This is a genomic window from Devosia sp. LjRoot16 (assembly GCF_964252795.1).
GTDB lineage: Bacteria > Pseudomonadota > Alphaproteobacteria > Rhizobiales > Devosiaceae > Devosia_A.
In genome coordinates this window covers 287,459-383,279 of the sequence record NZ_CAXUPH020000007.1, presented here as the reverse complement: position 1 = coordinate 383,279, position 95,821 = coordinate 287,459, and the positions used below count along the sequence as shown (strand labels likewise).

Annotated in this window: 91 protein-coding genes (1 of these 91 only partly in view); 55 read left to right on the top strand and 36 right to left on the bottom strand. The window is 66.3% G+C overall.

The annotated features are described in order from the left end of the window. Positions 1-153: 153 nt before the first annotated feature. The 3 genes from ACSQ23_RS28230 to ACSQ23_RS28220 all read right to left on the bottom strand — a co-directional run bounded on the left by ACSQ23_RS28230 (position 154) and on the right by ACSQ23_RS28220 (position 2,170). Complete coding sequence (locus ACSQ23_RS28230; RefSeq protein ID WP_436092687.1) at positions 154-924, bottom strand: glycerophosphodiester phosphodiesterase; 771 nt, start codon at positions 922-924, stop codon at positions 154-156. A 74-nt stretch (positions 925-998) separates the two neighbouring features. Continuing rightward, on the bottom strand, positions 999-1,664 hold the full coding sequence (locus ACSQ23_RS28225; RefSeq protein ID WP_436092686.1) for a hypothetical protein: 666 nt from the start codon (positions 1,662-1,664) through the stop codon (positions 999-1,001). An 86-nt stretch (positions 1,665-1,750) separates the two neighbouring features. Further along, on the bottom strand, positions 1,751-2,170 hold the full coding sequence (locus tag ACSQ23_RS28220) for a DUF6194 family protein (protein WP_436092685.1): 420 nt from the start codon (positions 2,168-2,170) through the stop codon (positions 1,751-1,753). Positions 2,171-2,253: 83 nt separating this feature from the next. Between ACSQ23_RS28220 and ACSQ23_RS28215 the strand changes: the two genes are divergently transcribed. From ACSQ23_RS28215 to ACSQ23_RS28195, 5 genes are all read left to right on the top strand, one after another. Next, complete coding sequence (locus ACSQ23_RS28215; protein WP_436092684.1) at positions 2,254-2,772, top strand: PadR family transcriptional regulator; 519 nt, start codon at positions 2,254-2,256, stop codon at positions 2,770-2,772. A 699-nt stretch (positions 2,773-3,471) separates the two neighbouring features. Further along, a complete protein-coding gene (locus ACSQ23_RS28210; protein ID WP_436092683.1) occupies positions 3,472-4,065 on the top strand; it encodes a hypothetical protein in 594 nt (197 codons plus the stop codon). 579 nt (positions 4,066-4,644) lie between these two features. Further along, complete coding sequence (locus ACSQ23_RS28205) at positions 4,645-4,935, top strand: hypothetical protein (protein WP_055877386.1); 291 nt, start codon at positions 4,645-4,647, stop codon at positions 4,933-4,935. Between the two features lie 19 nt (positions 4,936-4,954). Further along, positions 4,955-6,448, top strand: a complete 1,494-nt coding sequence (locus ACSQ23_RS28200) for a terminase large subunit domain-containing protein (protein ID WP_436092682.1) — start codon at positions 4,955-4,957, stop codon at positions 6,446-6,448. Between the two features lie 110 nt (positions 6,449-6,558). Continuing rightward, entirely contained in the window at positions 6,559-8,514 is a 1,956-nt protein-coding gene (locus tag ACSQ23_RS28195; RefSeq protein WP_436092681.1) for a hypothetical protein, read from the top strand. 137 nt (positions 8,515-8,651) lie between these two features. Here the strand turns inward: ACSQ23_RS28195 and ACSQ23_RS28190 are convergent, their stop codons facing one another. After that, complete coding sequence (locus ACSQ23_RS28190) at positions 8,652-9,080, bottom strand: GIY-YIG nuclease family protein (protein WP_436092680.1); 429 nt, start codon at positions 9,078-9,080, stop codon at positions 8,652-8,654. A 167-nt stretch (positions 9,081-9,247) separates the two neighbouring features. Between ACSQ23_RS28190 and ACSQ23_RS28185 the strand changes: the two genes are divergently transcribed. From ACSQ23_RS28185 to ACSQ23_RS28160, 6 genes are all read left to right on the top strand, one after another. After that, entirely contained in the window at positions 9,248-10,015 is a 768-nt protein-coding gene (locus tag ACSQ23_RS28185; protein ID WP_436092679.1) for a hypothetical protein, read from the top strand. Positions 10,016-10,052: 37 nt separating this feature from the next. Continuing rightward, complete coding sequence (locus ACSQ23_RS28180; protein ID WP_436092678.1) at positions 10,053-11,255, top strand: phage capsid family protein; 1,203 nt, start codon at positions 10,053-10,055, stop codon at positions 11,253-11,255. Between the two features lie 345 nt (positions 11,256-11,600). Continuing rightward, entirely contained in the window at positions 11,601-12,023 is a 423-nt protein-coding gene (locus ACSQ23_RS28175; RefSeq protein WP_055877244.1) for a hypothetical protein, read from the top strand. Between the two features lie 8 nt (positions 12,024-12,031). Beyond that, complete coding sequence (locus tag ACSQ23_RS28170) at positions 12,032-12,376, top strand: hypothetical protein (RefSeq protein ID WP_055877247.1); 345 nt, start codon at positions 12,032-12,034, stop codon at positions 12,374-12,376. Between the two features lie 231 nt (positions 12,377-12,607). Continuing rightward, positions 12,608-12,946 carry a hypothetical protein gene (locus tag ACSQ23_RS28165; RefSeq protein ID WP_055877250.1) on the top strand — a complete coding sequence of 113 codons (339 nt, stop codon included), beginning with the start codon at positions 12,608-12,610 and terminating at the stop codon, positions 12,944-12,946. 195 nt (positions 12,947-13,141) lie between these two features. Further along, a complete protein-coding gene (locus ACSQ23_RS28160) occupies positions 13,142-14,887 on the top strand; it encodes a hypothetical protein (protein ID WP_156384808.1) in 1,746 nt (581 codons plus the stop codon). A gap of 47 nt (positions 14,888-14,934) precedes the next feature. Here ACSQ23_RS28160 and ACSQ23_RS28155 read toward each other — a convergent pair whose 3' ends face one another. Next, positions 14,935-15,111, bottom strand: a complete 177-nt coding sequence (locus ACSQ23_RS28155) for a hypothetical protein (RefSeq protein ID WP_156384807.1) — start codon at positions 15,109-15,111, stop codon at positions 14,935-14,937. A gap of 549 nt (positions 15,112-15,660) precedes the next feature. On the opposite strand from ACSQ23_RS28155, the gene ACSQ23_RS28150 reads away from it, so the two are divergent. Both ACSQ23_RS28150 and ACSQ23_RS28145 read left to right on the top strand, forming a co-directional pair. After that, complete coding sequence (locus ACSQ23_RS28150) at positions 15,661-16,446, top strand: hypothetical protein (RefSeq protein WP_056004433.1); 786 nt, start codon at positions 15,661-15,663, stop codon at positions 16,444-16,446. A 618-nt stretch (positions 16,447-17,064) separates the two neighbouring features. Continuing rightward, on the top strand, positions 17,065-17,283 hold the full coding sequence (locus tag ACSQ23_RS28145; RefSeq protein ID WP_056004428.1) for a hypothetical protein: 219 nt from the start codon (positions 17,065-17,067) through the stop codon (positions 17,281-17,283). Here the strand turns inward: ACSQ23_RS28145 and ACSQ23_RS28140 are convergent, their stop codons facing one another. Beyond that, positions 17,284-17,607, bottom strand: a complete 324-nt coding sequence (locus ACSQ23_RS28140; RefSeq protein ID WP_055877266.1) for a hypothetical protein — start codon at positions 17,605-17,607, stop codon at positions 17,284-17,286. 135 nt (positions 17,608-17,742) lie between these two features. Here ACSQ23_RS28140 and ACSQ23_RS28135 point away from each other — a divergent pair, with 135 nt between their 5' ends. From ACSQ23_RS28135 to ACSQ23_RS28115, 5 genes are read left to right on the top strand one after another with little or no spacing between them, the layout of a single operon-like run. After that, entirely contained in the window at positions 17,743-19,161 is a 1,419-nt protein-coding gene (locus ACSQ23_RS28135) for a hypothetical protein (protein ID WP_056004425.1), read from the top strand. Continuing rightward, on the top strand, positions 19,158-19,535 hold the full coding sequence (locus ACSQ23_RS28130; protein ID WP_056004422.1) for a hypothetical protein: 378 nt from the start codon (positions 19,158-19,160) through the stop codon (positions 19,533-19,535). Before ACSQ23_RS28135 ends, ACSQ23_RS28130 begins: the two co-directional genes overlap by 4 nt. 9 nt (positions 19,536-19,544) lie before the next feature. Beyond that, positions 19,545-20,231, top strand: a complete 687-nt coding sequence (locus ACSQ23_RS28125) for a hypothetical protein (protein ID WP_056004420.1) — start codon at positions 19,545-19,547, stop codon at positions 20,229-20,231. A gap of 11 nt (positions 20,232-20,242) precedes the next feature. Continuing rightward, a complete protein-coding gene (locus ACSQ23_RS28120) occupies positions 20,243-20,713 on the top strand; it encodes a hypothetical protein (RefSeq protein ID WP_056004417.1) in 471 nt (156 codons plus the stop codon). Further along, positions 20,713-22,803, top strand: coding sequence for a hypothetical protein (locus ACSQ23_RS28115; protein WP_436092677.1), 2,091 nt, complete (start codon positions 20,713-20,715; stop codon positions 22,801-22,803). Before ACSQ23_RS28120 ends, ACSQ23_RS28115 begins: the two co-directional genes overlap by 1 nt. A gap of 278 nt (positions 22,804-23,081) precedes the next feature. On the opposite strand, the gene ACSQ23_RS28110 is transcribed toward ACSQ23_RS28115, so the two are convergent. Further along, positions 23,082-23,291, bottom strand: a complete 210-nt coding sequence (locus tag ACSQ23_RS28110; protein ID WP_436092676.1) for a hypothetical protein — start codon at positions 23,289-23,291, stop codon at positions 23,082-23,084. 388 nt (positions 23,292-23,679) lie between these two features. Next, the gene (locus ACSQ23_RS28105; RefSeq protein WP_156387278.1) at positions 23,680-23,973 is read right to left on the bottom strand and encodes a hypothetical protein; all 294 of its coding nucleotides are present in this window, start codon (positions 23,971-23,973) and stop codon (positions 23,680-23,682) included. 85 nt (positions 23,974-24,058) lie between these two features. Between ACSQ23_RS28105 and ACSQ23_RS28100 the strand changes: the two genes are divergently transcribed. Genes ACSQ23_RS28100 through ACSQ23_RS28080 form a run of 5 tightly spaced genes read left to right on the top strand, consistent with a single transcriptional unit; the run spans position 24,059 to position 28,000 of the window. After that, positions 24,059-25,060 carry a hypothetical protein gene (locus tag ACSQ23_RS28100; protein ID WP_436092675.1) on the top strand — a complete coding sequence of 334 codons (1,002 nt, stop codon included), beginning with the start codon at positions 24,059-24,061 and terminating at the stop codon, positions 25,058-25,060. An 8-nt stretch (positions 25,061-25,068) separates the two neighbouring features. After that, positions 25,069-25,407 (top strand): hypothetical protein, encoded by a 339-nt coding sequence (locus tag ACSQ23_RS28095; protein WP_436092674.1) that lies wholly within the window; start codon positions 25,069-25,071, stop codon positions 25,405-25,407. Beyond that, positions 25,404-26,861 carry a hypothetical protein gene (locus tag ACSQ23_RS28090; RefSeq protein ID WP_436092673.1) on the top strand — a complete coding sequence of 486 codons (1,458 nt, stop codon included), beginning with the start codon at positions 25,404-25,406 and terminating at the stop codon, positions 26,859-26,861. Before ACSQ23_RS28095 ends, ACSQ23_RS28090 begins: the two co-directional genes overlap by 4 nt. Continuing rightward, positions 26,858-27,289, top strand: a complete 432-nt coding sequence (locus tag ACSQ23_RS28085) for a hypothetical protein (RefSeq protein ID WP_056004398.1) — start codon at positions 26,858-26,860, stop codon at positions 27,287-27,289. Before ACSQ23_RS28090 ends, ACSQ23_RS28085 begins: the two co-directional genes overlap by 4 nt. Beyond that, on the top strand, positions 27,290-28,000 hold the full coding sequence (locus ACSQ23_RS28080) for a LamG domain-containing protein (protein ID WP_056004395.1): 711 nt from the start codon (positions 27,290-27,292) through the stop codon (positions 27,998-28,000). It abuts the gene before it with no gap. Here the strand turns inward: ACSQ23_RS28080 and ACSQ23_RS28075 are convergent. Next, positions 27,966-28,436, bottom strand: coding sequence for a hypothetical protein (locus ACSQ23_RS28075; RefSeq protein WP_436092672.1), 471 nt, complete (start codon positions 28,434-28,436; stop codon positions 27,966-27,968). The genes ACSQ23_RS28080 and ACSQ23_RS28075 overlap by 35 nt on opposite strands. A gap of 685 nt (positions 28,437-29,121) precedes the next feature. Between ACSQ23_RS28075 and ACSQ23_RS28070 the strand changes: the two genes are divergently transcribed. Further along, positions 29,122-29,832: a hypothetical protein gene (locus ACSQ23_RS28070; RefSeq protein ID WP_436092671.1), complete on the top strand. Its 711-nt coding sequence runs from the start codon at positions 29,122-29,124 to the stop codon at positions 29,830-29,832. 95 nt (positions 29,833-29,927) lie between these two features. Here the strand turns inward: ACSQ23_RS28070 and ACSQ23_RS28065 are convergent, their stop codons facing one another. Then, positions 29,928-32,207 (bottom strand): glycosyltransferase, encoded by a 2,280-nt coding sequence (locus ACSQ23_RS28065; protein ID WP_436092670.1) that lies wholly within the window; start codon positions 32,205-32,207, stop codon positions 29,928-29,930. Positions 32,208-32,499: 292 nt separating this feature from the next. Here ACSQ23_RS28065 and ACSQ23_RS28060 point away from each other — a divergent pair, with 292 nt between their 5' ends. From ACSQ23_RS28060 to ACSQ23_RS28050, 3 genes are read left to right on the top strand one after another with little or no spacing between them, the layout of a single operon-like run. Continuing rightward, positions 32,500-33,234 carry a hypothetical protein gene (locus ACSQ23_RS28060; protein WP_436092669.1) on the top strand — a complete coding sequence of 245 codons (735 nt, stop codon included), beginning with the start codon at positions 32,500-32,502 and terminating at the stop codon, positions 33,232-33,234. An 11-nt stretch (positions 33,235-33,245) separates the two neighbouring features. Beyond that, positions 33,246-33,641, top strand: a complete 396-nt coding sequence (locus tag ACSQ23_RS28055) for a hypothetical protein (RefSeq protein WP_436092668.1) — start codon at positions 33,246-33,248, stop codon at positions 33,639-33,641. Then, on the top strand, positions 33,641-33,877 hold the full coding sequence (locus ACSQ23_RS28050; protein WP_056004372.1) for a hypothetical protein: 237 nt from the start codon (positions 33,641-33,643) through the stop codon (positions 33,875-33,877). Before ACSQ23_RS28055 ends, ACSQ23_RS28050 begins: the two co-directional genes overlap by 1 nt. 16 nt (positions 33,878-33,893) lie before the next feature. Here ACSQ23_RS28050 and ACSQ23_RS28045 read toward each other — a convergent pair whose 3' ends face one another. Further along, the gene (locus ACSQ23_RS28045) at positions 33,894-34,721 is read right to left on the bottom strand and encodes a metallophosphoesterase family protein (RefSeq protein ID WP_436092667.1); all 828 of its coding nucleotides are present in this window, start codon (positions 34,719-34,721) and stop codon (positions 33,894-33,896) included. Between the two features lie 3 nt (positions 34,722-34,724). Continuing rightward, positions 34,725-35,672, bottom strand: coding sequence for a diacylglycerol/lipid kinase family protein (locus ACSQ23_RS28040; RefSeq protein ID WP_056004366.1), 948 nt, complete (start codon positions 35,670-35,672; stop codon positions 34,725-34,727). A gap of 177 nt (positions 35,673-35,849) precedes the next feature. On the opposite strand from ACSQ23_RS28040, the gene ACSQ23_RS28035 reads away from it, so the two are divergent. Then, positions 35,850-38,528: a PAS domain-containing protein gene (locus ACSQ23_RS28035; protein WP_082533662.1), complete on the top strand. Its 2,679-nt coding sequence runs from the start codon at positions 35,850-35,852 to the stop codon at positions 38,526-38,528. Further along, positions 38,525-38,890, top strand: a complete 366-nt coding sequence (locus ACSQ23_RS28030; RefSeq protein WP_082533661.1) for a response regulator — start codon at positions 38,525-38,527, stop codon at positions 38,888-38,890. Before ACSQ23_RS28035 ends, ACSQ23_RS28030 begins: the two co-directional genes overlap by 4 nt. An 18-nt stretch (positions 38,891-38,908) precedes the next feature. Here the strand turns inward: ACSQ23_RS28030 and ACSQ23_RS28025 are convergent, their stop codons facing one another. The 8 genes from ACSQ23_RS28025 to ACSQ23_RS27990 all read right to left on the bottom strand — a co-directional run bounded on the left by ACSQ23_RS28025 (position 38,909) and on the right by ACSQ23_RS27990 (position 48,651). Beyond that, positions 38,909-40,318: an AMP-binding protein gene (locus ACSQ23_RS28025; RefSeq protein ID WP_436092666.1), complete on the bottom strand. Its 1,410-nt coding sequence runs from the start codon at positions 40,316-40,318 to the stop codon at positions 38,909-38,911. Further along, entirely contained in the window at positions 40,315-41,157 is an 843-nt protein-coding gene (locus tag ACSQ23_RS28020) for a hypothetical protein (protein ID WP_056004357.1), read from the bottom strand. The genes ACSQ23_RS28025 and ACSQ23_RS28020 overlap by 4 nt, the downstream gene beginning before the upstream one ends. Further along, positions 41,154-42,455 carry a diacylglycerol/polyprenol kinase family protein gene (locus ACSQ23_RS28015; RefSeq protein WP_056004354.1) on the bottom strand — a complete coding sequence of 434 codons (1,302 nt, stop codon included), beginning with the start codon at positions 42,453-42,455 and terminating at the stop codon, positions 41,154-41,156. Before ACSQ23_RS28015 ends, ACSQ23_RS28020 begins: the two co-directional genes overlap by 4 nt. Next, complete coding sequence (locus tag ACSQ23_RS28010) at positions 42,452-43,549, bottom strand: DUF3419 family protein (RefSeq protein WP_056004351.1); 1,098 nt, start codon at positions 43,547-43,549, stop codon at positions 42,452-42,454. Before ACSQ23_RS28010 ends, ACSQ23_RS28015 begins: the two co-directional genes overlap by 4 nt. Next, entirely contained in the window at positions 43,546-45,999 is a 2,454-nt protein-coding gene (locus ACSQ23_RS28005; RefSeq protein ID WP_056004348.1) for a PEP/pyruvate-binding domain-containing protein, read from the bottom strand. The genes ACSQ23_RS28010 and ACSQ23_RS28005 overlap by 4 nt, the downstream gene beginning before the upstream one ends. Continuing rightward, positions 45,996-46,922: a UbiA family prenyltransferase gene (locus ACSQ23_RS28000; protein ID WP_436092665.1), complete on the bottom strand. Its 927-nt coding sequence runs from the start codon at positions 46,920-46,922 to the stop codon at positions 45,996-45,998. The genes ACSQ23_RS28005 and ACSQ23_RS28000 overlap by 4 nt, the downstream gene beginning before the upstream one ends. Further along, the gene (locus tag ACSQ23_RS27995; protein ID WP_436092664.1) at positions 46,919-48,166 is read right to left on the bottom strand and encodes a hydroxymethylglutaryl-CoA reductase; all 1,248 of its coding nucleotides are present in this window, start codon (positions 48,164-48,166) and stop codon (positions 46,919-46,921) included. Before ACSQ23_RS27995 ends, ACSQ23_RS28000 begins: the two co-directional genes overlap by 4 nt. 176 nt (positions 48,167-48,342) lie before the next feature. After that, a complete protein-coding gene (locus tag ACSQ23_RS27990; protein WP_055877344.1) occupies positions 48,343-48,651 on the bottom strand; it encodes a hypothetical protein in 309 nt (102 codons plus the stop codon). A gap of 287 nt (positions 48,652-48,938) precedes the next feature. Here ACSQ23_RS27990 and ACSQ23_RS27985 point away from each other — a divergent pair, with 287 nt between their 5' ends. The 5 genes from ACSQ23_RS27985 to ACSQ23_RS27965 all read left to right on the top strand — a co-directional run bounded on the left by ACSQ23_RS27985 (position 48,939) and on the right by ACSQ23_RS27965 (position 52,991). Continuing rightward, positions 48,939-49,712 (top strand): amino acid ABC transporter substrate-binding protein, encoded by a 774-nt coding sequence (locus ACSQ23_RS27985; RefSeq protein ID WP_436092663.1) that lies wholly within the window; start codon positions 48,939-48,941, stop codon positions 49,710-49,712. 70 nt (positions 49,713-49,782) lie between these two features. Then, on the top strand, positions 49,783-50,463 hold the full coding sequence (locus ACSQ23_RS27980) for an amino acid ABC transporter permease (protein WP_055877370.1): 681 nt from the start codon (positions 49,783-49,785) through the stop codon (positions 50,461-50,463). Continuing rightward, positions 50,460-51,203, top strand: a complete 744-nt coding sequence (locus ACSQ23_RS27975) for an amino acid ABC transporter ATP-binding protein (protein WP_436092662.1) — start codon at positions 50,460-50,462, stop codon at positions 51,201-51,203. The genes ACSQ23_RS27980 and ACSQ23_RS27975 overlap by 4 nt, the downstream gene beginning before the upstream one ends. Positions 51,204-51,405: 202 nt before the next feature. Further along, entirely contained in the window at positions 51,406-51,762 is a 357-nt protein-coding gene (locus tag ACSQ23_RS27970; RefSeq protein ID WP_056004336.1) for a YciI family protein, read from the top strand. An 8-nt stretch (positions 51,763-51,770) separates the two neighbouring features. Continuing rightward, positions 51,771-52,991: an RNA polymerase sigma factor gene (locus tag ACSQ23_RS27965; RefSeq protein WP_436092661.1), complete on the top strand. Its 1,221-nt coding sequence runs from the start codon at positions 51,771-51,773 to the stop codon at positions 52,989-52,991. A 232-nt stretch (positions 52,992-53,223) separates the two neighbouring features. Here the strand turns inward: ACSQ23_RS27965 and ACSQ23_RS27960 are convergent, their stop codons facing one another. Further along, a complete protein-coding gene (locus ACSQ23_RS27960; protein ID WP_436092660.1) occupies positions 53,224-54,087 on the bottom strand; it encodes a DMT family transporter in 864 nt (287 codons plus the stop codon). A gap of 147 nt (positions 54,088-54,234) precedes the next feature. Here ACSQ23_RS27960 and ACSQ23_RS27955 point away from each other — a divergent pair, with 147 nt between their 5' ends. Further along, positions 54,235-55,626, top strand: a complete 1,392-nt coding sequence (locus ACSQ23_RS27955) for a PLP-dependent aminotransferase family protein (protein WP_436092659.1) — start codon at positions 54,235-54,237, stop codon at positions 55,624-55,626. Positions 55,627-55,853: 227 nt separating this feature from the next. On the opposite strand, the gene ACSQ23_RS27950 is transcribed toward ACSQ23_RS27955, so the two are convergent. The 9 genes from ACSQ23_RS27950 to ACSQ23_RS27910 all read right to left on the bottom strand — a co-directional run bounded on the left by ACSQ23_RS27950 (position 55,854) and on the right by ACSQ23_RS27910 (position 68,504). Continuing rightward, positions 55,854-57,404 carry a response regulator gene (locus tag ACSQ23_RS27950; protein WP_436092658.1) on the bottom strand — a complete coding sequence of 517 codons (1,551 nt, stop codon included), beginning with the start codon at positions 57,402-57,404 and terminating at the stop codon, positions 55,854-55,856. Continuing rightward, positions 57,401-57,751 (bottom strand): Hpt domain-containing protein, encoded by a 351-nt coding sequence (locus ACSQ23_RS27945; RefSeq protein WP_436092657.1) that lies wholly within the window; start codon positions 57,749-57,751, stop codon positions 57,401-57,403. The genes ACSQ23_RS27950 and ACSQ23_RS27945 overlap by 4 nt, the downstream gene beginning before the upstream one ends. Before the next feature lie 360 nt (positions 57,752-58,111). Next, positions 58,112-60,922 carry a response regulator gene (locus ACSQ23_RS27940; RefSeq protein WP_436092656.1) on the bottom strand — a complete coding sequence of 937 codons (2,811 nt, stop codon included), beginning with the start codon at positions 60,920-60,922 and terminating at the stop codon, positions 58,112-58,114. Between the two features lie 158 nt (positions 60,923-61,080). Continuing rightward, positions 61,081-62,451: an aldehyde dehydrogenase family protein gene (locus ACSQ23_RS27935; protein WP_436092655.1), complete on the bottom strand. Its 1,371-nt coding sequence runs from the start codon at positions 62,449-62,451 to the stop codon at positions 61,081-61,083. 36 nt (positions 62,452-62,487) lie between these two features. Beyond that, a complete protein-coding gene (locus ACSQ23_RS27930; protein WP_436092654.1) occupies positions 62,488-62,979 on the bottom strand; it encodes a hypothetical protein in 492 nt (163 codons plus the stop codon). Positions 62,980-63,071: 92 nt separating this feature from the next. Next, positions 63,072-65,060, bottom strand: a complete 1,989-nt coding sequence (locus tag ACSQ23_RS27925; RefSeq protein ID WP_436092653.1) for a primary-amine oxidase — start codon at positions 65,058-65,060, stop codon at positions 63,072-63,074. 37 nt (positions 65,061-65,097) lie between these two features. Next, on the bottom strand, positions 65,098-65,976 hold the full coding sequence (locus ACSQ23_RS27920) for a carbohydrate ABC transporter permease (RefSeq protein ID WP_436092652.1): 879 nt from the start codon (positions 65,974-65,976) through the stop codon (positions 65,098-65,100). Positions 65,977-65,985: 9 nt separating this feature from the next. Next, on the bottom strand, positions 65,986-66,870 hold the full coding sequence (locus ACSQ23_RS27915; RefSeq protein WP_436092651.1) for a carbohydrate ABC transporter permease: 885 nt from the start codon (positions 66,868-66,870) through the stop codon (positions 65,986-65,988). A gap of 368 nt (positions 66,871-67,238) precedes the next feature. Then, positions 67,239-68,504 (bottom strand): ABC transporter substrate-binding protein, encoded by a 1,266-nt coding sequence (locus ACSQ23_RS27910; protein WP_436092650.1) that lies wholly within the window; start codon positions 68,502-68,504, stop codon positions 67,239-67,241. A gap of 199 nt (positions 68,505-68,703) precedes the next feature. Between ACSQ23_RS27910 and ACSQ23_RS27905 the strand changes: the two genes are divergently transcribed. The 4 genes from ACSQ23_RS27905 (at position 68,704) to ACSQ23_RS27890 (ending at position 72,467) form a co-directional block, all read left to right on the top strand. Then, positions 68,704-69,729, top strand: coding sequence for a Gfo/Idh/MocA family protein (locus tag ACSQ23_RS27905; RefSeq protein WP_055883362.1), 1,026 nt, complete (start codon positions 68,704-68,706; stop codon positions 69,727-69,729). Positions 69,730-69,733: 4 nt separating this feature from the next. Then, on the top strand, positions 69,734-70,501 hold the full coding sequence (locus tag ACSQ23_RS27900; protein ID WP_436092649.1) for a GntR family transcriptional regulator: 768 nt from the start codon (positions 69,734-69,736) through the stop codon (positions 70,499-70,501). 66 nt (positions 70,502-70,567) lie between these two features. Continuing rightward, on the top strand, positions 70,568-71,572 hold the full coding sequence (locus ACSQ23_RS27895) for an SIS domain-containing protein (protein WP_436092648.1): 1,005 nt from the start codon (positions 70,568-70,570) through the stop codon (positions 71,570-71,572). A 1-nt stretch (position 71,573) separates the two neighbouring features. Beyond that, a complete protein-coding gene (locus ACSQ23_RS27890; RefSeq protein WP_436092647.1) occupies positions 71,574-72,467 on the top strand; it encodes an N-acetylglucosamine kinase in 894 nt (297 codons plus the stop codon). Positions 72,468-72,700: 233 nt separating this feature from the next. Here ACSQ23_RS27890 and ACSQ23_RS27885 read toward each other — a convergent pair whose 3' ends face one another. The 3 genes from ACSQ23_RS27885 to ACSQ23_RS27875 all read right to left on the bottom strand — a co-directional run bounded on the left by ACSQ23_RS27885 (position 72,701) and on the right by ACSQ23_RS27875 (position 75,518). Then, positions 72,701-73,012 (bottom strand): HigA family addiction module antitoxin, encoded by a 312-nt coding sequence (locus ACSQ23_RS27885; protein WP_056004462.1) that lies wholly within the window; start codon positions 73,010-73,012, stop codon positions 72,701-72,703. Positions 73,013-73,050: 38 nt separating this feature from the next. Further along, positions 73,051-73,329 (bottom strand): type II toxin-antitoxin system RelE/ParE family toxin, encoded by a 279-nt coding sequence (locus ACSQ23_RS27880; protein WP_055883374.1) that lies wholly within the window; start codon positions 73,327-73,329, stop codon positions 73,051-73,053. Positions 73,330-73,421: 92 nt separating this feature from the next. Further along, on the bottom strand, positions 73,422-75,518 hold the full coding sequence (locus ACSQ23_RS27875; RefSeq protein ID WP_436092646.1) for an ADP-ribosylglycohydrolase family protein: 2,097 nt from the start codon (positions 75,516-75,518) through the stop codon (positions 73,422-73,424). A 124-nt stretch (positions 75,519-75,642) separates the two neighbouring features. On the opposite strand from ACSQ23_RS27875, the gene ACSQ23_RS27870 reads away from it, so the two are divergent. The 13 genes from ACSQ23_RS27870 to ACSQ23_RS27810 all read left to right on the top strand — a co-directional run bounded on the left by ACSQ23_RS27870 (position 75,643) and on the right by ACSQ23_RS27810 (position 89,039). After that, entirely contained in the window at positions 75,643-76,734 is a 1,092-nt protein-coding gene (locus ACSQ23_RS27870; protein WP_436092645.1) for a LacI family DNA-binding transcriptional regulator, read from the top strand. After that, on the top strand, positions 76,731-78,041 hold the full coding sequence (locus ACSQ23_RS27865) for an ABC transporter substrate-binding protein (RefSeq protein ID WP_436092644.1): 1,311 nt from the start codon (positions 76,731-76,733) through the stop codon (positions 78,039-78,041). Before ACSQ23_RS27870 ends, ACSQ23_RS27865 begins: the two co-directional genes overlap by 4 nt. Positions 78,042-78,328: 287 nt before the next feature. Then, positions 78,329-79,171: a carbohydrate ABC transporter permease gene (locus tag ACSQ23_RS27860; protein WP_436092643.1), complete on the top strand. Its 843-nt coding sequence runs from the start codon at positions 78,329-78,331 to the stop codon at positions 79,169-79,171. A 1-nt stretch (position 79,172) separates the two neighbouring features. After that, the gene (locus tag ACSQ23_RS27855) at positions 79,173-80,000 is read left to right on the top strand and encodes a carbohydrate ABC transporter permease (protein ID WP_436092642.1); all 828 of its coding nucleotides are present in this window, start codon (positions 79,173-79,175) and stop codon (positions 79,998-80,000) included. A 355-nt stretch (positions 80,001-80,355) separates the two neighbouring features. Further along, complete coding sequence (locus ACSQ23_RS27850; RefSeq protein WP_055883393.1) at positions 80,356-81,012, top strand: response regulator transcription factor; 657 nt, start codon at positions 80,356-80,358, stop codon at positions 81,010-81,012. Then, the gene (locus tag ACSQ23_RS27845; protein ID WP_436092641.1) at positions 81,009-82,232 is read left to right on the top strand and encodes a sensor histidine kinase; all 1,224 of its coding nucleotides are present in this window, start codon (positions 81,009-81,011) and stop codon (positions 82,230-82,232) included. The genes ACSQ23_RS27850 and ACSQ23_RS27845 overlap by 4 nt, the downstream gene beginning before the upstream one ends. Before the next feature lie 339 nt (positions 82,233-82,571). Next, the gene (locus ACSQ23_RS27840; protein ID WP_436092640.1) at positions 82,572-83,042 is read left to right on the top strand and encodes a hypothetical protein; all 471 of its coding nucleotides are present in this window, start codon (positions 82,572-82,574) and stop codon (positions 83,040-83,042) included. Then, positions 83,039-84,514, top strand: coding sequence for a hypothetical protein (locus tag ACSQ23_RS27835; RefSeq protein WP_436092639.1), 1,476 nt, complete (start codon positions 83,039-83,041; stop codon positions 84,512-84,514). The genes ACSQ23_RS27840 and ACSQ23_RS27835 overlap by 4 nt, the downstream gene beginning before the upstream one ends. Then, positions 84,511-85,197, top strand: a complete 687-nt coding sequence (locus tag ACSQ23_RS27830) for an ABC transporter ATP-binding protein (RefSeq protein ID WP_055883404.1) — start codon at positions 84,511-84,513, stop codon at positions 85,195-85,197. Before ACSQ23_RS27835 ends, ACSQ23_RS27830 begins: the two co-directional genes overlap by 4 nt. Then, complete coding sequence (locus tag ACSQ23_RS27825) at positions 85,194-86,393, top strand: ABC transporter permease (protein WP_436092638.1); 1,200 nt, start codon at positions 85,194-85,196, stop codon at positions 86,391-86,393. The genes ACSQ23_RS27830 and ACSQ23_RS27825 overlap by 4 nt, the downstream gene beginning before the upstream one ends. 233 nt (positions 86,394-86,626) lie before the next feature. Continuing rightward, positions 86,627-87,454, top strand: coding sequence for an ABC transporter substrate-binding protein (locus ACSQ23_RS27820; protein WP_436092637.1), 828 nt, complete (start codon positions 86,627-86,629; stop codon positions 87,452-87,454). Further along, entirely contained in the window at positions 87,451-88,287 is an 837-nt protein-coding gene (locus tag ACSQ23_RS27815; RefSeq protein ID WP_436092636.1) for an amino acid ABC transporter permease, read from the top strand. The genes ACSQ23_RS27820 and ACSQ23_RS27815 overlap by 4 nt, the downstream gene beginning before the upstream one ends. Next, positions 88,284-89,039, top strand: a complete 756-nt coding sequence (locus tag ACSQ23_RS27810) for an amino acid ABC transporter ATP-binding protein (RefSeq protein WP_436092635.1) — start codon at positions 88,284-88,286, stop codon at positions 89,037-89,039. The genes ACSQ23_RS27815 and ACSQ23_RS27810 overlap by 4 nt, the downstream gene beginning before the upstream one ends. Positions 89,040-89,109: 70 nt before the next feature. Here ACSQ23_RS27810 and ACSQ23_RS27805 read toward each other — a convergent pair whose 3' ends face one another. Beyond that, positions 89,110-90,273: a M20 aminoacylase family protein gene (locus ACSQ23_RS27805; protein WP_436092634.1), complete on the bottom strand. Its 1,164-nt coding sequence runs from the start codon at positions 90,271-90,273 to the stop codon at positions 89,110-89,112. A 50-nt stretch (positions 90,274-90,323) separates the two neighbouring features. On the opposite strand from ACSQ23_RS27805, the gene ACSQ23_RS27800 reads away from it, so the two are divergent. Next, the gene (locus tag ACSQ23_RS27800; RefSeq protein WP_436092633.1) at positions 90,324-90,938 is read left to right on the top strand and encodes a hypothetical protein; all 615 of its coding nucleotides are present in this window, start codon (positions 90,324-90,326) and stop codon (positions 90,936-90,938) included. 232 nt (positions 90,939-91,170) lie between these two features. Here the strand turns inward: ACSQ23_RS27800 and ACSQ23_RS27795 are convergent, their stop codons facing one another. After that, positions 91,171-92,007 (bottom strand): SDR family oxidoreductase, encoded by an 837-nt coding sequence (locus tag ACSQ23_RS27795; protein WP_436092632.1) that lies wholly within the window; start codon positions 92,005-92,007, stop codon positions 91,171-91,173. Between the two features lie 139 nt (positions 92,008-92,146). On the opposite strand from ACSQ23_RS27795, the gene ACSQ23_RS27790 reads away from it, so the two are divergent. Then, complete coding sequence (locus ACSQ23_RS27790) at positions 92,147-93,022, top strand: cupin domain-containing protein (RefSeq protein ID WP_436092631.1); 876 nt, start codon at positions 92,147-92,149, stop codon at positions 93,020-93,022. 271 nt (positions 93,023-93,293) lie between these two features. Here the strand turns inward: ACSQ23_RS27790 and ACSQ23_RS27785 are convergent, their stop codons facing one another. Continuing rightward, positions 93,294-94,301 (bottom strand): LacI family DNA-binding transcriptional regulator, encoded by a 1,008-nt coding sequence (locus ACSQ23_RS27785; RefSeq protein WP_436092630.1) that lies wholly within the window; start codon positions 94,299-94,301, stop codon positions 93,294-93,296. 211 nt (positions 94,302-94,512) lie between these two features. On the opposite strand from ACSQ23_RS27785, the gene ACSQ23_RS27780 reads away from it, so the two are divergent. Next, on the top strand, positions 94,513-95,821 hold the 5' portion of the coding sequence (locus ACSQ23_RS27780; RefSeq protein WP_436092629.1) for an alpha-L-fucosidase. Its footprint extends 14 nt past the window's final position; 1,309 of the gene's 1,323 nt are visible here — the first part of the coding sequence; its start codon is at positions 94,513-94,515; the stop codon falls past the right edge of the window.

The window sequence follows — 95,821 nt, the reverse complement described above, 5'->3', positions numbered from 1 at the left end:
CTGGGGAGAGGGTCAGGGTGAGGGGTAACCAAGCACACAGATTTTGGGCGTGAGGGTTTGCATCATCCGGCGCGCTTGGCTACCCCTCACCCCAGCCCTCTCCCCAGAGGGGCGAGGGGGCGCTGTGTCGTCGCCGGTGCGTGGGCTCCCCCCTCAAACCGCCTGCTGTTCCCTCACATAGTCCTGCAGCCAGTCGGGCCAGTTGATGGTCATGCCGTTGCAGCCCAGTTCGGCGGCAGCGATCATCTTTTCGCGGTTCGAGATCCCCGAGCTCCGCGCTTCGATGCCGAGCCGGTGCGCCAGGTCTATGAGTTCGCGTGTCTGGTTGCTGGCGTTGAGGGTGATCATCGAAAAGCCGTTGGCGGCGCAGCGTCCCACTGCGCCGCGCGGGTCGGCAGCGAGCAGCTCCTCCGGCGCCCAGGCGATACGCACTCGCGGCGCAAGCGCCTTGGCCCGCTGCAACCCCGCCTCGTCGAGGATCGAGAAGATGAAGGCGTGCTCGACCAAGCCGCGCGCCTCGAGCGCTGCGACCACCGCCTCGGGCAGCCCCGGCATCGGCTTTTTGAGCTCGATATGGTAGGTCAGCCTCGTCCCGAACCGGTCGAGCAGCTGCTCGAGCGTGATCAGCCTTTCGCCCGCATAATCCCGGTCCCAATGGAGCCGCGGATCGTGCCAGGAGCCGGCATCGAGCTCCAGTAGCTCGGCCAGCGTGAAATCCTCCGGCAGCCCGGCGCCGTTAGTGGTGCGCTCCAGCGTTTCATCGTGAAACAGCAGCAACCGGTCGTCTTTGGTGAAGGCGACATCGGTCTCCACTTCGGTGGCCCCCATCGCCACGGCGCGCTCGAACGCCGCCATGGTGTTCTCGGGCGCATAACCGCTCGCCCCACGATGCGCGATGATCCGGAACGGTTCTGCCAATGTCATGTCGAGCCCCCCTCGAGAACGGGTGCCACATCATGGACTGTTCGGCAATCGAGCGCTGACCTGGCCTTTGGCCTCTAACGGCCCACCATATGATCCGCCACGCTGTAGCTGTGGCTCGCCTGGTAAGCGTTGCGGCCGCGGTTCATGTGGGTGAGGTTGAAGCGCCGGATGGCGCGCAGCAGGTGCGGATTTGCGAGCATTTTGTGCAGCGAGGCGGCGCCGCGCACCTTGATGCCGAACATGTCGGCTCCATTGGGGAAGAACCAGCCGACATCTTCCGGCGCGAGGGCGCCCTGCTCCACGAGGCTCTCGTCGAGTTGTTCGGGCGTCACTGAACCGTCGGTGGTGAAATCGGAGAGGTGCAGGATAAACCGGCCGCGCACGCAGTCGCCATCGGCATAGAGGGTGAAAAACTCCATCCAGCTGGCATTGACCCGCACCAGCGGCTTGTCGGACGTGGACGGCAGGCAGGACACCGACCACCAGTAGCGCTCGGTGCGGCGCGGCATCGGCAGGCAATCCCGGCCATAGGCGCTGAGGAGCTTCAGCACCTCCGTCGCCTGCGGGCGGCCGAGGAGTTTGTGATAACGCGGCAGATACTTGAACCGTAGCTCCACCGATTCCTGGCGCTCGTCGGCGTCATCGAGCAGCTCGCCCTCGAGCCAGGCGCGCTGCTGCTCGAGGCCGAAGAACTGACGCAGGCCGGTGGTCTCGGAGCGCGTGGTTTTGCGGGATGCCATCTACTGCCTCACGGGGCTGGCCACTGTCGCCAGTAGATAGACAGACCTGTCTGTATATGTCAAGGCGGCATCTCGCGGGGATTGCCTTACCAGCTGTCGGGCCGCAACTCGCGCAGCTGGCGCGCCACCTCGAGCAGGAGGCGGCATTGGGCCCAGGTGCTTTCGGGGTTGATCACGCTGACCCAGCGCATGCGGCCATAGACCGGATGCGGAAACAGCGTGTCGATCGCCTGGTAGTCGAAGGCCGTGGCCTCGAGATCCCTGCGGCTCCTGATGGCAGGAAACAGTTGGCCGAACGTCGTCTTGTCGGTGGGCATGTTCAACCGGAACAGGCCCTCGCGATCGAGCGCCGAGGCGCTGTCATAGGGATCGTCATGCGTGACGATGGTGGCGAAGGGAAACTTCTGCTCCGCCCCGGGAAAGAAGAAGTAATCCGGCGTCGTCTCGTGCACCGTCACCCCCTCGAAGCCGAGGAGGAAGGCGCGGATTTCGGTGATGCTGGCCATGTCATGTCCTCTGGTAGCCAAATTTGGTTACCGACTAGGCGCTTTGGCCAAATTTGTCTACCCTCGGGAATCACGAGGTGAAGATGAACGTCACGAGATTGCTGGTGCTCGGCGCGATCCGGGTGAATGGCGGGGCCCACGGCTATGCCATCCGGCAGACGCTGGAGGATTGGCAGGTGCAGAGCTGGACCCGCCTGCACTCGGGCTCAGTCTACCATGCGCTGACGCAGATGGAGAAAGAGGGGCTCCTCGCCGTCGAGGCCGAGGCGCCCGGCAACCGCGGCCCGGGCAAGACCCTGTTCGTCACCACCGCGGCGGGGGAAGCCGAGTTCTTCACGCTGCTGCGCCAGGCGCTCGGCAGCTTCGACCTGATCGAACTCAGCGCCGGGCTGGCGCTGGTCGACGCCCTGCCCAAGGCCGAAGGGCGCGAGCGCCTCGCGGCCACGGCGCAGAGCCTGCGGGAGAACGTGGCGCGGCTCGAGGCGCTGGCAGCCATAACGCCGGCGGATGCGGGCACGCCGAGGACCCATGATCTGTTGGCGCTGTGGAGCGCCAACCTCGCGGCGTCAGCGGCGGTGCTGGAGCGGGTCTCGCGGGGGTGAGACGAAGTCGGCAGTCGGGAACGTCGGCCGAGCTATCGTGCCCTCCAGAACCCCCTCTCTTGCAAAATCTAAGGCTTAGCCAAACGGCTAAACCTAAGATTTTGCTTTCTCCCCCGCCAAGGGGGAGATGATCAGTGCCTTCCACTTGCGCCTGGGTATCAGTCGGGACTCTCCCCCTTGGCGGGGGAGAAAGCGAAAACTTGGGCTTAGCGCAGCTAAGTCCTTAGTTTTCGCCAGAGAGGGGGTGCGGGGAGCCACCGGGCACTGCAGCATCCCTACTTCGACGCCTCCCATTCCGGGCCTTGTGTCTGCCGGCAGGCGAAAGTGAAACGCCGCGCTGCGTGCAATTGGTACCGGGAACATACCGGGAATGGCCTGACGTATTACGATTTTCCGAGCAGGAACGTTATGAGAACAGCGTTGCTGGCGCAGCATAACCGCACTCTGGCCACCAGAGACGAGAGTTGAGCACCCCATTTCACCAGGCGAAGCGATGCAATATCACTGGTCGGCCCGAATAACTGCTGACAATCAGCATATAGCCGAGTGCAATAGTCAGACCTCCAAGCATAACGGCACGGTCTTTCGCTAATACTTTGGACGCAGGTCGCCGGCAGCGAGATCGAACGGTACAGCGCTGGGCTTTGCGCCCGAGTTGCTGTAGCAGCAGCGGTTTCGAGAGCTGGGAGGGACATCGCGATGGATGATCTGCTGGTTGCCCAGAAGCAGTTGCAGGCCGAGGCTGATGCGCTGGTCGCAGCCCTCGGCCTCGTCGAGCAGCTCGGTGAGATCGGCCAACCCACCCGGGTCGGCAGCTCGGCGCTGGGCCTGATGGTCCGCCGCGACATCGACATCACGGTGAGCTGCCCTAAACTCGATGCCGAGACGCTCGCCGCCTTCGCGCAGCTGGGCGCCCGGCTGATGCAGCGCACCGACCTCGTGGTCGGCGTGCGCTTCCGCAACGATGCCGGAAGCTGGAACGCCGAGCCGCAGAACTACCCCGATGGGCTCTATCTGGGGCTCACCGTCCGCACCGCCGCCGGCGCCAACTGGACGTTTGATATCTGGCTGGTCGACCAGCCCGAACGCCAACCCGACCTGGCGCACCTCCGCACCCTGCTGCCGCGGCTGACGGATGCGGACCGGATGGTGATCCTCACCATCAAGCACGTGCTCGCTGCCGACACGACGGAGCCGAAGCTCCCCAGCGCGCTGGTCTATGAGGCGGTGATGGATCACGGAGTGCTAGATGTGGCGGGGTTTCGGGAGTGGCATGCGGGACGGGGAAAGTAGACCACCGGCAACTGTCACCACAGCCGAGCCCCAGCCTGTGATGAGCGCAAACCGGGCGGTTGCACCCTCACCGCAATCACCCTAGCTTCAGGATCAGGCAGCGAGCTTTCGCCGCCTCTATGTGGGCTGACTGTGAGGGGACGCTTCGGCGGGTTGCCTCCGGGCCCACGGTGACGGGAGAGCCGATAGGCGTTACCCGTTTCACCGCGTGTGGTTTGCTCGTCTGGTAATTGCTGGGTTGGGGTCTGCCAAATTGGTTGGGCCACACCACGCGCCTCCAACTCGATGTCATCCCAGCGAAAGCTGGGACCCATCTATCCACCTGCGCCAGCTGCGAGTTGGGTCCCAGCTTTCGCTGGGATGACACCCGGTGGGTGGGATGGCTCAGTGCCCGACGTGACCTGACCTGACTGAAGCAGACGGCCCCCTCCCATCCTCCCCCATAAAGGGGGAGGTGCCCTGCTGGTGCGTTTGGCACGATCCAAGATGGAGCCTCGACTCTTCACCTCCCCCTTTATGGGGGAGGCCGGGAGGGGGCCGTCTCTCTCAGTCGGGCGCCCGTAGACTCAGGGAGATCCTATGCCTCGTATCGGCAACAAGCCCAGCGGTGGTTCGACCCCTGACGCTCCGGACACAACCTGGCCGAGTAACGCCCCAGCCGACCCTGTCCAGACCCCGCTCGATTTCCTGCTCGCCATCATGCGCAACCCCGAAATTCCGCGCAGCGAGCGCGTCGATGCGGCCAACAAGGCCGCGCCGTACCTGCATTCCAAGCACGCCACCGTCGACCATCGTTCATCCGATGGCAGCATGCGGCCGACGATTATCTTCGAGGGGATGCCCACCGATGCCAGCGGGAAGGACCAGTAGCGCGAAACGCCCCGAGGCGTTGCGTATTGCGCTCCACCCCAAGCAGTGGGTGGCGTTCGGGTCGGCGGCGACCGAGGTGCTTTATGGCGGGGCGGCCGGCGGTGGCAAATCGCATCTGATGCGGCAGGCGGCGATCAGCTGGTGCGCCGAGATCGCGGGCCTGCAGGTCTATCTGTTCCGGCGCATCCGCGAGGATCTGAGCAAGAACCACATGGAAGGCCCGTCGGGCTTTCGTGCGCTGCTCGCCGGGTGGGTGGAATGCGGCTTCGTGGTGATCGTCGAGGACGAGATCCGTTTCTGGAACGGCAGCAAAATCTATCTCTGCCACTGCAAGGACGAGAAGGACCGCTTCAAGTACCAGGGCGCCGAGATCCACGTGCTGCTGATCGACGAGCTGACCCATTTCACCGAGGTGATTTACCGGTTCCTCCGCAACCGCGTGCGGATGACCGGCATTGCGGTGCCGGAAAAGTACCGCGGGCGGTTTCCGCGCATCCTCTGTGGCGCCAACCCCGGCGGGGTCGGGCACCAGTTCGTCAAAGTGACCTTTATCGACGCCGCCGCGCCGCTCGCCATCCACCGCACCGAGGCGGCGGAAGGCGGCATGTTGCGCCAGTTCATCCCGGCACGGCTCGAGGACAACCCGACGCTCACCACCGAGGACCCGGCCTATGAGGCGCGGCTCGAGGGGCTGGGCAGCGCCGCCTTGATCCGCGCCATGCGGCATGGCGACTGGGACATTGTCGATGGCGCCTTCTTCGATTGCTGGCAGACGCGGCTGCATGTCATCGATCCCTTCGCCATCCCCGAGGACTGGGCGAAGTTCCGCTCCGGCGACTGGGGCAGCGCCCGGCCATTCTCGTTCGGCTGGTGGGCCATCGTCGGCGACGACACCCGGCACCCGGTGTCGGGCGTGCTGCTGCCGCGCGGCGCGCTGATCCGCTACCGCGAATGGTATGGGTGCGAACCGGGCAAACCCAACAAGGGGCTGAAGCTCACCGCCGAGCAGGTCGGCAAGGGCCTCGCGCAGCGCGAGACCGAAACCGTGGGACTCGGTGTGCTCGACCCGGCGGCCTTTGCCGAGGATGGCGGGCCCTCGATCGCGAGCCGCATTACGCTGGGCTCGGGCGACAAGCGGATTTTCTTTCGCGGCGCCGACAACAAGCGGGTGTCGCAGCGCGGCGCCATGGGCGGCTGGGACATGCTGCGCCAGCGTTTCGTCGGCACGAGCCTCGATGAAGACGGCAAGCCCGACCCCGAGGGCCGCCCGATGATCTATTGCTTTTCGACCTGCCGCGACTCGATCCGCACCATCCCGATGCTGCAGCACGACCAGGCGCGGCCCGAAGATCTCGACACCGACACCGAAGACCACGCCGCCGACGACTGGCGCTATGCCGCGATGTCGCGCCCCTGGGTGAGGACGAAGGCGGCGGCCGAGCCTGGGAAGACGCGGACGGGGTACAGGGTGGCGACGGGTGGCACTGGGCCGGGTGACTGGCAGAGCTATTGAGAGTTCTTGCGCACTGAGCGTGCAGTCGGGCGCCCTCCCCCGCAGGCGGGAGAGGGAGTCCCGACTGCGCCATCGGCGTCGTCTGAACGTGAAGTGATTTAGGAGTTCCGATGAGCGATTTCGCCAACACCACGGCTGCACCGGCTGCCGCCTCCCCTGCCCCGTTGGGCCGGACGCTGGCGCGGCTCAAGGCCGACTATCTGAGTTATCTCGATGGCAAGCGCGCCGAGATCGACGAGCAGCAGGAAGCGCGGCGCTATTACCATGGCGCGCACTGGACGGCGAAGCAGATCAAGACGCTGAACCAGCGCAAGCAACCCGTGGTGACCTACAACCGCATGGCGCGAAAGATCAACGCCGTGGTCGGCTTGCTGGAGCGGCAGCGCCAGGACCCCAAGGGCTATGCCCGTACGCCGAAACATGAGGATGGCGCGGAGGTCGCGACCGCGGTGCTGCGCTATGTGCTCGACGAGCAGCGCTGGCAGGAAAAATCGCCGATCGCCGGGCTCAATGGCGCGGTCGACGGCATAGGCGGGCTCGAGCTGACGCTGGAAGCGGGCGACAAGGGCGACACCGAAATCGGCTTCGAAGTGGTCGACCCCGCGGGGTTCTTTTACGACCCGACCTCGACCCGCGCCGATTTCTCCGACGCGGGCTATATGGGAATCGGCAAATGGGCCGATGCGAGCGAGCTTCTCGCTGCCTTCCCCGACAAAGAGCGCGAGATCGAGGCCTCGGTGGACGTGGGCTCCGAGCTTACCAGCAACCCCGACAGCGACGATACCTGGGTGATGGGCGACGAACACCATCGCCGGGTGCGGGTGATCGACCACTGGTACAAGCGCGGCAACCAGTGGTGCTTTGCCATCTATACCGGCGCCGCCATCCTCGCCGAGGGTGAGAGTTATCTGCGCGACGAGAAGCGCCGGACGCTCTGCAAATACGTGATGTTTTCGGCCAATGTCGACCATGACGGCGACCGCTACGGCTTCTTCCGCAACATGAAATCGGCCCAGGACGAGATCAACCAGCGGCGCTCCAAGGGGCTGCACACCAGCCAGTCGCGCCGCATCGTCATCCGCGATGGCCAGGGGCTGGAGCCGGAAAAGATCCGCGCCGAGCTCGCCCGCCCCGATGGCGTGGTGGTGGTGCCGGTGGGCGCCGAGCTGCCGCAATTCGACGATGCGGCGCGCGGCGCCGAGCTCAACGCCAATCTCGGCTTCCTCGAGGAGGCCAAGCAAGAGATCGAGAATTACGGCTTCAACCCGGCGCTGATGGGCTCGGGCGTGCAGGATATGAGCGGCCGCGCCATCGCGCTGCAGCAGCAGGCGGGGATTGCGGAGCTCGGCCCGTACCTGCTCGGCTATCGCGGCTGGAAGCAGCGGGTGTATCGCGCCATCTGGAATGCGGTGCAGAGCCTCTGGACCGCCGAGCGCTGGATCCGCGTCACCGATGACGAGGGCCTCGGCAACTGGCTCTCGGTCAACCGGCTGGCGATCGACCCGGCGACGGGCATCCCCACCATCACCAATGCGCTCGGCTCGCTCGATGTCGATATCATCCTCGATGAGGGGCCGGACACCGTGACCATGCAGGCCGACACCAACGAGTCGGTGCGCCAGGCGCTGCAGGCCGTCGGCCCGCTGCTGCAACCGGCAGTGGCCGCGGCGGCGCTGGAAGTGCTGATCGAAACCTCGTCGATGCCGGCTTCGGCCAAGAAGAAATTCCGCGATGCGACGCGGCAAAAGCCGCAACAACCCGACCCCAGGGAACAGCAGGCCGCCATGCTGCAGCAGCAGGCGGCGATGCTGGAGCTGCAGGGCAAGGCGCTGGGCAACCGGAAGACCGAGGCCGAGACGGCAAAGTTGATGGCGGAGGCCGAGGATATCGGCGCCGAGCGCGAGGCCGAAGGGCTGGAGCAGCGCATCGATGCGGTGGAACGGCAGGACGAGCTCATGTTCCGGCGCGAGGAACAGGATGCACGGCGAACCAACCGGCAGCTGGAGCTGGCGGGGCGGGCGTTGCAAGTGCAGGCGGCTGAGGTGCGGGCTCGGCCGGGTGGGTAGGGTTGAGCCACGGGAAATCACCCCAAACTCGGTGTCATCCCAGCGAAAGCTGGGACCCATTTATCCACTGGCACGTGCTGCGAGTTGGGTCCCAGCTTTCGCTGGGATGACAGCCGGTGGGTGGGTTGGCTTGGTGCCTACCAGATGCCTTTGCCCAATGCCGGAAACAGATCATCCCAATTCGGGTTCAGGTCCCGGAACAGCTCAATCTTCCATGCGCGCTGCCACGTCTTGATCTGTTTTTCTCGCGTGATCGCCGCCTCGACCGAGTCGTGCGGCTCGAACCACACGAGCCGGGTGACATCGTACTTGCTGGTGAACCCAGACACGACATGTTCGCGATGTTGCGCAACACGGCCCATCAGGTCGCTGGTCACGCCGGTGTAGAGCGTCCCGTTGCGCCGCGAGGCAAGCAGATACACGAAGTACGTTTTGTGCACCTGCAGCCCCTCCAACTCGGTGTCATCCCAGCGAAAGCTGGGACCCAACTCGCCGCAGCGCAAGTGGGTAGATGGGTCCCAGCTTTCGCTGGGATGACAGCCGGTGGGTGGGAACAATTGTGCCACTTCCCAAGATCTGCGGCCCCACGAACCGGCCCACCGCCCCACACAAAAATTCCGTCCGCGCCACGATACGGCGCAACGGGTTGCCGGCGCCCTCCTGCCGGTTTCGCTGCACTCTCCGCGACAGTGAGGGTCACGCCAATCGGACGCGATAGTCCGGGAGACACGAGATGAACGACACTGAAACGGTCGACGATACCGCCTTGTTCAACGCTACCGTCACGGGCGAGGCGCCTGTGGCCGAAGCAGAACCGGTGATCGAGCCGGTCGCTGAACCGCGGCCCGAGCCTGCCATTCCCCCTGCCCGGCTTCGTGAAGAAGCCGATGCAAGGCGGGCGGCGGAGCGGGATCGGGATGAGCTGAAGCATCGGCTCACCCGGCTCGAGGCGCAGCTGCAGCCGCAGCACCAGGCGGCACGGCCTCCCGAATTCTGGGACAACCCGGATGAATGGGGCCGTTCGCTGGTCACCCCGATCCACGAGCAGCTGTTCCAGCAGCGGCAGGGCGTCTCCCGCCTCCTGGCGGAAGAAAAGCATGGCTCGGACAATGTCAGGGCGGCCTACAACGCGCTCGGGCAGGCGATGCAGGCCGACCCGGCGGTGCAGACCGATTACCTCAGGATCATGCGCTCGAGCCATCCCTATGGGGAGCTCGTCGCCTGGCACAAGAAGCGTCAGGCGTTCGATGAGATCGGCGGCGACCCCGCTGCCTATCGCAACCGCGTGCTCGACGAGGCGATGCGGGACCCTGAAATCCAGCAGCGTTTCCTCGCCCAGCTGCGCGGCGCTGCCCAGCCCAATATCGAAGCCCCCCGTCGTTCAGCCGTGCCGCATATCCCCTCGCTGCAAGGCATCGGCACTGCCGCCGGCCCCGCATCCGCGGCCGGCGACCCCTCCGATGCCGAGCTGTTCTCGGCAACCACCCGCCGGCGGCGCTAAGCGCGCTGTAACCGGCTGAGCATCAGGACCATCAGACATGGCTCTTTCTCCCAACCACCCCAATAATGAAGTGATCAAGTTCCGCCAGGATGTCGCCTATGACTTCCTGCGCTCGTCGCGCTTCGATGCCTATATGGGCGACGATTCCACCTCGGTGATCGTGCGCATGTCGGACCTCGAAGCCGACGGCAAGGAGATCCGCGTGCCGCTCGTCACCCAGCTTTCGGGCGATGGCGTCGGCGCCGGCACCCTGCGCGGCAACGAAGAGCAGATCGACAGCTACGGCATGCCGCTCTGGGCCGACTGGGCCAGAAACGCCGTGGCCAATAACCGGGCGCAGAACAAGGAGAGCTCGTTCTCGGTGCGCTCCACCGCCCGCAGCCTGTTGCGTGGCTGGTCCAAACGCATCGTGCGTGACGACCTGGTCGATGCGCTGCTGTCGATCCCCACTTCGGCGATGCAGGCCGGCCGCTTCGGCAACCCCGGCAACCGGGTCAACGGCATCAAGTGGTCGGCGGCCACCGCCGGCAACAAGAATGCCTGGGTCACCGCCAACCCCGACCGCGTGGTGTTCGGCTCGGCGCTCTCCAACTACTCGACCACCTTCGCTACCGCCGTGGGCAACGTCGATTCGACCGCCGACAAGATGTCGGCGGCGGTCGGCAGCCTCATGAAGGACCAGGCCAAGCAGACCGGCGTCGACCCCAATAACCCCGGCGTCTATAACGGCCGGCCCAGGATCAGCCCCTATATGGAAGCCGAGGGCGACCAGGAATGGTTCGTCTGCTTCGTCGGCGCCCGCGGTTTCCGCGATCTGAAGGCCGACCCGGTGATGACGGCCGCCAACCGCGACGCCCGCAACCGCGAAGGGGGCGACCCGACCAAGACCAACCCGCTCTTTACCGGCGGTGCGCTGGTCTATGACGGGGTGATCTATGTCGAGATCCCCGAGATCACCCAGCGCCTGCTGCTGAAGGGCGCCGGCGCGGCGGGGATCGATGTCGAGCCGGTGTTCCTCTGCGGCCAGGGGGCGCTGGCCTATGCGCTCGGCCAGATGCCGCGCCCGACCACGCTCGAGGACGGCGATTACGACTTTGTCACCGGTATGGGCATCGAAGCCCAGTACGGCGTCGGCAAGATCGCCAAGGCCCCGCTGGCGGCGGGTGCGTCGGCGACCATCGGCTCGCTGGTCGACTGGGGCGTGGTGACTGGGTTCGTCGCGGGGGTGGGGAATAGCTAGGGCGGGCGTTTGCCCGTCCCGCCCTCTCCGCAATCCTCCCCCGCGTGGCGGGGGAGGGGGACCAGCGAAGCTGGTGGAGGGGGCGGCGAGACGCTCAGTCGCTCGTCGCTTACGCTCCGATCGCACAACCTGCGGTTGCGATACCCCTCATCCGCCCTTCGGGCACCTTCTCCCTCAAGGGGAGAAGGTAGGTCGGTGCGCAACTGCAGGCTCTTACTGCCCCCTCCACCGCCTACGGCGGTCCCCCTCCCCCGCCACGCGGGGGAGGATCACTGAGAGGCCGGTGCCCGCGCGCGAAGGCACCCTGCCCACATTCCCATTCCCCCTCACAAAAGGAGATCGGCCATGGCTGATCGTAACGCCTATAGCCAGCCGCAGGTTGGCAACCAGGGCTTTGCCCGGACCATGAAGTGCCTTGGCGCCGATGTGGCGCTCGTCGCCGGCGACCTTGCCCTCAACAAGACCGTCGGCCTGTTCGTGGTGCCGCGCGGCTTCGTGCTCACCGGCATTTCGGTGGTGGTGCCCGACCTCGACAGCAACGGCTCACCGCTCCTCACCTTCGCCATTGGCGATGGCGGCGACGATGACCGGTTCATCGCCACCGGCGCCACCACCGGCCAGGCCGGCGGCACCAACACTACGCTGGCGGCGACGGGCCTGAACTACGAGTTCACCGCCGATACCGAGATCGTCTGGAAGACCGTCGCCGCGGCGGCCACGGCGGTCGCCGGCACCATCCAGCCGCGCTTTTTCGGCTACATGAAGTAGGCCCTGATATGGCGAAGGTCACCTACCACGCGCCCGAGGGCGACAGCGAAGTGGTGAGCCTTGCGGGGCTGCGCTTCTTCGATGGCGAGCCGCGCGAGCTCGACGATGCCGAGCACGTCGCCCTGCTCGGAAAGCTCATCCACAACCCACATTTCGGGGTCGAGGGCACGCTCACCGTGCTCGACGAAACCGACCCGCCGGCAATCGGGCTCAGGGCCATCCACAATGGCGGCGGGCGGTTCATCATCGTCCGTGGCGACAAGGACCAGAAGGTCAAGGACGGCCTCAACAAGGCCGAAGCCCACGCCTTCAACGCGCTGTCGGAGGCCGAGAAGCGGGCGTTTGTGGGTTAGGGCGCGGCCGGCGGCGAAAACTGGTTGGCCTCGCCCCTGCCCCACCCACCGGCTGTCATCCCTGCGAAAGCAGGGACCCAACTCGCCGCCCGCGCCAGCTGATGCTTGGGTCCCAGCTTTCGCTGGGATGACACCGAGTGTGGGGTGATTGCAGTGCGTCAGTTCGACTGCAGCGCAATCCCCCATCTCGCCGGCTGACTCGCACTTATCCCCTCCCACCCAGGAGCCCCCATGCCCAAAACCCGTCACGACCTCGTCAACCGTGCGCTGGCCGAACTCGGCGTCGTCGGCGCCGGACAGACCGCTGCCGCCGAGGATTTCGATGAGATTGACAACGCGGTTGCCCCTGTCATGAGCGACCTCGCTACCCGGGATATCTGGGTGTGGGGCGACCCCGATGCCTATGACGACGATGCCTTCGACCACCTCGCGGTGCTGCTCGCCAATGCCCGGGCCCGCGCCTTCGGCGTGGCGCCCGACGAGCAGAAGCGCTTCCTCGCCGAACAGCGGCTGCGTGGCCTGAAGCCCACGATCCTCTCCGGCCGCACCCAGGAAATCGAGTATTTCTGATGCCCCGATCCCCTGGCCTGCCGGCCAGGGGCCATGCCCGATGCGCTAGGCGCCTTTGGCGGCGCGCGTCTCCGTTAGTGAACGCATCCGGCCCGCGGAGTCCCCCTAGCAGCGCCACCACTCCATCGTCGCGTGGGCCAAGGCCGGCGCTACCGCCGGTTTCTCCTCCATAACCAACAGCTACGAGGTGCAATGATGGCTTGGGTACCGTTCGATCCAAAGCAGCCCCCAACGTATTCGGAAGATCCGCTGCTCGCGATCTATCTGGCCAGGGCGCAGGACGCCAACGCCAACCGTCCCGAGACTTACGGCGAAAGCTACCTTGCGCAGGGCATGTCCGGGGTGAACGGGGGCATCGGAAAGCTCCTCGGAGGGCCGGTCGATCTCGGTGCAGGCCTGATCAACCTAGGCATCGGTGGGCTGAACCTGATGCTTACGCCCGAGCAGACCCTGGCGGACCAGATCGCCGGCATACGACGGGAGCCGCCCCTCAAACCGATCGTGGACCCGGTAGGCGGCTCGCAGATGTTCAACCGCTTCATGGCCGATGTCGGCGCGATCACGCCGGAAACCGATGACCCCAGCAAGCAGTTTGTGCGCCGCGCTGGCGAGGAAATTGGCGCTTCGATCGTCCCGACGATGGCCACGATGAGCCGTGCGGCACGCCCCCTTGCCGCTGCGGCCAAGGAACTCACCCTCGCAGCCGGCGCGGGCATCGGCGCCGCTACTGCGGATCAGCTGGCCCCGAACAACCCTTGGGCCGAGCTTGTAGGACAGATATTGGGGACTGTTTCGGCAGCGGGCGCCACCAGGCTCGGCAAGAAACTCGTCACCCCATTTCCAGTTCGGGACCCCACTCAGCTCGGCGCGATGGAGATGTTGCGACGTGAGGGCATCGACCTTTCCGCGGGTCAGCAAACCGGACACAAGGGCCTGCAGAACATTGAAAGTGAATTGGCCGGTGCCCAGGTGGCGCAGCTCAGCGAGCAGCAGGCAGAGCAGTTCACCCAGGCCGTGCTCAAGCGGGCCGGCATTAACGCCAGTCGCGCAACCAAAGAGGTGCTGAAGGCTGGTTATGAGCGCCTGGGCACCGCATTTGGCGACATCGGCTCGCGCAATGACATCCTGCTGGCAGACGGAAAACTTGGCAAGAAGCTGGGCGAAGCATACCAGACGTATGCCAAGAGTACCGCTGAGGCCGATCGTCTGCCGGCGATCGATGACTTCATCATCGAAGCCGTCACGGCGATGAAATCGAAAGGTGGAGGTCACGTGATTGATGGAAGTGCCTACGCTAGCCTCAGGACCCGGGTTGGCCTGCTGGCGCATGAGACGGCCGACCGCGCACAGAAATCCGCGCTCCTGGACATCCAGCGGGCCCTGGACGACGCTATGGAGAGCAACCTTTCCAAGGGAGATATCGACGCGTTTCGGTGGGCTCGCGCTGCGGATCGCGACTTCAGCATTATTGAGAAGGCGGCATTGCAGGACCCGTCCGGCGGGCTGATCTCACCAGAGGCGTTGCAGAAAGCCGCCGTGGCCGGACAGGGAGATCTCGCAAAGCTCGCCGACAGCGGCAAGGCCTTGATGACACCCCTGCCGTCCGGCTCAGCACCTAACGTGCGAAATCTGCTCGCAACGGTGCCGGCTGTCGCTGGCGGCACTCTTGGCTACTACATGGGCGATGCGAATGGAGCGGTGAACGGAGCGGCGATCGGAGCGTTGGGCGGAGTTGCCGCGCCCTATGCCGCCGGTCGGGCAATCCTGTCGAAACCGGGACGACGGTACCTCGCTAACCAAGTGCTCAATGGATCACCTTCCGGGTCCAACGGTTTCGGACCGCTCGGTGCCATGCTAGCCGCGCAGACCAGCCAGATCAGTCCGTCGCGCGACCCACTGGGCGAGTTGAGTGTGTTAATGCATCAAGCCGGGGTCAATTGAGGTTGCCGTCCGCGGTGAGAATACGGGCGTTCCATGACCGGTCGCCGCTACATCGATCGCTCAAAGATGAGTTTCACCAGCGACTGCAATGGACGGACGACGAAGTGGTAAAAGAGTCCGCTGGCAACTATGCCGAAGAACACCCCGACCGCCACGTTCAGCGCGATCGGGTTGGTGATTCCAAACACGCCGAGTATGGAATAGAAAAACTCCTGAAGTTGCACTGTATCGCTCCCGTCGTTGCATCGCCAACGATACGGGTGCGTCTTCGGGGCAGCAATGCCTCGCGCTCGTCGTCCCACTGGATGGTGGAGCGCTCTGGTTCGGTAAGTCCTTCAACAACGCGCTGGGGAACAGCGAAACCGCTTCCCATCTTCCCGGTCAACCCGACGTTTCCCCGCGCAATCTAGCGACCTCTATCGAGCCTGTTCACCGCGATCCCGCGAACAGCGGCGAAAACTGCAGCCAGCATGCGGCCCGAAGCTGTGAGTACTCGTATCGCTGCGACGCAGATGAACCGGCCAACACCGGCCTATATCGACCAGTTGATCGCGGCGCGGGCTCTCGCCAACCGCAAGAGCCTTCTCCCGCCGGGCGGCGTCGCGGCAGCGCGGACAGCTACCCCCTCACGTTACGAAGCCACATTGCGAGGGACACGCCCAAGCCGCCGCCAAACAGCGCACCCGCAATCACCCGACCCTCAGCCGAGAACCCATCTCTGAACAGGTAGAGGGTCATCGCAAACCGCAAGCCTCGCGGCCACGATCCGCGACGTGGCGCAATCCAATGGGCTGATCTCACGTAAAGGCCGGCTGGACGCCTCGCGTACGCCCATCGTGCAGATCATCAAGTCCTTCGACGACCTCGCGGGCCGAAAGATGAGCGTCATGCAGATAAAGGCACTGCGGACCAGGCTCACCGACATTGCGAAAAGCAGCGACCCCGCCGAACGCCACATCGCCACCCAGATGCTCGAAGAGTTCGACACGTTCACGGACGCGCTGGCCGAGACTCTGAAGACGGGCAACGCACATAGTCACAGTGCCGCGAAGGGCGAGCGCATCGAAACCGCGATTGAAACTGCGGCCGAAAAGGCCAACGAGCCTGGTGGCACCGCCTTCGCGGACGCCTTGCGCATCCAATTCAGGGCCCTGCAGCACCAGATCAAAAGAGGCGAGCTTAGGGGGCTAACCGAGGCCGAGATCGATGCCATCAATAAGGTTGCCGACGGCACGCCCATCGCAAATGTACTGCGCGGCATTGGGCGGATTGCTCCTCCCGGTGCAGTCCCTGCCATGGCCCTTGGCATGGTTGCAGACGAACCCACGCTTGCCGGGTCGACTGCCATCGCGCTGGGCGCGGCGGGGATCGGCAGTCGCGTCACCGCAAATACCTTGACCAAGAACGCCGCTGAATCGGCAGCGTTGATCGCAAGGAACGGCGGCGTGGCCGTACCGCGCAAGCAACTCACTGCAGAGGAGTTGGCTCTGATCGCATGGCTGCGGCGCGGAGCAAGTCTCGAAGCAGGGCAATCGCCATTGGAGGCACCAGCGCCGTAGGCCTCGATGCGATCCGTCAGAGGCTCGCGTCCCGGGGCCCTGGACCGATTTACCCACGCCACCCCGTCCGGCGGAACAGCATGCTCCAGCCGGAGGGGTCGTGTCTTTGGACTTGATCGAGTTACTAGGGCCACCATGGCAAGTGCCACCAATCAGGCCACGCCTTGCCAAGGGCGAAAAATGCGGCCCAGGCGATGACGATCAGAACCCATCGAATGTACCGCAACTCAAAGAGCACCTCCCGATTGTTCTGCCTCATGACCAAGCGCGTCTTGTCGCCCTCGGACATGCGATCAAAGATCTCTTGTTGGCGCATAAGCTTGTCTGTGCGGGACATCGTGAGAACATATCCATGTCGAAGCGATCGGCAATATGGCCACAGGTCCTCAGCGCCGCAAGATGCTTGCGGTCCCCCTACTGCCAGGCCGAGCAGCTTCGACCATCGGCACGGCGGCCAACGACTTCAAGGTCCTGACGACGCGTTCAAGGGCCGGTCCGCCGAAGTCGGTCTCGATCCGTCGACAACGGAGAGCATGCTGTGGTCGCTAATGAAGTCAGATTACGGCGAAGCGGCCTTGCAGGCATCAGATCACCGCGAAGAAGCGGACGACACACCAAATGAACACGACCATCGATACGGCGACGAACACTGCGGCCCGCATGCGGCCAGAAGCCGTCAATGCTCGTATTGCCGCGGCGCTGATGAATCGGCCATCACCGGCCTACGTCGACCAGTTGATCGCGGCGCGGGCGCTTGCCAGTCGCCAGGGCCTACTGGCGCCGGGCGTTGCGGCGGCATTGTCGCAGCCTCAATGGCTTGAGATCGGCGGGCAGTGATCACCAGTCGAGGTGCTTCAGACTCATAGTGAACGTTCCGCCGGCCATGAACCCGAACGCGACAATCACCAAGTAGACCTGCCACTCCAAGATGTCGGTCAGAAACCCGAAATAGAACAGCGCCAAGGCCGCAAGCGCCACAATCGACATGATGCGGTTCAGCCCGCGATCAGGTCGCATGCGGTACTTCCCGTCCTCACCGCGGACCCTGTAGTCGGTCGTGTCAAGGTTGATGTCGGTAGGTCGCTTGCTTGCCATGGGCACGATTCCTATCCCTGCCTGGCTCGCGCGTGGCGTCGGCATCGGCGACAGGTCGTTCTCCATGGCACCGCCACCTCGACGCGGTGGGCCACCGATGCCGACGGCACGCTGAGCGCTGAACGAAACCACTGGCCCTTGCCGAAGCGCGCAGCATGCCGCCCGTGACTCACCCAACCCGCCCCCAATCGAGTATTTCCGATGCCCCCGATCACCTGGCCTACCGGCACCGCGCCGGGCGTGAACCCCACCGAAACCGGCGGCCGGCTGATCAATGCCATCGCCGAGCGGGCCCCAGCGGGCTCGCGCAGCGAGATCGTCTGGCGCCGCGTCGCCGGGCTGATCGCCCGCTTCACCACCACGCAGACCGCCGTTCGCGGCGCGCTGCTGGTGGGCTCGGTGCTCTATGTGGTTTCCGGCAACCGGGTCTATTCGATCACCTCGAGCTATGGGGTGACCGAGCTCACCGGCACAGTGGGCGGCGCCGGCCCCGTCACCATGGCGCGCAACATGAAGGCACCGGTGCCCGATGTGCTGATTGCTCACTCCGGCGGTATGTCCTCCATCAACATCTCCGGTGCCTCTGTCGCCGTGTTCAGCGATGGCGACCTGCCCTCGGTCAACTCGATCTGCTGGGTCGATGGCTATTTCATCGTCACCGCCGAGAACGGGCTCGCCTACCAGTCGGGGCTCAACGACACGGGTTTCGCCTCGGTCGACCGGACCACCGCCGAGGCCGACCCCGACGGGCTCTATCGCGCCATCGCCTCGGGCAGCGACCTGATCCTGATGGGGACGGCATCGCTTGAGTTCTATGCCAATGCCGGCAACCCCACCGGCTTCGCCTTCAACCGCTCTGTGGTGGTGCCGATTGGGCTCAAGGCCCCCTATGCGGTGGCCGGGTTCGAGCCGGGCTTTGCCGATACGGTGATCTTCGTCGCCAACGACAATACGGTGCGCCGGCTGCAGGGGTATGACCCCACGCCGATTTCGGGGCCCGACCTCAACCGGCTGATCGAGGCGGTGACGAACCCCGCCGAGCTGATCGCCTGGGTCTACCAGGCGGCGGGCCACGCCTATTGGGTGCTGAGCGGACCGGGCTGGACCTGGGTCTATGACGTTTCGACCGGCAGCTGGCACGAGCGGCAGAGCTATGGTTTTAGCGATTGGCGCTGCCGCTATGGCGTCGCCGCCTGGAGCAAGTGGTTCACCTTCGACCTCGAGAGCGGCAAGGCGTTCGAGCTGAACTCGGCGGCGCGGCGCGATGGCGCGAACCCGCTGGTCTGGACGCTGCGCTCCAACCAGGCGCATCGCTTCCCTGGCCGCGCCGTGATCCATAAAGCGAGCTTCGATTTCGAAACCGGCATCGGCATCGACGCCGGCATTTCGCCGATCGAAACCGACCCGGTGGTGCGGATCCGCTGGTCCGACGATGGCGGCCGCAGCTGGGGGAACCCCTTGACCCGGAAGCTCGGCACCCAAGGCGAAGACCTGCCCATCGACATCAACAATGCCGGGCTGACCGGCCGCAAGGGCCGGATCTGGGAGATGACCATCTCCGACCCCATCGAGATCGCGTTTTTCGGCGGCGCCATGGATATCGAGGAGCGCGCCGCGTGAGCACGCCGGACAGTCTCAGGCCGATCCCGCATCCGAGCGCCCGGCTGGTCGACGCCGACGGCGCGATCGCCAAGCCCTGGTATGACTGGCTGAACCAGCTGGCGACAAAACTTGCCGAGCTGACCCCGCTCGAAGCCAGCGCAACTTACGATCCGCCGGTGCTCGCCGATGGCGCCGGCGCCACCACCGACGTGACGGTGCCGGGCGCGGCGCTGGGCGATTTCGCCACGGCAGCGTTCTCGCTGGCCACATCAGGCATCACCATCACCGCCTGGGTGAGCGCCCCGAACACCGTTTCCGTCCGCTTCCAGAACGAAACCGGCGTGCCGCTCGACTATGGCAGCGGCAAGCTCACCGCCCGCGTTTACAAATAGGAGCCTCAAATGGCTGACATTTTCGAAACCATCGGCGACTGGCTGGGCCTCAACAAGGGCAAGGCCACGCAGAAGGCCGCCGAGCAGAACCGCGGCGTCATCGACCAGATGGGCAATACCGGCCGGCCGATCATCGAGGGGATCCAGGGGGTCACCGGCGATTACCTCGATCTCGGCAAGCTCGGCGCTGGACTCTACTCCGATGCCATGGGCCTCAACGGCGCCGAAGGCATTACCCGGGCGCAGGACTCGTTCCGCGCGGCGCCCGGCTACCAGTTCGCGCTCGACCAGGGGCTCGATGCGGTGGCGCGCAAGGGCTCGGCCATGGGCCGGCTCGATAGCGGCAATACCGATCTCGACCTGATGCGCTACGCCACCGGCTATGCCGACCAGGCCTGGGGCAACTGGATGAACGGGCTTTCGGGCTACAACAACATGTACGGCCAGGGCGTCGCCAACGACGTCACCGCCCGCGGCCTCGGCCTCGATTTCGAGAGCGGCCTCGCCACCAATTACATGGGCGCCAACAACCAGGTCGCCGCCGGCAAGGAAGCCGGCCAGGGCGCCATGCTCGATGCGCTGGGCGCCGTCGCCGGCATCGCCGGCCGCGCCTTCGGCGGCGGATCGTTCGGCGGCTATGGCGGCTTCGGCGGCAACTCCGTCAACCCCACCACGAAAATGCCCGCAAGCTTCTGAGGAGCCCGAAGATGGCGCTGAACTACCCCAGCTATGTCATTCCGCAGCCCTCGCAGACCAAGCCCACCGACCTGCTCGACCTGTGGGACCAGGGCGTCGCCCAGGGCAAAGCCGATCGCTACGAGCGCGAGGCGCCGCAGCAGTTCGCGAATGCCGCGGCCCCACTGTCGGAGTTCGGCCTCACCATACCGCCTGATCAGTTGCGCGCCCTGTTCGCCAATCCGCAGACGCGGCCGTTCGCGTTGCAGCAGGTGCAGGAGGCGACACAGCGTCGGGCCGATGCCTATGCGTCGCCGGGTCAGCTCGGAGGGACGCCCATGACGCCGCGGCCCACCGCATCGACCTCTCCCTACGCACCCCACCCCCTGCCGCGCGAAGCGCGGCCGACGCCGCCGGCCCGGCCCGGCATTGGCACGATCGAAGGTGGCTACCGCTATACCGGCGGCGATCCATCCAATTCTGACAACTGGGAGAAACTCTGATGGCTGGTCCTTGGGAGAACTACGGGCCCCATGTCGCAGAGCCAGCGGTGCCACCGGCGGGATTGAAGACTGGCACGCAGGGCTACCTTGATTGGGCGATCGAACAGTCGAAGGCGGGCAGGACCCTGCCGAAGCTGTCACTAGAGGAGATGTTGCCTGCAGGCGCAACGCTCGTGCCAGGGTGGGAGACCCCGGGTGCGGGGGAGCTGCTCAGCGTTGGTCCGTTGGCTATTCCGCCGGGCATCACGGACATGATCCGCTCGCTCTATCCTTTCGAACGGAACACGAAGACAGGCGAGTACAGGCCGGCCATACCCAAGATAGTCCCCGGAATGATCGAGGGGATCGTCGACGCAGTTACGCTACCCCGCGACGTAGCGGACGGAATGTATGGCGATCTCGGCACGCCTTACTCCTATTCGCCCGAGTTGGCGGGGCGCGTCTTCAACCTCGCAACGTTGGGCGTCACAGGCCCAATGCCGAAGCTCGGTCCCGGCCGGCTGCCGCGTCTACGGCAGGAAGCCGCGACCCTGGAAGCCGACGGCTTCGGCATTCCTTTGACGTCGGGGCAAGCATCAGGCGACCTGCACCAGTTGCGGTCCGAGCAGCTGCTACGACAAGCCGATGCTTCACAGCCTCTAATGCGGACGTTCGACGATCGTCAGACTGAGGCGATCGGCGCCGCGACAGGCACAATAGGCAAGGAGTTTGGCGGCTCCGCCGATGATCTGTCTGGCACGGTTACCATTGGGTTGCAGAACAAGACCAAGTTGGCGAAAGAAGATGCCGACGCCTTCTTCGAGGTCGCGCAGGATGGCAAGCTTAAGGTCCGACTCGCCGCAGTGAAGGCGCTACCTGGCTTCGTCAAGCAACGCCTCTCGGGCGTGGTGGTTGACGATAGCCTTACGCCCGCAGCGGCCACTGCGCTCCGGGAGATCGAGGGCGCGACGCTTGTCCCCTCTGGCCGTCGTTCCCCCCTGTCGTGGTCAGAACTCGAGAAGGTTCGGCGGAAGCTGGCTGGGCTTTCGGGAACCGGCCCTGATGATATCACCGCCACTCGTGGCGTGAAGCAGGCCTTTGACGACTGGCTGAGCGACGCGCTCGACCAACAACTGTTCAGTGGCGACGAGGCGGCGCTGGAGGCGCTCAACGCCGCCAGGGCGGAGTCGGTTCGGTATCTCAGCATCACCAATCCCAAGGGTGGTGATGCTGCCGGGGCAACAATCGCCAAGATGCAGCAAGGCAACGCATCAGCCGAGCAGGTCGCGAACTGGCTCTACGGCGCCGACATGGTATCACCGAACCTCGCCGCCACGGACGTGGCCAGACGCCTGAAGGCGGTGCTCGGACCCGCCAGCGAGGAATGGAAATCCGTTCGCGCCTCTGCTTGGAACAAGCTGGTTCATGACCCTGCGACCGGCGAAGCGAGAGTCCCAGCGGTGCTAACGAAGCGCCTCGACGACTTCCTCGCGAACAAGGACTCTTCTTTGGCGAGCACCCTCTTCAGCGAGGAAGAGCGCAACCGGATGAAGGCACTTTCGGCGGTCTTGAAACGAACAGTTCTACCACTCGAGGCGCGGAACCCCTCTCGCTCGTTTTTTGGGCTTGGCGACACGGTCAGAGATGTGACGGCGGCCGTCATCAGCGGCCTCGTGGGAGCCAAGTTCGGGGGTGAGATAGCAGGTATTGCGCCAGAGGTGCCGGGTATATTGGCCGCAGCAGCGGTGCCGATCTTTAGCAGGGTCACTCGCGAGGCCGAGGCGCGAGCAGCGATCGCCAACAAACTGCCCCCCAAGCCGATGTCGGACGCCCTGCTTCATGCCCCTAGCCTTGCAGCCAGAGTCGCTGCAATTACAGCCGAGCGCGAAAATGACATGGATCTTCGCAGACTCGCGCAACAGATGGTGCAGGGCGTGGCGCAACCCCAGGTCGACAACGATCTCGCCAGAGCGCTAGGCTCTATCGGGGTAAGGTACGATCCTCATGCGTCTTCGGAAGTTGATCGCGCGACACATCCTCAGCCGTTCCTGCCACCTTGGATGCGCCTAACTCAGCCGGAACCTGACCCCCTGTTTCAGTTGCACGCTTGATGCGGGTTCCGTCCAGGGCTTCGTGCAGGACGATCAGGACGATGCAAGGGGCCAGCACCACCCCCCAGGCAACCCACTGCGGGACGGGTGGGAAGAATGACAGCACCCCTGCCGCCAGGAACGGGGCCAGGATGCCGAGCGGAACAGCGAGCTTCACCAGCCAACTCATGTCACGCAAGCGATAGGTGGCCTTGCGGCGATATTGGTGTGGTTCAAGGTCGAGATCAGGCATCAGGTCACCGTGAAAGCAGCCTACAGTAGGGTCGAGCTTGGCGACATCAAGCATAGACACGTATGGCCAATATCGCGACCGCAACGATGAGAACCACCAACAGGGCAACGATCCAGCGGAGCGTCCGCTTCACCTCGAGTATGCCCAGGCTGTTCAGGACACTCATGCGCATCGCCGTCACGTGGATCCGTTCATCGTCGGGCGGCGTGGCATTGAACGTCTCCCAGTCCTGGTCCTTTGGCCCGAGGTCAGACATCCGCTGATTTCCCGTATCTTGAGACGATCACCATGGCCTGCGCCCCTTGCCGCCGCCCAACGACCGCTCGAACAAGCGGTCGCCAAGCCAGTTCTTCACGCTCCCCGCAGCCCAGCCCCAGAAGAAGGCCACGAAGGCAGCCGATACCGGGGACTGAAGAGCGTATTGTCGGATCTGGGCATGTTGAGCGCCGGGCCGAGAAACACCAGCAGGCCCACCACGCCGCCGGCGACGGCTCCCCATAGCAGCGGGTTTGTTCGCTTCGTCCCTGGCTTTGGTTGCTGATCTGGATCTGTCATCTTCCCCCTCGCCTGAGCCCCTGGCTCGTTACAATCGTAAAGGCCGTCGGCCAGCCGCGCGAGGCTCGCTGTGAGTGACGCGGCTATCGCTACAGGCGAAACACAACGGCCAGCAGGAACAGGACCAGGCGCATGGCGATGCCAAGCGCCGTCGCGATGAGGGCACCGACGACCACCCCAACGCCGACACTTATGGCGAGCGGGTCACTGATGCCAAGCCATGCGAATACGGCGTGCAGCCAGTCCTGGAGATTCAGGTCCGCGGGCCCAACAGCCCATTTGAACAAGCCGTAGCCACATCCCACGAGGATTGCGAGCAACAGCACAATCGCCGGTCCACGCGACCACCAAGAAGCCGCGCTGTCGTGGCTCAAATCAGACATCGTGCCCTCCCCCTGAGCTAACTCCCCGCACATTCAATGCACGGGGGCCTGAGACGCGTCCATCCCCCTCCCCGGAGACTTCCCCATGGCAGCCATCTGGCCTGGCTCGCGCGTGCCCAATTTCGGCATTGGCGACCGACTCTCTTTCTACGACACCGCCACCTCGACGCCGCAGGTGGTCTATGCCGATGGCGCGCTGAGCGTGGCGCATGATCAGCCGATCCTCGCCGATGCGCGCGGCATGTTCCCGGTGATCTACCTTAGCCCGGCGCCGGGCAGCTATCGCCAGAAGCTCACCGACGCCAATGGCGTCTTGATCTTCGACGACGACGATATCGACGTGCCGCAATCGGCCGATTACGAGCCGCCCGACCCCGGCGTCACCGACCCCACGCTGCTGGTCACCACCGGCATGCGCATCGGCTATTATGGCACCGCGGCGCCCACCGGCTGGGTGCGCTGCAACGGCCGGACGCTCGGCTCGCCCAGCTCGGGTGCCAGCGAGCGCGCCAATGCCGATTGCCAGGCGCTGTTCCTCCACCTGTGGACCGCCGACGCCACGCTCGCCGTCAGCGGCGGACGTGGGGCATCCGCCGCCGGCGACTGGGCTGCCAACAAGACCATCGCGCTGCCCGACTATCGCGACCGCATCGCCATCGGGCTTGGCGCCATGGGCAATGCCGATATCAACCTGATCCCCGATGCGACGGTGGATGGTGGGGAAACCAACACCACTCTGGGCGCCACGGTTGGCACCGCGGCGCAGACGCTGACGGCAGCGCAGATCCCGGCCCATCAGCACAACGCCGGCACGCTGCTGATGCCCAACCACGGCCACCCCGCCAAGATATCTGCCAGAAACGACAGCGGACCGGTTCAGACCACATACGGTGGCATGGGGCTCATCGGGCTTGGTACCGCCAGCTACCCGGCCTACACCGGCGCGATCGGCGACACGGCGGGCCAGCAGATCGGCGGTTCCGGCACCGCGGCGATCACCGGCGCTACTGCCGACAGCACGGGCGGCGGCGCCTCGCACCCCAACGTCCAGCCCTCGCTGTTCGAACTCGTCATCATCAAACTCTGAGGCCCGGCATGTACGAGTTGCAGTTCTTTGCCACCGACGATGCCGATTGGGCGCAGCGGGTGGATTTGATCGACGACGCCACCAACCTGCCACTCGCCACGGCGGGCGTGCTGTTCGAGCTCGAGGTGAGCGAGAGCGGCGCCCGCCGGCTGTTCGCCACCACCGCCGACAACAGCATCGAGATCCCCGAGCCGGGCACCATCCAGTGGCGCTTCAGCGTGCCGCAACTGGCCGCGCTCGATATCCGCAACACGTATCGGGTGGGCTGCCGGATGACCAATGGCACCGGCACGACACAGCTCTTCACCGGCACGCTGGCCTTCGTCGGGGGCGGGTTCGGCTCATGAGTGACACCATCACCCCACGGCTCAGGATCAAGGCGCAGCCCGAATTCGCGGTGCGCGCCAAGGCCGTCCCGCCGCCAAAAGTGCGGCTGCGCGTCACCCCGGCGCTGCTACCGATGGAGATCGAGCTCAGAAACACCGGCATGATGGTGCAGTGGCGCTATCTGGGGCAGGACTGGCAGGACCTGATCGCCATCGACGACCTCGACACCACTGTCACGGTCGGCAGCGTCACCACCCTGCCACCAGGCTCGCCCGCCACGGTCGCCAATGTCGGCACCGTCAAGGATATGGTGCTCAACTTCGGCATCCCCCAGGGTATTCAGGGCATCCAGGGCGAGGCGGCCACCATTGCCGTCGGCACGGTGACGACGGTCAACCCCGCCGACCCGGCTGAGGTGACCAATGTCGGCTCGCCCAACGACGCCATTTTCGATTTCGACATCCCACAGGGCGCGGCCGCCACCGTCGCGGTGGGCACCGTTACCACGCTGGCGCCGGGGGCTTCGGCCAGCGTCGTCAATGTCGGGACGCCTGGCGCCGCGGTGCTCAATTTCGGCCTGCCGCGCGGCGCGCCGGGCATCCTCACCTCGGTGGTCGCCGGCACCAACATCACCGTCGACAATACCGACCCGGCCAACCCGGTGGTCGCTGCGGCCGGCAATATCAGCGGGCCGGCGAGCGCGGTCGATAGCCGCGTGGCGCTGTTCGACGGCACCACCGGTAAGCTGCTCAAGGACAGCGGCGTGCTGCTCGGCAACGCGGCATCGCGCAATGTCGGCACTGCGGCGGGCACCGTGGCGGCGGGGGATGATGCCCGCATCACCGCCGCCATCCCGTCGAGCGCGCTGACCACGCAGGGCGACATTCTCGTGCGCAATGCCAGCGCTCCGACCCGGCTCGCAAAGGGCACGCAATACCAGGTGCTGCAGGCCGGGGCGACCGACCCGCTCTATGGCGCGCTGAACCTCGCCCAGGCGGCGGCGGTCACCGGCGTCTTGCCAGCGGCGAACCACCCCGATGCGACGACGGTCGCGAAGGGCATCTCGGAATTTGCCACGGCCGCGGAGTATCGTACCGGCACCGATACCGTGCGCGCGCTGGTCGTCGACCAGGTCTGGGCGGCGGCGGGCCTCGCCGGGCTCACGGACGGCGCCAACATCGCCGTGGATTTCGCCGCCGGCTTCAACTTCGGCGGCGCCGCCAACGCCGTGCTGGGGCTCAACGGCAACCAGAGCCTTTCGGCTCCGACCAACCTCAAGACCGGCCAGACCGGCATCCTCTGGTTCGGCGCCGTCACTTCCACCCGCATCCTGACGCTCAACGCCGCCTGGCTGCTCTGCGATGGCGTCGAGGCCGGCCCCTACTCCATCACCACGGCGCAGGAGCTGGGCATCGCCTACGTCATCCGGGCCAGCCGCACCTACGTCACAGCAATCATAAGGAGAGCCGCATGACCCTCGTTCACCAGGTCGACGGCGCCTGGACGCCGATCCACGGCGTGCAAACCCTCGAGCGCATGGTGGCGACCTGCACCGTCACCTATCACGATGGCCGCCAGGCGGAGATGTCGTGCGAGCCCTACCCGGTCGCCGAAACGCTCGACCTGGGCAAGGTCGAGCAGCTGGTGGCAGAAGGGCTGTGGGGCGTGGAGGAACTGCAGGCTTACGGGCTGCGGCCCGCCATGGCAGTGGACGTGCCGGAGGGCAAGCAGCGCGTCGGGGAGCCACGATACGTCGAGCGCAAGAACGAGGTTGTCGAAGAGTGGACACTGGAGCAGATCCCCGCACCGGCGGCCGATCCGACACCGGCCGAGAAGCTGGCGGCGTTGGGGCTCACCGTTGAGGATCTGAGGGCCTTGTTCTCCGTGGCGGGTAGTGACTAGATGTTGCCAGGCACGATCTCAGTAACAGGGGGACGTATTCGCGACCCCTACTTCGCCAACGTTGCCCTTTTGCTGCACGGGAACGGCGCGAACGGCGCCGGCATCGTCGATAGTTCGAGCAATGCGTTCAGTATCGTGGCTGGTGGAGACGCGGCATGCCGCACAGCGGTTTCGAAGTTTGGTGGTGCCTCAATCGGACTTGATGGTACTGGCGACTGGCTCGTCGCCGACTCCACGTTCGCCGCCCCAGGCAGTGGGGACATGACAATCGAGGCGTGGGTCTACCCGACGAACGGCGCGAAGCAACAATGCGTGATGGACTTCCGCCTTCAAAATGGCGACTACGAGCCACGCATAGACTTCGACAATACCTTTGATGGCGGCAACAACGACGGTTTTGTGTTCTTTGTGGGAAACGCCGCGAGGGCCGCCACCACCACCTTGGCGCTTAACACCTGGTACCATCTTGCGGTCTCGCGCAACGGCGGCGTTTGGCGCTTCTTCCTCAATGGCGCTCAGGTTGGGTCCGACTTCAGTCTGACGACCAACATGACCCGGAGAAAGTTGAGCCTCGGTACCTATTGGGACGCCCGCGGGACCAACGCGAGTTACAAGTTCCAAGGTTATGTCGATGACTTTCGTCTAACGATTGGTGTGGGTCGCTACGCGGCGAACTTCACTCCGCCGGCTTCGCAGTATCCTGATGGGTAGGCCGAGCTAGCAGGGCCGCACCCTCCTGAAGAATGCGTCCCATCGGCGATGAGGGGGGAGGACTGCCCAAGTGCAGTTTCCGATGCATCTCGTTGTACAAGTGAACAACCAGCGTCTGGGGTTGGATCAGATCCTGCAGACGCAGGGCTGGATCCCACAGCGCCCGCACGTCCGACCAATCGACCGGATAGAAGACGGCCCGTGCGCTCGCCATGTTCTCAACGTCGTGCTTGCGTGCGTAGTACTGCATGGCGCGCGGCCCCGCGGTGCCCCATTTCATGTTCTGCAGCTTTTTCGGTCTGCCCAACCAGCCCCGCAGACGGCGGTCGGCGCGCCTCCACCATGGCAACCACGGGGGGACAAAGCCGTGGTCGATTGACAGCAACTCCGCCAACAGGGGGCTGTCGGGAGCGAGCTTCAGGACGGCGGTGTTCAAGCCGCTGCTTTCCTTGCCATAGATGCTGGGAGCATCAGCGATCGGCCGAATGCAGTAGCAGTCCGTGTCGACCCAAATGCCTAGCCCACGAGCGAGCATTGCGTACCGGAATAGATCGGACGCGCAAGCATAGGCCCCAGCCTCGAGGATCTCAGCCACCCGTCCCCATGGCAGCACGTCATGGGCATCCCCTGGCTCGATCCCAGGTGGAAGGTTCAGCGGAGCATATGAATACAAGACCACACGGTGGCCTTGTCGCACAAAGGAGACAAGACACGCTGCAGCACTCGGGCCCAATGCCGATCCGTGCCAGAACGACGCAATAGTCGGCAGTGCGTTTGGCATCGCGGTTCCTTGGGGCGCCCCATCGTCGCGGTCACGCGCTTCGTAGCGCAACACCCTGTCCTCGTGAAGACCGTACAACCCGCCTAAGAACTACCGTCTGACTGCCACGTAGTTAGTAATCCCAAACAGGGCCTCATCGCTGTCCCTGTACTTCTTGAAACTCGAGGGGTACTTGGCCCGCAAATGGGGGCTCACCGGCTCGCTGCGCGGCGGCCACCCATACAGAACCGCAGCCCCGCACGTCTGAGAGCCGCCGGTCAAAATTGCTCATGTGTCGGAGCTAGAGGCTTGAGCAAGCTCCACTAAATACGCTAAGTGACCGTGGTTCAGGGGGAGCCGCGTGTCAAAATCCAGAAGCTTGCGCGTCGTCACGGGGGCCAGTGCAAATCACGGCAAGTCGCTTCTGCAACTGCTGAGGTCGCTAAAGCGCTGGGAGAGAAACACTGCCGTTGCGGTTTACGACCTCGGGCTCGAAGATCATCACGTCGAAGCCGTGAGGCAGCTAGGTTTCGAACCGATCGTGTTTCCCTTCTCAGACTACCCGCCGCATTTCGACATCAGCGTCAATGCCGGCGCGTATGCTTGGAAGGTGGCAATCATAAAGCGGGAGATGGACAAGGGGGGTGCGCCGCTACTTTGGCTGGACGCCGGGAACCTCGTACGATTTCCGCTGCTGTGGGTTCGCTACTGCCTTCGCCGGGACGGTTTCTTTTGCCCAAAGACATGGTTCACCGTGACGAGGTACACCCATCCCGGTATGTATGAAGTGCTGGGCATCCCAGTCGGGTGGGCCGGTGAGCGGAAGCAACTGAACGCTGCGATTGTCGGCGTGAACCACACATTCTCTTCGACGCGGGCGCTCGTGGACGAGTGGCTCGCTGGAGCAATGGAAAAGTCGGTCATCGCGCCCCCAGGGTCTAGCCGCGACAATCATCGGTGGGACCAGTCGCTGCTTACCCTTCTCGCCTATCGTGCAGACATCCTTGAGAAGCCGAGCCGCACTGAACCCGGCATTCTGACCCACCAGGATATCCCCGAAGGTTCAGCCTAGAACCTCTGGCGGTCGTTTGACTCGACTCTATCGCCAGCCACGAGACCTGCCGCCAGGGCCAGGCGGCCCGTGAAACCGTTCCGCAACAGCGCCAATTACCAGATCAGCTCGAGCGCCTCGGCCAGATCACTCAGGTGCTTGCCCTGCTGGAATCGAGCGAGGGCACTCTGGCGCCCTGCCTGCCCGAGCCGATTGGCGAGCAATCGGTCTCGCACCAGAATTTCCACCTGCCGCTGCAGCACGGCCTGCCCGTCCTCCCCCGTCGGGTATTGATAACCGGTGACCCCGTCGACAATGATTTCCGCAGTGCCGCCGGCCGAGGTGCCCAGCACCGGGAGCCCGAAGGCCATGGCCTCTGTCGTCACGCGGCCAAAGGTTTCCCCTCTGCCTTTTGTCGCTCCCTGCGAGTTCATGATGAAAGCGTCGCTGGCGAGGTAAAACGAAGCAAATGCCGACTGCCGCAGGTAGGTTCTGGCTGGCGACAGGACGGCTTTCTCGTCCGAGGTCAGGTCCTCGAGAAGTGCCGCACGGTCGGAGCGGTTCAGGCCCACAAGCAGCAGCCTGATCGGAAGCCCGCTCTCCGCTGCCAGCCTCGCAATCGTCCGGATGAGCATCCGTTGCCCCTTCCCGGGCTCCAAGCTACCCAGGGAGAGCAGAAGAAAATCATCCTTCGACACGCCAAGTCGTCGGCGGATGTCGTCACGCGCGAGTTCCACCGGACGTTGCGTACGGGTCTGCGGCTTCATCGGAAAGGGCAGCGATGCGCGACTTGCCGTCTCCACGAAGTCATCGCTCAGCGGCGGATGCATGACGCGAACCTTTGGCGGCAACGCTACGGCTTCCTGCCAGGCGGCACGCGCCGCGTTGCTGTCGAAAATCGCAAGCGCCGCCAGCTGAAGCAGATCGGCCGCCTGCTTGAAATTCTCGATGTCGATTTCATGCACCCACCAGACCAGGCGCTGCGCCAGAAATGGATTTGCAGCGAGGCACTTCCGCACCCAGGCTGCGGTTGGATCGCTCGCTGTATTGGCGATAATGGCGTCGGAAGCCGCCGCGACGGCGATGGCGCTTTCGATCGGGATCAGGGGTATGCCGAACTGGGACGCCAGGTTCCAGCCCCTCACGTCATCTGATGCGGTCGCGAGGCGGACGGTGGCGCCGCTCTCCATGAGGGCCTGAGCCGTTTCCAGCAGCAGGAGCGGCGCTCCGCTGCGGGACAGATCATGCGAAACCAGCAATATCTTCCTGCCGGCGAAACCGGCGCCTTCACGCACCCGCGCCGCTGGTGAGGCCGGCAGAGTCGTCGTCAACATTTCGCGGGTGATTTCACCCGGCCGGTCACCGTCCGGCAGGGCGCCGCGTTGACCAGCGACGACGAACAGCCGATCGCCGAGCCGGCCGACGACCGGAATCTTGAGCTTGTGCGGCAGGTAGCCGAACATTGACCAGCGATCCGCCAGCGGATCGTAGACTTGTATTGCGTCAGTCAGCCTCAGGTAAAATTGCTCCGGGTCTTTATAGACCTGCCCGCCGATCAACAGAATCCGGCCATCGACGACTATGGTCGAGAAGTCGGCATGGGATACTGCGATGGGAAGGTCTGCAACTCTGGTCCACGGGCCCGAAGGATCGGACAGGCGGAAGGCGGAGGACAGATAGGTCTCTGGCGTTCGCCCCGTACAGGTGCAGTCCGGATCGCCTGGAATCGCCTGGAAATCGCCCTGCTGGCCGCCGAACACGTAGAGACTGTCGCCCAGCACAGCGCTCGATCCGTGCATTCCGGCAACAGGGATCGGCTGCTCGGCCCGCCAGCCCGCCTCATCAGTTCGCCCGCCCGACACGGCAAGGCTCCAATGGTCGGCCCTTGCTGTCCAGCGGTCCTCGTCTGCACCTCCGACGAGGTGCAAGCGTCCGCGCCAGTACTGCATTGCGGCAGCGTATCGAGAGGCCGGAACTGGCGGCAACTCGTGCCACCGATTTTCGCGGGTATCATACGAAAAGACATTCGGAACCGCTGGCCGGCACTGGGGCCCGAGCTGTCCAGACGCGAAGTAGATGTAGCGATGCCCGTCGGAAGCGACCGCACAGTGAGAATGCGCCAGCCCTGAAGGCGTCGCTATGCGGCCAACCCAGCGTTCCCTCCGCATATCGAACACGAAGATCGCTTCGTTCGCCGCGTTCGGGGATTTGTAGCCGCATGCAACGTAAAGCAAATCGCCGATCTGAGCACCGCCGGCATCCAACAGCGGTTCGGGGCACGGCGCGCCGTTTTTCCATTCCAGCCCATCCCGCAGCGCCCTTCGCCTGAGCCACCACGCTTCAGCTCGGCGCGCCCAATGCTCAGGCTTCTTCAGCCACGCGGAGACCCGGGCCATACTATCCCTCTGGTTGATTGCGGCTCGGTACCGCTCGGCAAACACCACAGCGCCATCAGTTCATCGACCATCGCAGGGTGGGTGCGCTCTTATCCGGCCGGTATCGCGATGTCGATCTCGATCGGCCGCGGCAGTTCGGCAGCTGGCGGCCGGCGAAACTCTCCCGGACGTCGATCACGCCGGCTGACCGCCGATCGATGCTCGCTCGCATGATCTTCACCGCTGCCGCGCCCCCCTGAACGCCCCGCAAGCTCGCGCGGTGCGAACCACTACGTCAACATCGGAGACTGCCATGAACCCCAACGTCCCCCGCGGGGCGGCGATGCTGCTCGACTTCATCGCCGGCCTCGAGACCAACCGGCCGGGCCGGGCCGGCTACGAGACCATCATCGGCTATCGCAACGAGAAGCCCGGCGCGCTGCCCAAGCCCATCACCGAGATGACGCTCGAAGAGCTGCTGGTCGAGCAGAAGCGCTGGGTCCGCAATCTCAAGGCGCCGAGCGGCGCGGCCGGGCGCTACCAGATCATCCGGCCGACCCTCCTCAGCCTCATCGCCGAGCTGGGCGTGCCACTCTCAGCGACGTTCACGCCCGAGCTGCAGGACCGCTTCGGCCTCGCCCTGCTGCGGCGGCGCGGCTGGAGCCAGTTCGCCGCCGCCACCTTGTCGCTGCGCGATTTCGGCAACCGCCTGGCGCGCGAATGGGCGAGCTTTCCCGTGCTCAGCCGGCAGCAGGGCGCCCATCGCACGGTGGAGCGCGGCGAAAGCTACTATGCCGGCGACGGCATCAACGCCTCGCTGACCAAAGCCACCAACGCCGAAGCCGTGCTGGCCGAAGTGCTGAACGAGCTTTCCCGCGCGCCGGCGCCGGCTAAACCCACGCCGGCCCCGCTCCCAACCGACCCCGCGCCCACCCCAGAACCAACCCCGCCACGCAAGAGTTGGGGCCCGCTGGGCTGGTCCATCCTCGGGCTCGCCACCGCCGTGGGCCTGGTGGTCGCTGCCTTCACCCTCCCGCTCCCCTTCTGAGGACACTTGAAATGACCGCGTTTCTCTCTTCCGCCGCCCTGGGCTGGTTTCTGCGCCGCATCCTCGATTGGGGCGGCTGGCTCGGCGCCGCCTTGCTCGCCATGATCAACTTCTACAACGCGCTGCCGGCCGAGCTGCAGGTGGTGATCACCAAGATCGTCGCCGGCAACTGGCAGGAGATCACCCTGGGCGCCATGCCCGGGCTCGTGGCGCTGCTCTGGAGCCAGATCCAGTCGTTTCGCGCTACGGTCCGACCGCAGGTGGTGATCGATGGCCAGCAGCTGCCGATCAACAAAATGCCGCACCGCGAAGCCACCGGCGTCGAGGAGCTGAGCCGCACTGCGCTGGAGAAGCGCGGCGAGACCCTGGTCGAAAAGCTGCTGAAACTCAAGCTAGGGAGGCCGTGATGCCCACCCCCCGCTTCGATCTCACCATCAACCTCGGCCACGTCATCACCTTCGGCGGCCTCCTGGTCACCATGGCCGTCGGCTGGGCCACCTTCGATGGCCGGCTACGCGCGGTAGAGCGGACGCTGGAAACGGCGACCGCGACACTGGTCGAACAGGTGCGGCAGGGCGCGCAACTGGCGGCGGTGTCCGATCGGGTGACGCGGCTCGAGCGGGTCGCCGAAACGGGCCGATGAGTCCGGCGCCAGGCCCTCAGGTCAGGCCCGATGCCGTCTCCCGTGTCACCCACTGGTCGCGGCTCCAGTCGCGCACCGTCACCGAAATGCGGCCATTGTCGACGTCGATCAGGTTGTAGCCATTGGGCTCGCCCCGCAGCCGGGTCGAGATCGTCGACGACGCCTGCGCCACGAGGATCGGGGCGCTGGCGGCCTGGCGCAGGCCCTGCGGCGCCCCTTCGGCCACGCTGCCCGGCCGCTCGTGCTTGCGCACATAGGACAGGTGAAAGTGCCCCGAGAGGACCAGCCGCACCCCCAGCTCCGAGAAGGTCTCGAGCGCCTGGTCCGCTCGCTTCACCAGCCGCATCGGTTTTTCGCCCGCCGTTTCGGGCTGCATCAGCGGGTGGTGCGCCACCACCACCCTGAGGGCGTCGGGCGAGGCCTTGTCGAAGCGCGCCGCGAGGCGGCGAAGCTGCCCGCGGTTGATCGCGCCATGCGCCCAGTTCAGCCCGGCGCGCAATCGCCGTGAGGTTTTGAGCCCGGCAATGGCGACACCGCCGACTTCCACAAACGGTTCGAGCTCGGTGTCGATATAGCGCCGGTAGAGGCCATAGGGGTCGAGGAAGCGGCGCATCAGGTTGACGGCCGGCACGTCATGATTGCCGGGCACGGCAAACACCGGCGCCTCGAGCGTATCGAGAAACGCCCGGGCAGCGCGAAACTCGCTCTCCGAGCCAAGCTGGGTGAAATCCCCACTGACCACGACGATGTCGGGGCGCTGCGCCGCGAGATCATCGGCCAGCCCTTCGGCCACGCGCGCATCGTGATGGCCGAAATGCAGATCAGAGAGGTGGCAGATGCGCATGGTTCAACCGGCCTCCGGCTCGGGCTCGACCAGCCCTGGTTCGGTCTCGGCCACCGGCGGCGCCAGCACCGACAGCGCCAGCGGCAGCGAACGGAAGCGCAGTGGACCCTGCAGCGTTACCACCTCCCCATCCAGCATCGCCCGGACCAGCGGGCGGCGGGTCCGCACTACCACGGCGCGGACGCTCTCCATCTCGAGCACTTCGTCGTTCCGCCATGAGCCAAGCACCATCTCCGTTGCCAGGCGCAGCGCATCGCGCAGGCGCAGCTGCCGCAACAGGTAGAGGCTCAGCATTCCCTCATCGAGGCGCGGCCGGTGAAACACCTGGCCCAGCCCCTCGCCATAGTCGTTATTGGCAACGGCGATCGATTGCACCCGCTCGATCCGTGGCTCGCCGGAGCGCGGCGTGATCTCAGCGGCAAAGCGGCGAAGCCGCGACAGCCGGCGCACGAAGTGTCCGAGAAAGGCGATCCGGGCGGCAAACCCATCGCGACCGCGCAGCTTTTCCCGCGCCGCAGCGATGCCGGGCACGGCGCCGATCACCACCTTGTGGAGAAATATCTGCCCGTTCACTTCCCCCACGTCGATCTTGCGCGGCACCATGTCGCCGAGCGCCTCGAACCAGGCTTCGAGCGCCGTCGGGATGGCAAGGTCGCGGGCAAGGAGGTTTGCGGTCCCCAGCGGCAGCACGGCGAGGCTGCGTCCGGTGGCAATCGCCACCTCCGCCAGGGCGGTCACCGTGCCATCGCCTCCGGCCGAAAGCAGAACTTCTGCCGGGCTGTTGCGGGCGGTTTGCAACCGCTCGGCGAACGTCCGGCTGGCATCGGCATCGACACTGACCGCAATGCCGCGCTCGGCGAACAGCCCGTGCAGGCGCTCGGCGGTGATACCCAGCCGTGTCGCGCCGCCCGAATTGGCATTGAGCACGATATGAAACTTCGTCTGTAGCACGGCGCGCCTTCTGGAGGAGCACTGGCTCCGTCGTCCTCAACGAAGCCGAGGAGCCATCGGTTCCGGTCAAGCCGGCTTGCGCCTGGCTCCGGGCCAACTGCCCATTCCCAATCACCGCCATGGAACTTAATCGCCGGCTCCGGCATTTATGGCGCTGCGCGAGGGGGCATTTGGGATATGGCAGACCGTCCGGCTTCGATGAAGCTGCGTCCACATGTTGTGGCCGTCGGGGCGATACTGGCTTTGCTGCTGATGCTGATCGGGGGCACCGCTTACCTACTGACCTCGAGCTATTTCGATACAAGGCGGGCCGTGCATGATGATGCGGGCTCGTCCTCGCAGGTGGTGGCGGCCAACGCCAAATGGGCCTTCGAGACGGCGCGCCAGACGCTGCTCAGGGTCGACGATACGCTCGGGGCCGACATCTCGGCACCGCCACCAGGTGCGGCTGCGCAGCTCAAGGAGGCGATCTCCACTCTGCCCGGCCAGCCCAGGATCTATGTGGTCGATGCCGCCGGCGCCACCAGCCTCACCACCGACGAGCAGTTCAAGCCGATCGATGTGCGCGACCGGGAGTATTTCGCCGCGGTCGCCGCCGGCGAGCCGTTCCACGTCTCGGCACTGCTGGTCAGCCGGCTCAACAGCGAGCAGATCTTCACCATCAGCAAGCGCATCGAGCGCAACGGCCAGTTTGCCGGCGCCGCCATCATCTCGTTCAACTCCGAACTGCTCGAGGAGGTCTGGCAGTCGCTGCATCTCGACGGGCAATCGACCGTGGGGCTGCTGCGCGAAGACGGGCAGCTGGTCTCGCGCTACCCGCTGCCGCCCGGACCGCAGGATCTCAGCCAGTACATCCTCTTCACCACCTATCTGCCGCAGGCGCCGAGCGGCAGCTATGACGCGGTCTCCCCCACCGATGGCGTGCACCGCGTTGTCGGCTATCGCCGCGTCCCCGGCACCAACCTCATCGCGCTGGCTTCGGTCAGCAGCGACAATGCCTTCGCCTCCTACTGGGCGGCGACCTGGGGCGTGCTGGCGCTGGTGATCCCGGCGCTCGTTGCTTTGGTGCTGATCGCCTGGGGCACCTTCCGGCTGCTGCGCGCCGATGCCCGGCAGCGCGAAGCCGAAGCGCAGTTCCGGGTGTTCGCCGAGGCCATGCCCAACCATGTCTGGAGCGCCCGGCCCGACGGCAAGCTCGACTGGTTCAACTCCGGCGTCTACCGCTATAGCGGCCGCAACGAAGGCGAGCTCGACGGCGACAACTGGACCAGCATCATCCACCCCGACGATCTGCCCGAGGCCGGCAAGCGTTGGGCCGCAGCGCTCCGGGTCGGCACCCCGTACGAGGTGCAGTTCCGGGTGCGCGGCGCCGATGGCAGCTATCGCTGGTTCTTGGCGCGGGCCGTGCCGCTGCGCAACGCCAGGGGCGAGATCAGCAAGTGGATCGGCACCAATACCGATATCGATGACGAGAAGGCGACGCTCACCCGGCTGGCCGAGAGCGAGGCGCGGTTGCGGCTCGCCATCGAGGCCGGCCAGCTGGCGATCTGGGAGCTCGATATCGACGCCCTGCAGATCACCCCGTCACCGGCCCTCAACCGGCTCTATGGTTTCCCCGAGGAGGCCACCCCGACGCTGGCCGAATATCAGTCGCGTTACGCCCCCGGCGAGGCCGAGCGGGTGGCGGCGATCAGCGCCGCCGCCGTGGCGCGCGGCGATCTCGATCTCGAGGTCGAGTTGAAGCATGTCTGGCCCGATGGCACCGAGAAGTGGCTGCTGATCCGCTCGCAGCTGAAGCCGGGTTCGACCGTGAGTTCGGGGCGTGCCATCGGCGTGGTGATCGACGTCACCGAGCGCCGCCGCATCGAAGAACAGCTGCGCCGCAGCGAACAGCGCTTCCGGCTGAGCCAGCACGCCGCCGGCATCGCCTCGCTCGAGGTCGATATCGCGACGGGCACCATCCAGGGCTCGGAAAAGTTCTGGGAGCTGTGGGGCCTCGAACCGCGCGACAAGGCGCATGTCAGCCTGTTCGAAAGCATCGTCGTGCCCGAAGACAAGGATGTCCGCTCCAACGACGAGACGCGCCGCTCGGGAACCGCGACGCCCAATGTCGAATACCGCATCCGCCGGCCGGACACCGGCGAGCTGCGCTGGCTCAGCCGCCACATGGAGTTCATCCATGACGAGACAGGCAAGCCACTGACCATGTTCGGCGTGGTGCAGGATATCACCGAGCAGAAGGAAGCCCGCTCGCGCCAGGAAATGCTGACGCACGAGCTGTCGCACCGGATCAAGAACATGCTCGCCATGGTGTCGGCGCTGGCCACCCAGACGCTGCGCGACACCACGCTCGAAGCCGGCAAGGAAGCGCTGATCCAGCGCCTCGGCGCCTTGGGCACTGCCCATGATGCGCTGCTCGGGCGGAACTGGACGGATGCACCGATGCAGGCCGTCATCGCGGCGGCAACCGCCCACCTGCCATCGGAGCGCATCACGATCGGCGGCCCCAGCTTTGCCCTGTCGCCCAAGATGGCGCTGTCGATGGCGCTGGCGGTGAACGAGCTCGGTACCAATGCGCTGAAATATGGCGCGCTTTCCAACGAAACCGGCCGCGTATCGATCGACTGGTCAGTGGAAAGAGACGAGCGCGGCGAGCGAACCCTCACCTGGACGTGGCGAGAGACGGGTGGCCCGCCCGTGGCCCCGCCGACCCGGCGCGGCTTCGGCTCCCTGCTGATCAAGCGGGTGCTGGCCTCGGATTTTGGTGGAGAGGTCGACGTGGCCTACGCCCCCGAGGGTCTGACCGTGACGTTGAGCGCACCGCTCGAACCACCCGATGCGGGAGCTGCCCCATGACGACGATGCACAATACCACCGTGTTGGTGGTCGAGGACGAAGCGCTGCTGCTCTACTCCATCGCCGACGAGCTGCGGGATCAGGGCTTTGACGTTGTGGAGGCCCGCAACGCCGCCGAGGCGCTGCGCGCACTGGAGGCCAACCCTGAGATCCGCCTGCTGTTCACCGATGTCGACATGCCGGGCACCATGGATGGGCTGGCGCTCGCCGCGGCGGTGCGGCACCGCTGGCCACCGATCAAGATCATCGTCACCTCCGGCAAGGGCCGCCCAGCGCCTTCGGCACTGCCGGACGGGGCATTTATCCCAAAACCATATACGTCGATCGCGATATCAGAGGTGTTTCGCCGCCTCGGGGGGTAGCAGGAGAACTGTCGGCCCTCACCCCCGCCCCACCAGCTTCGCCAACCTCACATAATCCACCTTCGAGTGATGCCGCCGATCGAGTGGCATTGCCACCTTCACCGCTCGTGCCCCGAACGCCCGCTGCGCCAGCTCGGTCCACTGCTGCGGGCCGAGTTCCTCGCCTTCGAGCGCGATCACCATCGGCTCGGTGCCGGGCACCAACGCCGCGCGGCGGACGCCGGGCCATTGGCGGGCGACGGTCTCGACTTCGAACGGGTAGTGCCCCGCGGCAGCGGCCGAGAGGCGGCCGCGGAGCCAGAGGTTGCCATCTGCGTCGAGGCGGCCGGCGTCGCCGGTGCGGTGCCAGATTTCGCCATCTCGCCAAAGCTTGTTCTCGGCGTCGCCGATGCCGTCCATATAGCCCTTATTCACATGCGCGCCGCTGACCACGATCTCGTCGTCGACGATCTCGAGCGCCACTGCAGGCACCGGCTTGCCGGCGAGAATCCCGCCCCCCTCCTCCATCTGCTGCCATTGGTCGGCAGTGATGTCGCGCACGTGCAGATGGGCGATCGGCTCGGCTTCGGTCGAGCCGTAGACGGCGACGATATCGGTGCGCGGCAGCACCTGTGACAGGCGCTTGAGCAGATCGGGGAATACCGGCCCGCCACCGGTAAACAGCACGTCGAGCGCCGCCGCTTCGCCGCTATCGGCCACCCGTTCGGCGATCACTGGCGGCACCATGGCGCGGGTAACGCGGTGCGCTGCGAGGTGGCGCAGCAGCGCGGCGCCGCCGGCCTCGTCATGGCGGCTGAGCCGCCAGTTCGGCAGCACCGAGGTGGTGCCGAGCGACAGGTTGGCGATGACGAACACCGGAAAGGCGACGAGATCGGTTTCGTCGTCGCGGCGCGGCGCGATGAGATCGTGGAGCGCGGCGTTCTGCGCCGCGAGAAAGCCGTGGCTCCGGACGATCCCCTTCGGCCGGCCGGTCGAACCGGAAGTAAAGGAGATCAGCGCCGGGTGTTCCGGTGCCAGCTCCTCGAGCGGGTCGCCCTCGGCATAGCCGAACTGCAGCCGCCTGGTGCCCCAGAGCTGCGGCACCAAGTAGGGCAGCAGCCGATAGACCCCGCCGACCAGCACCGCCGCGGGCGCGGCAATCTCCACGGCGCGCTGCACCCCGGCAAACCCCATTGCCGGCTCGGGAAAGACGATCGTCGCGCCCAGCCGCCACAGTGCCGCGATGGCGAGATAGAGCTCGATGCCGATCGGCAGCGCCACCAGCACCCGATCGCTGCGTTGCACCCCCTGCCCCCGCAGCGAAGCGGCAAGCCGTCCGCTCCTCAGCGCCAGTTGCTCATAGCTGATCGTCTCGCCGGCGCCGGTGATGATCGCCGGTCGCGGGCCGAGCTCAGCGGCTTTGTCGAGAAAGCCGGCGATCAGGTTCATGGGCCGAGGTCGCGGCCCATCAGCGCATAGCGGCGGAACACGCTGGCGCTGTGCCGCTCGCTGCGCTGGCGCGAGACGTTATCCTCGTGCATCAGCGCATGGATCACCTCGGTAAAGCCGAGATCGAGGGCGCTCCGATGATAGCTGTCGGCCAACAGGTGCCCGACGCCGCGCAGGCCGCTGGCATAGGTCTTGAGGATGGCGGTGGGGATGGCCGACCCGTGGTCCGGCATGCCGAACAGGAAGCCGACTAACTGCGCCCCCGGCCCATAAGCGAAGAGAATGTGGCGCGGGTCGAGCAGCGGCAGCAGCGGCCGGTAGAGCTCGAGAAAGGCCTCGCGGCTGATCGGCTTGAAGAAGCGGTTGCCGGCAAAGGCCGAGCCGGACATATCGAACAGCTTGCCGATCAGCAGCTCGGCGCCCTGGCCGTCCCAGGCGGTGACGGTTACCCCGGCCATACTGACCGGGGTGTCGCCGATAGTGTCGACGAGCCGGGCCCGCGACGAGACATAGCTGGAGATCGGCGCGTAGCCGGCGGCGATGAAGGCAGCGTGATCGTGCGGGCCACTCTGCGGCTCGAGCGCGAAGGGCGGCGTGCCGTCGCTCTCCGACACCAGCCGGTACTTGTGCCAGGTATCGCCATCCATCGGGCCGATGAGCGCTTCGAAGCCCTCGGCGTGGAGCTCGGCCGCGGCGCGCGAAAGCAGCTCGGCGCCCGCCTCGAGCGAGCCGAAGGCCACCGCGCCAATGGCGGCGGTGCGCTTGCCATCCCAGCTCGGCGAATCGCGATAGAGCATCGCCGTAGCATCCTGATGCGTGATGGGCGTCGGCGTGGTCATAGGAACATTCCCCTGAAATAGAAGACCAGCGGCACCAGCATCGCCACGGCGAACAGCTTGGCGCTGCGACGCGTGGTGAACCACTCGGGCCGGAGCATGGCGAGCCCCGCCGGCACCGCCAGCGCGGCGACCAGCCAGGGCCAGTCGGCATCGAACCAGGGCGGGTGCCATGGGGTGTTGAGTTTGGCGACCCAGCTGAACAGCCCACCGATCGCGAAGCCCAGCGGCAACAACACCAGGCGCCACCAGCCGCGCGTCGCCAGCGCCGCAAAGCCGAGCGCCACGGCGGCGAAGGTGAGGTTGAACAGGGCAAGCACCGAGCGCCCGGCGAGCTCGCCGGCGATGAGCCAGAACAGCGCCACCACCGCGGCGACCGCCAGGAGGTCGAGCTCGGGCCGCTGGCTGGTGCCAGGCCGCCTGGCGCGCGCCCATACCTGGCCGACGATCACCAGCCCGGTCAGCAGCGCATTATGCGGCGCCATCAGCGAGATCATCAGGAAGAGCAGGATCGCATAGCCCCGCGCGGCGCGCGGCGGCAGGCGCAGCGCCTCGGCCACCAGCAGCATCAGCCCGAGGAACAACAGGAACCCGACCGCCACCACCACCAGTTCGGCGGAGCTGCTGGCAAGATATTGCTGCAGCAGGAGATGCGCGCCGACGGGGACGAAGAGGTTATCGAGCCCGCGCCAGGAATCGGCCTCGACCAGCGCGCAGAAGGCGGCAACGAGGAAGGACAGCACCACCACGTTGAGCCGCGGCGCATCGGTGAGCAGCAGCAGGGTCACCAGCGCCACCAGCCAGGTGACGACGAAGAACGCCGCCACGCCCTCGAGGCTTTTGGAGCCGTCCTCGACCGCGAAGCGGCGCTTGCCATACTCGGTGCCGACCAGCGCCGACGCGGTATCGGAGAGGGTGATCACCAGCAGTGGCAGCACGTAGAGGATCGGCTCGCCCAGCCCGCGAAAGAAGGTGAAGGCGATGGCCAGCGCCAGGTAGATTTCGCCCCACGACTCGCGCTTCACCTCATGCAGCACCCCGCCGACCGAGGCGAGCATGGGGCTGCGCAGCGCCAGCATCAGGATCACAGCCGCGCCGATCAAGAGGAACACCGGCAGGGCATTCGAAAACAGCAGCGGGAAGAACAGGGCGGCGGTGCCGGTCGCCACATGCACGAGCTTGCGCTGGGTTTCCGGCCCGATGCTGTAGCGCCCGGCGAAATAACGCACGCCGCCCATCAGCGACAGCATGCCGACGATCACCGCGGCGATGAAGATGCCGTCGCGCCAGGTGAGGCTCACTTCACCGCCTCGACCACGAAATCGGAATAAAAGAACGCCTTGTCCGCCGCCTTGCCGGCAGCGATCTCCGGCTCGAGCCGGGCTACGCGGTGAGCATGCGCGGCCGGTACGCGGCGCGGCACCATCATGTTCCAGTAGACCAGCCGCGCCCCGGGATTGGCGGCGGCGAGGATCGCGCCATAGACGGTCTCGAACACCTCGGGGCTCATATATTCGAAGATATCGGAGAGGTTGAAACCATCGGCCGTCTCGCCGCTCTCGACCAGCGTTTCGAGCGCCCCCTCGCGGATATCGAGCCGGTCGAGCCGGGTGCGGATGGTGTCGTAATGCTCGGCCCGCCAGGCCAGCGGCAGCGCTGCGCCGTGTCCCGGCTTGAGGATCCAGTGCAGATACGGGTTCTGCGAGGGGTCGAGATCGACCGCCGCATGCCGGAGCCGGCCCGCGACATGCTCGGCAAGGCTGCCCTCGACATGCTGGAAAAACGCCGGATCGCGCCCGAGCCGCCCCATGACGAAATTCGAAAAGAACAGCTTCAGCAACAGGTTCCAGCGCCAGTTGTTCCAGCGCCGATCGAGGAACTCGGCCCGTGCCGCGAGCGGCTTCGACACGAACACCTCGTCGATCGTCGCCCGGCTATGCACCAGCGGCAGCAGGCATTGCCTGAGGATGCGGAAATAACGTTCGAACTTGCCGACGCCGCCCAGCCCATACGCCACTACGGCCTCGCGCCGCGCGCCCCAGAAGGCTGCAAGCTCCGCGGGAAGACCCACGGCGGCCATGTCGAACAGTTCGCCACGGCGCTCGGAGGGCCGCGAGCCCATCAGTTCGACAAAGCCCTGGTGATCGAGCGCCCGATAAGCCGCGACCCGCAGCTTCAGGCAGGCGACCTGCGCCGGCGAGAGATCGATGGTGATGACCTTGGCCGGGTCGAGCAGCAGCATGCCGAGCGCGTTGTCGCCGGCCGAGCAGATCGAGACCAGCACCTTGCCGTGCTGCTGCCCGAGCGCCGCGTTCAGCACATCGGCATCTTCCCACAGCTGCGCATAGCGAATGTCATCGAAGCGCGCGTGGCTCGAAATCTCGGCGCCGTTCATTTGACCCTCCGGACCTGGCCCGTTGCGCCATCCACTTCGATCATTTCCCCGTCGGCGATCCACTCCATGGCGCCCTTCAGCGCCACGACGCAGGGAATGCCCAGTTCGCGCGCCACGATGGCCGAGTGCGACAGCGGGCTGCCCCGCTCGACGACGATCGCCGCGGCATTGGTGAACAGCGCGATCCAGCCCGGATCGGTGTGCCGCGCCACGAGGATCTCGCCGCGCTTCAGCGTCCCGGTGCGCGGATCCGCGATCACCCGCGCCACTGCGCGGACGACGCCCGCACTGCAGCCGACGCCACTCCGCTCGCGCGCCTCGTCCCGGGCCCGCGGCGCCAGCGGTGCGATGGCACTGCCGACGGTGGCGACGGCGCCCTTGAGGCTGAGCCGCTCCGGCGGATCGCGGCGCGTCGCGGCCGCCGCCATCTCGGCGCGCCGCAAGCGGGCGAGCGCCGCAAGATCATGGCTCACAGCAAAGCCCTCGATCGCCCCCAGCACTTCGGCAACGGTGAGCATGAACACGTCGTCGGGTGTATCGAGCAGGCCGAGCGCATGGAACTGCACGCCGACGGCCCGGAACAGCCGCCGCCCGCGCCCGAAGATGCGGGTCCGCTCGAACCGCAGGTTCTCGCGATCCCGCACCCGGCGCTTGGCGATCCCCAGCACCACCCCGGCAATGGCGCGCCGCAGCGGGTGCCCCTTGAACAGGCGGTCGAGCGCCGCCACCGGGTCGACCCGCTCGACGGCATGCCCCGGGCCGGCCGCCGCGGCAGCGGCGATTGCCTTGTAGAGCGGCGACGGATCGCGATCGAGCGTCACGCTCTCGAGCTTCAGCTCCTCCGGGCAGCGATCGGCGAAGCGGTCGAGATAGTCGCGCACTGCCTGCTGCAGCGCCGGGTTGCGTGCAAGCCCTTCGCCCTGCCCGGCCTCGAGCTCGGCCACCAGTTCCGGATCATCGCCCAGCAGCTTCCCCATCGCGCGGATGCGCTGCGCCGGCTCGGCCGAGACGATATCGCCCTGCCCGATCATGATGTCCGAATGCACGGCGAGCCCGGCCTCGCCGGCCCAGCCCTGCATCAGCTTCCGCGAGCCGCCGAAGGCGATCATGCAGAGGAAATCGTTGACCAGCGGCGCGTCCCAGCGGTCGAGCAGGTCGGCCTCGATCCGCCGATACTCGGCGGCGAGCGCCGTCAGCGGCTTATAGTCCAGCGTCGTCGCCGGCTCGGCCAGGGCTGCCCCCAGTCGTGCGTAAAATCCCCGCTTGGTGCGGCCCAGCCTGAGGCTCGCGCCGGCCAGCGCCAGGCCGATGCGCGCCATGCCGAGGGTGCGGCGGAACCGCGATTGCGGCGGCGCTGCCATGGCGGCAACCAGCTCCGCCGGCAGCGGCTCGCTCACCCCCATCATCAGTTCCATGCTGGCGCTGTTGCTTGAAAACCCCGGCAGCAGCGCCAGCGCCCGGTACCAGTTGCCGAGGTTGTAGTAGACCCGGGCATCGACCCGGCTCAGCAGGTTGTCGAACAAAGCCGCATGGCTGCCGATCGTCGCGGCGTCGATCCCCACCAGCCGCATGAAGGCCCGATAGACCCGCGCATAAGCATATTGGGCAAAGCTGAAGGTGAGCGGCGAAACGAGCCCGGGATAGCTCTCGACGATATTGGAATTGTCGAGCACCACCAGCACCTCGTCGGCGATCGGCGCCGGCCGGAGGCTGGTGGTGATCGGCCGCGCCTGTAAGAGGTGCAGCCGCTGGCCGGCAAAGGCCCATTCCATATCCTGTGGCGCGCCGAACGCCGCCTCGGCGCTGAACGCCAGGGCCCGGAGCGCTGCGAGATCGCTGTCGGTCAGGCTCGCCTCCGCCGGCCGCTCCAGCACCTCGCCGCTGGTTTTGCCCAGCACGTAGCGCTCGCCATCTTCCTCGCCGCCGACCAGCCGATCGGCGAGCCCGGCTATGGCCGAGACGACGATGCGGTCGCGGCGGCCGCTGACCGGATCGGCGGTGAACAGCACGCCGGCGCAGCGCGCATCGACCATCTGCTGCACCACCACGGCCGGGGCGCCGCCATCGGCGCCGAGCTGGCGCGAGCTGCGATATTCGGCGACGCTTTCGGCCGCGCCGCTCTCGAACACACTTCGCGCGGCCGCGGGGACGTCCTCTGCCCTGACATTCAGCAGCGACAGGAACTGCCCGGCATGCGAGGCGGCGCTGCCATCCTCTTCGCGCGCTGACGAGCGCACCGCATAGGGCCCGGGGCCGATGCCCGTAAGTTGCACCAGCAGCGCCGCGCCGGTTGCCGCCTCGGCAGCGGCCGACGTGAAGGCCGCCGCCTCGACCACGACAAAGGCCGGCACGTCGAACCCCAGCCCCGCGAGCCGCATCAGCGTCGCGCCCTTGCCGCCGACAACATCAGCCCCTGCGGCGCTCCGCATGTCATGGATGAAGCTGGTCACGACAGCGGCCCCGCCAACCCCACCATGACGTAGCAGGCAAATACCCAGAGCCCCGCAGCGAGATCGATCCGCTTCTGCCCCGCCACGTCCGGCTGCCGCATGAACCGGCCGGCCAGCCACAGGATCGGCAGCAGCGCCGCGAGGCCCAGGACCCAGATAATTATGCCGGCGCCCGCCAGCGTGCCGATGCAACCGACGAGGATATAGGAGAGGGCGCAGCAGCCGGCCCAGATGGCGGCCGAGCGCCCCGGGCCATAGAGCGCCGAATAGGTCTCGACTCCCGGCCGCTCGCTCTCGGGCGCCCAGGTCTTCCGGCCGAACTCCAGGACGCACCCATTGACGCAGCTCAGGATGACGAAGATCCAGATCCCCGGCGGCGGCAGCGCCGCGTGCGGCAGCCACTCGGCGGCGGTGACGTAAAAATCGATGAAGGCCATGATGGCCATGTGCGAGACAAGGTAGAGCAGCGGCCGCGCCTTCAGCCAGGCCGGCACGAAGAACTCCGCCGTCATCAGCCCCAGCCACAGCCAGACCAGCGCCAAAGGCAGCAGCAACAGCGGCGAGATGCTCAGGCTAAGGACGATGGCGAGCCCGCCGGCTCCGAGCCCCAGCCGTCGCAGCAGTTTGAGGCTCACCAGCCCGCGCGGCACCGGCCGCTCCGGACGGTAGCGGCTATCGTCGTCAAAATCCTTGAACTCGTCGGCGACCCGCAGCTGGAACAGAAAGCCGATCGCCACCAGCCACACCGCGACGAACACCCAGATCGACGGCAGGGGCCGCCCGCCAAGATGCGCCGAGAGGCTGAGGCCAGCGGCGGTGAACACGGCGAGCAGCACGGCGGTCTTCGCAAGCGGGAAGCGCTCGGCCTGGTAGATCCACAGTCGCTGCATCAGGCTCAACTGAGCCTCGGCGGTGGTGCTCATCTGAGCCGCGCCAGCTTGTGATGTGCCCGGGTGAACTGCCCGCCGGCAATCGCCGCGATGATCGAGATCTCGCCGCAGAGGCATAGCGCCGCCACCACTTCGGCCAGAGCCGCGGCCTTGCCTGGTCCGGCCAGCCCCAGCAAATCGAGCGCCGCCGACTGGCTGGGCAGCCCGGTGCCGCCGCCGACCGAGCCGACCAGCACATTGGGCAGCGTCACCGAAAAGAACATGCCCTTGTCGCGCGGCTCCATGCGGGTGAAGCCGACCGCCGATTCCGACACGCAGGCCGCATCCTGCCCGGTGGCGATGTAGAAGGCGGCGAGCCCATTGGCGTAATGCGCCTGCGAGCCGAGCTGGCCGCTCAGCACCGCGCCCAAAGCCGCCACCCGCCCATAGGCAACCAGCGCCTCCGGCGTCACGCGGAGGGTACGCGCCATCAGCTCATAGGGCAGCTCGACGCTGGCCGAAACTTTTCGCCCGCGCCCGGCAAACATCCCCAGATACGAGGCTTTCTTGTCGCCCGAGAAATTGCCCTCGATGAACGAGAAGCGCGGGCGGATCGGCGAATGCGCAGCGATATAGGCGCAGATCGCCTCGGTCGCGACGGTCACCATGTTCTGCCCGGCGGCGTCGCCGGTCGAGTAGCGGCAGATCACGAACACCGTGTCGCTGTCCATGAACGGCTCGAGCGATTGCAGCTTGCCATGCCGTGTCGTCGCCTCGGCCACGCTCCGCAACTGCTCGGCATTCTCAGCGATCCAGCTGATGAACGCCCCGCATTCGTAAAGCCCTCTGAACACGAACGCCGGGGTGCGCAGCACGCCCTCGCCCAGCATGCCCGCGCTCACCCCGCCGGCCAGCGACACGATATCGGCGCCGCGACCGTAGGAGGCGACGAGCGCCGCCTCGGTGGTCGCCAGCGGCACGTAATAGTCGCCGCTGGCATGGACGCCGTTGACCCTGAGCGGCCCGATCACCCCCACCGGCACTTTTACCGTGCCGACAAAATTCTCGATATTGCGGCCATAAGTTTCGGCCGCCGCGAGGCTTCCCGCGTCGGCCAGCCGGTCTTTCGATGAGGCGGGCACCCCTGCCTCGATGAGGTGCGACCACACTGCCTCGGCCGATGCGCGATCGCTGCTCTGGTGCATGCGCAGCCGCTTCGGCCGCCCGGCCCCAGGCGACGGGCGCAGCCGGGCCGCAAGATCGGCAGTTGCCGACTTGGCCCGCAACAGCTCAAGCATGTTCAGCACTCGTGCCGGCAACAGCGACGCCAAGATTGCCCCCAGTTTGGTCAGCCAGACAATGCGGAGCCAATACTGAAAGGCTCGCTAACGCAACGCGGACGCAACTTTCGAGCTGCAGCAAGCAGTTAACGGCGAGACTATTTGCAGCCGCTATTGCCGGTGATGCTGGCCAATCAGAGCACCGTCACCTGGAACAACCGGACCAGGATACGCTGCTGCTTCAGCTCAGCCTCCAGCGTTTCGCGATAGTGGCGCCACCAGGCGGTGTCGACGTCGGTGACCATCACCTCGAAGATGGCGATCCGATCGTGGATGGCCTCACCGCTCAGCGGCTTCCAGGCGCCTTCGGCCGGCGATTGCAGGAACGCCGTCACCCCGCCAAAACTCTCGGTCAGTTCGGCCTTGGTGCGCTCGAACACATCAGGCGGAATCGGTGCGCCATCGGGCAGCTCGAGCGGTAGATAGATCTGGACGACAAACATCTCGCAGCCTGAATAATACCGGGGACCAGCAACCTGCCAGTGTGCATGGCGGATCGTCCAGCCCCGTCTCCGGCGGGTGCGCGCTTATCCCGGGCAGAACTGGACTGCCCGCTCATGGCGCTATTCTAGCAATCAATATCGGCGGGGCAGCTCCCTCTAGCATGGGCAGCCACCGGCGCTCGGCCCGAGTAAAAAGCCCTTCCAACCCATTGCGGCACCGGGGCGCGAGGGGCACGTTTCAGCCCAAAGCCGGGGGCAGATGACCCACCGGCCAATGGAGAAGAAACATGAACATCCTCAAGTCCGTGCTGGCGATCGGCCTTGTCGGCCTTGGCCTTTCGACCCCGGCGCTGGCCCAGACGGCGCTCGAGCAGGTCAAGACTGCGGGCGCGCTGCGGGTCGGCACTGAGGGCACCTATGCCCCCTTCACCTTCCACGATGCCTCGGGCGCGCTGGTCGGCTTCGACGTCGAGATTGCCGAAGAGATCGCCAAGCGCATCGGGGTGAAGGCCGAGTTCGTCGAAGGCCCCTGGGATGGGCTGATCGCCGGCATCGATGCCAATCGCTATGACGTGGTGATCAACCAGGTCGGCATCACCGACGCGCGCAAGGAGAAGTACGATTTCTCCGAGCCCTATATCGCCTCGAAGGCAGCGCTGATCGTCAAGGCCGACAATACCGACATCACCTCGTTCGAGAGCCTCAAGGGCAAGAAGGCGGCGCAGACCACCACCTCCAATTTCGGCAAGCTCGCCGAAGCCAGTGGCGCCGAGATCGTGCCCACCGACGGGTTCGACCAGTCGATCGCGCTGGTGATCCAGGGCCGCGCCGACGCCACCATCAATGACAGCCTGTCGTTCTTCGATTTCAAGAAGCAGCAGCCCGACGCGCCGGTGAAGATCGCCGCTACCCAGGCCAATGCCGACTATTCCGGTGTGCTGCTGGCCAAGGGCAAGCCCGAGCTGCTGGCAGCGATCAACGAGGCGCTGGCCGCCATCAAGGCCGACGGCACCTATGCGACCATTTCGCAGAAGTATTTCGGCGAAGACGTCTCGCAGTAGTCGATCTAGCTCTACCTATTGTAAGGATCGGCCCTGAGAAGTGGCCGATCCATTTGTTTTGGGGACTCGCATGCCGCCCTGGCTGAACCTGATGCTCGAGTCGCTGCCCTCGCTGCTCTGGGCCTGCTTGCTGTTCACCGTACCGCTGACGCTCCTGAGCTTCGCCTTCGGCCTTGCCGTCGGCTTCGGGGCGGCGCTGGTCCGGCTGTTCGCGCCCTGGCCGTTCGCGGCGCTGATCCGCTTCTATGTCTGGATCATCCGGGGCACGCCGCTGCTGGTGCAGCTGTTCCTGATCTTTTACGGCCTGCCCAGTGTCGGCATCACCCTCGATGCCTTCCCCGCGGCGTTGATCGGCTTCACTCTGAACGTTGGCGCCTATACCTCCGAGATCATCCGGGCGACGCTGATCTCGGTGCCCAAGGGGCAGTGGGAAGCCTCGTTCTCGATCGGCATGACCTGGACGCAGGCGATGCGCCGCATCATCGTGCCGCAGGCTGGCCGCGTCGCCGTGCCGCCGCTTTCCAACACCTTCATTTCGCTGATCAAGGATACCTCGCTCGCCGCCGCCATCACCGTGCCCGAGCTGTTCCGCGCCGGCCAGCGCATCGTCGCGACCACCTATGAGCCCTTGATCCTCTATGTCGAGGTGGCGCTGATCTACCTGGCGGTCAGCTCGCTCCTGTCGATGCTGCAGGGCCGGCTCGAAAAGCGCCTGGCGCGTTACGGCGGCTTCATCGGAGCCGCGTCATGATCGCGCTCGAGGCCATCCACAAGCAGTTCGCCGATGTCGAGGTGCTGCGCGGCGTCTCGGTGCGGGTGCCGGAGCGCAGCGTCACTGCGCTGATCGGCCCCTCCGGCAGCGGCAAGAGCACGCTGCTGCGCTGCGTCAACCTGCTCGAGCTGCCGCAATCGGGCAGCGTCACGGTCGGCGCCAACCGTCTCGAATTCGGCGCCGGCTCGCACCACTCGCGGGCCGAGATCCTCACCATGCGACGCTCGACCGGCATGGTGTTTCAGAACTTCCAGCTGTTCCCCCACCTGACGGTGGAGGAGAACGTCATGGAAGGGCTGGTCACGGTGCTGCGCTGGCCGCGCGACGAGGCGCGCGCCCATGCCCGGGCGCTGCTCGACAAGGTCGGGATGGCGGCGAAAGCCGAGGCCTGGCCGGCCAACCTCTCGGGCGGCCAGCAGCAGCGCACCGCCATCGCCCGGGCGCTGGCGCCATCACCCGAAGTGCTGCTCTGCGACGAGCCGACCTCGGCGCTCGATCCCGAACTCGCCGGCGAGGTGGTCGAAGTGCTGGCCCAGCTGGCGCGCGAGGGCACCACCATGCTGATGGCCACCCACGACCTGCGCCTCGCCTCGACCATAGCCTCGGACGTGGTGTTCCTCGACCGCGGCGAAGTGGTGGAAGCCGGCCCGGCGCAAAGCCTGTTCCGCGCCCCGCAAAAGGAGCGCACCAAGCAGTTCGTCGCCAGTCTCTCGGCCTAGGGCGTTTCGCCGCTTCGTTGAATCGGTGAAACGCTCTAAGTCTTTGATCTGGTCACGCTTTCGAACCGGAAAAGTCTGCAGCTTTTCCTGAAAGCGCTCCAGCCGACAGGCGCCTCCGAAATAATTCCGGCTCGCCTGTCGATCTCGCCTGACCTCCGTTCGACCGATCGCCGGTAGCAACTGCCAGCATATGGAGATGACAATGCAGTACCTGCTGATGATCTACGGCGACGAAGCGGCGATGGGCGCGGCGACGGCGGAACAGGGCAAGGCCATGGGCGAGGCCTATGCGCGCTTCACCCAGGATATCGTCAAGAGCGGACACCTGAAGGGCGGCGACAAGCTGAAGCCGTCGAGCACCGCGACCACCATCCGCCGCGGCGACGGCAAATCGCTCACCACCGACGGGCCGTTCGCCGAAACCCGCGAGCAGCTGAGCGGCTATTACATTGTCGAGGCCAGCGATCTCGACGAAGCGCTGGCGATTGCCGGCAAAATTCCGTTCAGCGCCGGCGCAGTCGAAGTCCGGCCAATCGACAGCCTGTCGCGCATGTACTGAGTGCGTGCATGCTCGACCGGGCGGCCATCGAAACGGTCTATCGCCACGAGGCGGGGAGAGTGCTCGCCACTCTCATCCGCCTCGTCGGCGATTTCGAGCTCGCCGAAGAAGGCGCGCAGGATGCGTTCGAGGCGGCGCTGACCCGCTGGCCGCAGACCGGCCTGCCGGAAAATCCGCGCGCCTGGCTGGTCAATACCGGCCGGCACAAGGCCATCGACCGTCTCAGGCGACGCATTTCGCTGCGCGGCAAACTGAAGGTGCTGGCCGCCGAAACCGCAGTCGCTCCGCAGCCGGATGCCGAGGACATCGAGGATGATCGGCTGCGGCTGATCTTCACCTGCTGCCACCCGGCGCTGGCGCTCGAAACCCGGGTGGCGCTGACCCTGCGCATCGTCTGCGGGCTCGCGACCTCGGCGGTGGCCAGCATCTTCCTCGTCAGCGAGGAAACCATGGCGCAGCGCCTGGTGCGCGCCAAATCGAAGATCCGCGAAGCCGCCATTCCCTATCAGGTGCCGGATCGCGAGCACCTCGCCGAGCGGCTCGCCGGGGTGCTGGCCGTGGTCTACCTGGTGTTCACCGAGGGCTATGCCCCGAGCGCCGGCACCGCGACCACCCGGCCCGAACTCTGCGCCGAGGCGATAAGGCTCTGCCGGCTGCTCGACCAGCTGCTGCCGGGCGAGCCTGAAATCGCCGGCCTCCTGGCGCTGATGCTGCTGCACGCCGCGCGGCTTGGCGGCCGCAGCGACGGCGCCGGCGAATTGCTGCTGCTCGAGGAGCAGGATCGCACCAGTTGGGATCGCACGGCGATCGCCGAAGGCAAGGCGCTGGTCGAACGCGCCCTGTCGCAGCCCGGCCGCATCGGCCCCTATGGCGTGCAGGCGGCGATTGCGGCGCTCCATGCCGAGGCCCCGAGCTTTGCCGAAACCGACTGGCCGCAGATCGCCGGGCTTTACCAGGTGCTGCTGCGGCTGCAGCCCTCTCCGGTGGTCGAGCTCAACGCCGCCGCGGCTTTATCGATGGTCGATGGCGCGGAGCGGGCGCTGCAGCTGGTCGAAGCCCTGGCCGCCGCCGGCACGCTCGACGGCTACTGGCCGCTGCACGCGGCGCGCGCCGACCTGCTCGACCGGTTGGGGCGCGGGGCGGAGGCGCAGGCGGCTTATGCCAGGGCGTTGCCGTTGGTGCGGCTCGAGGCGGAGCGGCGGCTGCTGGAGCGCAAGATGCGCGGGTGAGACACTCTTGCCGCAGTTTCGCACTGGCGGTGGTCTCGCGTCCCCTCGCCCCTTTGGGGAGAGGGCCAGGGTGAGGGGCAGCCAAGCACACCGGCAGGCCGGCTGCTTGCTGATCTCTGACGCCGGTGCGCTTGGCGCCCCTCACCCCGCGAATGAGGCCGTCGGCCTCATTCGCCGCCCTCTCCCCAAAGGGGCGAGGGGGCGGGGCGGCACCGTCAGCACAAGCCCCGCCCTACTTCGCAAACCGCCTTGCCCCAGCCACACACCCGATCACCGCCACCGTCACCAGCAGCATCGCCGGCGTCACCGTCTCGCCCACGAGGCTTGCCGCCAGCGCCAGCCCGAAGAACGGTTGCAGCAGCTGCAACTGGCCCACGGCCGCAATGCCGCCCTGGGCCAGGCCGCGATACCAGAACACGAACCCGATCAGCATGCTGAACAGCGAAATGTAGCCGAGGCTGAGCCAGGCCGGAACGCTGACCGCTGCGAACGACTGGGGCCAGTAAACCACCGTCAGCACTGCCATCAGCGGCAACGACAGGACGAGCGCCCACGAGATCACCTGCCAGCCGCCCAGGGTGCGCGACAGCTTCGCCCCCTCGGCGTAACCGAGCCCGCAGACGATGATCGCCGCCAGCATCAGCCCATCGCCGAGCGGCGAGGCCTCGCCGCCCTGCGCCAGCGCGAACCCGGCGACCAGCGCGCTGCCGGCGAGCGAGAAGACCCAGAAGGCGGGTTTCGGCCGCTCGCCGCCGCGGATCACCCCGAAGATCGCGGTCGAGAGCGGCAACAGCCCGATAAAGACGATGGAATGCGCCGAGGTGACATGCTGCAGCGCCAAAGCCGTCAGCAGCGGAAAGCCGACCACCACCCCGAAGGAAACGGTCACCAGCGACAGCAGGTCGCTCGCCTTTGGCCGCGGTTGCCGGAACACCAGCAGCAGGCCGAGCCCGAGCAGCCCGGCAATGCCGGCGCGGGCGACGGTGAGGAACACCGGATCGAAAGCCGCGACGGCGAGCCGGGTCGCCGGCAGCGAGCCCGAAAAGATGATCACCCCGATCAATCCGTTGATCCAACCGCTCGTCGACCGGTCCATGGCGCACTCCCGCGGAGCGCTTTCAGGAAAAGTTGCAGACTTTTCCGGTTCGAAAGCGCGACAAAACCAACAACCTTCCCCGCCGCCTTATCGGTTGCCGACGCCAGCCGCGCCAGCTACAGTCCAGTACAGTTCGAGCAAACTGTTATGGTCACGGATACAGCACAATCTACTCCACCAAGCCGGATCGAGCACCTCATGGCGACCATGCGCGCCCGCATTGCCGCGCGCAGCCTCGTCGCCGGCGCCCGGTTGCCCTCGGTACGGGCCCTGGCGAAATCCTCCGAGGTCTCGGTCTCGACGGTGGTCGAGGCCTATAGCCGGCTGGTGGCCGAGGGGGTGCTTGTCTCGCGCCCCGGTTCGGGCTTTTACGTCGCCCCGCAACTGGCGCCGATGCAGCTCTCGGCGGTGGGGCCGAAGCTCGATCGTGCCATCGACCCGCTCTGGGTCTCGCGCCAATCGCTCGAGGCCGACGATACGGTGCCAAAACCGGGCTGCGGCTGGCTGCCGGCCGCCTGGATGGCCGAACAGAGCCTCCGGAAAGCCCTGCGCACCGCCTCCCGCGCCAGCATCGACAGCCTCGCCAATTACGGCACGCCGCTCGGGCTTCCGCCGCTGCGCCAGCTGATCAGCCGCCGGTTGGGCGAGCGCGGCGTCGAGGCGGCGCCCGACCAGATCGTCCTCACCGAAAGCGGTACCCAGGCCATCGACCTGATCTGCCGCTTCCTGCTCGAGGCGGGCGATACCGTGCTGGTCGACGATCCCTGCTACTTCAACTTCCAGGCGCTGCTGCGCGCCCATCGGGTGCGCGTCGTCAGCGTGCCCTATACGCCCAACGGACCCGATATCGAGGCCTTCGCCGCGACGCTCGTGGCGGAGAAGCCGCAGCTCTACATCACCAATTCGGCCATCCATAACCCCACCGGGGCGACACTCTCGCCGACGACCGCGCATCGCGTGCTGAAGCTCGCCGACCAGCATGGGCTCACCATCATCGAGGACGATATCTTCGCTGATTTCGAGCACAGCCCGGCGCCGCGCCTCGCCGGGTTTGACGGGCTCGACCGGGTGATCCAGATCGGCAGCTTCTCCAAGACCCTCTCCGCCTCGGTGCGGTGCGGGTTCATCGCCGTGAAGCGCGACTGGCTCGAGCCGCTGATCGAGCTGAAGATCGCCACCATGTTCGGCGGCGCCCGGCTCAACGAGGAGCTGGTGCTGAGCGTCCTCAGTGACGGCCGCTTCCACCGCCATGCCGAGGCCCTGCGCACCCGGCTGGAGCGGGCCCGCCGCAGCGTCGGCGAGCGGCTCGGCGAACTCGGCATCACCCCCTGGCTCGAGCCGCGCGCCGGCATGTTCCTCTGGTGCCAACTGCCCGATGGCCGCGACAGCGCCGAACTCGCCCGCGCCGCGCTGGCCGAGGGCATGGTGCTGGCCCCCGGCAACGCCTTCAGCGCCGCCCAAACCGCCGGCAACTTCATGCGCTTCAACGTGGCGCAGATGGATGAGCGCAGTTTTGCGGTGTTGCGGCGGTTGCTGTAGTCGCTCTTAACATTCACCCAAGCTCGCAGTCGGCGCACCCTCTCCCGCTTGCGGGCAGGGGGGACCACGCGAAAGCGTGGTGGGAGGGGGGTGCCCCGCGCACTGATCGTAAGCGGACTGGGCAGAGGCCAGAGTTTGTGGCCCCCCCTCCCACCAGCCTTTCGGCTGGTCCCCCCTCCCCCGTAAACGGGAGAGGGCCGCCAACTGCTGGTCGCGGTGAGCCGCCCCTACTCCGCCGCCGACTGCACCGCCACGACCACCGGCCCCTCATCCTCCGGCTCGTCGAGCACCGGCGGTTCGGCTTCGGCTTCCTGTTTGGGCTCGACCAGCAGCAGGCCGAGGAAGACCAGCGCCAGCGCGCCCCAGGTCAACAGCGGCACGGCCTCGCCCAGCAGCAGCATGCTCCAGCCGATACCGGCAGCGGTGCCGGCATAGGCGGTCTGGCTGCCGAACACCGCGCCGGTGGTCTTGATCAGCCACATGAACAGCAGCATCGCCGCGTTCGAGGCCACCGCCATCAGCAGCACGATGATGCCGGTCTGGCCGCTCAGCTGTTCGAACGGCACGAAATCGTTGGTCACAAAGGCAATCGGGATCAGCGTTGCGACCGAAACGACCTGCACCAGGCCGAACAGGGCGATGGTGTCGATCCTGGCCGGCCGCCGCTCGGCGATGAACAGATCCTCGGCGGCATAGGTCACCGGAATGAGCAGAGCGAGGCCGACCCAGAGCCAGTTGGCGGCGATGTTCACCGGCATGCCGAACAACAGGATCACGATGATCCCGACGAGGCCAAGGCCGAGGCCGGCGAAGCGCTTGAGGCTCGCGACCTCGGTGCGCATGAGCGCGGCGAACAGAAAGACGATGAAGCCTTCGAGCACGATGACGATCGAGACGATGAAGGCCGGCAGCTGGCTCGCCATCCAGTAGACCAGCACCTGGTTCAGCACCGCGCTGAGCAGCGCGAACACCACGATGAAGCTGATATCGCCGCGCCCGAGGCTCGACAGTTTCGGCAGCGTGCCGCGTTTGAGGCTGATGCCGATGCAGAGCACGGCCCCCAGCGTATCGATCAGGATGGCGAGACCCACCGGATGCGCCTCGACTTCCGAGGCGAGCTTGGCCAGCGGCACCACCAGCCCCCAGAGCACGCCGCAGGCGATGAGGATCAGCGCACCGCGAAACGTCCGGATGCTCTGGCGGAGCTTGCGTTCCCGCTCGTAGACGCTCTGCGCCATGGTGGAGAACACCTTGGCGAGCGTGCCGAGCCCGTCGCCCCGCGCCGCGACCTCGTTGATCCCCAGTTTTTCCGGGTTGAACTTGCCCAGTTCCAGCGTCGACGCGGCGCGGGTGAGCTTGGTCACCTCGCGCAGGTATTCCTTCTCGTTGTCGCGCAGCCGCTTCTTTTCGACCGAGGTCGAAAGCCGCGCCCTGAGCAGCGCCACCTCGAAATCCTTGGGCAGAAAATCCTCGGCGCCGAGCTCGATCGCCTTGACCACGCTGCTCATCTCTTCATCGAGCGCCGAAATGACGATCACCGGCAGGTCGCGGGTGCGGGTTGAGGCCTTCAGCGCTTTCAGCACCTCGAAGCCATCCATCTCCGGCATCACGATATCGAGCAGCACCACGTCGAAGGCCGCGCCACCAAGCCGCTTCAGCGCTTCGGCGCCGCTGCCCACGGCATCGGCCGCATAGCCCAGCGCCTCGACGGCCTTGCTGAGCTTGGTCCGCACCATGGCGGAGTCGTCGACAATGAGGACCGTGCCGGCGCCGCTCATGGTGCGACCGCGGGGAACGCGGCGCGCAGCTCGCTCGCTGCTTCGGCGAAAGCGCGGCGCACCGCCTCGACTTCGGCCGCGCCGGGCAGGACACCGGCCACGCATTGCGCCTCGAGCTCAGCTGACAGTTGGGCCAGCTCGCCTGCCCCCATGTCCCGGGCGTTCGATTTGAGCGAATGCGCCGCCCGGCGTGCGCCCTGAAGATCACCCGAGCCCTGCGCTGCGGCCAATGCTTCGACGAGTTGCGGGGCTTCTTCGAGGAAAGAGTCGATCAACTCGACCAGATCAGCCGGATCGCCGCCGACGATTTCCTGCAGCTTGTCGAGTGCCTGCCTGTCGATCGTCACCACGCCCTCACTACAACATTTCGCCATCACATTACTGAACTGGCGTCCCGCACTTTTTGTGGATTGCACGCCGATGGCTTGTCAATGGAACCGGAGGTCTGATGTCCAGCAGATAGCGACCAGCGCACAACTTGCTGTGGCTTGGCTGATTTGTTGGGGCCGATGCACTTCCCAGAGCCGCCGTCAGTGACCACAGGCCATCCGCCAGACGAGCTCACGGCCTCACCCACGCACCGGATGTCATCCCAGCGAAAGCTGGGACCCATTCCTCAGCCCGCACCAGTGGAGAGTTGGGTCCCTGCTTTCGCAGGGATGACACCGAGTGGGCGGAGCAAACTGTGCCCACTAAGGCCCGCCGCCCTACCCCCGCGCCGCTGCAAAGGCGCGCCGCAGCGATGCCACCAGTTCCTCGATATGCAGGGGCTTGCTGACATAGTCGTCGAGCCCCGCCTCGAGGTAGCGCTCGCGGTCGCCGGACATGGCGTTGGCGGTGAGCGCGACGACATAGGGCTGGTGTGCCGCGCCGGGGATCGAGGCGCGGATCAGCCGCGTTGCGTCGATGCCATCCATGTCGGGCATCTCGATATCCATCAGCACCACGTCATGCGCACCGCGACCGTAGGCCTCGATGGCCGAATGGCCGTCCGAGGCCATATCGGCCCGATAGCCCAGCCGTTCCAGCACCTTGGAGGCCAGCTTGCGGTTGGTGGCGTTGTCGTCGACGAGCAGGATGCTGAGCGGATACTGGCGCGCTGTCTCGGCCACCGCCACGTCATGGCCCTGGCCCGCCCGGTCGACGCGCAGGGCGGCGCCCGCGAAGATCGCCATGAACGCATTGAGCAGTGGCGAGGCCTTGATCGGCCGGTTGAGCACCACGGCAAACCCAACCGCCTCCATCTCCCGCTTCTGCCGCTCCGACAGCGGCACCATGGCGCTGAGCAGCACCAGCGGCATGCCGCCTTGCGGCCCGAGGGCGCGGATCTGCCGGGCCAGGGTAATGCCGTCAGTGCCACCAAGGTCCATGTCGAGCACCACGACGTCGAACGTCTCACCGGCTGATAGCAGCGCCAGGGCCTCGGCCGCCGAAGCGCTGGCGCTCGGCGCCATGCCCCAGGATTGTGCCAGCTGCGTAATGATCCGCTGGTTGGTCAGGTTGTCGTCGACGATCAGCAGCCGCTTGCCGCTCAGTTCGCGCGCCGGCGGCAACTGCGGCCGGCTGGCTGACGCGGCCGGCGTGGTGAGGGTGAAGCTGAAGGTCGTGCCCTTGCCCTCGGCGCTCTCGACCGACACTTCGCCGCCCATCAGTTCGATCAGCCGCTTGCTGATGGCGAGGCCGAGGCCAGTGCCGCCATAGCGGCGGGTGGTCGAGGCATCCACCTGGCTGAACGACTTGAACAGCCGATCCATGCGATCGGCCGGAATGCCGATGCCGGTATCGCGGATGGCAAAGCGCAGCGCCAGCTGGTCGCTGCCGGCACTCTCCGCCTCGGGCAACGGCATCACCGACAGGACGATCTCGCCCCGCTCGGTGAACTTGACCGCATTGTTGAGGAAATTGAGCAGCACCTGGCGCAGCCGGTCATTGTCGGCGACCACCAGTTCGGGCGTCCCCGGCTCGATCACGTAGCCGAGGTCGAGCCGCTTTTCCGCCGCCCGGGGCGCGACGAGGTCGATGGCGCTCTCGAGGCAATCGCGCAACACGAACGGGCGCTGCTCGAGATCGAGCTTGCCCGCCTCGACCTTGGAGAAATCGAGGATGTCGTTGATGATGGTGAGCAGCGCCTCGGCGCTGTCATTGACGGTCTGGCCGAGATCGCGCTGCTCGGCATTGAGCTTGGTGGCAAGCAGCAGGTTCATCATGCCGATAATGCCGTTCATCGGCGTGCGGATTTCGTGGCTCATGGTGGCGAGGAACGTGCTCTTCGCCTCGTTGGCCGCCTCCGCCGCTTCCTTGGCCTGCTGCTGCGACAGCGAAAGCTGCAGCGTCTCGGTATAGAGCTGGGCATTGTGCAAAGCCGCGCCGGCATTGGCCGCCATGGTCGAGAGCAGCCGCACCGAATTGTCGTCGAACATCCCCTCGCGTGTCGTGCTCTGCACGCTGATGACGCCCATGGTGCCCTGCACGGTCTTGATCGGCACGCCGAGATAGGACGCGGCGTTCTTTCCCACGCGGGTGGCGCCGATCTGGGCGCTGCGCTCGTCGAGATCCTGGTTGATCAGCAGCGGCTCGCCGGTTTCGATGATCTTGCTGGTCAGCCCTTCGCCCAACTTCAGCGTCGGGAACTCATCGCCAAACTGATACGGGAAGTCGATCAGCCCGGTCTCGGGGTCGAGCAGCGCCACATAGACGATGTCGGCCTCGAAGATGTCGCGCATCTGGTTGCCGATCAGCTGGATGGTGCTGTCGAAATCGGCCTCGGCAATCAGCGCCTCGCTGACCTTGCTGATGGCGCCAAGCTCGGCGGCGCGCTGTTCGGCCTGCTTGAGCAGGCGCTGCGTCTCGTCGAACAGCCGGGCATTGGCGATGGCGACGCCCATGCTGGCCGAGAGCCCCTGCAGCAGCCGCACATGGGTCTCGTTGAAGGCATTCTGCTCATAGGCCTGGACGCTCACCACGCCCAGCACCTCGTCGCCGGCAATGATCGGCACGCCCAGATAGGCCTCGGTCCGGTCGTCCTCGGTGGGGATCAGCGCCCCCAGCGCCACCTGTTCCTCGCTCGAGCGGAGCAGCAGCGGCTGGCCGGAAAGGATCACCTTGGAGGTCAGCCCCTCGCCCATCGCGAAGGGCTCGGGCTCATGATAGACGCCATAAAAGGCGTAGGGCACGACGATCATCGCCGCGCTGTCCTTGAGCAGGATCTCCACCACCTCGACCGAGAAGATCTCCCGCACCTTGTCCCCGACGATGCGGGTCACCGTCTTGACGTTCAGCGCCTTGCCCATCGCCTCGCCGACGCTGTTGAAGATGGCGAGTTCCTTGCTGCGCTGGTCGATCTCCTGCGTGGCGTGGATGAAGCTCCGCGCCAGGGCGGCGACATCGTCTTCACCCTCCGCCAGTCGCCTCAGACCATCGAGGTCGAGCGGCTCGGCCGTCGCTGCCCGCAAGGCGCTGAGACGTGCGGCGGGTGACATGGGGCTGGTGCGCGGAGGCAAGTCGTCGGCGACGGTCATCCTGAACTCCACTGCCCCTGGAGCACGTCCGGCAGGCGCGCCACTCTGCTGCGCCCGTGAAAGTCCGTCAATTGCGGGTGAAGCCGACCGCCGGCGGTGCGGCTGATCCTCCCCCGCGGGGCGGGGGAGGATACCGACTGCCCACCTCAGCGCAGCCCCTAACTCCCCCACACCAGCTTGGCGTTGGTCAGCTCCCGCGCCCCGAGCGGCCCGAGCTCCCGGCCGAACCCCGAGCCCTTCACCCCGCCGAACGGCGCGCGCGGGTCGGAGCGGACGAAGTCGTTGATGAACACCGCGCCAGCCTCCAGCCGGTCGGCAACGCGTTGCGCCCGCACGGCATCACTGGTCCACACCGCGCCGCCGAGCCCATATTCGGTGGCATTGGCGAGGCTCACCGCCTCATCCTCGTTGTCGAACGGAAACAGCAGCGCCACCGGCCCGAAAAACTCTTCCTGCAGGATCGGTGCATGCGGATCGGCGCCGACGATCACCGTCGGCTCATAATAGTTGCCAGGCCCGTTCAGGCGCTTACCGCCGGCCACCACCCTGCCCCCGGCCGCCACCGCGTCTCGCACCTGCCGCTCGGTGGTATCGACCAGGTCGGCGCGCGCCATCGGCCCGAGCTTGGTGCCTGCGTCCATCGGGTCGCCGATCGCCAGCGCGCTTGCGGCTGCGGCGTAGCGCGAGACATAGGCGTCGAACACGCTGCGCTCGACGAGGAAGCGCTTCGCGGCGATGCAGCTTTGCGCATTGTTTGCGTAGCGCGACACCACGCCCAGCTGCACCGCCTTGTCGAGGTCGGCATCGGCAAAGACGATGAAGGCGTCCGAGCCGCCGAGTTCGAGCACCACTTTCTTTCCCACCGAGCCGGCAGCAGCCGCCACGGCGCGACCGGCGCCGGTCGAGCCGGTGAGGGTCACGGCGCGGATGCGGTCGTCGAGCACGATCTTCCGGGCCTCGTCGGCAATCGTCTCATTGGGGATGGCGAGGTTGGTGTAGAGCCCGGCCGGACCGCCGGCATCGCGCACCAGTTGCTCGATGGCGCGGGCCGCCCCCTGCACCGTCTCGCCGTGCTTCACCAGCACCACATTGCCGGCCAGCGCCGTCGGGATGAAGAAGCGCAGCACCTGCCAGAACGGCAGGTTCCACGGCATGATGCCGAAGATCGGGCCGAGCGGCTGGTAGCGCACCAGCGACGGCGTACCCGCGATCGGCTGGTCGGCGAGATAGGCCGGGCCCTCGGCAGCGAAATGCCGGGCCCCGGATGCCGCTTTCAGCACCTCGGCCTTCGCCTCGCCGATGGGCTTGCCCATCTCAGAAGTAATCAGCCTGGCGTAGTCGTCGGCCCGCTGCTCGAGCAGGTCGCCGAGCCGCAGCAGCAGCGCGCTGCGCGTCGCTAACGGCGTGCGGCTCCAGGCCTGCCAGCCCTCCCAGGCCGCGGCGAGCTTCTGCTCGATCTGCTGAGCCGTATCGGCGGGATACTCGGCAATCAGTTGGCCGGTGGCCGGGTTGATCGACTTGAGCGGCATATATTCCTCCTCATTTCGGCGCCCACCAATGCGGCGTCACAAATTCCAGAACATGGCGAGGCCGAGCAGCGCCGTGCCCGCCGCAGCGGTGGTGAGCCGCCGCGCCGGCGCCAAAGCCAGCGCCAGCATCCAGACGGCGCACAGCGCCATCCAGCCGAGCTCCATGCCTCCGATCAGTTGCAAGGCCACCATCGCGACGCCGGCACCGAGCCGCATGGGACCAGCCGGCAGAGCGGCTTCGGCAACCAGCGCGCTGCCGGCGATCGCCAGCAATATCGGGGCGCCGAGCGCCACCGGCGTCAGCGCCATGCCGAGGCCGATGGCGAGCAGCGTCGGCGGCGCGATGCAGACGAGGGTCAGCCTCGCGGCGGCGCGCCAGCCCTGGCGGGCGGCCGCGGCGATGTCGTGGATGGCGCAGGGCAGCATCATGGTCGCGGCCATCAGCCCCCACATCAGCGCCGCCCCCAGCAGCAGCGGCAGGCCGCTGCCGCCGCAGATCGCCTCGATCCCGCCGGCGCTGAGGGCCATGAGCCCGGCCCATCCCAACGCTGTCGCCGCCGCGACGGCAGCGAAGGCGGCCCATAGAGCGCGGGCGTCCGGGCCACTGTGAGTGGCCGACATCAGCAGTGGCAGGCGATGCTGCCATCGGCCAATACGCTCGCCGTATTGGTTTCGCGCGGCAGGTCGTTGGACGGGTTCAAATTGAAGAACCCCGAGGGCATCAGCGCAAAGCCCGCCGACATGGTGGGCTGCACTGGGAAATCCTCCGGCCGCACCACGTGATGCAGCCCGAAGCAGTGCCAGACCACGATATCGGTATTCTCCACCGGCCGGTTCTGCTTGACGATTTCGGCCAGCCCGTCCGAGCCGTCGGAATTGCAGACATACTCGCCCGCCGGGTAGCGCTCGTCGGGGTGGAAGGGTGTCACCCACACATGGTTGCGCACGAAGTTGGAGCGCGTGCCCGATGGCCCGTTCTCGGCAAGGAACGGCGTGACGCAGTCCTTGGCGTGCAGCCGATAGCCGACGGGCTTGCCCACGGCGTTGAGCTTATTGGGGTTGATCACCTTCCAGGTGCGGTGCGTCTCCTGGCTGGCACGGCGGCCGGCTTCGAGCTCGGTCCTGAGCACCGTCTCGGTGGCGAAGAAGCCGTTGCCATGCGGATTATCAGGCCCCACCGGCTCGGCAAAACTGTTGACCTCGACGAGGCTGTTGCCGCCGCCATCGAGCGCCATATCGAGCCGCGCGCAGAAGATGTGCTGATGGATCGGCGCGGTCAGCCCCGGCGCGATCTCGCTCACATATTTGCTTGGGCGGCCCGGCTCGCACGCCATGGTGTTGACGATGCCGGTGGCCTTCACCTCGAAGCTGATCTCACCGGCCTGGTCGAGATACCAGTATTGCGCATACTCGTAATTGCCGACGGTGTTGACGCAGGAGATCACCAGCCGCCGGCCACGGCGCAGTTCGGTGCGATCGGCGCGGAAATCCCAGTGCTTCCAGAGGATTCCGGTATCTTCCTCATGGATGCAGATGCCCTTCTCGATGGTGATCAACCCGCCATCGAGCCCGCAATAGTGGCTGTCGAGATAGTGAATGGCGCCAAGGCAATCGCAGCCAAGCTTCAACGAGTGGTTGAACTTGCCGAAGCCATATTCGCCGATATCGAAGATGTTCTTGCGATAGTGCCCGCGCTCCGGCGAGCCATAGGGCACCACCAGTTCGCCGAGCGCCGCGCGGCGCACCACCGGGCGGCCGACATAGCGGATATCGTGGAGGATGATGCCGTCGCGCGGCGAAAAGCCGATGCCGAGCGTCCACTTGTCCCAGGCAATGGCGTGGCCATCGAGGGTGAAGCTGGTGCCCTCGGGCTGGATAACGTTCAGCGGCTTCAGCGGCGCCCGCGCCGGCGGCATGAACTCGGGGTCATAGGGGATATCGGTCATCGGGATCGGCGGGCCGCCATGATCGTCGATGCGCAGCACCTCGCCGGTCTTGACGTCGACGGCGACGTTCAGCCCGTCGATCGGGTGGGCATAAAAGTTCTCGTTGGCGTAAAGCCGCAGCCAGCAATGGGCATAGGAGACCATGTGGCCCTCCTCGCCGGCGTCGCCGAAATTGCCGCCCGACCAGCTGTCGACGCAGACCCCGGTCATGTCGGTGATGCCGCGCTTGCGGCAGGCCTCGATGAAACGCGGATCGGCTTTCACCACCCGCTCGACATCGAGCAGCTGCTCGACCTGGAAGGCCGATTTGGCGGTGGGGAAATGCCGGCGCGACACGATCGTATTGGTCTCGAGCGAGACGATCACCATCCACACGCCGGGGCGATCCTTATGCGAGATGTTGAGCCGCGCCTCGCGCTTCAGCTGCGTGCCGGCAAGGTGGGCGCGCCACTCGTCCGGCGTCGGCTCGCGCAGGTCGAGATTGCCGTAGAGCGCCCCGGGCCCGAGCTCGACATCGGCCTTGATCACCGCCACGGCGGCATTGATCTCGGCGGGGCTCAGCGGCGCCAGCGCCTGCAGGTAACGCGGCGGCGGCAGCGCCGCGACGCCGTGCGACGGCGCAGCGTGATTGGCGTGATGGTGGCCTTCGTGAACTTGGGTCATGGCAATCGCCTCGGCTTCGAAACGAAGTGATCGGGGCTCATTTGCCGTAGCCGGCGCTGAGCCCGCGGATGAACTGGCGGGAAAAGACGGTGAAGAGCACGACCAGCGGCAGCGCCCCCAAAGTCAGCGCCGCGAGCAGCGCCGGATAGTCGTTGAGGAACTGGCCGACGAACTGCTGTACCCCCAGCGTCACCGTCTGGTTGGCCTTGCCGGGCGCGAGGATCAGCGGGAACCACAGGTCGTTCCAGATCGGCAGCATGGTGACGGTGGCGACCGCCGCGAGCCCCGGCCGCACCAGCGGCAGGATGATCGAAAAGGTGCGGAACTCGCTGGCCCCATCGACCCGCGCCGCTTCCTTGAGCTCGCCCGGCACGGTGCGGAAATAGGTCATCATCAGCGTGACGCCGAGCGGGATGCTCATCGCCGTGTAGACGAGGATCAGCGCCCACAGCGTATCCATCAGCCTCAGCCCGATCATGATCTGGATCAGCGGGATGGTGCCGAGCCGGATCGGCAGCATGACACCGACGATGAACAGCCCGGCGAGCAGCGGCACGAAGCGCACCCGGTACTCGACCAGCGCGAACGCCGCCAGCGTCGAGAGCCCGACGGTGAGCATCACCGAGACCAGCGTGACGATGAGGCTGTTGCGGTAGTTGAGGAGGAAGTTGCCGCGGGTCAGCACCCGCTCGTAGCCGGCCAGGCTGAAGGTCTCGGCAGTGGGCAGCGCGAACGGCCCGCCGAAGATCGCCGGCGTGGTCTTCAGCGAATTGAGGATGACGATGAGGATCGGCCCGAGCGCCAGCGCGACGAAGGCCAGCAGCACGGCGTGCACCGCGATGCGCTCGACATTCCAGCGCCGGCGTTCCCTGGTGAGGCGGCTTTCGTGGGCGAGTTCGGTGGTCACGGTTGTCATCGCCGCCTCCTAAGCCGAATGGGCTTTGAGCCGGCGTTGCACCAGCCAGAAATAGGCGGCGGTGACGCAGAGCATCAGGGTGAAGATCACGGTGGCGACGGTGGCGCCGAGGTCGAGGTCGGCCACCTGGCCGCTCGAGCCGAAGAAGGTGCGGTAAAAGAACGTGCCGAGGATATCGGTCGAATAGTTCGGGCCGGGCGCCGAGCCGTTGAGCGCGAACACCAGGTCGAACCCGTTAAAGGTCCAGATGAAGGTGAGGATCACGATCAGCCCGAACTGCGGCAGGATCAGCGGGAACTTGATGCCCCAGAAGATCCGCCACGGGCTGGCGCCATCGATCCGCGCCGCCTCGATCACGTCATTGGGCACCGCGATCAGCGCCGAATAGAGGAACACCGTCGGGATGCCGACATATTGCCAGACCCCCATCAGCGAGATGGTGGGCAGCGCCGTCAGCTGGTTGCCGAGCAGCGGGAAGCCGACGAGGCCCCAGAGCGGGTTGATGATCAGCCGCCAGATGAAGCCGACGATCACCACTGACAGCGTCGCCGGGATGAACAGCAGCGTGCGGTAAATGCCCTCGCTACGGCTGAGCGTGCCGCCGGTGAGCAAAGCCGCGAGCAGCAGCCCGATCGGAATCTCTACGGCAACATGAATGGCGAAGTACTTGAAATTGTTGAACAGCGCATTCCAGAACCGGGCGCTGACCACCGGCTGGGTGAACAGATAAAGGTAGTTGCCCAGGCCAATGAAGCCGGTCCCCGACTTGCCGGTATCGAACAGGCTCATGAAGATCGAGATGAGCAGCGGCAGCACCGCAAAGCCCAGGTAGATGGCGAGGGCCGGCAGCACGAAGATCAACAGGCTGCGGCGAGCCGTTGCAGGACGTATCACGCGAGCGTTCCTCTGGAGTCAGGGCAAACAACAGTCATTGGTCAGTTCCGTTCACCGGCCGCGGAGTGAGGGCCTTCTCCCCTTGTGGGAGAAGGCCCGCAAGCAGCAGACGGCCAAAGGCCGTCTCTGCGGGGCGGATGAGGGGTTCTCTCCGCGCACTCCAATCGCTCGTCGCTCACGCTCCGAGCGCGCTACACTTCGTTGCGCGGACCCCTCATCCGGTGCTGCGCGCCACCTCGCGGCGAGGGCTTCGCCCTCGTCCGCTGACCACAAGGGGAGAAGGCAAGAGGCGCACATCGCGAATTTCCCACCTAAGAAAACGCGCGTGCCGACCGGGAGGGTGCGGCACGCGCTGCCGAGATCGGGCGCTATTGCGCCGACTGCGGCGAGTACCATGAAGCAAGCCCGGCCTGCAGTTCGGCGGCGACGGCCTCGGGGGTCATGTCCGAGGTCATCATCACCTGCAACAGGCGCCAGATTTCGTCGTCGAGCGGCGGGGTGCCGGCGCTCAGCCGATCGAGCGCCAGGCGCGGCGTCAGCAGCGCGCCGGTCTTCAGATCGGCAAAGGCCTGGGCCAGCGCATTGTCATACTTCACCGGCTGGTTGCTCATGGCGAAGAAGCCCGGCGCGGTGTTGACGTAGATCTGCTGGAACTCGGGACCGGCAACCCAGCTCAGGAAGGTTTTGGCCGCCTCCTGGTTCTGGCTCGCGGCATTGATGCCGATCGCCATGTCAGGCATTTCCTGGAGGTAGCGCTGGCCACCGGCTTCCACTGCCGGCGGACCGAACACCCCGACATTCAGCCCGGTCGAGGTGACCTGGTTGATGTTCCACGAGCCATCGGGAAGGATCGCGGCCTTGCCCAGCGTGAAGAGCTGCGTCATGTCGGAATAGGACAGCGCCTCCTGCCCGTTCGGCAGGAACGGCTTCCACGCCTGGAAGGCGGCGATGGCGGCAACGAAATCGGCGTCCGTCAGCTTCTTCGTGCCATCGATCAGGCCGAGACGCCCTTCCTCGCCTTTCCAGTAGGCCGGCCCGATGCTGTAGAGCCCGTTATAGGCGAGCTGCCAGGATTCGGCCGAGCCGACGGCGAGCGGCGTGTATTTGCCACTGTCCTTGATCGCCTGCAGCACTGCGGTGAACTCGGCTGCGGTGGTCGGCACCGCCAGGCCCAGCTCCTTGAAGATATCGACATTGTAGTAGAAGCCGGCGAGCACCGCGGCGACCGGCACGCAATAGGTGGCGCCGTCGACGGTCCAGGCCGCCTTGGCGGTAGCGTCGAAATTCTCGAGCCCGGCAAGGCCATCGAGCTTGGTAAAATAGCCGCGGCCGATCCACTCGTTGTTTACGTCGAACGGCCGGCAAGTGATCAGGTCGGGACCGGCCCCACCCTCGATCTGCGACTGCATCGCGGCGTTGTATTCGTTGGTATTGACCGGCGCGAACTCGACATTGATGTCGGGATGCGCCGCCTCAAAGGCCGGCAGCACCTTGTCCTGCCACACCGCCAGATCCTCGGTGCGCCAGCTGCCCAGCGTCAGCGTCACGCTCTGCGCCACCGCGGCGCCGCTCATGGCGATGAGCGACACGCCCAGCATGGCTCCGGCCGTCGCGGCCCACTGTTTCGACTGCATTATTGTTCTCCCTTCCCCTGACGCACGGCCGCCGTATCCGGCGCCGCATGGATCAAATCCGAGCGACTTGCCTCTCTGTCACAGGATCGATACCTCACAATACCAGATGGTACAAGTGGTCATTTTTCTGCGCATGAGGTATGGTCATAACGCCTGATTGGTACTATGAGGTATCTAACAAATCGGGAGGGAGCAGGGCATGATCGGGGTTGGGTTGCTGGGGTCGGGTTTCATTGCCGAGTCATATGCGGATGCGCTGCTGGACGTGCGGAACGCCGAGCTCGTCGCCTGCTATTCGCGCAATCCGGCGCGCTCCGACGCCTTCGCCAAGAAGTGGAAGGTCACCGCGCACGCCACCATGGATGCGCTCTGCGCCGACCCTGCCGTCGAGATCGTCATCATCGCCCTGCCCAACGAGATCCACCTCGCCGCAGTGGAGATCGCCGCCCGGCACAAGAAGGCCATCATCTGCACCAAGCCGCTGGCCCGCACCGAGGCCGAGGCGCAGCAGATCCTCGATATCGCCAATGCCGCCGGGGTCTGGCATGGCTATGCCGAAAGCTCGGTATTTTCGCCCAATGTCGCCAAGGCCTACGAGATGGTCAAAGCCGGCGGCATCGGCGAGCTCCTCACCATGCGCGCCCGCGAAGGCCATTCCGGCCCGCACGCCCCGCATTTCTGGGATGCCGAAACCGCCGGTGGCGGCGCCCTGCTCGATATGGGCTGCCATACCGTCGAATCGGCGCGGCATTTCTTCGGCAAGGACAACAAGGTCACCGAGGTGATGGCCTGGGGTTCGACCATGGCCCACCAGGATAAGACCACCGGCGAAGACGCGGCGATCGCGCTGTTGAAATTCGAGGGCGGCCAGCTCGCCACCATCGAATCCTCATGGATCGAGCGTGGCGGCATGCAGCTCAGGCACGAGCTGGTCGGCTCGGCCGGCCGCATCGTCACCGACAGCTCGGTCGGCCCGGTCTGGGGTTTCATCGAAAACCCGGTGGGCTACACCGTCGAGAAGGCCGATGCCGAGACCGGCTGGGTATATCCTGTGCCCGAAGAGACTCGGGCCTATGGTTTCTCGCAGCAGATGCGGCATTTCATTGATCATTTCGCCGCCGGCACTACCCCGTCCGAAACCTTCGAGGATGGCGTGGTGGTCAACCGGATCATCGATGCGTGCTACCGCTCGATGAAATCGCGGCAATGGGAAAAGGTGGCTTGAGCCAATGAGCGACAGCGCGGAACAGTTGGTGCTCGATCAGGATTCGCCCGATCCGCTATGGCGGCAGGCAGCGGACCTGATCATGCACCAGATTTCGACCGGCAAGATCGCCAATGGCGGTCGACTGCCGGCGGAGCGCGACCTCCTCGCCCAACTGTCGATCAGCCGGGTAACACTGCGCCGCGCCCTGCAGAGCCTCGTCGAGGAGGGCGTGCTGAAGCCCTCGCATGGGCGTGGCTGGTATGTCTCGGCGGAGGTGCCCAAGGAATTTCCCAATACGCTGGAATCGTTCAGCGAAACCGCCGCCCGGCTGGGGCTCGTCCCCTCGTCCGACGTGCTGCGCGCCAGCGAGGCGCCGGCGACGCTCGATGAAGCCGAGGAACTGGCCATCGCCCCCGGTGCGCCGCTGTTCCATCTCGAGCGCATCCGGCGGCTCGATGGCGTGCCGGTGGCGGTCGATACCTCGTTCTTTGCCGCCACGCTGAAGCCCGATCTCACCGGCGTCGATTTCCGCACCGCTTCGCTGTTCGAACTGCTGCTCGGCAATGGCGTCGACCTGGCGCATGGCGAAACCACCATCGAAGCCCATGCCGCCGATATCACGCTCGCGCAGCACCTGGGCGTCGAACCCAAGACCCCGATCCTGGTGATGCGCCAGCTCATCGTCGACAGCGCCGGCCGGCCGCTGCTGTCGTCCACCGTGCGCTATGTCGGCGATCGCTATCGGCTGCGCACCTCATTCTCACGCACGCGAAAGCCCGGCACGCGCTGAACGCAGCATACTGACAGCCCCGCGACGCCGAAGCTTTTCGCGCTGTCGCCAAGGAGACGGACGAAATTGGTTAAAGGCTATATCTCCCTGGCCGAGGCCCGCGCCTCGCAGGCAGCTTTGCTGGAAAGTGCCCTGCCCGCCATTGCCGGCGAAGTGCGCGCCGCCCAGGCGGCCGCAACGCTCGAGGGCCCGGGCCCGATCTTTCTCGGCATTGGCGCGAGCTATGCCGCCTCGGCCGCCGCAGTCTGGGTGCTGCGCTCGCGTGGCATCCACGCCTGGCGACTCAATGCCGGCGAGCATCCCCTGCCCTTTCCGCAGTCGGCGCATCCGATCATCGGCGTCTCGCAGTCGGGCCGCAGCTCCGAAACCCTCGCGGTGCTCCGCACCATCGAGCCGCAGCTGCGGCTCGCGGTGGTCAATGTCGCGCCCTCGCCGATCTCGGAGATCGCCGCGACCACCATTTCGCTGGGCAAGCTCCCCGACAGCTATGCCTCGACCACCGGCTATACCGCCACCATCGCCGCCCTCGGCATGATCGCCGAAGCCTGGGATGGCGGCACCATCGACCCCACCTGGTCCGACTTGCCGGCAAAATTCCGGGCGCTGGAGCGCGAGATCGCCACCCGCGCCATCGCCCTCGCCACCCCCCTGCGCGACGCAGTGGCGGTCGATTATGCCGGCGCCGCACCCTCGGCCGGCACCGCCGAGGTCGGCGCCCTCCTGCTGCGCGAAGTGGCGCGCCTCCCGGCCACCGGCCTGTCGTCGCGGCAATACCTCCATGGCGCGATGGAATCGGCCGGCCGCACCGCCCACATCCTGATGGGCGACGAGCGCGAGACGGCCCTGGCGCATACTCTTGCCCATGCCGGGCACCATACGCTGCTGATCACTACGCTCGAGGTGGCCGAAGGGCCGAACCTCGCCGTGCTCCGGCTGCCTCAGGTGTCGCCGGCGCAGCGCGCCATCCTCGAAGCCCTGGTCATGCAGAGCCTCGCGGTCGAGACGGCGCTGCTGCGCGGCGTCGACCCCGATGCCTTCGTCTTCTTTCACACCGACACCAAGGTCGCCTGAGATGACCGCTCTGATCGCCGCGCTCGATATCGGCGGCACCAAGACCCAGCTGATCCTCGAAGACATCTCAGGCAAGCGCGTCCTCGACGTCACCGAGCCAAGCCTCGAATGGGATGCCGAGCCCGAGGAAAAGGCCGCCGTCTGGATCGCCGAGCGGGTCAGGCGCCACACGCCCGAGGGAGCCGAGATCGTCGCCCTCGCCTTCGGCGCCCAGGGCATCAACCGCACCGAAACCGGCCGCACGCTGGAGCGCGAGCTTCAAGCCCTCGGCTACCGCACCACCGCCGTCAACGACGCCTCGCTGATCGTCGCCGCCGCCGGCTTCACCAGGGGCATCGGCGTCATCGCCGGCACCGGCGCCATTGCGGTCGGGGCCAACGCCGCGGGCGAGTTTATCGCCTCGGGCGGCTGGGGCTGGATCATCGGCGATGAAGGCAGCGCCGCCGGCCTCGTCCGCGAAGCCACCCGCACCGCGCTCCGTGCCAACGATGAAGGCAAGACTGACGATGGCCTCCTCGGCCACCTGATCGCCGCCTTCGGCGTCGCCGATGCCGAGCGGCTGACCCGCCGCGTCAACGACGACCCGACGGTCGACAACTGGGCCCCCCACGCCCCCGCCATCTTCACCGCCGCCGATGCCGGCTCGGCGCTGGCCCAGTCCGTCATTACCGAAGGCGCCCACGCCCTCGCCGCCCTCGTCGACCAGCTCCTAGCCCGCGGCGCCGAGGGCAACGATGTCGTCGTCGCCGGCAGCGTCATCGTCAATCAGCCGCGGCTCTACACGGCATTCGAGCAGGCGGTGACGGGGCCACATAAGCAGCTGAAGGTGCATGTGTTGCGCGACGCGCCGGTGGAGGGTGCGGTGCAGCTGGCGAGGCGGGCGGTGGGCAAGTAGCGAGCGAACGGTGCCCCTATCGTCCCCTCTCCCCTCTGGGGAGAGGGCCAGGGTGAGGGGTAGCCAAGCACACCGGCCTATCCGCCACCGCTCAACACCTGTCCCAGCGCTTGGCGCCCCTCACCCCGCGGATGAAGCCGTCGGCCTCATCCGCCGCCCTCTCCCCAAAGGGGCGAGGGGGCGATAGGGGCACGGCCGGTGCAAAACTGGCAGGGTCCGCCATCCCCCAAATCTCAGGCCACCGCAAGCGTCGGGATGCCGCTCACGTCTACGTCTCGCTCGGCCTGCCAGGTGTCATAGGCGCCCTGCATGCGGACCCACAGGGTCGCACCGTTGCCGAACAGCTTGCCGAGGCGAACGGCCATCGCCGGCGACACCGGCTTCTTCTCGTCCAGAATGTCGTAGAGCTGCTGGCGAGAGATCCCGAGCAGCCGGGCGATCTCCGCCTTCGGCTTGCCAACGGCCGGCAGCACGTCCTCGCGCAGCAACTCGCCGGGGTGGGTGGGCTGGCGATCGGGATTACGCAGAGCCGCGTAAGTCATCATCATCGGCGCGGGGTCAAACCGCGCCCTCCATCAATCCATCAGTGATACTGCTCGAACTCGACATCCACCGCATCGGCTCCGTCGAATGCGAACGTCACGCACCACGGGCCATTGATGTGGACCGTATATCGCGTGGGATCAAAGCCCTTCAGGGCATGAAAGTCGAAACCTGGGAGGTTCATGTCTTCGGGTTTGGCCGCCGCGTCCAAGGCATCGAGACGACGCAGGATGCGTTTGTGCATCTTGGCGTCGATCTTCGCTGAGGTGCCTTTGGCCCACAGCTCGGCGAGACCTTTGCCTTTGAAGCTCTTGATCACGGATGTATGTAAGCCATCAGCCGACGTACTGTCAACTATCCGCTTACATTTCTCCAAGAGCTACGGTCAATCGGCTGCCCCGATAGCACCCCCTACCGCACGCGGCCGATATGCACCTTGTCGGTCGACAGCGCCCCTTCATAGACCGCGAGCCCGATCATGCCGCCGGCATAGGTGGCGTCGCTGACCTCCAGCACCGTCCCCCCGGCATCCACCGTGATCTTCGCCCCATCGAGCGTCACCCGCAGCGGGATCGCCGTTTCGAACACCACCGGCAGCGCCGTTTCGGCCAGTACGTGCTCGACCTCGTCGCGGCGGCAGACCACCTGCAGCTTGCCGGTACGCGTCAGCCGCGCGGCGTAGTACTGCCGCAGCCCCTGCGCCCGAAACACCAGGGCGCCGTAGTTCCCGAGGTGCAGGTTCAGCTCCGCTTCGATCGTGATATCGCGCCAATCGCGCGTGCCGGTGAGGATGATGCCCTCGCCGCGGTTGGCGGAAAGCCGGAACGACTCGCGGAAGTTCTTCGAGAACACGCTGGCGCCATTGATCCAGGCGCTGCGCCACATATTGCCCTCGTTATGCGGGCGGCGCAGCGTCAGCTCGGGCTCGCCGCTCCAGCGCAGCCAGTCGACCAGCACCCGCCCCACTGTCGCGGTGTCGCGCACCGACATCACGAGGCCGATTTCGGCGATCGGGTTGCCGTCGAACTGCGGCACCTGCCAGCTGAGCCTCGCCGATTGACCGGCTTCCACCGTGACGCTTTGCGGCGAGATGACGCTCACCAGCGCATCGTCCTGCCCGTAATGGCGCACGGCCAGCGCCACCTCCACCGTGCCGCTGAGCCCGGCATCGCCGGCAATGCTGGCTTCGATGGTCTGCCCGGGCCACACCCGCGGGCTCGCCAGCACTTCGTACCAGCTGTGCCCGATCATCGCGGGCGGAATGAACACGGGCGTCCCCACATAGGCCGAGCGGCCCGGCGCCACCGAGATCAGTTCCACCGCCAGCGCCTCGCCGGTGCCGGAAACGGCGATGTCGCTGCGATTACCCTCGGTGCCGCCCGCCATGAACCCCTGCACCGCGCCCGACAGCGCGAAGTGGAACTGCGCCCCGCCCTTGGGCGCCGGCCGCGCCGGCTCTTTCGCCAGCTGCCGCGCCAGGCCATCGAGCCAATAGGCGATGCTGGGCGCATCGGTGAGGCCGCGCCCGCCATCGGCGGTGGAGAGATAGAGCCGGTCGGCCACCGGACCGCGCCAATCCTGCTCCCCGTCGAACCCGACAAGTCCGAGCATGATGCCCTGCAGGCACCCGAGGTTCCCGGCATTGCAGTCGGTATCCCAGCCCGAGGTGTTGACGATCATCTGGCCGCGGCTGAAATCGTCCGGCGCGTGCAGCAGCGCCATGATCATCAGCGCGTGGTTGGGCACCACGTGACACACCCCGGCATATTTGTCGTAGCCGTACGTGTCCTCGATCTGCCGGCGCGTCGCCTGCCAGTCATCGCCATTGGCCCGCACCCAGCCGCGGATATCGGCAACCAGCCTGGCGATCAGGCTGTCCGCGGGAATGAAGCTCAACCCGGTTTCGAGCAGGTGCTCGACATCGCGGCTCAAAAAGGCCTCGGCCTCCATCGCCGCCCACAGCACCGCCGCATGGACGCTTTCGCCATCATGGCTGACGCTGCCGGCGGCGCGGGCGAGCTTTGCCGCCTGCGCCGGGTTGCCCGGCGATACCAGTGCCCAGCCATCGATGAAGATCTGCGCCCCGATCTGTTCGGCGACGATCTTGCCATTGGTTTCGATGGCGCCCGAGCGCGGCGCCGGAATGCCCTTAGCAAGGTTCAGCCAGGCGGTGTGCTCGGTCGAATTGCCCGCCCCGCCCCACCAGAACACCGCGCGGTTCTCGACCACGTAGTTGAGCCAGGTCCGCCCAATGTCCTCGGCGCTGAGGTTCGGTGAAGCGCCGTAATCCTCGAGCGCCCGGACGAAGCTGAAAGTGCCCGAGACGTCATCGTCGGTCACCACCAGTTCAGCCCCCAGCCGCTCGTTCACGTAATAGGTGATCGGGCCGAGCTCCTTGAGGATGCGCTGGTAGGTCCAGTTCTCGAACGGCCGTCCGAGATAGACGCCGATGAGCTTCCCGAGCACGCCGGCATAGATCCGCTCGAGGGTATCGGTGGGGAGGGTCATGGGGGTCTCAATACTCTGAAGGGTCGAACGGGCGGGTGCAGACGGGTGTGAAGCTCGTAAGCCATCCGGCTTGACGGAAACAGCTCATCTGCTTACTGATACGTATCAGTAGCCGAGTTTCAAGATGAAATCGACCAGAAAACCGACGCAGAAGGATGTCGCGACCCACGCCGGGGTGTCGCAGGCGGCGGTATCGTCGGTGCTGTCGGGTGATGCCGCCGGCATTAGGCCAGAGGTGCAGGAACGCATTCGCGACAGCGCCAAGGCGCTGAACTACGTGCCCAACCGCATGGCGCAGGCGCTGAAGACCAACCGCTCGATGATGATCGCCTGCATCGTCCCCGATCTCTCCAACCCGTTCTATCCGCCGCTGATCCGCGCCGTGCAGAAAGTGGTCGAACCGCAAGGCTACGACGTCATCGCGCTCAGCACCGATGGCTCCGGCGCCGCGGAAGCGCGGATGATCGAACTCTGCATCGACCGGCGCGTTGCCGGCATTGTCGGAGTGTTCTTCGTCGCCACCATCCGCGAGCTCGCTGGAGCGCTCGCCGCCGACATTCCCGTCGTGCGCTATGAATCCGCCCCCAAGCGCGGCGGCGCCCTGCCGGTCGACGACTACTATGTCGACAACCACCAGGTGGCGTCCGCCCTGACGGCGCAACTGCTCGGGCTCGGCCATCGCGACATCGTCTTCATGGCGTCGCCCGGCGGCCCGGAGCGCGCCCGTATCGGCGGTTACAGCGCGGCGCTCGTCGCCGCGGGGCTCACCCCGCGCGTCGTCACCGCCCCGAGCTATTCGATCGATGGCGGCGCGGCCATCGCGGCAGAGCTGCTCGCCGAGGGCAGCGGCCGCCCCACCGCCATCATGTGCGCCGACGACCTGCTGGCCTGCGGCACCATCCGCGCCTGCCAGACCAGCGGTCTGTCGCTACCTCAGGACATGTCGGTCACCGGGTTCAATAACCTGGCGATGACCGACGTTCTCAATCCGTCGCTGACGACGGTATCGCTCGGGCAGGAGTTGTTCGGCCAGTTGGCTGGCGAACGCCTGCTGGCCCGGGTTCGTGGCGATGTGGAGGGGCCGGGGGAGGCCGTCGCATTGCCCTATGCAATCGTAGATCGCGCTTCGACTGCTCGTCCCAGAGGCGATACCTCGTCCTCACGGGTGCAGCAGGCGAGCCTCCCCGACACCGGCATATCAGGGAACGCTTCATGACAAAATTCTCACGCCTCTTTTCGGGTGTGGCCGTCGCGGCCATGACCCTTCTGACGCCCGGCCTCGCTGCGGCGCAATCGGCTTCGTGGTGGTACGAAGCGCTGACCCCCGAGCAGCAGCGCCTGCTCGACGACACCCTGGTCGCGGGCTTCAATGCCAGCCACCCCGGTTCGACCCTCGCCCTCGAGTATCGCGGCAACGCCATCGAGAACCAGCAACGCCTGGCGCTGATGTCCGGTGGTGGCCCCGACATCATCAATTCCAACGGCCCGGCGACGGCGCTGCCGATGGCCAAGGCCGGCCAGCTGCTGAAGCTCGATGACTATGCCGCCAAATACGGCTGGAACGAGCGGCTGATCCCGATGTTCCTCGAACTCGGCAAGGTCGATGGCGTGCTCTACTCCATCCCCAAGAACTACGAGGCGATGGGCCTGTTCTACAACGCCGATTTGTTCGCAGAGAAGGGTTGGACGGCACCTAAAACCGTCGCCGAGATGGAAGCTCTCGCCGATACCATGCTGGCCGAGGGGATGACGCCGTTCGTCGCCGGCAATGCCGGCTTCCGCCCCGCCAACGAGCAGTTCTTCACCGTGGCGCTCAACCAGCTGGTCGGCCCCACCGCCATCCATGAAGCACTCTCGGGTAAGCGGGCGTGGACCGACCCGGTCTTCGTCGACGCCATGCAAAAGTTCAAGGCCTGGTACGACAAGGGCTATTACGGCAAGGACTACTTCTCCACCTCGACCATCGATGCCTTTGCCGGCATGGTTACCGGCAAGACCGGCATGGCGCCGCAGGGCACCTGGGCCTTCTCCTGGGTGAAGGATTACTTCGATCCGGCCGGCGCCAAGGCCGCCTTCACCTCGATCCCGGTGGCCGAGGGCGTTCCCTACCCGCTGTTCCCGATCGGCATCGGTTCGACCCTGTCGATTAACGCCCATTCGCCGAGCCCCGATACCGCAGCTCAGGTCATCGACTATGTGTTCAGCGGCGATTTCTACGGCGCGATCGTCCCGCAATGGCAGGGCGAATGGAACGTGCCGCTCGCCGACTTGAGCAAGGTGACGCTCAAGGGTGAGGTGACCCCGCTCTACCAGGAGGCGACGACGATGATCGCCGATGCCCTCGCCAGCGGCAATTACGGCTACACCACCTGGACGTTCTGGCCGCCCAAATCCGAGCAGTACATCATCTCGGGCGTCGAAGAACTCTGGCTCGGCACGGCCACACCGGAGAAGTTCCTCGCGGGCTTGCAGGAGCTGTTCGCCGCCGAGCTCGCCGAAGACAGCGTCCCGCCGCTGCCGTGAGGTGATAGGGCCCGAGCACCGGCCTCTCCGCTAATCCTCCCCCGCGTGGCGGGGGAGGGGCTTCGAGCCGTCCCGCAGGGCAAATCGCTCCAGTGGAGCGATTTGAGGGGAGAAGGCCTTGAGAGCTACGCTCGAAAGGCCCGCGGAGGGGGGAGCCAACTAGCCGTCGACTCTTGCCGCCCCCTCCACCAGCCTGCGGCTGGTCCCCCTCCCCCGCCCCGCGGGGGAGGATCACCGAGAGTTCCGCGCGTGATGCCATGCGCCTCCCCACCCCGGAATCCCCGTCCATGTGGTTGTTCGCCCTCCCTGCCCTCGCCATCAATGTCGCGCTGATCCTGATCCCGGCGCTGCTGACGGTGGCTCTGGCTTTCTGCACCTGGGACGGCTTTTCGGCTCCGGTGTTTGTCGGGCTCGCCAATTTCCAGGCGATGTTTGCCGACCGGGTGTTCTGGATTGCGCTCGGCAACAACCTCAAGTGGACGCTGATTTTCCTCACCGTGCCGATCGCCATCGGCCTCGTCGCGGCGACGCTGCTGCTCACCATCAAGCGCGGCCGCACCTTCTTCCAGATCGTCTATTTCATCCCCGTGGTGGTGGCGACCGCCATCACCGCGCGGGTCTGGCAGGGGATGATCTACAACCCCAATACCGGCGTCTTCGGCCTCCTCTCCCGCTTCGGCATCGAACTCTCCGACCCCCTCGCCGCCACCCACTCGGCGCTTTACGGCATCGCCGTGGTCGACCTCTGGCACTGGTGGGGGTTCCTTGCGGTGATCTTTCTCGCCGCGCTCCGCCAAGTGCCTGAGGAAATGGTCGAAGCCGCCCGGCTCGATGGCGCCGGCTTCTTCTCCCTGATGCGCGACATCCTGATCCCCGCCATCGCCCCCACCATCAAGCTGATGATGGTGATGACGGTGATCTGGTCGTTCCTGGTGTTCGACTTCGTCTACATCCTCACCCAGGGCGGCCCGGCCTATTCCAGCGAAGTGCTCTCCACCCTCGCCTATCGCAACGCCTTCTTCGAGTTCGATCTCGGCCGCGCCGCGGCCGTCGCCCTGGTCATCGCCCTGTTCGGGCTCACCGCCACCTTCGCCTATGTGCGGCTGCAGACCCGGGAAAGGGTGAACTGAAATGCTCGGAACCCGCTGGTCGCGCACTATCTCCTACATCGTCCTGGCGCTCGGCGCGCTGTTCGCGCTTGGGCCCCTGCTCTTGATGCTGCTCAACGCCTTCAAGACGACGCCCGAGATCATCCTCAGCCCCTTGAGCTGGCCAACTGAGCTCAACTGGTCGAACTTTGTCCGCGCCTGGACCGATGCACGGTTGGGCGAAACCATGCTCAACAGCGCCAAGGTCACCGTGATGACCATCGGGTTGGTGCTCACTACCGGGGCCGGCGCCGCCTATGTGCTGGCGCGCCAGAAGATCAAGCCATGGAAGGCGGTGAGCGCCTATTTCCTCGCCACCACCACCGCGCCGATCCAGCTCTTCCTGTTCCCGCTCTATTTCGGCTTCGCGCGGCTCGGGCTGATCAACAACCCGGTGGCAGTGTCCTTCGTCTACTGCGCCATGTTCAGCCCCTTCGCCATCATGCTGCTGCGCACTTACTTCATCGCCATCCCCAAGGAACTCGAGGAGGCCGCCAATCTCGACGGCGCCAATGCCTGGCAGGTGTTTTCCAGGGTGATGCTGCCGATCGTCTCGCCGGGGCTCCTCACCGTGGCGCTGATCATCGGGCTCTATTGCTGGAACGAATTCCTCATCGCCTCGACGTTCCTGCAGAGCAAGAACGAGATGACCGCAGTGGTGTCTTTCACCCTGCTCAGCGGCAAATACACCAGCGACTGGGGGCAGATCATGGCTGCCGCGATGATCATCGTCATCCCCATCCTGATGCTGTTCCTGCTGCTGCAGCGGCATTTCATCGACGGCATGGCGGGTGGGTCGACGAAGGGATGAGGCGCCAGCCTATCCCTGTTCCTCCCCCGCGTGGCGGGGGAGGGGGACCGCCGAAGGCGGTGGAGGGGGGAGCCAAACCCACAGTCACGTTCCCTGCCACCGACCCCTCACCCGTCTCGCGCTGCGCGCGATCCACCCTCTCCCCGACGGGGAGAGGAACAAGGGGTGACCACCGATGCCGGCAGGATTCTTCTCCCCGTCGGGGAGAAGGTGGCGCGTAGCGCCGGATGAGGGGTGCCCGCCAAAGAAGTCCCAGTCGGGATTCCCTCTCCACCCCCAGCCACCCTTCCGCCCTAACGCCGCCCTAACAGACCATCGGCTAGCCAGATAGACTGGCGGTCCGGCGGAGTGAGCTTTGCGCGTTTTGGTGGTCGAAGACGAACGGCAGCTGGCGGATTCGATCGCCGAGGGCCTGCGGCTCCATGCCATGGCGGTGGATGTGGCCTATGACGGGGCAGCCGGGCTCGATCGGGCGCTGGTCAACGATTACGACGTGCTGGTGCTCGATCGCGATATCCCGCTCGTCTCGGGCGACGAGGTCTGCGCCGTGCTGGTCGAGACCCAGTCCCCGACCCGCATCCTGATGCTCACCGCTGCCACTGCCGTGGCGCAGCGCGTTGCCGGGCTCGGGCTCGGCGCCGACGACTACCTGACCAAGCCCTTTGCCTTCGCCGAGCTGGTGGCCCGCGTCCAGGCCCTGGCCCGCCGCGCCCGGCCGGCCATCCCGCCGGTGCTCGAACGCTCCGGCCTCCGGCTCGATCCCCACCGCCGCATTGTGCTTCGAGGTGATAAACCGATCGATCTGTCGAAGAAGGAATTCGCCGTTCTCGAGGAACTGCTGCGCGCCGATGGCGGCGTCGTCTCGGCCGAGCAGTTGCTCGAAAAAGCCTGGGACGAACAGATCGATCCGTTCTCCGGCGTGGTGCGTTTCACCGTGATGAATGTGCGGAAGAAACTGGGCGAGCCGCAATTGATCGAAACCGTCCAGGGCGTGGGGTACCGGCTCAGATGACGCGGCTCCTGAAATTCCTCGGCTTCCCCTGGACCATCCGTACCCGGCTGAGCCTGCTCTACGCCGGCGCCTTCTTCGTTGCCGGCGTGGCGCTGATCGTCGCCATTTATCTCTATCTCGGCGTGGTGCTCGACCGGCAGTTCAGCATCCGCCTGGTGACCGACGACGCGCCGATGGCCCAAGGCCAGTTGGGCGCCCCGGGCGAGCTGCCGCCGCGCGAGCTGATGGACGAGGCCGGGCGCATCAGCGTCATGGTGCGACAGGCGCGGGTCAACACGCTCGACACCATGCTGATGGTGTCGTTCATCCTCGTCGGCATCCTCACCATCATTGCCGGGGTGATCGGCTGGCTGGTGGCCGGCCAGGCGCTGCAACCCTTACGCGACATCACCGCCACGGCCCGCCGCGTCGCCGACCGGAGCCTCCATGAACGCATCGCGCTTGATGGCCCCAGGGATGAGATCAAGGATCTCGCCGATACGCTCGACGCCATGCTGGAGCGGCTCGACCGCTCCTTCGACAGCCAGCGCCGCTTCGTCGCCAATGCCAGCCATGAGCTGCGCACCCCGCTCACCATCACCCGCACGCTGATCGAGGTGGCGCTGCTCGAAGCCGGCCCCGACGACAAGCTGCGCCAGCTTGGCACCACGCTCCTCGCCGTCAACCAGCGCCACGAGAAGCTGACCGATGGGCTTTTGACCCTCGCCAGCGGCGAGCAGCGCGCCGCCGAGTTCCATACCGTCGAACTGGGCGAAATCGCCGGACACATCGTCACTGAGCTCACGCCGATCGCCGAACGGGCCGGCGTGCGGCTCGGCGCCGCCTTCGTCCCCGGCACCGTGATGGGCGACGCCTTCCTGCTCGAGCGGCTGATCCAGAACCTCATCGAGAACGCCATCCAGTACAATGTTGCCGAGAACGGCTGGGTGAGCGTCCACACTGCGCTGAGCGGCAACGGCGTCGAACTGGTGGTCGAAAACACCGGCCCCCTCGTACCGGCCTACGAGATCCCCAGCCTGTTCGAACCGTTCCGCCGCCTCGCCGCCACCGAACGCCTCGCCGGCGCCACCCGCGGCCCCATCACCCGCGGCGCCGGCCTCGGCCTCTCCATCGTCCGCTCCGTCGCCCACACCCATGGCGGCGAGGTTGAAGCCACCCCACGCGAGGGCGGTGGGCTGGTGGTACGGGTGCGGTTTCCGGCGGCTTCGGCCGCTAACTGAACGTGCAGTCAGCGCACCCTCTCCCGCTTGCGGGGGGAGGGGGGACCAGCCGAAAGGCTGGTGGGAGGGGGGCCACAAACACCGGCCGAACACCCTCCCCTTGACGGGGAGGGATGGGGTGGGGTGTGCCACGCGCTCGATGCTCGCTGGAGCCGCCAAGCACCGTGCCTTCCCGCACCCCCTCCGAGCTCCGCTAGGTCGCTTCGCTCCCAAGCTCCGCTTGCCTCCCCCGTCCAGGGGGAGGTGGGCATCGAGTCCTTGGCCAGCGCTGCGCTCACCTAACACCCGCCTAATACCCAATCTCGTACTCCCGTCGCACCCAACGACGGAGACATAACAGTGCTCACCCAGACTTTCCTCCCCCTCCTCACCGCCGCCCTGCTGCTGGTCGCCCCGCTACCCTCCTTCGCCCAAGCCCCCGCCGACAACGACGATGCCGCCCTCGCCTATGCCCAGTGCATGCGCGACAACGGCTATGCCGAGTTTCCCGATCCGACGCCGGGCGAGGGTATGCGCTTCCTCATCACCCCTGGCAGCGCCGCCCGTTTCGAAAAAGCCTCGGCCGCCTGCCACGATCTCGCTCCCGAGGGGATGCGCGGCGAAGGCGTCACCCCTGAGCAACTCGAGGGCCTGCTGAAGCTGGCGCAATGCGTGCGCGAGCACGGGCTGCCGAACTTCCCCGATCCGAGCCCCGATGGCGGCTTCGATGCCGGCAAGATCGGCGCCGGCCCGGATGATCCAAAGCTCCGCGCCGCCATGGATGCCTGCCGCGAGCTGCGCCGTGGCGCCCGGATCATGATCGGCGGATGATCCACGTCCGCACCATCCTCTCCGGCGGCGCGCTCGCGCTTGCCGCCGGAGCCGTCGCGATCGCGGGCTTTGTGCTGCTGCAGCCGGCGCCTCCATCGGCTGCACCGAGCGCCGCCCCCATCGCGACGGCCGAGATCACCCTGGGCGAGCTGGTCGACAGTAAGACCGTCACCGGCACGCTCGGCTGTAGCGAGCTCACCGCCTTGCGCCCGAGCCTCGCCGGCGCCTCGGCAATGGTCACCGCGCTGGCGCCGGTGGGCGCCACCATCGAGCGTGGCGAAGCGCTCTACGGGCTCGATGGCCAGCCGGCCATCCTGTTCTACGGCACCGTGCCGCAACACCGCACGCTCCGCTTCGATGCCGATACGGACGTTCCCGTCTGGGTCGAGCTCGAACAGAGCGAAGCCGCCGTGGCCGCCGCCGACCTGACGGTGGCGCTCGAAACCCAGCGCCTCGCCGATGCCGAAGCACGCAGCACCGATCTCGCCGCCCGGCTCGCCGACGCCAGCGCCAGCGCCCCTGCCCTCCCCGAGTTCATTGAACTAAGCGGCGCCGTCGCGGTCGCTGCGGCGAAGCTGGCGCGGGTCACCGAACTCTCGGCCGCCGAACTGGCGCCGAGCGCCGAAATCGCGGCCGCCGAAGCCGAGCTCGCCAAGGCCCGCGCCGCCGCGGCCGCCGCCATCCGCACCCTCGACAAGGAGCTCGCCGCGGCAAAACTCGATGCCGTCGCAGCCCGCGTCGCCATTGCCGATGCCACGGTGAAACGCGACACGCTGCGCGATACCCACGCGGCGCTCGTCGCCCGGGCCGACGACACTGCCGATGTCGCGCAACTGGCCGACAATCTCGCCGCCCTCGGCTATGCCGGCCCGCTCGGCGAACAGGTGCGCAGCTGGCAACGCGTCTCCGGCCTCGCCGTCACCGGCATTGTCAGTCTCGGCCAGGTGGTGATTGCGGAGGGGCCGGTGCATGTGGCCGCGCACGACGCCAGTGTCGGCGAAACCCTGCTCGCCGCCTCAGCCGACCGCAGCTCGATCCTCGATTATTCCGACATCACCAAGCTGGTGACCGTGCCGCTCGCCGTCGCCGACCAGGCGCTTGCCGCGGTCGGCCGTCCCGTCACCGTCACCCTGCCCGATGATCGCGAGGTGGCCGGCACGATCTCCGAGGTCGGCTCGGTGGTGACCGACGGCAATATCGAGGTGACCGTGGGGATCGCCGACCAGGCCGCCCTCGAGGGGCTGGAAGTGGCGTCGGTCGACGTGGATTTCGTCAGCGAGCGCCGCAACAACGTACTCTCGGTGCCGATCACGGCGCTACTGGCCCGGCCGGAAGGCGGCTTTGCCGTCGAGCTCGTCGATGATGGCGGCACGAGGCTCGCCCCCGTCGATACCGGCCTGTTCGCCGCCGGGCGGGTCGAGGTCAGCGGCGACGGCATTGCAGAGGGCGAGCGGGTCAGCGTGCCCGGATGACGGCAACCATCGTTTCCCTGAGGAACGTGTCGCGCGGCTTTGCCGGCGGCGTGCTGGCGCTGCGCGATGTCAGCCTCGAGATCGGGCGCGGCGAGCTCGTCGCCATTGTCGGCCCCTCCGGCTCGGGCAAATCCACCATGCTCAACATCATCGGCACGCTCGATCGCGCCAGCGCCGGCACTGTCGAAATCGACGGGCTGGCGGTCGAGAACCTCAAGGACAGCCAGCTCTCGGCGCTGCGGGCCCGCCACATCGGCTTCGTGTTCCAGCATTTCCACCTGTCGCCCGGCGTCTCGGCGCTCAACAATGTCGCCGATGGCCTGCTCTACACCGGCACCGGATTGCGCGAACGGCGCGAGCGCGCCGAAGCGGCGCTGTGCGAGGTCGGGCTTGCCCACCGGCTCGACCACCGCCCGCATCAGCTCTCGGGCGGCGAAAAGCAGCGCACCGCCATTGCTCGCGCCTTGGCACGGCGGCCGCTGCTGCTGCTCGCCGACGAGCCGACCGGCGCCCTCGACAGCACCTCGGGCGAAGGCGTGGTGCAGTTGCTGCTCGGCCTCCACCGCGCCGGCACCGCCGTGGTGGTGATCACCCATGATCGCGACCTCGCCGCCCGCTTCGACCGGCAGGCCGCCATGCGCGACGGGCAACTGGTCGAAGACACCAGGCGGAGCCCCCGATGAGCACCCTGCAACCGGCAAAACTCCTCGCCATCGACGTGGTGCGGCTTGCCGCCTATGGCCTCAAGGCCCGGCCGCTGCGCGTCATCCTCTCGGCGCTCGGCATCGCCATCGGCATTGCCGCGATGATCGCAGTGGTCGGCATTTCCACCTCGAGCCGCGCCCAGCTCAACCAGCTGCTCTCCGAGCTCGGCACGAACCTCCTCAGCGCCGGGCCGGGCAAGTCGATGTTCGGCGAAGCCGCGACCATGCCGCCCGAATCCATCGCCATGCTCGGCCGTATTGCCGAGGTCGAAATGGTGAGCGCCATCGGCGTCCTGGCCGATGCGCGGATCTATCGCTCCAACCGCATCCCCGTGAGCCAGTCGGGCGGCCTTGCCGTCTACGCCGCGAGGCTGAACCTGCTCGAAACCCTGAGCGCGGAGGTCGCCGTCGGCTCCTGGCTCAACGAAGCCACCGCCAACTACCCCGCCGTGGTGCTCGGCGCCCGCGCTGCCGCCCGGCTCGGCATCGGCCGCGGGCTGATCGGTCAACAGGTGTGGCTCGGCGGCCGCTGGTTCACCGTGGTCGGTATCCTCGCACCGGTCTCGCTGGTGCCCATGCTCGATCTATCGGCGCTGATCGGCTGGCCCGCCGGCGAGCGCCACCTCGATTTCGAGGGCGATATCACCACGCTCTACCTCCGCACCGCCCCCGACGCAGTGGAAGCCGTGCGCAGCATCCTCGCCCCCTCCGCCAACCCCAAGGCGCCCAACGAGGTCGATGTCTCCCGCCCCTCCGATACGCTGGCCGCCGAAGCCGCGGCCGACGTCGCCTTCACCGGATTGCTGCTCGGGCTCGGCGCTGTGGCGCTCCTGGTCGGCGGCATCGGCGTCGCCAACACCATGGTGATTTCGGTGCTGGAGCGGCGCGCCGAAATCGGCCTCCGCCGCTCACAGGGCGCGACACGCGGCCATATCCGGATGCAGTTCTTCGGCGAGGCGCTGCTCCTCGCGCTGCTCGGCGGCGGCAGCGGCGTCCTGATCGGCGCGCTGGTCACCATCGGCTACGCCCACGTCATGGGCTGGCCGGTGGACATCCCCCTGTGGGTGCCGGCCGGCGGCATGGCCGCAACGCTGCTGATCGGCGGCATTGCCGGGCTGTACCCGGCGATCCGCGCCGCGCGGCTCGCGCCGACCGAGGCGCTGAGCGTGGGGTGAGCGGCCACCGGCCTCTCCATGATCCTCCCCCGCGTGGCGGGGGAGGATCACTGCACTATCAGCGGCTCCGCCCCATTCCCCGCAACTCATTGCAACTGCAATGAACTTTCCCGCCATTCCGAATCTCTGCAATTCTATGGCTGGCGTCGCGCCGGATTGTCGGTAAATTCCCCCGCGGGGCTTGGTGGACGGGGCATTTCAGCTTGCCGCCGGGCGAAAACACGAGAGTGAAGATGGCTCAAAAGCACAATGTTCTGACTGTTGCGCTGCTGGCTCTGATGGCGATGGTCGTCACGCCGGTGCTGGCGCAGGAAAAGACTCCCAACGATCCGCGGCTGTTCACGCCCGGCAAGCTCACCGTCTCGACCTCCGAGCCGAGCTATCCACCATGGGTGCTCGACAACAATCCGGAAGCCGGCGAAGGCTTTGAGGCGGCGCTGGTTTACGCGCTCGCCGCCGAACTCGGGTTCAAGAAAGATGACGTGGTCTGGGTCGACGTGACCTTCGACGGCGCCATCGCACCCGGCCCGAAGGCCTATGATTTCTCGATCCAGCAGATCTCGGTCACCCCGGATCGCGCCAAGGTCGCGACCTTCTCCGATGTCTACTACCAGTCCGACAAGGCCGTGATCGCGCTCCCGGCCTCGGCCGTCGCCGGCGCCAAGAGCTTCGCCGACCTGAAGGCGGCCAAGTGGGGCGTTGCCGTCGGCACCACCGATTTCGACTACGTGACCAACGTGCTCGGCATTGCCGATGCCGCCGTGTTCGACGACCAGGCGGGCGTGTTCCAGGCGCTGCAGGGTGGCCAGATCGACGCCACCCTCGCGGCGCTGCCGACGGCGCTCTATGCCACGTGCTGTCAGGTGCCTGAGGCCAAGATCACCGCGATCCTGCCCAAGGACCCCAAGGACGAGGGCCTCGGCCTGCTCTTCGCCTACGAGAACCCGATCGTGCCGTGGATCAACGAAGGCCTCGCCGCGCTCAAGTCCAAGGGCATCATCGACGAGCTGGCCAAGAAGTACCTGATCGCCGATCCGAGCATTCCCGAGATCACGCAATGACACGACGACCCGGCAAAGGACGCCGGCAGATCGCTCTCAAGGACCGGCTCGCGCCGGTCCTTATTAGTTTGGCCAGCGTCGTCCTGGTGTTCGGCGCCATCGCCTACTTCGTCGGTACGGCCGAGCAATGGCCACGCATCCAGAGCCAGTTCTTTTCCGTCGACGCCATGATTGAAGCAGCGCCGGGCGTTGCCCGCGGCTTCCTCGTTTCCTTGCAGATCTGGCTGATCAGCCTCGTCTGCATCGGCATCTGGGCGCTGGTGCTGGCGATCTTCCGCGCCATGAGCGGCCCCTGGTTCGCCCCCTTACGCGTCTTCGCCATCGTCTATGTCGATCTGTTCCGCGGCCTGCCGGCGCTGCTGCTGGTGCTGCTGTTCGGCTTCGGCATTCCGGCGTTGAACCTCCCCGGCCTGCCCAAGGAAGGGCTGTTCTGGGGCGGCGTGGCGCTGATCCTCTCCTATTCGGCCTATGCCACCGAGGTCTATCGCTCCGGCATCGAGGCGGTGCACGAGGGCCAGGGCATGGCGGCCAAGGCACTCGGCCTCACCCAGTGGCAGACCCTGCGCTACGCCATCCTGCCGCAGGCTTTGCGCAATGTCGTGCCGGCCATGCTGAACCTGGTGGTGGCGCTGCAGAAGGATGTGGCCCTGCTCTCAGTGCTCGGCGTCCGCGATGCAGTGCGCGAGGCGCAGATCTACACCGCCCGCACCTTCAACTATTCCTCGCTCGTCGTCGCCGCGATCCTGTTCCTGCTCGCCACCATTCCCCTGGCGCGCCTGACCGATCACCTCGCCCGCCGCGACCGCCAGCGCCGCCTGCAAGGTGCCAAATGAACCGCATCGAGATCGAACAGCTCACCAAATTCTATGGCGAGCGCCAGGTGCTGGACGCGGTGGATCTCTCGATCGCGCCGCACGAAGTGGTGTGCCTGATCGGCGCCTCCGGCTCCGGCAAATCGACCCTGCTCCGCTGCATCAACGGGCTCACCGAGTTCGATGAAGGCACCGTCAAGCTCGACGGCGTCGATATCTACGACGAGAGCTTTGGCCGCACCGGGCTCTACAAGCGCGTCGGCATTGTCTTCCAGGCCTATAACCTCTTCCCGCACATGAGCGTGCTCGAAAACATCACGCTGGCGCCGATCCGCGTGCACGGTCGCGATCGCCGCGAGGCCGAGGTGGCCGGGCTGAAACTGCTCGAACTGTTCGGCCTTGGCCAATATGCCCGCGCCTATCCCGAGCAGCTCTCGGGCGGCCAGCAACAGCGCGTCGCCATCGTCCGCTCGCTCGCCATCGAACCCGACGTGCTGCTGCTCGACGAGGTGACGGCGGCGCTCGACCCCGAGCTGATCGGCGAAGTGCTGAAGATCATCCGCGACTTGAAGACCAGCGGCATGACCATGGTCATCGTCACCCACGAAATGGGCTTCGCCCGCGACGTCGCCGACCGCGTCTGCTTCCTCGACGGCGGCCGCATCGTCGAACAAGGCAACCCGCACCAGCTGTTTTCACGGCCGGAGAACCCGCGGACGCAGAAGTTCCTGGAGCGGATCATTGCAGCGGGACGGCTGGAGGCGACGGCCTAGCGCTGAGCCTGGCAGTCGGCGCACCCTCTCCCGCTTGCGGGGGAGGGCGGCCGACTGCTGGCCTCAGCGCCTACCCATTCGCCGCCAGATAATCCTCCACTAGCGCCAACCAATACTTCGCCGCCGGCGCAATGATCGCGTCGTTGAAATCGTACCGCGGGCTGTGCAGATCCGCGCTCGCCCCATTCCCGACGAACAGATAGCTCCCCTTCTGCCTTTGCAGCATGAAGGCGAAATCCTCGCTCACCAGCAGCGGCTTCAGCGCTCCGACCTTGCCCTCGCCGAAGTGCTTTATCGCCGTCTGCCGGGCGAACGCCGTCTCATCATGGTGGTTGAACAGCGCCGGAAAGCCCGGCGGGTGGACCACCTCAGCCACTGCGCCAAAGCTCGCTGCCTGCGCTTCGGCCAGGAGCTTGATGCGCTCGCGGATCCGGTCGCGCACCGCCTCGGTGAAGGCGCGGGTGTTGAGCTGCAGCTCGACGCTGTCGGGAATGACGTTGGGCATTGAGCCGCCATGCAGCATCCCGACGGTGATCACCGCCGTTTCCAGTGGGTCGATATTGCGCGAGACGATCGATTGCAGCGCCAGCACCAGCGACGAGGCGGCGACGATCGGGTCCACCGCCTCATGCGGCATGGCCCCGTGCCCGCCCTTGCCCTTGATGGTGATGATGATCCAGTCGACCGCCGCCATGGCCGGCCCGTCGATGAAGCGGAACTCGCCCTCCGGCACGCCCGGCCAGTTGTGCATGCCGAACAGCGCATCGACCGGGAAGCGCTCGAACAGCCCGTCCTCGATCATCTCGACCGCGCCGCCAACTTCCTCGGCCGGCTGGAAGATCAGCCGCACCGTGCCGGAGAAGTTGCGCGTCTCGGCCAGTTGTTTCGCCGCAGCGAGCAGGATGGTGGTGTGCCCGTCATGCCCGCAGGCATGCATCACGCCGGGCTTCCGGCTGGCATAGTCGAGGCCGGTCGCTTCCGTGATCGGCAGCGCGTCCATATCGGCGCGGAGCCCGATTATGCGCTCCCCCGCCCCGGCCGTGAGTGTCGCCACCACGCCGGCGCCGCCAATGCCGGTCACGACTTCATAGCCCCAGCCGGTGAGCAGTTCGGCGACCAGGGCGCTGGTGGCGAATTCCTCGCGGCTCAGCTCCGGCGCGGCATGCAGCCGCTGGCGCAGGGCGATGAAATCGGCGATGTCGTTCGGGGCGGTAAGGGGCGGAGTGACTTTCATGGCGAGCGCCTGTATCGCAGACTTCCGACCCCGATAGAACAGCCTACGCGATGCACCATCCCCTGCTCGACCTGTTGACCAACGCCGCCGAAGGGCGCTTTCCCGCTGTCGATGGCGGCGTCACCGTGCTGCCGCCTTTGGCCGGCGGCTGGGAATGTTCGGTCGCCTTCACCGGCCACGCCGTCGTCGCCACCGCACGCTCGGCCGACGAGGTGCTGCGCCAGGGCCCCGATGGTTTCGGCGCCTCGATGGCGCCGGATTTCCTGCGCTGGCTGGCTGGACCAGCAGGCTTCATCGGCGTCATCGACGCGATGCTCTATACCCGCGGCACCGGCACTTCGAGCCTGCCGCTCCGCACCGATGCCGACGAGCACCCGCGCGTGAAATACGCCCGGCAATATCGCTCCGATGTCCGGGTCTATGGCGACGAGCGCGGCCTCATCACCATCGGCGCCGGCCTCGCCGGGCGGCGCGAACTGAGCGTCGAAGCCGACACCCACAATCGCGGCTTCGGCACCTCGCTGATCAAGGAGGCCGTCGGCCTCGTCCCCGAAGGCGAACTGCTGTTCGCCGCGGTTTCGCCGGGTAACGCGCGCTCGCTCCGAGCCTTCCTCAGTTTGGGCTTCACTCCGATCGGCAGCGAAGCGCTGATCCGGCCGGCTTGATGCTCACCGGCGGCAGGGGGGTGGCCTTCTCCCCTTGTGGTCGCGGGACGAGGGCGTAGCCCTCGCCCGGAGGTGCCCGAAGGGCGGATGAGGGGTCCGCGCAACGAAGTGTAGCGCGATCGGAGCGTAAGCGACGAGCGACCGGAGTGCGCGGAGAGAGACCCCTCATCCTGCCTTCGGCCACCTTCTCCCACAAGGGGAGAAGGCACTCACACCACCGTCAGCGCTCTCGTCACACAAACCGCTCCGCATTATCCGCGACATAATCCACCAGCCGCCGCGCCGCGCGGCCGGTGACCCGCGAAACATCGCCGCTATCCGCCGCCACCCAGCCCTGCGTCACCGGAAAAAAGATCGGCGCCAGGTGCTCGGCATATTCGCGCGTCAGCCCGCTGCGCTCAGCCGAGGCGATGAACTGGCTGACCTCGATCGGCTCGTAGCGGATCGGCTTGCCGCTCACTGCCGAAAGCACCGAAACCGCATCGGCATAGGTGAGGCTCTCGGCCCCGGTGAGGGTCAGCGCCTCGCCGTCGAAATCCGACCGGGTCAGCGCCGCCGCCGCGACGTCGGCAATGTCCCGCGCATCGACGAAGCTGGTCCGCGTCTCGCCGGCCGGCAGCTGGATCAGGCCGCGCTCGCGCACATCCTTCAGCCAATAGGTGTGGAAATTGTCGAAGAACCAGTTCGGCCTGAGCAGGACATAGGGCGTGCCCGAGGCCTCAATCTTCCGCTCCAGCTGGCGGAACGGGATCGCCTCGTCGGCATCGACGCCGATGGCCGACTGCAGCACGATCTTGATGCCCGCTGCCGCAGCCGCGTCGACGAAACCGCCGAGCATGTGCAGCGGATGGTGCGGGCCGGTGGGCACCACGAGGTAGATCGCGTCGACACCCGCGAGAGCCCCCGCAAAGCTCTCCGGCGCTTCGAAATCGAGCCGGGTGGCTTCACCTAGGCTGGCCTCGCCGCGGCGCGAGGCAGCGCGGACGCGATGGCCGAGCGCCAGGAGGCGCGGCACCAGGTGCTTGCCGACGGTGCCGTTGGCGGCGGTGACGAGAATGGTCGAGGACATGGGCGTTGCTCCAGTTGTTATCAGCCACATGTGGTCAGCCCGGTGAGCCGATCCATGCTCATGTCGTGCAATTTCATTGCCGATCGTCTCATCTCGCATTATCTGTCCCCGTATGACCGTGCTCGACCAATGGATGCGGATGTACTCCCGGCCCCAGCTCACGCTGGTGCGCAGCGCCGTGGTGGGGCGCTGGGGCTTCACTCTCGACCCCGGCGCGACGATCGCCTTCCACCTGGTGAAAAAGGGCAGCGCCTGGCTCCGCCGCCCAGGAACCCCGGTGGTGCGGCTGGAACAGGGCGACCTCGTCGTCATCGCCAATGGCGAAGCGCACGACGTCACCTACCGGAAGGACGGCCTCGCCGAGCCCGTTGCCGAATTTGCCAGGCGGAGCTTCGAGCTCACCGGGCGCGAGCCCGACGCGGTGATCTTCTGCGGCACGCTTCGCGCCGATACGGCGCGGCGCCAGACCGGGGTGTTCGCCATCCCGCCCTTCATCCATCTGAGCGCCGCCGAGATCGCCGACGACCCGGGGATTGCCGGGCTGGTGGCGCTGCTCAGCGCAGAACTCGAATGCACCTTTGAAGGCAACGAGACGCTGATCGAAAGCCTCACCGCCGGACTGATGATCTACGTGCTGCGCCGCGCCGCCGAACAGGCCGGCCACTCCCCCGGCTGGCTGGTGGCGATGAACGACCCGCAACTGGCGCGAGTGTTCCAGGCCATCCACGCCACGCCCGCCGAGCCCTGGACCGTCGAGGAGATGGCCAGCTCCGCCGGCCTCTCCCGCGCCACCTTCTCGCGCCGTTTCGCCGAACGGGTGGGCGAACCACCGCTGAGCTACCTCACCGCCTGGCGCATGACGCTGGCCGGGCGCCGGCTCTTGCAGGGCAAGCAACCGCTGTCCCGCATCGCGGCCGAGGTCGGCTACAGCTCGGAAGCAGCGTTCAGCCGAGCATTCAAGCGGCACCACGGCGTGGCGCCGGCGGCGTATCGGAATGTGGGGGTGGGTGTGTAGCAACGGCGGTGCAAAGTGCGTCCCCTCGCCCCTCTGGGGAGAGGGTCAGGGTGAGGGGCGCCAAGCACACCGCGGTAGCCGAGTGAGCGCGAGTGGCACCGCCTCACCCCTCAACCGGCCTTCGGCCACCTTCTCCCCTGAGGGGAGAAGGGAAGGAGACCATCGTTCAGCCAGCGCGCTTGGCGCCCCTCACCCCGCGATGCGGGCCTTCGGCCCACATCGCCGCCCTCTCCCCAGAGGGGCGAGGGGGCGCTAGTGGCCCAGCCGGTGCTCAAACCCGCCGACAAGAATTCCCCGGCACGAACTTCGGCGACAGCACGAAGTCCTGCGGTGGCTCCGCCGCCGCACCGGGCGTCGTAATCCTCTGCAGCAGCCGCCTTGCAATGATGCCGCCCAGCTTCAGCGTATCCTGCACCACCATGGTGATGCGGGGGGTGATGACGTTGCTCCACTGCACGTCGTCGATCATGCACAGCGAAATGTCGCCCGGGCAGTTGAAGCCCAGCTCCTGCATCGCCTGCAGCGCCGCCAGCGCCACTGCGTTATTGGCGCCGAGGATGGCGGTGGGGCGCTCGGGCTGGATCAGCAGCCGCATCGCCGCCTCGTAGCCGGCCGAGCGGGTGAACTGGCCATCGACCACATAGTTGGGGTTCACCTCCACCCCGGCGCTGGCCATGGTCTCGACGAAACCGCGATAGCGTTCCGACGCCGTGTGCATGTGCTGCGGCCCGGCGATGAAGGCGATACGCCGGTGCCCGAGCTGTAAGAGGTGTTCGGTCAGCATGGCGCCGGCGAGATAATTGTCGGAGCCGACGAAGTCCCGCTCGATGCCGGCGACCTTCTGGTCGAAGCAGACCATCGGCACCTTGATGCTCTCGACGAAGCGCACATAGTCCGGCCCGAAGCTCGATGGCGCCAGGGCGAGGCCGGCGATCTTCAGCCCGATCAGGTGCTCGACCAGCGCCTGCTCGCGCCCCGGCTTGCCGGAGGAGTCAGTGATGAGGACGAAATGCTCGTGCTCGAGCGCATAGTTCTCGAGCTCGCGGCGGATATCGCCGAAGAACGGGTTGCCGACATTGCCGACGACGAGCCCGATCATCTTCGAGCGGCCACGCGCCAGACTCTGCGCCAGGGGGTCGGCGACATAGCCCACCGCCGCCACGGCGCTGCGGATCCGCTCCAGCGTTTTCTGGCTCACCCGGCCCGGATTGCTGAGCGCCAGCGACACGGTCGAGACCGAGACTTCGGCGAGCCTCGCTACGTCACGAATGGTGGCCATCAGTTGGTTCTCGAACCGCTTCTATCCGGAGTGGGAGCTTGGTTGGTGAGACGCTCGGCGGACAATTCTGTTGCAGAACCTAGCAGTTGCAGGGCTTCACGCAACTGAAATCCACCGAACTGCCCTGTTCCAGATTCCGCCTTGACTCATTGCGCAGTCGACATCAGGATGAAAATCGAACCGGTTCGATAACCGGACCAAGGAGGATAGATTGGATAGCGCACTCACCGTCAGCGGTGGCCTCGACTCGTCGGCGGGCAAGGCCTGGTTCAGCAATGACCGCTTCGGCATGTTCATTCATTTCGGGCTTTACGCCCTCGCCGCGCGCCATGAATGGGTGCAGCACCGCGAGGAAATCGCGCCGGAAACCTACGCCAAGTATTTCGAGAACTTCGACCCCGACCTCTACGACCCCAAGGAGTGGGCGCGCCGGGCGCGCGAGGCCGGGATGAAATATGTGGTGCTGACCGCCAAGCACCACGAGGGCTTCTGCCTGTGGGATTCGAAGTTCACCGACTACAAGGCGACTAACACCCCCTATGGCAAGGACCTGTTGAAGCCCTATGTCGAGGCGTTCCGCGCCGAGGGGCTGAAGGTCGGCTTCTACTATTCGCTGATCGACTGGCACCACCCGGAATTCCCGATCGACGGCATCCATCCGCTGCGCAACCACCCCGATGCGCTCGAGATGAACATGAGCCGCGATGTCAAAAAGTACGCCGAGTACATGCACAACCAGGTGCGCGAGCTGCTCACCGGGTTCGGCGAGATCTCGGTGATCTGGTTCGATTTCAGTTACCCCAAGCGCGAGTACAAGGGCATGCCCGGCAAGGGCCGCGCCGACTGGCAGTCCGAGGAGCTGATCGGGCTGGTGCGCGAGCTGCAGCCCAACATCATCGTCGGCGACCGGCTGGACCTGCCCACCGACGGCAACTTCCCCAAGGATCTCGCCACGCCGGAGCAGTATACGCCGCGCGTCGCGCCCACCATCAACGGCAAGCCGGTGCGCTGGGAAGTCTGCCACACCTTCTCTGGTTCGTGGGGCTACCACCGCGACGAGAACACTTGGAAGGATGCCGGCCAGCTGATCAACATCCTGATCGATACCGTGGCGCTCGGCGGCAACCTGTTGATGAATGTCGGGCCCACGGCCCGCGGCACCTTCGACAAGCGCGCCGTCACCGCGCTCGAAACCTATGGCGAGTGGCTGCATGTCAACGGCCGCGCGATCTATGGCGCCGGGCCGTCCGAATACCAGGCGCCGGCCGGCACCCGCTTCACCCAGAAGGGCAACCGGCTCTACCTCCACCTCCAGACCTGGCCGTTCCGCCACGTCCATATCCCGGGGCTGGGGCGCAAGGTGAAATATGCCCAGTTCCTGCACGATGCGAGCGAGATCCACTGGCTCGACCCCGATGCCGAGGTCGATTCCAACATCGGCGTCGCAGTCGGCGACGGCATGCTGACGCTCGAACTGCCGGTGCTGAAGCCCGATGTGGTGACCCCGGTGGTCGAGCTGA

Bases quoted from the DNA above. Each gene is read 5' to 3' on its own strand.
- ACSQ23_RS28230 (WP_436092687.1), bottom strand. From the start codon at position 924: ATGACATTGGCAGAACCGTTCCGGATCATCGCGCATCGTGGGGCGAGC.
- ACSQ23_RS28225 (WP_436092686.1), bottom strand. From the start codon at position 1,664: ATGGCATCCCGCAAAACCACGCGCTCCGAGACCACCGGCCTGCGTCAG.
- ACSQ23_RS28220 (WP_436092685.1), bottom strand. From the start codon at position 2,170: ATGGCCAGCATCACCGAAATCCGCGCCTTCCTCCTCGGCTTCGAGGGG.
- ACSQ23_RS28215 (WP_436092684.1), top strand. From the start codon at position 2,254: ATGAACGTCACGAGATTGCTGGTGCTCGGCGCGATCCGGGTGAATGGC.
- ACSQ23_RS28210 (WP_436092683.1), top strand. From the start codon at position 3,472: ATGGATGATCTGCTGGTTGCCCAGAAGCAGTTGCAGGCCGAGGCTGAT.
- ACSQ23_RS28205 (WP_055877386.1), top strand. From the start codon at position 4,645: ATGCCTCGTATCGGCAACAAGCCCAGCGGTGGTTCGACCCCTGACGCT.
- ACSQ23_RS28195 (WP_436092681.1), top strand. From the start codon at position 6,559: ATGAGCGATTTCGCCAACACCACGGCTGCACCGGCTGCCGCCTCCCCT.
- ACSQ23_RS28185 (WP_436092679.1), top strand. From the start codon at position 9,248: ATGAACGACACTGAAACGGTCGACGATACCGCCTTGTTCAACGCTACC.
- ACSQ23_RS28180 (WP_436092678.1), top strand. From the start codon at position 10,053: ATGGCTCTTTCTCCCAACCACCCCAATAATGAAGTGATCAAGTTCCGC.
- ACSQ23_RS28175 (WP_055877244.1), top strand. From the start codon at position 11,601: ATGGCTGATCGTAACGCCTATAGCCAGCCGCAGGTTGGCAACCAGGGC.
- ACSQ23_RS28170 (WP_055877247.1), top strand. From the start codon at position 12,032: ATGGCGAAGGTCACCTACCACGCGCCCGAGGGCGACAGCGAAGTGGTG.
- ACSQ23_RS28165 (WP_055877250.1), top strand. From the start codon at position 12,608: ATGCCCAAAACCCGTCACGACCTCGTCAACCGTGCGCTGGCCGAACTC.
- ACSQ23_RS28160 (WP_156384808.1), top strand. From the start codon at position 13,142: ATGGCTTGGGTACCGTTCGATCCAAAGCAGCCCCCAACGTATTCGGAA.
- ACSQ23_RS28145 (WP_056004428.1), top strand. From the start codon at position 17,065: ATGAACACGACCATCGATACGGCGACGAACACTGCGGCCCGCATGCGG.
- ACSQ23_RS28140 (WP_055877266.1), bottom strand. From the start codon at position 17,607: ATGGAGAACGACCTGTCGCCGATGCCGACGCCACGCGCGAGCCAGGCA.
- ACSQ23_RS28135 (WP_056004425.1), top strand. From the start codon at position 17,743: ATGCCCCCGATCACCTGGCCTACCGGCACCGCGCCGGGCGTGAACCCC.
- ACSQ23_RS28125 (WP_056004420.1), top strand. From the start codon at position 19,545: ATGGCTGACATTTTCGAAACCATCGGCGACTGGCTGGGCCTCAACAAG.
- ACSQ23_RS28120 (WP_056004417.1), top strand. From the start codon at position 20,243: ATGGCGCTGAACTACCCCAGCTATGTCATTCCGCAGCCCTCGCAGACC.
- ACSQ23_RS28115 (WP_436092677.1), top strand. From the start codon at position 20,713: ATGGCTGGTCCTTGGGAGAACTACGGGCCCCATGTCGCAGAGCCAGCG.
- ACSQ23_RS28110 (WP_436092676.1), bottom strand. From the start codon at position 23,291: ATGTCTGACCTCGGGCCAAAGGACCAGGACTGGGAGACGTTCAATGCC.
- ACSQ23_RS28105 (WP_156387278.1), bottom strand. From the start codon at position 23,973: ATGTCTGATTTGAGCCACGACAGCGCGGCTTCTTGGTGGTCGCGTGGA.
- ACSQ23_RS28100 (WP_436092675.1), top strand. From the start codon at position 24,059: ATGGCAGCCATCTGGCCTGGCTCGCGCGTGCCCAATTTCGGCATTGGC.
- ACSQ23_RS28095 (WP_436092674.1), top strand. From the start codon at position 25,069: ATGTACGAGTTGCAGTTCTTTGCCACCGACGATGCCGATTGGGCGCAG.
- ACSQ23_RS28090 (WP_436092673.1), top strand. From the start codon at position 25,404: ATGAGTGACACCATCACCCCACGGCTCAGGATCAAGGCGCAGCCCGAA.
- ACSQ23_RS28085 (WP_056004398.1), top strand. From the start codon at position 26,858: ATGACCCTCGTTCACCAGGTCGACGGCGCCTGGACGCCGATCCACGGC.
- ACSQ23_RS28080 (WP_056004395.1), top strand. From the start codon at position 27,290: ATGTTGCCAGGCACGATCTCAGTAACAGGGGGACGTATTCGCGACCCC.
- ACSQ23_RS28065 (WP_436092670.1), bottom strand. From the start codon at position 32,207: ATGGCCCGGGTCTCCGCGTGGCTGAAGAAGCCTGAGCATTGGGCGCGC.
- ACSQ23_RS28060 (WP_436092669.1), top strand. From the start codon at position 32,500: ATGAACCCCAACGTCCCCCGCGGGGCGGCGATGCTGCTCGACTTCATC.
- ACSQ23_RS28055 (WP_436092668.1), top strand. From the start codon at position 33,246: ATGACCGCGTTTCTCTCTTCCGCCGCCCTGGGCTGGTTTCTGCGCCGC.
- ACSQ23_RS28050 (WP_056004372.1), top strand. From the start codon at position 33,641: ATGCCCACCCCCCGCTTCGATCTCACCATCAACCTCGGCCACGTCATC.
- ACSQ23_RS28045 (WP_436092667.1), bottom strand. From the start codon at position 34,721: ATGCGCATCTGCCACCTCTCTGATCTGCATTTCGGCCATCACGATGCG.
- ACSQ23_RS28035 (WP_082533662.1), top strand. From the start codon at position 35,850: ATGGCAGACCGTCCGGCTTCGATGAAGCTGCGTCCACATGTTGTGGCC.
- ACSQ23_RS28030 (WP_082533661.1), top strand. From the start codon at position 38,525: ATGACGACGATGCACAATACCACCGTGTTGGTGGTCGAGGACGAAGCG.
- ACSQ23_RS28025 (WP_436092666.1), bottom strand. From the start codon at position 40,318: ATGAACCTGATCGCCGGCTTTCTCGACAAAGCCGCTGAGCTCGGCCCG.
- ACSQ23_RS28020 (WP_056004357.1), bottom strand. From the start codon at position 41,157: ATGACCACGCCGACGCCCATCACGCATCAGGATGCTACGGCGATGCTC.
- ACSQ23_RS28010 (WP_056004351.1), bottom strand. From the start codon at position 43,549: ATGAACGGCGCCGAGATTTCGAGCCACGCGCGCTTCGATGACATTCGC.
- ACSQ23_RS28000 (WP_436092665.1), bottom strand. From the start codon at position 46,922: ATGAGCACCACCGCCGAGGCTCAGTTGAGCCTGATGCAGCGACTGTGG.
- ACSQ23_RS27995 (WP_436092664.1), bottom strand. From the start codon at position 48,166: ATGCTTGAGCTGTTGCGGGCCAAGTCGGCAACTGCCGATCTTGCGGCC.
- ACSQ23_RS27990 (WP_055877344.1), bottom strand. From the start codon at position 48,651: ATGTTTGTCGTCCAGATCTATCTACCGCTCGAGCTGCCCGATGGCGCA.
- ACSQ23_RS27985 (WP_436092663.1), top strand. From the start codon at position 48,939: ATGAACATCCTCAAGTCCGTGCTGGCGATCGGCCTTGTCGGCCTTGGC.
- ACSQ23_RS27980 (WP_055877370.1), top strand. From the start codon at position 49,783: ATGCCGCCCTGGCTGAACCTGATGCTCGAGTCGCTGCCCTCGCTGCTC.
- ACSQ23_RS27975 (WP_436092662.1), top strand. From the start codon at position 50,460: ATGATCGCGCTCGAGGCCATCCACAAGCAGTTCGCCGATGTCGAGGTG.
- ACSQ23_RS27970 (WP_056004336.1), top strand. From the start codon at position 51,406: ATGCAGTACCTGCTGATGATCTACGGCGACGAAGCGGCGATGGGCGCG.
- ACSQ23_RS27965 (WP_436092661.1), top strand. From the start codon at position 51,771: ATGCTCGACCGGGCGGCCATCGAAACGGTCTATCGCCACGAGGCGGGG.
- ACSQ23_RS27960 (WP_436092660.1), bottom strand. From the start codon at position 54,087: ATGGACCGGTCGACGAGCGGTTGGATCAACGGATTGATCGGGGTGATC.
- ACSQ23_RS27955 (WP_436092659.1), top strand. From the start codon at position 54,235: ATGGTCACGGATACAGCACAATCTACTCCACCAAGCCGGATCGAGCAC.
- ACSQ23_RS27950 (WP_436092658.1), bottom strand. From the start codon at position 57,404: ATGAGCGGCGCCGGCACGGTCCTCATTGTCGACGACTCCGCCATGGTG.
- ACSQ23_RS27940 (WP_436092656.1), bottom strand. From the start codon at position 60,922: ATGACCGTCGCCGACGACTTGCCTCCGCGCACCAGCCCCATGTCACCC.
- ACSQ23_RS27935 (WP_436092655.1), bottom strand. From the start codon at position 62,451: ATGCCGCTCAAGTCGATCAACCCGGCCACCGGCCAACTGATTGCCGAG.
- ACSQ23_RS27930 (WP_436092654.1), bottom strand. From the start codon at position 62,979: ATGGCCCTCAGCGCCGGCGGGATCGAGGCGATCTGCGGCGGCAGCGGC.
- ACSQ23_RS27925 (WP_436092653.1), bottom strand. From the start codon at position 65,060: ATGACCCAAGTTCACGAAGGCCACCATCACGCCAATCACGCTGCGCCG.
- ACSQ23_RS27920 (WP_436092652.1), bottom strand. From the start codon at position 65,976: ATGACAACCGTGACCACCGAACTCGCCCACGAAAGCCGCCTCACCAGG.
- ACSQ23_RS27910 (WP_436092650.1), bottom strand. From the start codon at position 68,504: ATGCAGTCGAAACAGTGGGCCGCGACGGCCGGAGCCATGCTGGGCGTG.
- ACSQ23_RS27905 (WP_055883362.1), top strand. From the start codon at position 68,704: ATGATCGGGGTTGGGTTGCTGGGGTCGGGTTTCATTGCCGAGTCATAT.
- ACSQ23_RS27900 (WP_436092649.1), top strand. From the start codon at position 69,734: ATGAGCGACAGCGCGGAACAGTTGGTGCTCGATCAGGATTCGCCCGAT.
- ACSQ23_RS27890 (WP_436092647.1), top strand. From the start codon at position 71,574: ATGACCGCTCTGATCGCCGCGCTCGATATCGGCGGCACCAAGACCCAG.
- ACSQ23_RS27885 (WP_056004462.1), bottom strand. From the start codon at position 73,012: ATGATGACTTACGCGGCTCTGCGTAATCCCGATCGCCAGCCCACCCAC.
- ACSQ23_RS27875 (WP_436092646.1), bottom strand. From the start codon at position 75,518: ATGACCCTCCCCACCGATACCCTCGAGCGGATCTATGCCGGCGTGCTC.
- ACSQ23_RS27870 (WP_436092645.1), top strand. From the start codon at position 75,643: ATGAAATCGACCAGAAAACCGACGCAGAAGGATGTCGCGACCCACGCC.
- ACSQ23_RS27865 (WP_436092644.1), top strand. From the start codon at position 76,731: ATGACAAAATTCTCACGCCTCTTTTCGGGTGTGGCCGTCGCGGCCATG.
- ACSQ23_RS27860 (WP_436092643.1), top strand. From the start codon at position 78,329: ATGTGGTTGTTCGCCCTCCCTGCCCTCGCCATCAATGTCGCGCTGATC.
- ACSQ23_RS27855 (WP_436092642.1), top strand. From the start codon at position 79,173: ATGCTCGGAACCCGCTGGTCGCGCACTATCTCCTACATCGTCCTGGCG.
- ACSQ23_RS27845 (WP_436092641.1), top strand. From the start codon at position 81,009: ATGACGCGGCTCCTGAAATTCCTCGGCTTCCCCTGGACCATCCGTACC.
- ACSQ23_RS27835 (WP_436092639.1), top strand. From the start codon at position 83,039: ATGATCCACGTCCGCACCATCCTCTCCGGCGGCGCGCTCGCGCTTGCC.
- ACSQ23_RS27830 (WP_055883404.1), top strand. From the start codon at position 84,511: ATGACGGCAACCATCGTTTCCCTGAGGAACGTGTCGCGCGGCTTTGCC.
- ACSQ23_RS27825 (WP_436092638.1), top strand. From the start codon at position 85,194: ATGAGCACCCTGCAACCGGCAAAACTCCTCGCCATCGACGTGGTGCGG.
- ACSQ23_RS27820 (WP_436092637.1), top strand. From the start codon at position 86,627: ATGGCTCAAAAGCACAATGTTCTGACTGTTGCGCTGCTGGCTCTGATG.
- ACSQ23_RS27815 (WP_436092636.1), top strand. From the start codon at position 87,451: ATGACACGACGACCCGGCAAAGGACGCCGGCAGATCGCTCTCAAGGAC.
- ACSQ23_RS27810 (WP_436092635.1), top strand. From the start codon at position 88,284: ATGAACCGCATCGAGATCGAACAGCTCACCAAATTCTATGGCGAGCGC.
- ACSQ23_RS27805 (WP_436092634.1), bottom strand. From the start codon at position 90,273: ATGAAAGTCACTCCGCCCCTTACCGCCCCGAACGACATCGCCGATTTC.
- ACSQ23_RS27800 (WP_436092633.1), top strand. From the start codon at position 90,324: ATGCACCATCCCCTGCTCGACCTGTTGACCAACGCCGCCGAAGGGCGC.
- ACSQ23_RS27795 (WP_436092632.1), bottom strand. From the start codon at position 92,007: ATGTCCTCGACCATTCTCGTCACCGCCGCCAACGGCACCGTCGGCAAG.
- ACSQ23_RS27790 (WP_436092631.1), top strand. From the start codon at position 92,147: ATGTACTCCCGGCCCCAGCTCACGCTGGTGCGCAGCGCCGTGGTGGGG.
- ACSQ23_RS27785 (WP_436092630.1), bottom strand. From the start codon at position 94,301: ATGGCCACCATTCGTGACGTAGCGAGGCTCGCCGAAGTCTCGGTCTCG.